The organism is Prevotella heparinolytica (assembly GCF_004342845.1).
In the GTDB taxonomy this organism is placed as follows: Bacteria; Bacteroidota; Bacteroidia; order Bacteroidales; family Bacteroidaceae; genus Bacteroides; species Bacteroides heparinolyticus.
In genome coordinates, this window is sequence record NZ_SLXB01000008.1 from 1 (window position 1) to 115,343 (window position 115,343).

The 115,343-nt window shown below is 46.1% G+C and carries 81 protein-coding genes, 1 tRNA gene and 1 pseudogene (1 of these 83 running past the window's edge); 42 read left to right on the forward strand and 41 right to left on the reverse strand.

Annotated features, from left to right (window positions below; genetic code table 11):
* Positions 1-258: 258 nt before the first annotated feature.
* From EV202_RS05670 to EV202_RS05685, 4 genes are all read left to right on the forward strand, one after another.
* Complete coding sequence (locus EV202_RS05670; RefSeq protein ID WP_131925989.1) at positions 259-495, forward strand: hypothetical protein; 237 nt, start codon at positions 259-261, stop codon at positions 493-495.
* 146 nt (positions 496-641) lie between these two features.
* Positions 642-1,292, forward strand: coding sequence for a hypothetical protein (locus tag EV202_RS05675; RefSeq protein ID WP_131925991.1), 651 nt, complete (start codon positions 642-644; stop codon positions 1,290-1,292).
* Complete coding sequence (locus EV202_RS05680) at positions 1,289-1,783, forward strand: hypothetical protein (protein WP_125238915.1); 495 nt, start codon at positions 1,289-1,291, stop codon at positions 1,781-1,783. The genes EV202_RS05675 and EV202_RS05680 overlap by 4 nt, the downstream gene beginning before the upstream one ends.
* Before the next feature lie 12 nt (positions 1,784-1,795).
* Positions 1,796-2,722 (forward strand): WYL domain-containing protein, encoded by a 927-nt coding sequence (locus tag EV202_RS05685; RefSeq protein ID WP_106068179.1) that lies wholly within the window; start codon positions 1,796-1,798, stop codon positions 2,720-2,722.
* A gap of 175 nt (positions 2,723-2,897) precedes the next feature.
* Here EV202_RS05685 and EV202_RS05690 read toward each other — a convergent pair whose 3' ends face one another.
* The gene (locus EV202_RS05690; protein ID WP_131926102.1) at positions 2,898-5,042 is read right to left on the reverse strand and encodes a DUF5686 family protein; all 2,145 of its coding nucleotides are present in this window, start codon (positions 5,040-5,042) and stop codon (positions 2,898-2,900) included.
* A gap of 399 nt (positions 5,043-5,441) precedes the next feature.
* On the opposite strand from EV202_RS05690, the gene EV202_RS05695 reads away from it, so the two are divergent.
* On the forward strand, positions 5,442-7,631 hold the full coding sequence (locus EV202_RS05695) for a glutamine synthetase III family protein (RefSeq protein ID WP_131925993.1): 2,190 nt from the start codon (positions 5,442-5,444) through the stop codon (positions 7,629-7,631).
* A 125-nt stretch (positions 7,632-7,756) separates the two neighbouring features.
* Positions 7,757-8,458, forward strand: coding sequence for a Crp/Fnr family transcriptional regulator (locus EV202_RS05700; RefSeq protein ID WP_106068176.1), 702 nt, complete (start codon positions 7,757-7,759; stop codon positions 8,456-8,458).
* A gap of 568 nt (positions 8,459-9,026) precedes the next feature.
* On the opposite strand, the gene trxB is transcribed toward EV202_RS05700, so the two are convergent.
* From trxB to EV202_RS05735, 7 genes are all read right to left on the reverse strand, one after another.
* Entirely contained in the window at positions 9,027-9,974 is a 948-nt protein-coding gene (gene trxB, locus EV202_RS05705) for a thioredoxin-disulfide reductase (protein ID WP_106070385.1), read from the reverse strand.
* Between the two features lie 60 nt (positions 9,975-10,034).
* Positions 10,035-10,667: a LolA-like putative outer membrane lipoprotein chaperone gene (locus EV202_RS05710; protein WP_131925995.1), complete on the reverse strand. Its 633-nt coding sequence runs from the start codon at positions 10,665-10,667 to the stop codon at positions 10,035-10,037.
* Between the two features lie 54 nt (positions 10,668-10,721).
* Positions 10,722-13,214 carry an FtsK/SpoIIIE family DNA translocase gene (locus EV202_RS05715; protein ID WP_131925997.1) on the reverse strand — a complete coding sequence of 831 codons (2,493 nt, stop codon included), beginning with the start codon at positions 13,212-13,214 and terminating at the stop codon, positions 10,722-10,724.
* 363 nt (positions 13,215-13,577) lie between these two features.
* A complete protein-coding gene (locus EV202_RS05720; protein ID WP_131925999.1) occupies positions 13,578-14,051 on the reverse strand; it encodes a hypothetical protein in 474 nt (157 codons plus the stop codon).
* A gap of 42 nt (positions 14,052-14,093) precedes the next feature.
* Positions 14,094-14,300, reverse strand: coding sequence for a DNA-binding protein (locus EV202_RS05725; RefSeq protein WP_131751404.1), 207 nt, complete (start codon positions 14,298-14,300; stop codon positions 14,094-14,096).
* A 33-nt stretch (positions 14,301-14,333) separates the two neighbouring features.
* On the reverse strand, positions 14,334-15,626 hold the full coding sequence (locus tag EV202_RS05730) for an alpha/beta hydrolase (protein WP_131926104.1): 1,293 nt from the start codon (positions 15,624-15,626) through the stop codon (positions 14,334-14,336).
* 11 nt (positions 15,627-15,637) lie between these two features.
* On the reverse strand, positions 15,638-16,606 hold the full coding sequence (locus EV202_RS05735) for an SPFH domain-containing protein (protein ID WP_131926001.1): 969 nt from the start codon (positions 16,604-16,606) through the stop codon (positions 15,638-15,640).
* A gap of 468 nt (positions 16,607-17,074) precedes the next feature.
* Here EV202_RS05735 and EV202_RS15250 point away from each other — a divergent pair.
* From EV202_RS15250 to EV202_RS05755, 4 genes and pseudogenes are all read left to right on the forward strand, one after another.
* Positions 17,075-17,170: pseudogene (locus tag EV202_RS15250) on the forward strand (IS982 family transposase); the annotation flags it as partial.
* Positions 17,171-17,577: 407 nt separating this feature from the next.
* Complete coding sequence (locus EV202_RS05745; RefSeq protein WP_106068170.1) at positions 17,578-18,366, forward strand: Cof-type HAD-IIB family hydrolase; 789 nt, start codon at positions 17,578-17,580, stop codon at positions 18,364-18,366.
* Positions 18,367-18,417: 51 nt separating this feature from the next.
* On the forward strand, positions 18,418-20,160 hold the full coding sequence (locus EV202_RS05750; RefSeq protein WP_125238818.1) for an ATP-dependent DNA helicase: 1,743 nt from the start codon (positions 18,418-18,420) through the stop codon (positions 20,158-20,160).
* 65 nt (positions 20,161-20,225) lie between these two features.
* Positions 20,226-20,837 carry an L-threonylcarbamoyladenylate synthase gene (locus EV202_RS05755; RefSeq protein WP_125238819.1) on the forward strand — a complete coding sequence of 204 codons (612 nt, stop codon included), beginning with the start codon at positions 20,226-20,228 and terminating at the stop codon, positions 20,835-20,837.
* Positions 20,838-20,842: 5 nt separating this feature from the next.
* On the opposite strand, the gene EV202_RS05760 is transcribed toward EV202_RS05755, so the two are convergent.
* The 3 genes from EV202_RS05760 to rsmA all read right to left on the reverse strand — a co-directional run bounded on the left by EV202_RS05760 (position 20,843) and on the right by rsmA (position 25,027).
* Positions 20,843-22,696 carry a DUF349 domain-containing protein gene (locus EV202_RS05760; RefSeq protein ID WP_131926003.1) on the reverse strand — a complete coding sequence of 618 codons (1,854 nt, stop codon included), beginning with the start codon at positions 22,694-22,696 and terminating at the stop codon, positions 20,843-20,845.
* A gap of 115 nt (positions 22,697-22,811) precedes the next feature.
* Entirely contained in the window at positions 22,812-24,158 is a 1,347-nt protein-coding gene (gene mgtE, locus EV202_RS05765; RefSeq protein ID WP_165899398.1) for a magnesium transporter, read from the reverse strand.
* A gap of 77 nt (positions 24,159-24,235) precedes the next feature.
* Positions 24,236-25,027 carry a 16S rRNA (adenine(1518)-N(6)/adenine(1519)-N(6))-dimethyltransferase RsmA gene (gene rsmA, locus EV202_RS05770; protein WP_131926005.1) on the reverse strand — a complete coding sequence of 264 codons (792 nt, stop codon included), beginning with the start codon at positions 25,025-25,027 and terminating at the stop codon, positions 24,236-24,238.
* Between the two features lie 166 nt (positions 25,028-25,193).
* Between rsmA and EV202_RS05775 the strand changes: the two genes are divergently transcribed.
* Positions 25,194-26,210 (forward strand): lysylphosphatidylglycerol synthase transmembrane domain-containing protein, encoded by a 1,017-nt coding sequence (locus EV202_RS05775; protein ID WP_131926007.1) that lies wholly within the window; start codon positions 25,194-25,196, stop codon positions 26,208-26,210.
* A 274-nt stretch (positions 26,211-26,484) separates the two neighbouring features.
* On the opposite strand, the gene EV202_RS05780 is transcribed toward EV202_RS05775, so the two are convergent.
* Together EV202_RS05780 and EV202_RS05785 are read right to left on the reverse strand one after the other, a co-directional pair.
* Positions 26,485-30,468, reverse strand: a complete 3,984-nt coding sequence (locus EV202_RS05780) for a hybrid sensor histidine kinase/response regulator transcription factor (RefSeq protein ID WP_234878247.1) — start codon at positions 30,466-30,468, stop codon at positions 26,485-26,487.
* A complete protein-coding gene (locus EV202_RS05785) occupies positions 30,461-34,924 on the reverse strand; it encodes a hybrid sensor histidine kinase/response regulator transcription factor (RefSeq protein WP_131926009.1) in 4,464 nt (1,487 codons plus the stop codon). The genes EV202_RS05780 and EV202_RS05785 overlap by 8 nt, the downstream gene beginning before the upstream one ends.
* Positions 34,925-35,018: 94 nt before the next feature.
* On the opposite strand from EV202_RS05785, the gene EV202_RS05790 reads away from it, so the two are divergent.
* The 7 genes from EV202_RS05790 (at position 35,019) to EV202_RS05820 (ending at position 46,303) form a co-directional block, all read left to right on the forward strand.
* Entirely contained in the window at positions 35,019-36,173 is a 1,155-nt protein-coding gene (locus EV202_RS05790) for a dienelactone hydrolase family protein (RefSeq protein WP_131926010.1), read from the forward strand.
* A 292-nt stretch (positions 36,174-36,465) separates the two neighbouring features.
* The gene (locus tag EV202_RS05795) at positions 36,466-36,996 is read left to right on the forward strand and encodes an RNA polymerase sigma-70 factor (protein WP_106040529.1); all 531 of its coding nucleotides are present in this window, start codon (positions 36,466-36,468) and stop codon (positions 36,994-36,996) included.
* Between the two features lie 132 nt (positions 36,997-37,128).
* The gene (locus tag EV202_RS05800; RefSeq protein ID WP_131926012.1) at positions 37,129-38,313 is read left to right on the forward strand and encodes a FecR family protein; all 1,185 of its coding nucleotides are present in this window, start codon (positions 37,129-37,131) and stop codon (positions 38,311-38,313) included.
* A gap of 174 nt (positions 38,314-38,487) precedes the next feature.
* Entirely contained in the window at positions 38,488-41,799 is a 3,312-nt protein-coding gene (locus tag EV202_RS05805; RefSeq protein ID WP_131926014.1) for a TonB-dependent receptor, read from the forward strand.
* A 12-nt stretch (positions 41,800-41,811) separates the two neighbouring features.
* Positions 41,812-43,542, forward strand: coding sequence for a RagB/SusD family nutrient uptake outer membrane protein (locus EV202_RS05810; RefSeq protein ID WP_131926016.1), 1,731 nt, complete (start codon positions 41,812-41,814; stop codon positions 43,540-43,542).
* A gap of 111 nt (positions 43,543-43,653) precedes the next feature.
* Positions 43,654-44,229, forward strand: a complete 576-nt coding sequence (locus EV202_RS05815) for a hypothetical protein (RefSeq protein WP_131926018.1) — start codon at positions 43,654-43,656, stop codon at positions 44,227-44,229.
* A 529-nt stretch (positions 44,230-44,758) separates the two neighbouring features.
* Positions 44,759-46,303, forward strand: a complete 1,545-nt coding sequence (locus EV202_RS05820) for a Gfo/Idh/MocA family protein (RefSeq protein WP_131926020.1) — start codon at positions 44,759-44,761, stop codon at positions 46,301-46,303.
* A 132-nt stretch (positions 46,304-46,435) separates the two neighbouring features.
* Here EV202_RS05820 and EV202_RS05825 read toward each other — a convergent pair whose 3' ends face one another.
* Genes EV202_RS05825 through EV202_RS05840 form a run of 4 tightly spaced genes read right to left on the reverse strand, consistent with a single transcriptional unit; the run spans position 46,436 to position 51,775 of the window.
* Complete coding sequence (locus EV202_RS05825) at positions 46,436-47,746, reverse strand: acetylxylan esterase (protein ID WP_131926022.1); 1,311 nt, start codon at positions 47,744-47,746, stop codon at positions 46,436-46,438.
* Between the two features lie 15 nt (positions 47,747-47,761).
* Positions 47,762-49,534, reverse strand: coding sequence for a pectinesterase family protein (locus EV202_RS05830; protein WP_131926024.1), 1,773 nt, complete (start codon positions 49,532-49,534; stop codon positions 47,762-47,764).
* A gap of 34 nt (positions 49,535-49,568) precedes the next feature.
* A complete protein-coding gene (locus EV202_RS05835) occupies positions 49,569-50,546 on the reverse strand; it encodes a pectinesterase family protein (protein WP_131926026.1) in 978 nt (325 codons plus the stop codon).
* Positions 50,543-51,775: a glycoside hydrolase family 88/105 protein gene (locus tag EV202_RS05840; RefSeq protein WP_131926028.1), complete on the reverse strand. Its 1,233-nt coding sequence runs from the start codon at positions 51,773-51,775 to the stop codon at positions 50,543-50,545. Before EV202_RS05840 ends, EV202_RS05835 begins: the two co-directional genes overlap by 4 nt.
* A 292-nt stretch (positions 51,776-52,067) precedes the next feature.
* Between EV202_RS05840 and EV202_RS05845 the strand changes: the two genes are divergently transcribed.
* The 3 genes from EV202_RS05845 to EV202_RS05855 all read left to right on the forward strand — a co-directional run bounded on the left by EV202_RS05845 (position 52,068) and on the right by EV202_RS05855 (position 56,131).
* On the forward strand, positions 52,068-53,462 hold the full coding sequence (locus tag EV202_RS05845; RefSeq protein ID WP_106068154.1) for a PTS galactitol transporter subunit IIC: 1,395 nt from the start codon (positions 52,068-52,070) through the stop codon (positions 53,460-53,462).
* A gap of 59 nt (positions 53,463-53,521) precedes the next feature.
* A complete protein-coding gene (gene kduI, locus EV202_RS05850) occupies positions 53,522-54,478 on the forward strand; it encodes a 5-dehydro-4-deoxy-D-glucuronate isomerase (protein WP_131926030.1) in 957 nt (318 codons plus the stop codon).
* A 183-nt stretch (positions 54,479-54,661) separates the two neighbouring features.
* Complete coding sequence (locus EV202_RS05855; protein ID WP_131926032.1) at positions 54,662-56,131, forward strand: MFS transporter; 1,470 nt, start codon at positions 54,662-54,664, stop codon at positions 56,129-56,131.
* A gap of 528 nt (positions 56,132-56,659) precedes the next feature.
* On the opposite strand, the gene EV202_RS05860 is transcribed toward EV202_RS05855, so the two are convergent.
* Positions 56,660-56,730 (reverse strand) — tRNA-Gln (locus EV202_RS05860).
* 215 nt (positions 56,731-56,945) lie between these two features.
* Here EV202_RS05860 and rsfS point away from each other — a divergent pair.
* The 3 genes from rsfS to EV202_RS05875 are packed head-to-tail and all read left to right on the forward strand — an operon-like array spanning position 56,946 to position 60,220.
* A complete protein-coding gene (gene rsfS, locus EV202_RS05865) occupies positions 56,946-57,305 on the forward strand; it encodes a ribosome silencing factor (RefSeq protein ID WP_106068150.1) in 360 nt (119 codons plus the stop codon).
* A 9-nt stretch (positions 57,306-57,314) separates the two neighbouring features.
* Positions 57,315-59,363, forward strand: a complete 2,049-nt coding sequence (ftsH, locus tag EV202_RS05870) for an ATP-dependent zinc metalloprotease FtsH (RefSeq protein WP_125238836.1) — start codon at positions 57,315-57,317, stop codon at positions 59,361-59,363.
* Between the two features lie 17 nt (positions 59,364-59,380).
* On the forward strand, positions 59,381-60,220 hold the full coding sequence (locus tag EV202_RS05875; RefSeq protein WP_131926034.1) for a phosphatidate cytidylyltransferase: 840 nt from the start codon (positions 59,381-59,383) through the stop codon (positions 60,218-60,220).
* A gap of 6 nt (positions 60,221-60,226) precedes the next feature.
* Here EV202_RS05875 and EV202_RS05880 read toward each other — a convergent pair whose 3' ends face one another.
* The 3 genes from EV202_RS05880 to surE all read right to left on the reverse strand — a co-directional run bounded on the left by EV202_RS05880 (position 60,227) and on the right by surE (position 63,027).
* A complete protein-coding gene (locus EV202_RS05880; protein ID WP_131926036.1) occupies positions 60,227-60,973 on the reverse strand; it encodes a NigD1/NigD2 family lipoprotein in 747 nt (248 codons plus the stop codon).
* A gap of 125 nt (positions 60,974-61,098) precedes the next feature.
* Positions 61,099-62,247: a lipid-A-disaccharide synthase gene (gene lpxB, locus EV202_RS05885; protein WP_131926038.1), complete on the reverse strand. Its 1,149-nt coding sequence runs from the start codon at positions 62,245-62,247 to the stop codon at positions 61,099-61,101.
* 12 nt (positions 62,248-62,259) lie between these two features.
* Positions 62,260-63,027: a 5'/3'-nucleotidase SurE gene (gene surE / locus EV202_RS05890; protein ID WP_106068146.1), complete on the reverse strand. Its 768-nt coding sequence runs from the start codon at positions 63,025-63,027 to the stop codon at positions 62,260-62,262.
* Positions 63,028-63,759: 732 nt separating this feature from the next.
* Here surE and EV202_RS05895 point away from each other — a divergent pair.
* The 5 genes from EV202_RS05895 (at position 63,760) to EV202_RS05915 (ending at position 70,049) form a co-directional block, all read left to right on the forward strand.
* Positions 63,760-64,551: a ParA family protein gene (locus tag EV202_RS05895; RefSeq protein ID WP_131926040.1), complete on the forward strand. Its 792-nt coding sequence runs from the start codon at positions 63,760-63,762 to the stop codon at positions 64,549-64,551.
* 87 nt (positions 64,552-64,638) lie between these two features.
* On the forward strand, positions 64,639-65,526 hold the full coding sequence (locus tag EV202_RS05900) for a ParB/RepB/Spo0J family partition protein (RefSeq protein ID WP_106070380.1): 888 nt from the start codon (positions 64,639-64,641) through the stop codon (positions 65,524-65,526).
* On the forward strand, positions 65,527-66,378 hold the full coding sequence (locus EV202_RS05905) for a DUF5683 domain-containing protein (protein WP_131926042.1): 852 nt from the start codon (positions 65,527-65,529) through the stop codon (positions 66,376-66,378).
* Positions 66,379-66,426: 48 nt separating this feature from the next.
* On the forward strand, positions 66,427-67,719 hold the full coding sequence (locus EV202_RS05910; RefSeq protein WP_234878248.1) for a lytic transglycosylase domain-containing protein: 1,293 nt from the start codon (positions 66,427-66,429) through the stop codon (positions 67,717-67,719).
* 71 nt (positions 67,720-67,790) lie between these two features.
* Positions 67,791-70,049: a RelA/SpoT family protein gene (locus tag EV202_RS05915; RefSeq protein ID WP_131926046.1), complete on the forward strand. Its 2,259-nt coding sequence runs from the start codon at positions 67,791-67,793 to the stop codon at positions 70,047-70,049.
* Positions 70,050-70,201: 152 nt separating this feature from the next.
* Here EV202_RS05915 and EV202_RS05920 read toward each other — a convergent pair whose 3' ends face one another.
* Positions 70,202-70,588 (reverse strand): MerR family transcriptional regulator, encoded by a 387-nt coding sequence (locus EV202_RS05920; RefSeq protein ID WP_106068141.1) that lies wholly within the window; start codon positions 70,586-70,588, stop codon positions 70,202-70,204.
* A gap of 147 nt (positions 70,589-70,735) precedes the next feature.
* Between EV202_RS05920 and EV202_RS05925 the strand changes: the two genes are divergently transcribed.
* From EV202_RS05925 to EV202_RS05955, 7 genes are all read left to right on the forward strand, one after another.
* Positions 70,736-71,686 (forward strand): helix-turn-helix transcriptional regulator, encoded by a 951-nt coding sequence (locus EV202_RS05925; protein WP_131926048.1) that lies wholly within the window; start codon positions 70,736-70,738, stop codon positions 71,684-71,686.
* Positions 71,683-72,048 carry a hypothetical protein gene (locus tag EV202_RS05930; RefSeq protein WP_131926050.1) on the forward strand — a complete coding sequence of 122 codons (366 nt, stop codon included), beginning with the start codon at positions 71,683-71,685 and terminating at the stop codon, positions 72,046-72,048. Before EV202_RS05925 ends, EV202_RS05930 begins: the two co-directional genes overlap by 4 nt.
* A 647-nt stretch (positions 72,049-72,695) precedes the next feature.
* Positions 72,696-73,202, forward strand: a complete 507-nt coding sequence (locus tag EV202_RS05935; RefSeq protein ID WP_131926052.1) for a hypothetical protein — start codon at positions 72,696-72,698, stop codon at positions 73,200-73,202.
* A 58-nt stretch (positions 73,203-73,260) separates the two neighbouring features.
* The gene (locus tag EV202_RS05940) at positions 73,261-73,890 is read left to right on the forward strand and encodes a hypothetical protein (protein WP_131926054.1); all 630 of its coding nucleotides are present in this window, start codon (positions 73,261-73,263) and stop codon (positions 73,888-73,890) included.
* Between the two features lie 132 nt (positions 73,891-74,022).
* Positions 74,023-74,574 (forward strand): uracil-DNA glycosylase family protein, encoded by a 552-nt coding sequence (locus tag EV202_RS05945; protein WP_131926056.1) that lies wholly within the window; start codon positions 74,023-74,025, stop codon positions 74,572-74,574.
* Positions 74,575-74,651: 77 nt separating this feature from the next.
* Entirely contained in the window at positions 74,652-74,954 is a 303-nt protein-coding gene (locus EV202_RS05950) for a DUF4373 domain-containing protein (protein ID WP_131926058.1), read from the forward strand.
* Positions 74,955-74,966: 12 nt separating this feature from the next.
* A complete protein-coding gene (locus EV202_RS05955) occupies positions 74,967-75,251 on the forward strand; it encodes a hypothetical protein (RefSeq protein WP_131926060.1) in 285 nt (94 codons plus the stop codon).
* A gap of 654 nt (positions 75,252-75,905) precedes the next feature.
* Here EV202_RS05955 and EV202_RS05960 read toward each other — a convergent pair.
* On the reverse strand, positions 75,906-76,874 hold the full coding sequence (locus tag EV202_RS05960) for a M23 family metallopeptidase (RefSeq protein ID WP_125239039.1): 969 nt from the start codon (positions 76,872-76,874) through the stop codon (positions 75,906-75,908).
* A gap of 208 nt (positions 76,875-77,082) precedes the next feature.
* On the opposite strand from EV202_RS05960, the gene alaS reads away from it, so the two are divergent.
* Complete coding sequence (alaS, locus tag EV202_RS05965; protein WP_131926062.1) at positions 77,083-79,701, forward strand: alanine--tRNA ligase; 2,619 nt, start codon at positions 77,083-77,085, stop codon at positions 79,699-79,701.
* A gap of 1 nt (position 79,702) precedes the next feature.
* The gene (locus tag EV202_RS15455) at positions 79,703-79,825 is read left to right on the forward strand and encodes a DUF4298 domain-containing protein (protein ID WP_131926110.1); all 123 of its coding nucleotides are present in this window, start codon (positions 79,703-79,705) and stop codon (positions 79,823-79,825) included.
* Between the two features lie 73 nt (positions 79,826-79,898).
* Here the strand turns inward: EV202_RS15455 and EV202_RS05975 are convergent, their stop codons facing one another.
* Positions 79,899-81,317, reverse strand: a complete 1,419-nt coding sequence (locus EV202_RS05975; RefSeq protein WP_131926064.1) for an ATP-dependent DNA helicase — start codon at positions 81,315-81,317, stop codon at positions 79,899-79,901.
* 95 nt (positions 81,318-81,412) lie between these two features.
* Between EV202_RS05975 and EV202_RS05980 the strand changes: the two genes are divergently transcribed.
* From EV202_RS05980 to EV202_RS05990, 3 genes are read left to right on the forward strand one after another with little or no spacing between them, the layout of a single operon-like run.
* Positions 81,413-82,099 carry a hypothetical protein gene (locus tag EV202_RS05980; RefSeq protein ID WP_131926066.1) on the forward strand — a complete coding sequence of 229 codons (687 nt, stop codon included), beginning with the start codon at positions 81,413-81,415 and terminating at the stop codon, positions 82,097-82,099.
* 23 nt (positions 82,100-82,122) lie between these two features.
* Entirely contained in the window at positions 82,123-82,902 is a 780-nt protein-coding gene (locus EV202_RS05985) for a DUF3822 family protein (RefSeq protein WP_131926068.1), read from the forward strand.
* Entirely contained in the window at positions 82,893-83,432 is a 540-nt protein-coding gene (locus EV202_RS05990; RefSeq protein ID WP_131926070.1) for an RsmD family RNA methyltransferase, read from the forward strand. Before EV202_RS05985 ends, EV202_RS05990 begins: the two co-directional genes overlap by 10 nt.
* 21 nt (positions 83,433-83,453) lie before the next feature.
* On the opposite strand, the gene cls is transcribed toward EV202_RS05990, so the two are convergent.
* From cls to EV202_RS06005, 3 genes are all read right to left on the reverse strand, one after another.
* Positions 83,454-84,893, reverse strand: a complete 1,440-nt coding sequence (cls, locus tag EV202_RS05995; RefSeq protein WP_131926072.1) for a cardiolipin synthase — start codon at positions 84,891-84,893, stop codon at positions 83,454-83,456.
* A gap of 407 nt (positions 84,894-85,300) precedes the next feature.
* Positions 85,301-88,216, reverse strand: coding sequence for a TonB-dependent receptor (locus EV202_RS06000; protein WP_131926074.1), 2,916 nt, complete (start codon positions 88,214-88,216; stop codon positions 85,301-85,303).
* A gap of 109 nt (positions 88,217-88,325) precedes the next feature.
* Positions 88,326-88,739: a hypothetical protein gene (locus tag EV202_RS06005; protein WP_106068123.1), complete on the reverse strand. Its 414-nt coding sequence runs from the start codon at positions 88,737-88,739 to the stop codon at positions 88,326-88,328.
* Positions 88,740-89,025: 286 nt separating this feature from the next.
* On the opposite strand from EV202_RS06005, the gene aroB reads away from it, so the two are divergent.
* A complete protein-coding gene (aroB, locus tag EV202_RS06010; protein WP_131926076.1) occupies positions 89,026-90,087 on the forward strand; it encodes a 3-dehydroquinate synthase in 1,062 nt (353 codons plus the stop codon).
* A 37-nt stretch (positions 90,088-90,124) separates the two neighbouring features.
* Here the strand turns inward: aroB and EV202_RS06015 are convergent, their stop codons facing one another.
* The 14 genes from EV202_RS06015 to EV202_RS06085 form a co-directional block, all read right to left on the reverse strand.
* Positions 90,125-90,757 carry a cytidylate kinase-like family protein gene (locus tag EV202_RS06015; protein ID WP_131926078.1) on the reverse strand — a complete coding sequence of 211 codons (633 nt, stop codon included), beginning with the start codon at positions 90,755-90,757 and terminating at the stop codon, positions 90,125-90,127.
* 410 nt (positions 90,758-91,167) lie between these two features.
* Positions 91,168-93,738 (reverse strand): DUF4962 domain-containing protein, encoded by a 2,571-nt coding sequence (locus tag EV202_RS06020; protein WP_234878249.1) that lies wholly within the window; start codon positions 93,736-93,738, stop codon positions 91,168-91,170.
* Between the two features lie 302 nt (positions 93,739-94,040).
* Positions 94,041-94,970 (reverse strand): ROK family protein, encoded by a 930-nt coding sequence (locus tag EV202_RS06030; protein WP_131926112.1) that lies wholly within the window; start codon positions 94,968-94,970, stop codon positions 94,041-94,043.
* 25 nt (positions 94,971-94,995) lie between these two features.
* Positions 94,996-96,624, reverse strand: coding sequence for a Tat pathway signal sequence (locus EV202_RS06035; protein WP_165899399.1), 1,629 nt, complete (start codon positions 96,622-96,624; stop codon positions 94,996-94,998).
* 16 nt (positions 96,625-96,640) lie between these two features.
* Positions 96,641-98,251 (reverse strand): sulfatase family protein, encoded by a 1,611-nt coding sequence (locus tag EV202_RS06040; RefSeq protein ID WP_131926082.1) that lies wholly within the window; start codon positions 98,249-98,251, stop codon positions 96,641-96,643.
* Positions 98,252-98,280: 29 nt separating this feature from the next.
* Complete coding sequence (locus EV202_RS06045; RefSeq protein ID WP_131926084.1) at positions 98,281-99,948, reverse strand: RagB/SusD family nutrient uptake outer membrane protein; 1,668 nt, start codon at positions 99,946-99,948, stop codon at positions 98,281-98,283.
* A 24-nt stretch (positions 99,949-99,972) separates the two neighbouring features.
* Positions 99,973-103,161 carry a SusC/RagA family TonB-linked outer membrane protein gene (locus EV202_RS06050; protein ID WP_131926116.1) on the reverse strand — a complete coding sequence of 1,063 codons (3,189 nt, stop codon included), beginning with the start codon at positions 103,159-103,161 and terminating at the stop codon, positions 99,973-99,975.
* Between the two features lie 473 nt (positions 103,162-103,634).
* Complete coding sequence (hepC, locus tag EV202_RS06055; protein WP_131926086.1) at positions 103,635-105,632, reverse strand: heparin-sulfate lyase HepC; 1,998 nt, start codon at positions 105,630-105,632, stop codon at positions 103,635-103,637.
* Between the two features lie 23 nt (positions 105,633-105,655).
* The gene (locus EV202_RS06060) at positions 105,656-106,945 is read right to left on the reverse strand and encodes a DUF4995 domain-containing protein (RefSeq protein ID WP_131926088.1); all 1,290 of its coding nucleotides are present in this window, start codon (positions 106,943-106,945) and stop codon (positions 105,656-105,658) included.
* 167 nt (positions 106,946-107,112) lie between these two features.
* Complete coding sequence (locus EV202_RS06065) at positions 107,113-108,879, reverse strand: RagB/SusD family nutrient uptake outer membrane protein (protein WP_131926090.1); 1,767 nt, start codon at positions 108,877-108,879, stop codon at positions 107,113-107,115.
* 24 nt (positions 108,880-108,903) lie between these two features.
* Positions 108,904-112,110, reverse strand: a complete 3,207-nt coding sequence (locus EV202_RS06070; protein ID WP_131926092.1) for a SusC/RagA family TonB-linked outer membrane protein — start codon at positions 112,108-112,110, stop codon at positions 108,904-108,906.
* 447 nt (positions 112,111-112,557) lie between these two features.
* Positions 112,558-113,013 (reverse strand): cupin domain-containing protein, encoded by a 456-nt coding sequence (locus EV202_RS06075; RefSeq protein WP_207903434.1) that lies wholly within the window; start codon positions 113,011-113,013, stop codon positions 112,558-112,560.
* Positions 113,014-113,042: 29 nt separating this feature from the next.
* Positions 113,043-114,167: an aldose epimerase family protein gene (locus EV202_RS06080; protein ID WP_131926094.1), complete on the reverse strand. Its 1,125-nt coding sequence runs from the start codon at positions 114,165-114,167 to the stop codon at positions 113,043-113,045.
* Positions 114,168-114,179: 12 nt separating this feature from the next.
* On the reverse strand, positions 114,180-115,343 hold the 3' end of the coding sequence (locus EV202_RS06085) for a two-component regulator propeller domain-containing protein (RefSeq protein ID WP_131926096.1). 2,874 nt of this gene lie beyond the right edge of the window; 1,164 of the gene's 4,038 nt are visible here — the last part of the coding sequence; its start codon lies off the right edge, out of view; the stop codon is at positions 114,180-114,182.

Below are 115,343 nucleotides of genomic sequence, written 5' to 3' on the forward strand. Positions count from 1 at the left end.
TGCAGCTCAAAGATAACCAAAAGGGCTGATACTTCACTCACGAAGTACCAGCCCTAAATCTTATACACTAGAAAATGTTTTAGCGGACAGCAATGATTCGTAACAGGAACTCTTTGGGTGGACAAAATGTCATTTGATGGATGGGAACAGGATGAAGAAGTCAGGGATAGTCTAGAGGATATACTCAAGATCGATATCGGCTTAAGCATCTATAAGAATGGTGTGCAGGAGATGCATCTATCAAGTAAGCCTTACCATATGGATACACCGGAAACATACCCAAGTGAACATCAGTTCCTTTATCTGTCCGACGAACTCGACAACTGGGATTTGAACATGGATCACGAGAAGTCTGCCCACTTAAACTTGGTATATGCTGTTCACAATCTATATGACCACTGTGATTGGGCATTACAAGACCTGCTGAATATCGAGTCGTATGACACGGAGATCAAGATTGAATATCTCAACAAATATGAACCTGATACTAATTAGAGTAGTAAGAACTGTACTTCACTCCAGTATGTGCGATAGTGTTTTTTTATCAGTCTAAAGAAAATTTTATAGATACCGACAGACTTTGGCCGAACCAGCTCCTACTTTTGCTTCCATAATCATAAACTTATTAATCTAAAAGAACAATGGAAACAAAAGAAACAATGGAAACCACAGTAAGAGTGGAAAAAGTAGAAGGGAACGAAAATCAGCAGGTCTTGATTATTCCAACCACATGGAAATCAATAAGGATAATACTTTATATCCTATCCGGATTATCTATGGCTTTGCTTTTTTGGGCAAAAATAGATAAAGACGCAGATTTGCTATCTGATGTAGTAGACTTATTGCAAACAGCAGTATCGTTGGCTCTTCCTTTGACTTTATGGGCTTTTATCGACTTTCTTCAAAAGAATTCGATATCAGTCGAAGGCATTAAAATATTCCTATATTCAGCAACCATTATTGGCATAATGATTTTTCTGGAGTATTTTATCATACCGACAGATACGTGGGATATAATCGCTATAGTTATAAATATCATATTGATTTTATCCGGCATAAGTGCGGGATGGAAACTTTATGCCACAAAGAACTATCCCATTAAAGGCATGAAGACAGTGGGAATAACTTTTATGGCGTATGGGTTCCTATCATTTATCTTCATATTCATGATAGATGATGACTTATATTTCAATTTAATAGACGCAAGTATACAGTACTGCGTTATATACTATATGTATGCGGTATTGGAACGTGCAAAAGTATATAACAACAGCAAGGAGGGCACTGTATGAAAAAAATATTAATGAAATATGGAATAATGGTATTCATACTATCATTAACCTCTTGTATCTCTCGTCTATCACCGGAGGAAGAAGTGCGAAATACATTCGAAGCATACATGAAAGAGATGCAGACCGGAAATTCACAAGAAGCAGTTCGCAACTTTTGCAGAGGAAAATATAAAGAAACAACAACAAACCTTTTAGGAATGATGGAACTTATGGGGGAAAAGACATCACTGTACAAGGACTATACAGCGATACAAGAGATTGCTTTTCTTCCAGATTATAGCGATGTAGCTATTGTTTTAGCAAATATGAGCAATAATGAACCAATATCCTTTATTTTGCATTTTGATAATTCAGAATCTTGGAAGATATATTATGCCGAAGCAAGTAATCTAATCCTACTTAAGAATTTTATAAATGGCGATCATCTATCAGAATGGGGAATATTCACCATTAGCGATAGTGATATGGAAGATTTAGAAACTATATTTTAAATACGATACTGCATGATTTATAAATACAAATTTTGTTTATGGCTGATTGACACGCTCAGTATACAGCCATTGACCTTACCCGAGATAAAGAAAAAATGGCTATACTCCTCAGCCAATGAAGAGGGAGAGCCATTGTCGGAACGCTCATTCAACCGCTATCGGCGTGAAGCAGAGTCGTTGATGTCGGTCGACATAGAGTGCGACAAACATACGAACCTATACCGCATAGTATATCCCGAGAGCTTTAAAAATCGTGATTTGCAAGAGTGGATATTGAGTGCGTTTAGGCTATCATCTCTGGCAAAAAGGGTGAATCAGCACAAAGAAATCATCATAGAACCTGCACCTCCCTCGGCTTGCCTGCTGCAACACATCATGGATGCCATAGACAAAAAATATGCCATCCGTTTTGTATATAAATCGCATTATCGGGAAGAAAAAAACATTGAGATGATTCCGGCCTTTGTACGTCTCGTCAAACAGCGTTGGTACGTCATAGGAGAGGTGAATGAAAAGAAAATTATTATGACCTGCGCATTAGAGCGGATGAAACAATTGGAAATACTAGAGGATAAAACAGTGAAGATTTCACCGCAAAACCGTCAGGTGCTGAAGCCGCAAACGTATTTTAAACATTGTTTTGGCATTATCCGCCAGTTTGAACCAACAACAATTCGTTTTCGGGCGTTTTGGCCGCAAGACGCTTATATAAAAGACGTGCCGCTTCATCCGTCACAAACAGAAGTAGCACAGACGGAAGAATATACTGATTTTGAAATATATGTGCGCCCCACTTACGACTTGAAGCAAGAGTTTCTTTGGCATCGGGATAAGCTCGCCGTACTTTCTCCGGAATCATTCAAGCAGGATATGATAACCATATTGCAAGCCACGTTGAAAGGATATGAAACAGGGATGAACCATGCAATAGATGAATAAAAAAGCCTATTAACACGGCAGTAGGAAAATAACCCCGAAATGATATAAATAAGCGGATGCCCGTCTCTTGGAGGGCACATGATACGGGATTCATGGATTAGCATCATTTTACGCACTCAAACCATGAATCCTGTTACTCATATTTAAAAAGGCAGCAACCGTTTGGCGCGCTTGTCTATCTGTTGAACAGCTCGAACGTAAACTTACAACCAATCTCCCGATACTTCCAGTTGGCAAATGAGGCAAACACACCAAAGTCGAAGATGTGGGTACCAATGCCATAGCCTGCCTCTACATACGGCTTCAGGTGAGGAACAACCAGCGAATTGAGGTAGAGGCGCTCGTTCAGCACATGCTGGGTGTACTTCTTCAAGTGACGAAGCAGAAGAAAGGGAGCTTCGTAAACAAAATGCCCGCGAAGATACTTGCGCGAAGAGTTATACCAACGGCCGTCCAACAACTGGAACACTCCTCCTATGTCATCGCTCCACCCCATCGGAAGATTGGAACGCCGCAGATTGGCAAAGTCGACAAAATAAAGTTCCTCCTGATTGGTAAACTCACCCCAGCCCAACCGCCAATAGATACCGCGCATCAGCCCTAAAGAAATCTGATGCTGCAAATCCACCTCAACACGCTCATACGAACTACTGCCTCGCAGCACACTTTTAAGCCCCCGCTCCCAGTCTACGGACAGAGTGGGATATTTGGAATGAAGATTTATCTTGCGGTTACCATTCATATAATAGTATTGTCCCGGAGTCCACGACAGGCGTACATGCGGGGCAAAGCTGTTGTAAGTATGACGAAACTTGGTCAGGATTTCGGGGTCGACGCCCGGCAGGGACGGTGAGCCTCCGGCACCGGTTTGGGCTTGCGAAAGCATCTTCTCATTAAGAACAAATCTGGAACGGTTCACTTCGGTGCGCCGGTGCATGGATACCCCTACTTCCAATGACAGGCCGTTCACTATTTCCCAGCTATGCCGAAAATTGAGATACAAGTCATTGAAATAGTCCAAGTGTATTTGCCTGAAGTCGAAAAGGCTGTCGGGGATGGCTTTCAACTCATCCAACACGTCGCTACTGTATATGCGGTTACCGTTGCCCGCTTCCAGATGAAACGCCGCCCGTTTGCGGGGCCAGTAGTCAAAATCAGACCTTACGCGCCAATAAAATAACTTCTCCTTGAAGTTATAGCCGATCCGGGGAACAATACGTAGAAGCCTGTCGCCCTTGAACAGACGATTGTACTTGAATTCCTGCCGATATGAAAAGCCATTCTTGCCGCTATAGCTCATCAGGAAAGGATTAATCAACGGCGAACAACGTATGCTTCCCAACTTGTCGAGCTTCAGCGTATATCGGCTGATCAACGCATCGCCTATCTGCCCCCAAAACACCAGCGCTTTATTCTTCGGCTGCTTCTTCCCGACAAGCGTATCCCGATGAAGGAAGAAATTTTCGTATAAGGTTCTCTCATGCGAAGTCAACGGAATGGGACGCAAAGCGTTGAAGCAGGCCGTATCACGTTGATAAACGTTGGTATCGGTAGACAAGGTATAGCTGTCGGACAAATCATACCTGCTTTTCCGAGACGGTTTCCGCACACCCCCCGGTATCTTCTGAATGATGTTTTTATAATCAAGCACCGCTTCGTATGTGCCTTCTATCACATTGCCGAGAAGACGAAAACTTACGTCGATGCCATACTGCAACGGAAGAAATTCATCCGAAGCTCCCACACTCCCCATCTTCACCAAATTATTGAACTTAACCATCTCATTACGTCCGGAAAAACGCATTTCGCGCACACTCCACACGTTGTCGCTCACAATCAGATAGCCGCCTACCAACTGAAAGCTTTTGTATTTCGGTATGAAACGAATTTTATATTGCAGGTTGTGCCTCTCTCCCATCACCGTATCAAGCCGATAGGTATAATACTTCTTCGCATTCGACGCTAAGGGAGAGAGCAACTTGTCATGCAACAAGGTAGAAGCGTAGACATTGATATGGAAGTATTCGGGCAGACGCCCGTCCAGCTCCCAAAACTCGGAAGCAGTACCCATGCCGGCCTTGACTTTCTGGTCATAGATATTGGGAGCAGTGAAATGCAGGTCGTTATAAGTTTCCATCATATACTCTCTCACCCCACGCTTAGGGCGAAACATGGAAGGAATATAGCGGAGAAAATGATTCTTCTTGCAGATATTCACCCAACCTTTTATATAGAGTTCGGCTCTGTAACTCTCTACAATCTGTTCATATAAAGGAGCAAAGAATATCACTTTACTCATGATGGAATCGGCCGAACGCATCTGCTCATCCGCCGGATAGGGCACACGCTGAGCCTTGACCTCTTGTACAAAAGAAAGCAAGAAGCAAAATCCAATCCATATAAGCAATAAACGTTTCAAATATAATGTCTTTACATAGATTGCGACAAATATAAAAAGAATTTACATAGCAGCCACAAGTTTTCGGGAAATTAAGCAAGTGCTTGATGTAAAAAAAGAAGATTATATCCTACCTGCATCCTGCATTACAACCTCAACCCTCCTCCATCCCCAAGAAAACACCTTTTCTATCCACACCCCTCATTTTAGAGGGGTAAAAATCAGAAAACAACATCTTTCACACAAAATACCCCTATTTTTTAGGGGTATATTCAGAAAAAACATCTACTTTTGCGCCAACAACCCATAAAAAAGACCTATATGTCAAAAATGCGATTCTTTGCTTTGCAAGAGCTTGCCAATAGGCAGCCTCTTGAAGTATCTACCCCTTCAAACAAATTGTCCGACTACTATGGCAGTCACGTCTTCGATAGTAAGAAGATGCAAGAATATCTGCCCAAAGAGGCTTATAAGGCTGTGACAGACGCCATAGAAAAAGGCACGCCCATCAGCCGCGAGATGGCCGACCTGATTGCCAATGGCATGAAAAGTTGGGCTAAATCTCTCAACGTGACGCACTACACGCACTGGTTCCAACCACTGACCGACGGAACGGCCGAAAAGCACGACGGATTCATCGAATTTGGTGAAGACGCGGAAATCATCGAACGCTTCTCCGGCAAATTGCTCGTCCAGCAAGAACCGGATGCCTCGTCTTTTCCTAACGGAGGTATCAGAAACACTTTCGAAGCACGCGGCTATACGGCTTGGGACGTCTCTTCACCGGCTTTCGTGGTAGACACCACACTCTGTATACCCACCATCTTCATCTCGTACACCGGCGAAGCGCTTGACTATAAAACCCCGCTGCTCAAGGCACTGGCAGCCGTAGACAAAGCCGCCACGGAAGTCTGTCAGCTGTTCGACAAGAACGTGACACGCGTATATACCAATTTAGGATGGGAGCAAGAGTATTTTCTCGTAGACCTTGCGTTATACAATGCCCGCCCCGACCTCTGCCTCACCGGACGCACGCTGATGGGGCACTCATCGGCCAAAGACCAGCAACTGGAAGACCACTATTTTGGCTCCATCCCTCCACGGGTGACAGCCTTCATGAAGGAACTTGAAATAGAATGCCATAAACTGGGCATTCCGGTCAAGACCCGACATAATGAAGTAGCTCCCAACCAATTTGAATTGGCTCCCATCTTCGAGAATGCCAACCTTGCCAACGACCACAACCAGCTTGTCATGGACCTGATGAAACGCATCGCACGCAAACATAAATTTGCCGTACTGTTTCACGAAAAGCCCTACAGCGGTGTAAATGGTTCGGGCAAACACAACAATTGGTCTCTTTGTACCGATACGGGCGTCAACCTCTTTGCTCCGGGCAAAAATCCCAAAGGGAACATGCTGTTCCTTACTTTCTTGGTGAACGTACTGATGATGGTGTACAAGAATCAAGACCTGCTGCGCGCCTCCATCGTGAGTGCCGGAAACAGTCACCGGTTGGGAGCCAACGAAGCTCCTCCCGCCATACTCTCCATTTTCTTGGGCAAACAGCTTTCTTCCATCCTCGACGAAATAGCCCGACAGATAAGCGACAGCAAAATGACTTCGGAAGAGAAGACAACGCTGAAATTAGGCATCGGACGCATCCCCGAAATCTTACTGGACACAACCGACCGCAACCGTACCTCACCGTTCGCCTTTACCGGCAACCGTTTTGAGTTCCGTGCCGCCGGCTCATCGGCCAACTGCGCCGCCGCCATGATTGCCATCAATGCTGCCATGGCCAACCAACTGAACGAATTCAAAGTTTCCATCGACAAACTGATGGAAGAAGGCGTAGGCAAGGATGAAGCCATCTTCCGCATTCTCAAAGAAACCATCATTGCCTCCGAGCCTATCCGCTTCGAAGGCGACGGTTACTCCGAACAATGGAGAAAGGAGGCTGCCCGCCGTGGCCTGACCAACATCTGCCATGTACCCGAGGCACTGATGCACTATATGGACGACCAGTCCTGCTCCGTCCTCATCGGCGAACGCATCTTTAATGAAACCGAGCTGGCTTGCCGTCTGGAGGTAGAGTTGGAGAAATATACCATGAAAGTACAGATAGAAAGCCGTGTGTTGGGCGATCTTGCCATCAACCACATCGTGCCCACAGCCGTCATCTATCAAAACCGACTGCTGGAGAATCTCCGCGGCCTGCGCGAAACTTTCTCTCCCGAAGAGTATGAAGAACTCAGTGCCGACCGGAAAGAACTTGTACGCGAAATTTCCAAACGTGTGACAGCCATCAAAACACAAGTACGCGACATGACCGAAGCCCGAAAAGTGGCTAACCACATGGAAAACCACAAAGATAAAGCCTTTGCGTACGAAAAGAATGTAAGCCCTTATCTGGAAAGCATACGCGACCACATCGACCACCTCGAAATGGAAATCGACGACGAAATCTGGCCGTTGCCCAAATATAGGGAATTGCTGTTCACAAAATAATGCGTCAAGAAGAAGGAAAGTGCAGAGGTATTTTGACACAGCCTCTGCATCTTTTTGCCATACTTGTGCAATATTTAATTTTTTATTTTTACATTTGTGCTGTATAACACAGTTTTGCAGCAGTTATGGTAAAAGTAAACTTATCCGAAATCAATGTTCCGGAGTTGATTGCCGACATGTGGCAACCTTTGAATGAAGAACAGCGGGAATTCCTCGCAAGCCATTTTACGCTCCAGAATTATAAGAAAAACGAAATCATTCATTGCGAGGGTGAGACTCCCGCCTACTTGATGTGCCTACTAAGCGGTAAGGTGAAAATCTACAAAGAAGGTGTGGGAGGCAGAAGCCAAATCATCCGCATGATCAAGCCCGTTGAATACTTCGGTTATCGAGCCTACTTTGCCAAAGAAGATTATGTAACAGCCGCCGCTGCTTTTGAGCCTTCCATCATCTGCCTTATTCCGATGAGTGCCATCACAACGCTGGTCAGCCAGAACAACGACCTCGCCATGTTCTTCATCAAGCAACTGTCCGTCGATTTGGGCATAGCCGACGAGCGAACCGTAAACCTGACACAAAAACACATTCGCGGGAGACTGGCAGAATCTTTGTTGTTCCTCAAAGAAAGCTACGGACTGGAAGAAGACAGTTCCACTTTAAGCATCTACCTCTCGCGTGAGGATTTGGCCAACTTGTCGAATATGACAACCTCCAACGCCATCCGCACCTTATCGCAATTTGCCACTGAACGGTTAATTACCATCGACGGTCGCAAAATCAAAATCATTGATGAAGAAAAACTTAAGAAAATAAGCAAGATAGGATAGAAAAAGAACCGTTGAACCGGTTATCATTTTTATCATCAATCGCCCCGACAAATTCAAGCAGTCATCTTTCTATTTTGAAAAATATCACCATTTTCTTCTCTTAAAAGAGAGGAGGAAAAAGACGGGTCATATTCAGTCCTATACCGAGGGGGCATCAGTCGTATACTGATGTATGATGAGTCGTATACTGAAGGTACATCAGTCGTATACTGATCCTACCCCTTCTCAGAAGTACTTCCTGCCGGGGTATATCTACATTCTAATTCGTTATCGGAAATATTCCTTAAAGAGTAAATGATTATTACATCAACAAAACTTTTGCAATCGATTCATATAATTTCCTCTTTTAAGGCAGATAGAAAAAGATGTATGATTCCACCCCCATATGATTGCCCTTTTATCAGGCAAGAGGCAGAACCTGCATTATCCGTTTTGAAGAAGTATGTTTATAGAAGCAACAGCAGCAGACTTTCTCTGCCACTGTTTGCTTTCATTCTTTTGTCCATATTGGCTCCGTCTTGGGATAGGTACCAATTTCAAGGCTCTACCCCTCCCTAACGAACTATAATCAGAGAAGCCCTTTGGCAGAAAGGTATCTTTCCGCTTCAATTGCGGCCTGACAACCGGTACCGGCTGCCGTAATAGCCTGACGATAATGAGGATCGGCCACGTCTCCGGCAGCAAATACGCCCGGTATTTTGGTGCGGGGCGTTCCCGGCTCGGTAACGATATAACCTACTTCATCCGTATCCAAATAGGGCTTGAATATATCCGAGTTCGGCTTATGACCTATGGCAAGGAAGAAACCGTCGATGGCCAAATCGTAACGTTTTTCATCCGACTCGCCCATGCGCTGTACCAAGTGCACACCTTCCACTCCGCTTTCGCCATACAAACCCACTGCATTATGTTCGAACAAAACCTCTATTTTTTCATGCTGCATCACACGCTCTTGCATAATTTTAGAGGCACGAAGATAAGGCTTACGCACTATCAGATAGACTTTGGCGGCCAGTCCGGCAAGGTAAACTGCTTCTTCGCAAGCCGTATCTCCTCCTCCTACAACAGCCACAGTCTTCTTACGATAGAAGAAACCATCACAAGTGGCACATGCGCTGACCCCCATACCGGCATATTTCTTCTCGTCTTCCAGTCCCAGATACCTTGCAGCAGCACCCGTAGAAATAATCAGCGTCTCAGCTTCTATGGTCTTTTCCCCGTCTATCGTAATCTTATAGGGAGCCTTGCTCAGGTCGGCAGCCGTAGCCACCCCATATCTCAAATCAGCACCAAAACGTTCGGCCTGCTTCCGCAGATCTTCCATCAGTTCAGGCCCTCCTATCCCTTCGGGATAACCCGGAAAGTTTTCCACATCCGTGGTTGTAGTCAGCTGACCGCCAGGTTGCAATCCGGCATAAAGCACCGGAGAGAGATTGGCACGGCCTGCATAAATAGCAGCCGTATAGCCGGCCGGACCGGAACCGATAATCAAACATTTTACTTTTTCTATTTCCATAATTATTATCTTTTTCTTGTTATTTCCTCTTTCAACATCCGGAACAACGAGCATGAAACTTCATCGCAAATCAATCAGTTCGGCTGTAGGGTATGCCTTTTTATCAAAAACAAAAAGACTATCGGGATACGTTTCTCCGGTCTGATAAGAATTGATGATGATGACTGCCGCATCTCCTCCGCGCTGCGCCATACTGACATGCGTAGGACGATACGTATCTTTTGTCACATAGAGAATGATACACTGCAGATTCGTCTTCCGCTCCGTGGCAGTCAGCACTACTTTATAAAGCGACTTGAGCCGCGGATTATCCACCTCGCCCATTTTCAGTCGATATCCTTGCTCATAAAGTGATAAGAGCGCATATGGATTGATGTTTTGCAACTCTTCGGGTGTGGGTTCAGATATATTTACTTCATCAGAAGAAGAAAGGTAACTCCATTGCGTATGTCCGTCGAACCAAGTCGTTGCTCCATCTGACTCTAACAAGAATTTATCCCCCTTCAAACGAATTGTGCCGGTAGAAGATCCTTCGGGGGCTCTCACCGTAAAAGATATTTTAACTCCACCAGACTTTTTGAATGTCTCGGCAGTACGATCCAACACTTCTTTAGCATCCGGTTGCTGCGCCACGACGGGCAAAGCAACAGCCAACATGCATATACAGAACAAGAGACGATTGATTTTCAACATTTCCATTCATTTTACCAAACAAGGATATATTCCTCATTCTTATTAAAACACAATTTACTGTATATTGTTCAGGCGTACTTCCAAGTCATTCTCATCCATACATAACACCTCACGAGGCTTGCTGCCTTGTGCTGCCCCTACTATCCCCGCCTTCTCCAGCTGGTCCATGATGCGTCCGGCACGGTTGTAACCAATGGCGAATTTCCGCTGGATGAGCGAAGTAGAACCTTGTTGATGTATTACCACCAGACGGGCAGCGTCTTCAAACAACGGATCCAGACGCCCCATATCGACATCTCCCAAATCACTACCGACACTCTCGTCAACATATTCCGGCAAGTAAAAGGCAGTAGGGTATCCTTGCTGATGAGCGATGAACTTGGTTATCTCCGCTACTTCGGGCGTATCGATAAAAGCACACTGCACACGCACCGGATCGGCTCCTTGCAAGAACAACATATCGCCGCGCCCTATCAACTGATTAGCTCCCGGACGGTCGAGAATGGTACGAGAATCGACCATTGCCGACACACGGAACGCTATACGAGCCGGGAAATTGGCTTTAATCGTACCCGTAATGATATTGGTAGTGGGTCTTTGCGTGGCAATTATCATGTGGATACCCACGGCACGCGCCAATTGGGCAATACGGGCAATGGGCAACTCTACATCCTTACCGGCCGTCATAATCAAATCGCCGAACTCATCGATAACCACCACGATGTAAGGCATAAACTTATGTCCCTTTTCAGGATTCAGACGACGGTTTATGAACTTCTCATTATACTCCTTGATGTTACGCACATGGGCGGCTTTCAGCAAATCGTAACGGGTATCCATCTCCACACAAATGGAGTTCAGGGTTTGCACCACTTTCGTCACATCCGTGATGATGGCATCTTCTCCATCAGGCAGTTTAGCAAGGAAATGGTGTTCGATGACGGAATAGATGCTGAACTCAACTTTCTTAGGGTCTACCAACACAAATTTAAGTTCCGCCGGATGCTTCTTATATAATAAGGAAGTGATGATGGCATTCAAGCCCACAGATTTACCCTGACCGGTGGCACCGGCCACAAGCACGTGCGGCATCTTACACAAATCCACCATAAAGACCTCGTTCGTAATTGTCTTACCAAGCGCAATGGGCAAATCATAAGCAGCTTCCTGAAACTTCTTACTGCCAATGATACTTTGACCGGAAACTATCTTGGGATTTGAATTAGGAACCTCGATGCCAATCGTCCCTTTGCCCGGTATAGGCGCTATGATACGGATGCCCAATGCGGAAAGGCTAAGGGCAATATCATCTTCCAATCCCCGGATTTTGGAGATACGCACGCCTTGTTCGGGGGTAATTTCATAAAGAGTTACCGTAGGTCCCACCGTAGCCTTGATGGTACTGATTTCTATACCGAAGCTACGCAAGGTATTGATAATTTTATCTTTATTGGCGTTTTGTTCCACCATATCGATTGTAGGCCCGTTGTCACCGTAATGTTTCATCAGGTCTATCGTCGGATAATGATAATTTTCCAAGTCCAGACGAGGATTGTATGGCTCCGTCTCTTTTCCTACGTACTCTTCCTCCTCGGCCGTTTCAACTTGGAATGCCGGTTCTTTCTCTACCGGCTGTTCCCGGAAAGGGGACCCTGAATCGGGCATAGGCGTCTCAATGGTCATGGAGATATCCTCATCCCTTGTTTGAGTCGGTTTTTCTTTCGTATCATTTCCTCCTAAATCAAGAGTAATCTCATTCAAGGAAGTATTTTCTTTTTCTTCAGGCACAACCGTCTTTTCCTGCCCTTTCTCTGCACCTTCAGATTCCTGAAGCATAACTTTTTCTTTTGCTCCCCAAGAGGTTATAAACTCTTCCGGCGTTTCACCCGGAAGTACCTCCGCCTTCTCTTTCCGCTTTAAGAAGCTAAGGGATAGCAGTTTTCGCAGCCATATAATGGTTCTGGCGCTTAGATAGATAAGAAAACAGATGGCTGTCACCAATAATATCATCCACACACCCGGCACTCCCACTTGCGACGTCAGCCAGTTGCTGACATTGTATCCGTGCATGCCACCCAAATAGAGGAAGGAGTCTTTGTATTGATCTACAAAGACGAAACCGAAAAAGACAGAGAACCAAATCAACAATAGCGAACAACCGATGAACCACTTCCACAGACGTACCACACGTACTTTCATAAGTTTCAGCCCCGTTACTGCCAAAAAGACGAGGATGAAGAACGATGAAATGCCGAAGCAATCGTTAATCAGATAGCTTGCCAACTGTGCTCCGCGCGAGCCTGCATAGTTTTTCACCCCATTGTTGGTGGAAGCCAGTTCTTGCGCATTAGCTCCATCAAGAATACTTTGATCGGCTGCTCCCGTAAAGAAGAATGAGGAAAAAGCAAGCAATAAATAAACAGAGAAGATTACAAGCACCAAACCTATTACGAAATGCATTGTTTCATTTTTGAATATGGCTGCCACTTTCCCGAAAAAGGAAGGCGACAGTTCTGTATCTTTGGCTGTTGAGTTTTTCCTTGCCATATTTTTTATATTAAATGTTTATCAGAATTGATTGCAAATGTAATAAAAACTATCTTTCCAACCTGCTGTTTCATTCTTTAATTCTTGCTTATCCGTTATGATTCACAGTACTGAAGCCATATTAACAAAATCCCCGCTTCGCGATATCACATCGAGAAGCGGGGATCCTTTTATCTTCATAAAAGTGGTTACGTAATTATGACTAACTAATTCATTCAAATCTGATGTTGCAAAGATACGGCGCCGGCCGATAACACACAATCCCTCAAAATAGGTATAATAAAACAGAATGGTCATTACAAATAGGTAGAAGTGCTCTTTGCAACAGATTTCCGAACTGAAAGAATTGCAACAGAACGAAAATTATCGGTATCTATAGGCCAACACATAATATGCAATAAACGTGGCGGCCATCAGAACTCCGAAAACGGGCATCGCCAATGTCATCACTCGGAAATTCGCCACCGCCCACAGACAAGCCAAAAGCAACGCATTCAGAAGAATGTTCAACATGCGTACAACGCGTACCGCCAGCATGCACTGCATACCCGCATTGCCATCGGTCAGGCGAAACGGAAGGCCATAAAAACGCATGGGCAGATAGGCCGACGCACCCAACAGCAAAAATGTGAAGAGAGAACAGCCTGCCATCATCCACCCGTATGAGGCTTCTGCTCCCACCGCCTGCGGGTTAGCATGAAAATAAAAGGCCGACAGCCAGACAGCAATCAACAACAATGCAGCCACCCCCTCTAAGATATGGTCGAACACCGAAGGGTAGAACCGCAAATCGGGATAGGCCGCTCCCGAATGAGAACCAAGGTTTATAATTTTCATAAAATAAAAGTCTCAAATGAATTACCGGGACAAAATTATCAATTATTCCGATACAGTTTCGTCTTCCGCAGGCGGCATATCCTTCTTTTTCTTCAGCCGCCCGCTTTTCCGCAATGCTTCAGCGATAATCCACTGAAGCTGTCCGTTCGTGCTACGAAACTCATCGGCTGCCCATTTTTCAATGGCCTCCATCGTTGCAGCATCCACGCGCAGGACAAAGCTTTTGGTCGAAGTTTCTTTCTTAGCCACTTTCCTTGATGATTTTAATTAATACTCTCCAATTTAGATGTCATTGCGCTTTCCATGTACAAAGAAAGCCACGTCATCCATCACATACCCCGCCACAGGCGAAACCTGATTATACTCGAAAGGTGTAGCCTTGCCAGTACCTTCCTGCAACAAATGGTTCAACTTCGGATATGACTTGAAGAATGCGTTTTTGCTATGCAACAAGCCGAAACGCCACAAGCCGAAATCTTCCATTGTCACTTGATAATCCCGTTCGCCTTGAAGAACAAAAACAGGAAGTGTTAGTCCGACTGCCACCTCCACCGGCTTGTAAGCATCGGCAAAGTCCCAATAAGAACGCGGTTGACTTGCTTTCAAGGCGTCCATCTGTGCCTGAATATCGACTTTGGCACCCGTCAGTGAAGCGATGTAAGTCAACTGCTCTTTCAGGACGGCATCGAACGGGCGGGCCGGAGCGGCAAGGAGGATGATACCTGCCGCAGATTCCCACTTCTGTGCAATGCGCGGAGCCAGCATTCCTCCCAGACTGTGACCTAATACGTAAATGCTGTCTGCCGCAACCTCCGGCAAAGTCTCCGCAAAGCGCAAAGCAGACAACGCATCGTCTACCGTTTCCGTGTCGTAGTCAGGCTCACGTCCGGCGGGTACACTCTTCGCACCATATACTTTTGTCCGTTTGTCGTAGCGGATAACGGCAACACCTCTCTCCGCCAGCCCCCAAGCAAGGTCTCGAAAGGGTTTATTAGGGCCTATCGTCTCGTCGCGGTCGTTAGGGCCGGAGCCATGTACCAGAATGACGCAAGGCACTTTACACTGCTCCGAAGCCGATAAAGGCAACGTCAATGTGCCGGGAAGTTCAAAGCCTTCAGCTCCTACGGTAATCTCCCGCTCCGTTATCTTCGCCGCATCATACGCCACCGGTTTAGCAGAAGAAAGTGCAGGCACCGGAGCCAACCGGATGGTATTCATCCCTCCATCCGCATCAAAAGCCAATATAAACCGAAGGCTGTAACGTTCGAATACTAAATCGCGATAATAAACGGTTACCTCCTGCACGGAATCTGTGTGCCAATCTCCTTCCGATTGCAACTTGCCAAAAGTTTTCTCCGTCTGCCGGAACGTATCATTGAACACGACAGGCGACAGTTCAGCCTGCAATTCTTTGTTCAGGGCAGCATGAATACTGTCGCCCTGCCCTGCCACAAACAGTTCGTAGATGCGCTGTGCACGTACCATATGGCCGTCTTGTGCATGAACAGCACATACATAGCCTAACAGAAAGCCGACCCAGATCAGCCACCGTCTCAAAGAGCCGAAAGCCTCCATTTCCTGAAAGATTAATGATTCAACGTTCCTGCGTTCACTACCGGTTGTGCCGCCTCGTCTGCACATAGCACCACCAGCAAATTGCTGACCATGGCCGCTTTTTTCTCTTCATCCAGTTCCACAATCCCTTCATCGGACAATTTATGAAGTGCCATTTTTACCATGGAAACTGCTCCTTCCACAATCTTCTCGCGGGCAGTAATGATGGCCGATGCCTGCTGGCGTCGCAACATCACTGCGGCAATCTCAGGCGCATAAGCCAGATAATTGATACGCGCTTCCACCACCTCCATGCCTGCCATGGCGAGGCGTTCATTCAGCTTCTGTTCCAATTGTTCGTTGATTTCCTCACCGCCCGAACGAAGGGTCAGCTCTTCCGTATCAGCCTCATTGTCATCATAAGCATACTGCCCCGCCACCTGACGAAGCGCAGCATCGCTTTGTATCTTGACGAAGTTCTCGAACGCATTCATCCGGCCGGCCACCGCATACCCGGCAATCGCCTGCCTGTTGTTTCCTACACCCACAGCAGATGCCGCCATAGTCTGTGAATCAATCTCAAACATCGCCTTATAAGTATCCTTCAATTTCCACACCAGCACCAACCCTATCAGAATGGGATTACCAATCTTGTCATTAACCTTAATAGGCTCCACATCCAAATTGCGCGCACGAAGCGAGAGTTTCTTCTTATTCAAGAAAGGATTGACCAAAAAGAATCCGGTTTCCTTGAACGTTCCTTTGTATTTGCCGAAGAACACCATGGCTCGCGCCTCGTTCGGTTCCAACTCCATGTATCCGGCAAACAAAATGAACCAAAGCACCAATAGAATCATAGAGAAAAACATGAGGGGCACACTGCGACCGACTCCGATGATAAAACCGAATACGATTATCGCGCTAAACACCACCAGATGCAAGAATAGGGCTACAAAGCCATTCATCTTAAAACCATTGAAATCCAACTCTTTCGTTTCCATACTTAATAGATTTAATTAATATCATTATGATATCACAAATATATCTTATATTTTTAATGAAAAGCAAAGAAAGTGAGGAGAAAAGAATAGAAGATTAAAGTAAATTAACATTGTTGAGGGATTTGTGCTATTCGTAAATGCAAGACATACTATTTAACGTCAGTTCGAGATAAGAAAAGTGTACTAAAAGTTAGTAATCTCACTTATTTATGGTTGAATACCGATAACTGTGTAAAACAAATCCTTTATCCCTGTCGATTGTAAAGATATTCTGTAAGGGCTATAATGCCATCATCTTCGTTTTACCATCTTCGTACCATGTTCGTATCATGTTCGTATCATGTTCGTGTGGAGTTGCTCGCTATAGACACGAAGAAAATACGAAGATGATAAGAGTGAGTATCAACTTTTTTCAAAAGAAGGAGGGGCTTTTATCGGGTAATGTCTTTCCCGGAAATAAGAATAAACAGTTTCCTCTTGTCAGGGCTGACAGCTTATAACCTGCTGCCAAAGAAGCCGTCCATGAATATTGACATTATTGACAAAAGCAGATTTATTGCATAAGAATTATATCGAATTCACGTTATTTAGCCTGAGTTCGGGATAAGAAGCAGGTCAGCAGTCTCACCCGACGGATTGTATTTCAAAATCAAACCTCATTGGTTATCAAACGTTTACACCTTCCTTGCCAGACACTTGCATCTGACGGCTCAAACACTTGTGTCTGTCACGTCAAACACTTGTGTCTGTCGGCTTGAACACTTGCCTCTGTCACGACAAAGGATTGCAGCCGTCAAACAGGGGGAAGACGACAAGCGTATAGAAACTATCAACGATGAACCCAAGAACATTTGCCAAACGGAACATACACGACACAGGTAATTTGCAAACTCATATTTATTTGCCTGCAAAAGCGCTAAAATTCATCCCTTTTTGAGTACTTTTGCACACAAGATACAAAGAACAACCTTATGATAAAAGCTCTTTTTTTTGACATCGACGGCACATTGGTCAGCTTTAAGACGCACGAAATACCCCTTCCGACCATCGAAGCGCTAACCGCCGCCAAAGCCAAAGGCATACATATTTTCATCTCAACAGGACGGCCGCCTGTCATCATCAACAACCTTTCGGCCTTGCAAGAAAGGAATCTGATAGACGGCTATATCACCATGAACGGGGCTTATTGCTTTGTAGAAGATACCGTCGTCTATAAAAGTCCCATCCCGACTGCCGAGGTGGACATTCTGACAGCCTTCTGCCACAATCGAAACATCCCATGCATCTTGGTTGAAGAGAACGACATCTACGTAAACCAACCGGACGAAATAGTGGAAGAGATTTTCCATAGACAACTAAAAGTGGATCCCATTGGAGCAAGACCTTATATCGGCAATCATTCGGGCCGAGAGATTTATCAGCTCACGCCATTCATCAATGCCGAAGAAGAACAGGCTCTACTGCCCACCCTTCCAAACTGTGAAATGGGGCGCTGGCATCCTGCTTTCGTCGACGTAACGGCCAGAGGAAACACCAAACAGAACGGAATTGACCGGATTAACCGCCATTTCAACATCCGGCGCGAGGAGGTCATGGCTTTTGGCGATGGAGGAAACGATATCGGTATGTTGCGCCACGCCGGCATCGGCATAGCTATGGGAAACGCCCAAGAGGATGTGAAATCCGCTGCCGACCACATAACCTCCGAAGTGGATGACAATGGCATAGCCAATGCCCTGAAACACTTCAAGATAATCTGATATCAGACAACAAGAACAGAACGCGAATCATTAATTAACTCCTGCCGAACATTGAACTTCGTTCCCGATAGCCAGAATAAAGAGTTTCAAGATGCCTTGCAGCTCATCCAATACACCCGCCAGTCCGTCTTTCTGACGGGCAAGGCAGGTACGGGGAAATCCACTTTCCTGCGCCACATTTGCAACATCACGAAGAAGAAACATGTGGTACTGGCTCCCACAGGCATTGCCGCCATCAATGCCGGGGGCAGCACGCTGCACAGCTTCTTCAAACTGCCTTTTTATCCTTTACTGCCCGAAGACCCTAACCTCAGCCTGCAACGGGGACGCATCCACGAGTTCCTCAAATATACCAAGACTCATCGCAAATTGCTTGAAGAGCTGGAGCTTGTCATCATCGACGAGATTTCCATGGTACGTGCAGACATCATCGATGCGATGGACCGTATTCTACGTGTCTATTCCCACAACCTGCGCGAGCCTTTCGGTGGCAAGCAGATACTGCTGGTGGGCGACGTTTTCCAGTTGGAACCGGTTGTAAAAGGAGATGAGCGGGAAATACTGAACCGTTTCTATCCCACCCCTTACTTCTTCTCGGCAAAAGTATTCAGTCAGATAGACCTTGTATCCATTGAATTGCAAAAAGTATATCGCCAAACCGACAAAGTATTTATCAACGTATTGGATCATATCCGCAACAACACAGTCAACTCCTCCGACCTGCAACTGCTGAATACCCGCTATGGCACACAAATCGAACAATCGGAAGCAGACATGTACATCACCCTCGCCACCCGCCGTGATAATGTGGACTATATCAATGATAAGAAGTTGGCAGAACTTCCCGGTGAGCCGGTCAGCCTCCATGGTGAAATCAAGGGCGACTTTCCGGAAAGCAGCCTCCCCACTTCTCAAGAACTCACTATGAAACCCGGCGCACAAATCATCTTCATCAAGAATGATTTCGATCGTCGTTGGGTAAACGGAACCATCGGTGTCATCAGCGGTTTCGACCCCATGGAGGAAACAATCTACATTATTACTGATGACGGCAAGGAGGTAGACGTAAAACGAGAATCGTGGCGAAACATCCGCTATAAATATAACGAAGAGAAGAAACAGGTTGAGGAAGAGGAACTGGGTACATTCACTCAATACCCTATACGCCTGGCATGGGCCATCACCGTGCATAAGAGCCAAGGACTGACCTTCAGCCGAGTGGTCATCGACTTCACCGGCGGTGTATTTGCCGGCGGACAGACCTATGTAGCCCTCAGCCGCTGTACGGCACTCGAAGGCATACAACTGAAGAAACCCGTCAGTCGCGCCGACATATTCGTTCGCCCTGAGATTGTCAGCTTCGCAGCGCGTTTCAACAATCAGGCTGCCATTGACCGCGCCTTGAAACAGGCGCAGGCAGACGTGCAATATGTTGCTGCCACCAAAGCCTTCGACAAAGGCGACTTCGACACCTTCCTGAACGAGTTCTTTAAGGCCATTCACTCACGCTACGATATAGAAAAGCCCAATATCCAGCGCCTCATCCGCCGGAAGCTCCACACCATCAACACGCTGCGAGAAGAGAACCGAGCCTTGAAGCAAGCTGCTCTGGAGAAAGAGAAAGCGTTAGTGAAATATGCCCGCGAATACATCCAGATGGGCGATGAATGCTTGAAGCTGGACATGAAAGAGGCTGCCATGAGGAACTACAACAAGGCCGTCACCCTATGTCCCAAGTTCAAGGAAGCCTGGAAGAAGATAAAGAAGCTGGAAAAGGAAATGCTTAATAGGTAAAAACTTTGGTTATAAGCGTTTATTCTCTATTTTTGTATTATATATAATCCATATTCCTAACAACCATGCTTCTGAAACTCTATGAAAAGAATAACAATGCTGCCGACCTTCAACAGGTTATCGATATTTTGAATGACGGTGGCATCATTATCTATCCTACCGACACGATGTATGCCATCGGTTGTCATGGACTGAAAGAACGCGCCATCGAACGCATCTGTCGTCTCAAAGATATAGACCCGAAGAAGAATAACCTCTCCATCATCTGTTACGACTTGAGTAAGGTTAGCGAGTATGCCAAAGTGGACAATGCCACTTTCAAGCTGATGAAGCGCAACCTTCCCGGCCCTTTCACCTTTATTCTGGCAGGTACTACCCGGCTTCCCAAGATATTCCGCAATCGCAAAGAAGTAGGCATCCGCATGCCCGACAATGCCATCATTCAGGAAATAGCCCGTCTGTTGGATGCTCCTATCATGACCGCCACACTACCTCACGACGAGCACGAAGACATAGAATATTGCACCGATCCTGAACTGATAGAAGAAAAATACGGAACCGCCGTCAATTTAATAATCGACGGCGGTATCGGCAGCACCGACCTTTCTACGGTGGTGGACTGCACTAATGGAGAGATAGAAATTGTACGACAAGGAACAGGATGGTTGGATGAATGACATCATCACTCCCTGCTTTCAATATTCTCGTCAATCACCTTGATTTTCTCTTTGACGAGTTCGATATCCGCTTTCAGTTTTTCCACCTTGCGGTTAATTTCCGTCAGTAGATTATTGCCTTTTTTGGACGACGCTGTGAGGAATCCGAGATTGTTCTCGTAAGTCTGCAGTTCACTCTTCATATTTTCAAAGGCACGCATCAACTTCTCACGCTCGCGATAAAGAGCTTGCGGACTGTTTTCCTGAATGGAAACAACTGTTGATTTGAAGTTACTTAATTTTTTGTTCGATGCACTGATATTGAATTGGTTGAACAGTTTATCGATCCGATTGTGATATTGCTTATAGATTTTATCCTTTTCTTTGAAAGGCACATGTCCGATACTATTCCACTCCTTCATCAGATTGCGCACCAATTGTGAGGCTTCTTCTGTATCCATTTCATCGCTAATCGCGTCCAGCTGTTCGATGACAGCCCTTTTCTTTTCCAGATTATCATACTCCACGGAACGTTGAGAAGAAGCAGCTTTATTCTTTTGTTCGAAGAAATAATCGCAAGCAGAGATAAAGCGTTTCCACACGGCATCCGAATATTTTTTCGTCACCGGTCCGATGGTCTTCCATTCCTTTTGAAGCTTGGTCAGCTCGTCAGCGGTCTGTTTCCAATCCGTGCTCTCTTTCAGCGCCTCCGCCTTTTCACACAACAGCCGTTTCTTTTCCAGATTTTCGGCCATGCTCTCCTTCAAGGTCTTCACAAACTCACCTTTCTTGCGGAAGAATTCATCACACGCTTTGCGGAAGCGTTCGAAGATTCTCACGTTCATCTTTTGCGGAGCAAAGCCGATGGTTTTCCATTTATTTTGAAGGGCGATGATTTCCTGCGTCTTATTCTCCCAAGAAGCAAAGTTTGTCAGTTCGCTATAATCAATGGCCTCGATGATTTCACAAATCACAGTTTTTTGGTCCAGATTATTTTGCTCCACTTCTTTCAATGCTTCGAAATGTTGCTGGTGACGACGGTTTACGGCAGTAGAAGCAGCCTTGAAACGCACCCAGATTTCATCGCGTAACTCTTTGGCCACCGGCCCCGTATCACGAAATTCCTGATGCAACTTTTGCAACTGATGGAAAGCTGAAACCACATCAGCTTCATCCGCCAACTTCTCGGCTGCATCACACAAATGCATCTTGATTTCCAAGTTTTTCTTGAAGTCATACTCACGAAACTCATTGTTCAGCTTCAAGAGGTCATAGAACTTCTCTACATACAACTGATAGTTTTTCCAAAGTTCATTGATTTTTCCTTGCGGCAACAAGGTCACCTCGTTCCACTGCTGTTGCAGTTTCTTAAATTCCGTATAGTTTTTGTTCGGGTCATCGGGAGATTCCACCAACTCCTTTAGTTCTTCAATGATGGAAAGCTTGATTTGCAGATTCATCTCTTTCTGCTTTTCCTGTTCGGCCACAAATGCACTTCTCTTTTCTTTGATGACGGACATGACATGTTTAAACTCCTCTTCCAAGCTGTCTGCCTGCGGAATAAAATCTTCCGCCGCCCCACCGTTTTCCACAAACAACTTTCTCGCAACCTCTTGTTCGGCATTGTGCAATCTGTAGAAAATTTGCTTCAAGGTGTCTATCTCCGGTTTCGCCGCATTCTCCACATCAGCAGCCATTTCTTTCAGCTTGACCAGGATTTCCTCCTTTGTGAGTTTCCGGTCAGATTCTACCGGCTTTGTTGAAACAACTTCTTCAGCGGGAGTTTCCGTAACTTTATTATCGGAAACCTCTGCTGCTTTTTTTTCTTCTTCTAACTCTACCTTTTTTTCAGGGAGATTAGTGTCATGAGCGTCCATCATTGTATTTATTTTTAGTAACGGGGGAAACCCGTTAGGGTTACATCAGACTACAAATTAATGAAATAAAAAGATTACTTCATATATTTTTCCTTAATATTTTCTCTTTTTCTTCCATTTATGATAACAGCACGGTAATACCCATGTAAAGCATCATGCCTATAATGTCATTGGTAATTGAAATAAACGGACCGGTAGCGATGGCCGGATCAACCTTCAACTTCTCCAATGTCATGGGCACCAACGTACCGAAGATAGAAGCGAACATCACGACCGCAAAGAGACTGATGGAAACGGAGTAAGTGACCGTGGCCGTTGCCCCGAAGCGGATAAAATTATAAATATATACCAACAAAGAAATAATGGTGGCATTGATGGCCGCCACAACAGATTCCTTAGCAATCTGCTTGAAAGTATCTTTAGCCTCCAAGGAACTGTTGGCCAGTCCTTGCACGATGATGGCCGAAGACTGGGTTCCCACGTTTCCACCCGTACCGCCTATCAACGGAATGTAGAGAGCCATTTCGGGATGAGCGGCAAAAGTAGTATCAAAGTTGCCCAATATCATAGAGTTGCCTATACCGCCCAACATGCCGATGAGCAACCACGGCAGGCGGGCAGATGTCTGACGCATTACGTTGTCGTCTGTCTCCACATCCTGAGACAAACCCGAAGCCAACTGGTAGTCGCGTTCCGACTGTTCACGCACCTCATCCATGACATCGTCCACAGTGATCTGTCCCACCAGACGCCCTATACTGTCTATCACAGGAACCGCCACCAAGTCGTACTTTTCGATGACCTGCACCACTTCGTCGATGGAAGTGTCTACATGGACGGAAATAGGGTCTTTCTTCATCACATGTTTCACCTTAGAGACAGACGGAGAGGTTATCATTTTCTTCAACGGAAAGACTCCTTGCAGGCGGTCTTCATCGTCGATGACATACACGTAATAGATTTCGTCCAGTTTTTCAGCTTGCAAGCGCATCTCTTTCAGGCACTCCGGCATACTCCAATTCTCATTGACGGTCACCATCTCGGTTCCCATCAATCCACCGGCCGTGTCTTCATCATACTTCAACAAGTCTACGATGTCTCCCGCCTGTTCAATGTCCTCGATGTGCGAAAGGATTTCCTCCTGCTTTTCCTCATCAAGTTCGCGTATCAGGTCTACGGCATCGTCCGTATCCATGTAATCAACGAAGCGCTTGGCAATGGTCTCCGAAGGAAGGATTTCCAGAAATTCTTTCCGGACATCTTCATCCATCTCCACCAACACGTCGGCTGCGGTTTCATTGTCCAGAAGACGGTAGACGAAACGGGCCTCCTCCGAATCAAGGTCATTGCATAGCTCCGCAATATCCGCCGGGTGGAGGTCAATCAAAAGCGCCTTGACAGTATCTGCGTCCTTTTCTTCAATCAGCCCTTTGACTCTATCTATATATTCTTCAGTTATTTCCATGTGTAAATCAGTGATGAGTGATGAACGATTAACGATGAGTGATGAGCGGTGAACGATAAGCGGTGAATCACTAACCGCTAACCACGTTTTTCCGGAACTGCTGCCACTCTGTTTGTCAAATCAATAAATTCTTGCACGGATAGTTGTTCGGGACGTTTGTTGAACAACGGATCTTCCGTCAGCGGACAATCTTTTCCAAGTATCGGTTTTATGGAGTTCCGCAATGTCTTACGGCGTTGGTTAAAGGTCGTCTTCACTATCTGTTTGAACAGTTTCTCGTCACATCCCAACGCTTGCGTTTCGTTGCGCGTCATGCGGATAACGGCACTCTTCACTTTCGGCGGAGGATTGAACACATGTTCGTGCACAGTGAACAGATACTCTACCTTGTACCATGCCTGTATCAGCACGCTCAATATGCCGTATGCCTTGTTGCCTGGCCCTGAGGCAATGCGTTCGGCCACCTCTTTCTGTATCATGCCCGTGCAACAGGGAATCAAGTCTTTATACTCCAGCATCTTGAAAAATATCTGGCTGGAAATATTATAAGGATAGTTTCCCGTCAGTACAAAAGGCCGACCGCCGAACAATCGTTGCAGGTTCATCTTGAGGAAATCGTCCTCGATGATATGGTCTTCCAATTGCGAAAAGGCTTCCCTCAGATAAGCCACCGACTCGTAGTCCAGCTCCACCACTTTCACCTCACGCCCCTTAGGCAGGAGAAAACGTGTCAACACGCCCATCCCCGGTCCTACTTCGAGAATAGGTATTTCGGGACAAGCATCCACCGTGTCGGCAATGTCCTGCGCCACCTTTCGGTCGTTCAGGAAATGTTGGCCGAGAAACTTTTTGGGTTTAACTAATCTCATGTATCAACTAAATCATTACTTTTGCTCCGCAAACGTAAGCCGTCATTCGTCATTACAATCCCTACGGATTGGTTTTGTAATGAGGCATAACCTGCTTTTGCGGAACAAAGGTAATTCTTTTCAACGAAGAATAAAGAATGATGAATGAAGAATTTGGATATATCAGATGAAGAAACTGCTGAAAAAGACACTGAAAGCCGTACTGCCCATCCTTTTGGGGGGATTTATCCTTTATTGGGTATATCGTGATTTTGACTTCGGAAGGGTGAAGACAGTGCTTCTGCACGCCACAAACTGGTGGTGGATGCTTTATTCTCTCTTGTTCGGTGTCATGAGTCATGTGTTTCGCGGCTGGCGTTGGAAACAGACATTGGCGCCTTTGAATGCCCATCCCAAGACGAACGATTGCGTGGATGCCATTTTTGTGTCGTACGCGGCCAATCTGATACTGCCCCGTTTGGGCGAGGTGTCGCGTTGCGGCGTGCTTGCCAGATACGACAACGTGTCCTTTGCCAAATCGCTGGGGACGGTAGTAACCGAGCGGCTGGTCGATACACTCTGCATCTTGCTGATTATGGGTATCACCTTTCTGCTGCAAATGCCGGTATTTTTCCGTTTCTTTGAAGAAACGGGCACAAAAATCCCCTCATTGCTGCATCTGGTCACCTCTCCTTGGTTTTATGTCGTGCTTTTCTGCATCATCGGAGTGGCGGTGCTTCTTTATTTCTTGCTGCGGATGCTCTCTTTTTTTGAAAAAGTGAAAGGGGTCGTACTGAATGTGTGGGAAGGGGTGATGTCGCTCCGGAAAGTAAAAAACATCCCGTTATTCATCCTTTACACCCTGCTCATCTGGATTTGCTATTTCTACCATTTCTATATCACCTTTTACTGCTTTCCTTTTACGGAACAGCTTAGCTACCTTGCCGGATTGGTGATGTTTGTAGGCGGCACTTTTGCCGTCATTGTCCCTACGCCGAACGGTGCAGGGTCTTGGCACTTTGCCGTCATCACCATGATGATGCTTTATGGAGTGAATGCCACGGATGCCGGCATTTTTGCACTGATAGTGCATGGCGTACAGACATTGCTGGTCATCGTATTGGGCATTTGGGGATGGATGCACCTTTCGTTGACAAACCGGACGAAGAGCGACAAAACGGTAACAGAAGATGCTGTAAAATAAAAAAGGGAAGTCTCACGACTTCCACAATTCTTCTAACCTTAAATCTAAATCTCTATGAAAAAAACGTGTTGCAAAGATAGCGTTTTATTGCACACGACATTCCCTCCAAACCCTATAAAGAAGAAAAATATATATAATATATGCTAAAACAGACTTGTTTAATGGTATAGATTCACTTCTTCGTTCAATTATGGAGGTTGTAAACATGCCGGTGTCGCATCTTCCTCCCTACGGGATAGCACCTTCACCGTCTGCCACCGCTAATCCCTAATCGTCAACCGCTATTCTTCCGCCACTGCCCCGGCGTCATCCCCTTTTCGGACTTGAAGAGGGTGCTGAAATTGCGTGCATGGCGGAAGCCCGATTGTTCGGCCACTTCGGATATCCCCAAATCTGTCTCTTGAAGTAAGCGGATGGCATGTTCCATGCGGCAACGGACGATATACTCGCCCAAACCGATGTCCATCACCCCCTTCAGCTTATTGTAGAGCGTGGCACGGCTCATACCCATGTGGGAGGCAAGAAAGGAGACGTCCATCGCAGGGTTGCCAATGTTTTCGCAGATGATGTGTTGCAGTCGCAGCAGCAGTTCTTCGTCACGATGATTGCGCGGAGCAACGGGTGAAGCCGGCAAGTCGGCGGCAGGCCGATAGTGTTCCTTCACGATGTGGCGTGCATGCAGAATGGTATGTATGCGCAGGCTGAGCATCTCCATGTCGAACGGTTTGGTGATGTAGGCTTCGGCACCCGCCTTATAGCCCTCTTCCATCACCTCCTCGTCGGCACAAGCGGTGAGCAGTATCACGGGGATATAGTCCAGTTCGGGACGTTGCTTGATGTGGCGGCAGAGCTTCAGGCCGTCCATGCGGGGCATCCGGACGTCGCTCACCACAATCTGCGGCGCTTTGGAAGCAAGCAGGGGCAACGCCTCCAAGCCGTCGTGAGCCTCGTAGACCTCCTCGAAGAGGGCTTGCAACTCGCACACCAGCAAGTGGCACAAGTCGCGGTCGTCCTCCACAATCAGTATCGAGTGGTACTTCTCCTGCCCCACCGATTGCACATTTTCCACCTTCGGCAAAGGCATGTCGGGGGCAAGGCGGTTCAGCAACTCGATGCGGGGAGACGACTTGATGTGAGCGGCCTCGGTGCGGAGGGGCAAGGTGAACGAGAAAGTGGCCCCGTGCGTGCCGTCGTCGTTGGCATGCGCGCTGATGAGGCCTCCGTGCATCTCGACCAGCCGGCGGGCGTACGAGAGGCCGATGCCCGTCCCCTCCAGACCATGGTCGCCGCGATAGAATCGGGTGAAGAGACGCGGAAGGTCTTCGTCGCGAAGCCCGATGCCGTGGTCGGTGACGGTGACGCGCAGGAATGAGCCGCCGTCTTCGCACGAGGTGCGCACAACGGTCTCCGTGTCTGCTTCGCTGAACTTGTAGGCATTGGTCAGCAGGTTGCTCATCACGATTTCGCACTGCGCACGGTCGAGGCAGACCGTCCCTATACGCCGGTCCGGCTCGAAGCGGAGGGTGATGCCGCGTTCGCCGAACTCCATCCGGAAGTCGTCGAGCACACCTCCCAGCCACTCGTTGAAGGGAACGGCGGACATGCGCAGGATGTTCTCCTCCACCTCCATGCACCGTATGTTCAGAATCATGTCGATGAGGTTCTTCATCTGTCGTGTCTGCTTGAAGATGCCCCGCAACCGGATGCGCACCTCGTGGGGAATGTTCCGGCCGGTGGCAAGCTGCTTCAACGGCGTGTAAATCAGCGTGAGCGGCGTGCGCAGTTCGTGGCTGATATTGATCAGGGCACGCACCTTGTCCTTGTATATCATCCGTTCTTTCTCCCTCAACTCATCTTGCATCCGCTTCTCGCGGGCACGAATGGCAAGCACCGCCGCCAACAGCAACAGCACACCCACCGCCACAAGAAAAGGAGTGCGTAGCCACCACGGGGGCAACACGGTAAGTGTCAGCAACGGGAAAAGTCCGGTCCATTCGCCGTTATCGGCAGTGCATTGACCTGTAATGCGATACGTACCCGGAGGAAGGGTTTGCAAAGTCAGCTTCGGACGGGAAGTCTCGATGTAGCCCTCGTTCAGTCCGCCGATACGGAAGCGATAAATGCGTTTATGGAACAGGTCGGCTCCACTGAGGCTTACAGAGAGGTTGAGCGAAGTGAAACCATTCTCCACTTCCATCATTCCGTCGGACGGCAGAGCCACAGGCGCACCTTCCAAAAGCGCCTCTTGCAGGAACAGCCTCGGAATGCGTGGAAGGGCGTCTTCCTTCAGTGCCGGGTTCACGCGCAACAGTCCTTCGGAGCCTCCCATATAGACACTACCGTCGCGAGCGTTCAGCACAGGCTTGGGCAGGAAATCGTTGGGCAACACGCCGTCCGTCTCGCTGTAAATGACGAAATGCCGCCGTTGTGGGTCGTAGGCATACAGCACGCCTACCGCACCCATCCACACCGTACCGTCGCGTCCGGCAACCAACGAAGTCACCAAATCATTGCCATCGGGAAGAACGATGTTCTCCGGTTTCTGCCTTCCGGGTAAAAGACGGCTCACACCTCCGGGTTCGGCAAACCACAACGTTCCGTCCGAGCCGAGAGCGGCGGTCAGTATTCGGTTGACAGCACGCTCTACGACGTATCGGAAGCTGTCGGTAGCCCGGTTGTGGCAGAAGATACGTGTGCGGTCGTGATAATAATCTTCGGTTCCCGCCGTACCTATGTATATCCACGAAGGAGCCGTCCGGGGCAAGCCGGTGCGTATGGGTGTCAACAATCCTTTATGAGGATGATAGCGATAGGCGGCCGAACCGTAAATCTCAATCCCTCCGTCAGAGGTAGGGCGCAGGTTGACGGGACTTCCCGAAGCCTCCAGCCTCCTCTGTATTTCCTTATCAGGCAAAGCGATGCGCCGATAAGCACCCGTGCGTTTGTTCAGAGCGAAAAGTCCGCGTGTAAAGCTGGAGAGCAACAGCTCGGTGTCCGACAAGGGACAAAGCGAAACAATCTTTTCGCCCTCCGTGGCCGGATAGTGTACAAACTCTTCCGTATCAGGCGAAAAGCGGTTCACTCCCCCACCATCCGTACCTATCCAAAGCGTTCCGTCACTCTCTTCCCAAAGGCACAAAGGGCACTTGTCCGACAGCCCGAGCCGTGGATTCAACGAGGCCTTGGTATAGGTCTTGATAAAACTCTTTCGTGCGCCGAGTACACCTTCGCGCACCATACCTATCCACAAATAGTCGTCCGTGGGACAAAGGCAGGTGGCGGAGTTGGCAGGGAAATTGGGAGAGTTTTGCGCAGTGATGTGCTGCACGGTTCCGGTATCCGTATAAAGCACATTGACACCCCCGCCATCCGTAGCCATCCAAAGAGCGCCTCCCCACTCCTTGATGTCGAGCACGATGTCGTTATTCAACCTGCCGTTGGAACGGTTATACTCCGCCAGCAGTGTGCCATCGTGCGCATAGCACTTCACCCCCCTGCCGTAACAGGCAATCCAGTAGTGCTCCTTTTTGTCCCGATAGAGGTAATTCACCGCCGAAACATCTCCCTGCATGGGTGCCGCAATGATGTTTCCGTTTCGCTTGTTCAGCAACATCAACCGCCCGGATGAGTCGTTCATCAGAAAGTGCTCTTCATCATAGGGCAGCAACTGCTCCGGACGTACTCCCCGCAATGAAAAGGGAATGGCATATAGCGGCGCTTTGTTCAGATCGTAAATCAGCAAAGAGTCTGCCACGGGCACAATGACCTGATCTCCGTGGGGTACGACATGATTGGCCGCTACCGGCTTTCCGTCTCGAAACAACGGCTTCAGGTCTCGTTGCTCCAGTTCGTAACAAAGTACCCCGCCGATGGTGGTAAACCAGATGCGTCCGCTTTTATCCCCTTGTATGTGCAGTACGTGGTGGAGATTATTGGCAACGCCGACCATATCACACCCATCTGCGATATATTTCCTTATCTTCTCTCCGTTGAACCGATATACGCCCTGTTTGGTTCCTATCCATAAAGACCCTCTGCCATCGTCGTACAGTGCGGTGACGGACGAAGGCAAACCTTCGTTGATAGACAATTGCTTGAAGTGATAGTAAGGCGTTTTGTTTGCCCCTGCCCGTAATGAGAGCAGGCATAAGAAAAGCAAAACAAACAGGCTTCCGAACCTTTTTCCAAGACTGTTCGCCAAGTATTCTTCCATGTATTTCAGACTTAAATCCTGCATAAAAAGGAATATTCTATCCATTCTTTCCTCTATCCCTGTACTCCGTCGGGGTCATCCCCATCTTCTGCTTGAAGCACTTGCTGAAATAGCGCGGGTCGTTGATGCCCACCATATAGGAGATTTGAGTCATGGTATATTCGCCGGTTTCAATGAGCTGAACGGCACGATTGATACGCATTTCCTTAATAAACTCAATCGGTGCCAAACCTGTCAATGTCTTCAGCTTCTTAAAGAAAACAGAACGGCTGACTGCCAACTCCTGCACCAAATCATCCACAACCAAATCACCGTTATCCATATTCTTCTCCATCAGTTCCCGCAGTTTATCCATAAATTTGCGGTCATTAGGCGATAGCTCCGGAGCTTTTTGTTCTTCTGCTCCTTCCGCCGTCAGAGACGAGGCTGCTGTTCCGGAAGAGATTAAATCAGCCCGGTATAGCTCCTGAAGTTTACGGCGTTGCATCAACAGATTCTTGACACGCGCCTTCAGATACGTCGCACTGAAAGGCTTCGTAATGTAATCGTCCGCACCGAACTCCAACCCTTCCACCTTACTTTCCATGGAGGTCTTTGCCGTCAGCAAAACAATGGGAATGTGGCTGGTGGTCATATCGGCTCGCAAATCGCGGGTCATGGAGATACCGTCTTTTTCCGGCATCATCACGTCGCTGATAATGATATCCGGAAGGAACTTCAGGGCCTTGCTCATCCCTTGCACACCGTCTACCGCCTCCACAACCCGATACTCGGATGCAAAAACTGTGCGCAGGAACAGCCGTAATTCCGAGTTATCTTCCACCAGCAACATGGTCTCCTTATCCACTGCCGCCTCTTCATCCTCTTGTTCCTGCAATTCTTCTTGTTCTGCCGTATGCGAATGAACCGCTTCATCCGCATCCATCACCTGCCCTGCCATTTCCACTCTTGCCGCCGCATCATCCTGAAGGAACTCCACTCCGTCATCGTAATGTTCTTTACCCTTCAGGAAATCGACCTTAAAACAACTGCCCTCGCCCAACTTACTGTCAACGGAAATCACGGCTTTATGCATTTCAACCAGCTCTTTCACCAACGACAGGCCTATTCCTGTACTCGACTGATTAAACAACCCTCGGTCTACCAGATTCTCAAACCGCAGAAAGATTGACTTCTTCTTGTTTTCGGCAATGCCGATGCCTTGATCTTCCACCCCGACAGATACGGATTTCTCTTCTTCACGAACAAAGACCGTTATCATTTTCCCGTCAGGGGTGTATTTAAACGCATTGGATAACAGGTTGAACACTATCTTTTCATACTTGTCGACATCCACCCATAGATAAAGCTCTTCCTTCTCCGTCTCAAACAAAAAGTCGATACGATGCTCTTCGGCCATGGCATCAAAACTCTCCATAATCTTACGGGTAAACGCCACGACATTGACGCGCTGCACCTGCATCTTCATTTTCCGGTTCTGTATCTTGCGGAAATCGAGAATCTGATTAATCAGGCGAAGCATGCGGTTGGTATTGCGCTCTACTACCAGAAGCTGCTCGCGAGCGTCATCCGGCAGTGTGGTATTCGCCAAGACATGCTCCACAGGGCCTGAAATCAGAGTCAGGGGGGTGCGCAATTCATGGGAGATGTCCGTAAAGAAACGCAATTTCATATCAGCCATTTGCCGTTCCATATCTACCCGATGTTTCAACCGGTAGATGGTGAACAAGATATATACCGCCGTAATGATAATAAGCAGCACCAACAAGATGTAGAGGGCATAGGCAAAAGGCGTTTCCCAAAACGAAGGAAGTACCTCTATATCGAGTGTACGGATATTATCCACCCATACTCCATCGGCATTCGTCGAGCGCACTTTAAAGACATAGTCTCCTTTGGGAAGATTCGTATATGTAGCCATCCGTTGTTTACCCACATAGTTCCATGATTTTTCAAATCCCTCCAGAATATAGGCATACTGAATCTCGGACGGAGCCGAGTAATCGAGCGCCGCATATTGAATGGTGAAGATATTTTCTTTGTGAGACAGCTCCAGTTTGCGCGTGTCGTCCAGACTTTGCTTCAAGACCGACTTCTCTCCGGGCATTACATTCTCATTGGAAAGCAACAGACCGGATAATACAATGGGAGGAACGTAATCGCTCTTGCGTGTGGAATCGGGGTTGAACACAAAGATGCCGTTGCTTGCACCGAACAGGACATTGCCCTGAGAAGTGCAGGCAGCAGCCGCCTCGCTGAAACGTACCCGGGAAAAAACACCTTTATTATCATAATTCTCAAATCTTTCTTCCGAAGGAATAAACTTGCTGATACCGTTCTCGGTACTCATCCAAAGATTGGCACTGCCATCCTCGATTATAGACAAAAGCACATCGGACGGCAACCCGTCTTGTACGGAGTAAGATTTGAACCGGGCATTGCCGTCCCAGTCCAGAGAAACCAGCTTGTTCAACCCTCCGCCGAAGGTGGCCAGATAAAGCTCTTTGTTCCGGGTGGAGATAATCCAGTGAACATCGTTATTGCTCAAGCTATGTATATCTTCCGGCACACGCACGTAATGATGAAAAACGGCATCTTCCGGAGAAGCGAAATCTTCGTTCAGCATCAGGGCTCCCACGGTTGTGCCAATCCAGATATGCCCCCGACCATCGCCGGTAATGAAACGTGCTTTGTAGCAATCGTCTATGGGATAACCCTTCAGGTTATTGCGATGATTGACGAAGATTTCCTTCCCCTCCTTGTCATGCGTCATGTAGTTTACACCGCCGGCAAAGGTAGCCACCCAGATTCTCCCGCGAGCGTCTTCGTACACACAATAAACGTTATCGTCACTCAAACTGTAAATATCATCCCTCCGATACCTGTAACGTGTCAGTTCATAACGTGCATCGCCTTTCCGTTCGGCTTTTACCAAACCGTCTCCTTTCGTTGCAATCCAAAGGCTGCCTTTTTTGTCCTGTAAGATGAAATAAACATTCCCCCGCAACGGAACACCGGTATGTGATATTACGCCTTCCTCCGTCAAATAGCCCCGCTCCTTACGATTTTTATCATACACCCTCAGTTTGCCGTCTTTCAGGCCTACCCAGAGATTGTGTTCCTTGTCCTCGCAAAGTCCCCTCACCTCGTTGCTCAACGATTCGTAATGATGGGGCACAGGGGTAATCATCTCAAATTGCGGGGGACGGAAAGTCACTTTCTCCAAACCCTTTGAGTGGGTGCACATCCATAAATTGCCCTGCCTGTCCGAGAAAGCGGCATGAATCTTATTGGAGAAACGCCAGTTGCCGTCCGCCAAACTATTATAGAAAGGACGCAGACAGTTCTGCTTTCTGTCGAAATAGGAGAATCCTCCTCCGTAAGGATGTACCCACACCATACCGTGGATGTCTTCATGTACATGAAAAGCCGGGCGCGAACGGTCCGTACTGGTAGGTTCCACGGCGATGGTTTCGGTTTTCAGCACCTGTGTTTGGGGATTAAAATGTACAACGATACCCGGTATGTGCTGTTCAAACCACACTTCCGAATATTTGTCCACATAGACGGAATGAACAGGAGCGTCCGGCAAGCGGGACGCCTCATAATGTTTCGTTGTCTTTGTACGGAACTGATACACGTAAAAGCCGTCGGTAGCGGTGGCTATAAGTATCTCGTGTTCATTCAGTTTCTTGATAGATACGATTTTTGAAGTACCCGGCAGTCGGAACAGGCTAAACTTGCCCGTCGGCTTCCGGTAGCACCATATACGCCCGTTCTCCGACCCAAAGAGTATTTCATCGCCCTGCTCCAGACAAGCATAGAATGGCTGTCCGTCCTTCGTTTCTTTTTCTGCCGTCTCCGTAAAAAAAGACACGGGCGTTTTCCTTCCGGACACAAGCATGCCCAATCCATTGTCGGTCAGCATCCACTCATGGCCGGAAAGGTCTTCATACACCTCGCGTACGCGTACGGCCGGAAACAGACCGGTTTCCGCAGCATACCATTCCGTAGTGAGCCTGTAAGTGTCAGGCGACGTTACGACCCGAATCGCTCCCTCCTTTTCGGTAAGCAACCATACGACACCACCGGGTAGAAGCTTGATAGACGTTATTGTGGCAGCGCTTCCTCCTGCATTTCCCGAAGGCACTTGCTCGAATATCTCGGTGCGGGGATCGAAACGATAGACGCGGTTATCATAAGTCAGAAGCCAGAGAAAACCATACCGGTCTTCATACATCCGGTCTATACGGTTATTGGTCAATGCTATTTGGTTGCCCAGCCTCGCTTTATACGTTTTGAATGTATATCCGTCAAAGCGGTTGAGGCCATCCCAAGTGGAGAACCACATGTTCCCCCTGCTGTCCTGCAAGATGCCCATCACCGTGTTTTGAGACAAGCCGTCCTCAGATGAATAATGAGTTAAAAAACAATCGGGCTGCGCGCAGACAGTCCATACATACATCAAACTCGTAATCAGATATAAGATTCTTTTTGCCATAATCAGTCCATTCTGTGCGGTAAAGATACATATTTCATAGAGAATTATCGTATCTTTGTTTTTTATTTAATAATCACAGACAAACCGCCAAGCCATGAGATACACCACCATTCTTTTCTGCCTATTCCTCCTTATGCACTCCACCGCCTCCGCACAAACCGACACCATCCCTTACGGGACAGTGAAGAACATGCCCACTTTCTATGAACAACTGAAGCGGCAGCTGACCTACCCCATGGCATGGGGCAACTCGCCGACAAAGGATTTTGACCGATGGCGTGCAGAAGCCCGCAACATCCTGACGGAATGCATGCAAAACCTTACTCCCGCCCCGCAAAGCTATGACATGGAAACCGTAGACACAGAATCTCGCAACGGATACAAAGCGCATAAAATCCGCTTCAACGTCTCTGCATGGTGCCGCATCCCCGCCTATCTGCTGGTTCCCGATGGCGAGGGACCTTTCCCCGCCATCGTCGTGCTGCACGACCACGGCGCCCTTTTCTCCATCGGCAAGGAGAAGATGATACGCCCCTTCCATGTAGCGCCGGAAACATTGGCCGATGCCGACGACTGGGCAGAACGTTGTTACGACGGCCGGTATGTGGGCGATTATTTTGCAGCCCACGGCTATGCCGTTCTGTCCATCGACGCCTTGTTTTGGGGAGAACGCGGTCGAAAGGAGGGCGTCGACTATGACGGACAGCAGGCACTTGCATCCAATTTCCTGCAAATGGGCAGTTCTTGGGGCGCATTTATCCATATGGACGACGTGCGCAGCGCCGAATTTCTTGCTTCCTTGCCCTTTGTCGATAAAGAGCGAGTGGGATGCCTCGGTTTCTCCATGGGGGCTTATCGTTCATGGATGCTGTCCGCCCTCACCGACTGCGTGAAGGCCTCCGCCTCGATATGCTGGATGAACACCACAGACAGCCTGATGACGCCGAACAATAACCAGAACAAAGGCGGTTCGGCCTACGCCATGCTCATCCCCGGCCTGCGCCGCTATCTGGATTACCCCCATACCGCAAGCATAGCCTGCCCCAAGCCCACCCTCTTCTTCAACGGAACACAAGACAAGCTATTCCCGATAGCCGGAGTGAAAGACGCCTATGCCACCATGCAGTCCGTATGGAAGAGCCGGCATGCGGCAAATCGTCTTGTCACCAAAATCTGGGATGAGAAACATTTTTTCAGCCAAGAGATGCAAAATGAAACTTTGGATTTTTTCAACAAATGGCTGAAGTAACACGTGTTTCGCCACCATGAAACTTTTAGTTTCACCCATTCCCTAAGGATGAGACCCTACTTCCCAATACAACTGAAGCCACTTCCCAATACGAGTGAGGCAGCCTCAGTCGTATTGGGAAGTGGCTTCTCCATACATGGGAACAAATAAGGCCGTAAACACCGTTTCACAACTGCCACACATCGTGCAGGCATGCATCACATATCGCAACCGGCCATTTCTATCCCAAATCCTTGCATACCTCAAGTATTTTAGCGAATATTGCACGTAATTCGTTACAATTATAGAATAGATGTTTCCGCATAATCATATAACAGACATGGACGAACAGCTCTTCAGAAGCTTTGTAGAGGCATATTCGGGCGACCTGTTGTATTATGCGCGCTACCTTGTCCGCTCTAAAGAGGAAGCGGAAGATATTGTGAGCGATGTCTTTGTCGAAGTCTGGCAGAACAGAAATAAACTGGCGGAAATAAAAAAGATAAAAGCATGGCTGCTGACCATTACCCACAACAAAGCTGTCTCTTACCTGCGCAAGAAAGCCGGCTCCATGACCTTCGTCTCATGGGACGATTTGGCCGCACACACCATGCCCGACGAATTGCAGACACCCGACGAACGACTCATCAGCCGGGAAGAGATGACCCGCATCAACAAAGCCATCAACGATTTGCCACCCCGCTGCAAGCAAGTATTTGTTCTGGCCAAGATAGAGAAACTCCCTTATAAAGAGATTGCCACGATGCTGGACATCTCCGTAAAGACCATCAACATACACGTGGCCAAAGCCTTAGAACACATAGCAACAGCCTTGGAAAAATAAATCGGAGAAACAAATAAGCACCCCATTGGGCCTTTCCGGCTGACCCGTTTTCCCACCCGCACAAAAAAAACTATCTTTCGGAATAGGAGATTTTAAAACAAGCTGCGTCATATTAATAACACTGTCACACAGATGGAAGATAAAAAGAACAAAGAAAACGAAAAATACCAACAGTTGGCCTCTTTCTTGGACAACCGTTCAGCCCGCCCCGATGAGAGTTTTTCTCAATCGGAAGAAGAAGATTTGCAGAAGTTGATTTTCTTATGGGACGAGTGCACACCTTCCCGGACAGAGGCAAACGAAGTGTGGGACAAAGCGCTTCGGAAGATAGAAGAGCAGGCCGGCAAACAAACGCCCCGTATCAAGAAGCGCACGGCCCTTATGCTGTATGGCGGACTGGTGGCAGCATCCATCGCGCTCTTGCTCGCCTTTTTCTATTTCCTTAATCAAGGAGGAAAAGACGTTGAAGACGAAAAGGCCAAGATGGAGCAGTTTCTGCTTGCCAACACGGGTGATGAAGAGATAAAAGAAGTGACACTGGTGGTTTCGGACAAGAAAAAAATAGAGATAGCCAACAATGCCCAAGTGGCTTACACACAGGGCGGTCAGGTACAGGTCAATTCCTCCAAAGTAGATGAAGCGCCCGTAGTGGAAGAAGCCGTGGAAGAAACTGAAGAATACAACCAGCTCATCGTACCCAAAGGACGCCGCTCCATGATTGTGCTTGCCGACAATAGCCGTATATGGATAAATTCCGGCAGCAAGGTGATTTATCCGCGCACATTCAAAGGAAAGAAACGACAAATCTTTGTAGAGGGTGAAGCCTACTTGAAAGTAGCGCACAACAAGGAAAAGCCTTTTATAGTCAGTACTTCCGCCTTCGAAGTCGAAGTATTGGGCACATCTTTCAACATTGCCGCACGTAAGGGAAGCAATCGGGCCGATGTCGTACTGGTAGAAGGCTCGGTAGACGTAAAAGACCATCAGGAAAGACATATAAAGATGCAACCCAACGAACGGGTGGAACTGAACGAGGCGGGCATCGCAAAGAAAGAAAAAGTAAACGCGCTCGACTACATCCATTGGGTAGACGGAGTATGGGTGCTGAACGGAAAACCACTGAAAGAGGTATTGCGATATTTGACAGAGTACTATGGACGTCCGATAACCTGTCAACCTTCCATCGCAGATATTCCTTTCTTCGGAAAACTTTATTTGAATGAAGAGTTGGACGCCGTACTGGAATCAATCAAACAAACCTTAGCTCCGGAATTCACCTCTCGAAAAGACGCAATCTATATAGACGAAAACCAATGAGAAAGAAAAACATATTGTTAACCCTAAAACGTTCTAACATGAAATCACAAAAAGAATCGACATAGAACACCCTCCAATAAGGATAAAGAATGGTCGGGCAATATAGCAGGTATTGCCCGACCGGAATTGATTTTAATCCAATCTATTTTTAGTAACCAAAATCAGTACGAAAGTATGAAAAAAGAAATGATTATCGAACGGATAAATAGTCGTTTTATGTCTATTTATCTATTATTATGCGTTTTTTTAGCGACAGAGGGCAGCTTGCTCTCCCTCTATGCTGCGGATTATCGAGGTTCTGAGAACGAGCAAAAAGTGGCAACGGCACAAACGGTGAAGCAAGTGCTTGACCATATCGAGCGCAACAGCAACTATGTCGTTCTGTATTCCGACAATGTGCTACCGGAATTAGAGAAAAAAGTTTCCGTCAATACAAGCGGAAAGGCTGTGACGGAAATCTTGCAAGAACTCTCTTCTACCACGAACCTTGAGTACAAGATGAACGACCGCCAGATTACGGTAGCAAAGAAGTCTCCGGTCACCGCTCCTCAACCACAACAAAATGCAACGATTAAAGTAACCGGCCAAGTAGTTGACGAGAACGGGGAAACCATCCCCGGTGCCAACGTAGTGGTAAAAGGCCAGACCGGAATCGGCACGGTGACCGACTTGGACGGCAAATTTACGTTGGACGTTCCACAAGGCTCTGTATTGGTAATTTCTTTTATCGGATATGTAACACAAGAACATTCCGTGAAAGCCGGAGAAAAGCTGACAGTGAAATTGATTCCCGATGCTCAGGCCTTGGAAGAAGTTGTGGTAGTTGGCTATGGCGTACAAAAGAAAGAAAGTTTGACCGGTGCCATGCAGACAGTGAGTAGCAGTAAGCTGAAAGACATCACTACCCCTTCTGTTGAAAATATGTTGAACGGTAAAGCAGCAGGTGTATACGTGGCTCCGGGTTCCGGCCAACCGGGTGCTTCGGGTGCGGTGGTCATTCGCGGTAAAGTAACATTGAATGGCGGGACAGCACCGCTATGGGTCATTGACGGTGTAATCGTGGGGGCGGATGCCGGACAGTTGAATCCGAACGACATTGAAACCATGACTATCTTGAAAGATGCTTCTTCTACCGCAATCTACGGCTCCGAGGGTGCCAACGGTGTTATTGTGGTTACCACAAAAAGCGGCAGGACTGACAAGATGAGTATCGATGTTTCCGCCAAATTGGGTGTGAGTAACCTGAACAACGGGAATCTGGAGGTGATGAACGGGGCAGAATTATATGACTATTATAATTCATTTTCCAATGCAGGCAGTATAAACTTCGCACGTTGGAATCCCGATTTGCGCAACAGTAATTTCAGTTGGTGGGATTTGGCTACCAAAACAGGGTTTACACAAGATTACAATGTTTCTTTGCAGGGAGGAAATGAAAAACTGAACTCTTTCGTATCCATCGGTGTGTATGACGAAACGGGTACCGTCAAGGGGTATGATTACACCCGCTACAACTTTCGCACAAAGGCCACCTATAAACCGTTCAAGTGGTTGACCGTAAAACCCTCTTTGTCCGGAGCACGTCGCGATATCACTGACACACAGTACAGCGTAGGAGCTATGTATTCCATGCTACCTTGGGACAGTCCTTACGATGAAAAAGGGAATTTAGTACCACATCGTTACTCCGGCTGGGTAAACAACTCTCAAACCAATTATCTGCTCGACCTCAGTTATGGAAACAAATCCAGCTCCCGCTATCTTGAGTTTATGGGAAATTTTGACTTTGACATCAAACTGACCGACTGGCTGACTCTCTCTTCCGTGAACAGTTACAAATACATATCCTATGCAAGTGAAAGCTATACCGACCCTCGCTCCAGTGGCGGTAAAAGTGTGCAAGGACGCGTATCCGATTACAGATGGGAAGCCGCACGCCGCTATACCAATCAGATATTGCGCCTTAATAAAAATTTCGACAAACACTCTATACAAGCATTAGCAGCACACGAGTTCAAAGACTATTGGAGTAAAACACTCGATGTTAATGGAACAGGACTTATCTCCGGTTTCGAAGTATTGGATGTCACTTCATTAGCCGAAAAAGCAAAGGGAGGAATTACAGAATGGGCTGTTGATTCTTACTTTTTCAGAGGAAATTACAGCTATGATAACAAGTATCTGGTAGAAGCTTCGCTTCGTCGTGACGGTGCTTCCAATTTCGGCGACAATGCAAAGTGGGGTAACTTCTTCTCTATCAGTGCAGGTTGGAATGTCAACCGTGAAGAATGGTTCAAATGGGATTTTGTGAATAACTTGAAACTTCGTGCTTCTTATGGCACAGTAGGAAATCGCCCGGATTCTCTTTATCCGCAATATGACCTCTACTCTGTATCTTCAAGTTATAGTTACGACGGTGTTCCCGGTGCCCTAATCAGCCAGATAGGAAATAAAGATTTGACTTGGGAAGAAACGAAAACCATCGGTATAGGTTTGGACTTATCAATGTGGCAAGACCGCTTCCGTTTTACCTTTGATTGGTATTCTAAAAACACAGACAACATTTTGTATGCTGTACCTATTTCCGGTTTGACAGGCGTAACCCGACTTTATAAGAATGTAGGCAAAATGCAAAATCAAGGTTTTGAGGTATCTATTGGTGGAGATATTATCCGTACCAAGGACTGGTTATGGAGCATTGATGCCAATTTAGGCCACAACAGCAATAAGTTGAAAGACTTGTTTCAGACCCGTGCAGCCGACGGCACATACAGTACGGCGCGAATGATCATCAGCGACAATTCCGGAATTGCCGGTAGCGCACAGCGTGTTTTAGAAGTCGGTTCCCCGGTAGATACCTACTGGATGCCGGAATGGGCAGGAGTGAACCCTGAGAACGGTGCGCCGCAATGGTATGATAAAAACGGAGAAAAGACAAGCAAGTACGCAGATGCCGCTTACCGTAAGTGCGGCACTTCCAATCCGAAAGTATTCGGCGGATTCTCCACGGCATTGAAATGGAAAGACATTGATTTCAGTGCAGTATTCGGATATTCTTTAGGCGGACATATATACAACTATTCCCGCCAAGAATATGATGCAGACGGTGCTTACTCCGACCGTAACCAGATGAAACTAAAAGACGGGTGGACACGATGGAAAAAGAACGGAGACGTAGCCACGCATCCTGTCGCCACTTACGGGAACACAAGCAATTCCAATAAGATGTCATCCCGTTATATAGAGAACAGCGACTTCTTGAAACTACGCTCAATCAGCATTGGTTACAATCTGAAGTTACCTCAATATTACATTCAGAATATGCGTATCTTCTTCACCGGTGAGAATCTGCTGACCTTTACAAGCTATTCAGGCGTTGACCCTGAACTGCCGGCCAAGGATGACGGTACTGTAATAGGAACTGCAGGGCCTTCTATCTACCCCTCTGTACGGAAATACATGTTTGGCATTAATCTTACATTCTAAAAAGACAAGTATATGAAAAAAATAATTCTCATCATATTAGCTGCCCTATCATTCACAGCTTGTGACATTGATCGCTTGCCTTATGGCTCAATGGCAGCAGAAAAAATCACAGCAGATCCCAACTCTTCACTTGAGTCTTTATTGAATGGCTGTTATGCTCAGCTCAAACATTGGTCTGACCCCATGCACCGTTGCGGAGAATATGCAGGTGACAACATTTGCATACGTAATACATCAACCGATGCTTTTTATGAATTTATTTCATTTAGCCGTACTCCACAAAATTATCGTTTACAAAACTTCTGGGACTACAGCTACAAAGCTATTGCCCAAGCTTCCAATATCATAAACATGATAGCCGAAGGACAGAGTCAAGAAATTGATGGTAAGCTGGGTGAGTGCTATTATATTCGTGGCATGCTTTATTTCTATCTATGCCGCGCATACGGACGCCCCTACTATCAGAATCCGGAGAAAAATCTTGGCGTACCTATTGTGAATGGCACACCTGATGATATGCAAAATCTCAATTTACCAGACCGCGCCACCGTGAAAGAAACTTACGCACAGGTTATCAGTGACCTCAGAAAGGCAACAAAAATGATATCAACCAATAAGGGAGCTATCTATGCATCCAAAGAAGCGGCGCAAGCCATGCTCTCGCGCGTTTATCTGTACATGAGTGGTACTTATGAAAACCCGGATGCTACTTATGCCGACTCTGCCGCATATTTTGCAACGCAAGTAATTGAATCCGGTAAATACAAATTACTATCACGTGAGCAATTCATGAAGTATAATACTTTTGCTCCTGAAAACAACTCTGAAACAATCTTTGCAATTAAGCGTTTGGATTCAGAATATTCAGGTTACGATTACTACTATACCGTGGGTGGCATGTATGCCAATCTTGGCGGTATGGGCTGGGGAGAAATGTATTCCAGTGCCACGTATATCAATTTGCTGAATGAAACAGGACGGAATGATTGGCGTCCGGGTAGTCATTACCAGATAGTAGATGCCCGTGCGGCTTTCATCGAGCCAACTTACAGCAAAGACGGTAATGGAAATTATACAGAAGTATTCCGTTTCATCAGACCAATCAACAGCACAACCAAACAATATGCTCAATTCTATACGACTCATCAGGCGGATGGAAATATTTACTGTGCAGCCTCGAAAGAAACGAGTGCCGCAAAATATAAGCTGACACCAGTGAATGCCTCACAGGGAATATATACGATTGAGTATGAAGGAGCAACTTATGAAGGATTCATAGATTGGTATATTTCTTTGAACAATGGCCATCCACAATTCTACATAACAAAATGCTCTCGTGAAGACAACACGGAATGCCATTTACATTCTCCGCTGATCTCTCGTTTAGGAGAGATTTATCTGAACCGTGCAGAAGCGTATGCCAAACAAGGGAAATATGATTTAGCATTGGCCGACTTGAATACAATACGTAACCGTGCTATAGTAAATGGAGGATATGCTTCGTTAGATGTAAGTAATGCCGGAGAAAGAATTGATAAAGAACGCCAATTGGAACTTGCTTTCCAAGCCGAGCGCAGCTATGACGTATTTCGTAATGGAGGAACTTTAAAGCGCTTCTATCCGGGTGCCCATCCCCAAACTCTCGAAATACCGGCTACAGATTATCGTGTAGTTTATTACATCCCTCAGGATGCCATTAACTCATATCCGGGTACTCTGACACAAAATCCGACAAGCAATTAAGCCACATTTCTTTCTAATAAATCTAAATCGATAAACGCAAGAAGGATTTACTTTACATCATAAAAACTCGTGAAGTAAATCCTCCTTTTTCACCTCTTAAAAATATTAAATATGAAACTTTTTTATGCTATAAGTTTAATCACTTTTATTCTTTTTTCAAGCTGTGAGCAGACCATAAACTCAGAGAATAAGACGTCGGTGACTCGTGTTTCTACAACTAACACTCTTTTTACTAATATAAAAGAATATACAAGACCGTTAACGGGGGAAAGCTCCATTGAAGCTGAGATTTTTTGTACCAAACCGACAATTTATACATTTATTTTTGCTTATAACGGCAATGGTAGTTATTGGGTGAGTTTAGCAGGAAAGGTACTTCTCTATCCGTCTAATAGTGCTACATTTAGAACAATCTCCGTAAACCTGAATCCCGGTAGAAATCAATTTGCAGTAGACGTACTTTTCTCTAAGGGAAATCAACAAGGAGAAGCCAGATTAGTTATAGATAGAATAGACGGAAAAAAATGTGGAACAGAAGAAGGCTACATAGACCTCACTACTGCAGGAATTAGCCAAATTCATGATTTGGTAATTACTGAACCAATGCATTGGATTTGTCTTAAATGCGGTAGATTAAATTCTACAGAATATTCTAGTGAAAATTGCGGACATAAGAAACCATCTTGAAATTTTGAGTATTCTTTATAAGGTATTAAACTTTTATTTTTTATCGGCTTCTGCAATATCATAAAATATTAAAGAAATTTATGTAGAAATTCTGCAACAACAGATTCTGCAAATATTAACGATTACCAAAGTAAGCCTAATAACAAGAATTTTATTCTTTTGGATATCAAATATAAGCAAAGATAATTGATACAATTCAGAATTATGTTATCGTTCCTATCATCAATGAATATCAGTTCAATGATAGGCAGGAAGAACCTGCACGATAAATATCTCAAAAAGCATTATAAAACCGTATCAGAACAGACAAGACTATTTCCTCAAAAAGTACGAAAATCTTTTGCCGTTCCAAAGGAAATTAGTTAATTTTGCAGAACATATATTGAGGAAATACTTAAAGACAATCGCTATATTTTCAGTAAGGAATTCCTTTAATCAAAGAAATGTGATATACCTGCCACATTAAGACATGAAGAAAGCAATAACAGAACTATAGATTATTATAAAACTAACTTTAAATTTTACAATCATGAGAAAAATCGGAATTTTATTGTTAGGCTTATGCCTTGTGTTAGGTGCATGCACCACCCGAACTTCCACCGCTCTGCAAACCACAGCAAAAGGAACCCAATGGGAATGGAAAAACGGAACGATTGTCGTGAAGTCTCCCGAACGTCCTGCCGGTCAGAAAAGTGCGATAGGCTTGACTGCTCCGAAACTGGAAGTAGTCCGTGTAGGATTCGTAGGTTTAGGAATGCGCGGTCCGGGTGCAGTAGAACGTTTCACATATATTCCCGGTACACAGATAGTGGCACTCTGCGACTATGAAGCATCACGTGCAGAAAGATGCCAGGAATATCTAAAGAAAGCTTCGATGCCAAAGGCAGCCATCTACTCCGGTGAAAATGGCTACGAAGAGTTGTGCAAGCGTGAAGATATAGACTTAGTGTACATCGCCGCCGACTGGCTACACCATTTCCCTGTGGCTAAATGCGCTCTTGAAAACGGAAAGCACGTAGCCATAGAAGTTCCTTCGGCCATGAATCTGCAAGAATGCTGGGATCTGATAAACCTCAGCGAAACCACCCGTAAACATTGTTTCATTCTGGAGAACTGTTGCTATGACTGGTTCGAAATGAACGCCTTGAACATGGCGCAGAACGGAGTGTTTGGTGAAGTTATCCGCGCACAAGGTGCATATATTCACAACTTGGCCCCCTTCTGGAATCATTATTGGAAAAACGGAGAAAACGACAAATTAGGATGGCGTCTGGACTACAACATGCGTCATCGCGGTGACGTATATGCCACTCACGGCCTCGGCCCCGTGGCACAAGCACTCGACATTCATCGCGGCGACCGCATGGCCACGTTGGTAGCCATGGACACCAAATCGGTTGTCGGTGCAGAATTGGTTAAGGAACGTACGGATTCTGTTTGCAACAACTTCCGCAACGGCGATCACACCACGACCTTGATTCGCACAGCCAATGGCAAGGTAATCGAGATTCAACACAACGTAATGACGCCGCAACCCTATAACCGTCTTTATCAACTTACGGGTACTAAAGGTTTTGCCAACAAATACCCCATTGCAGGATATGCTTTGGATGCAGCCCAACTGGCAGCATCGGGCGTACAACCCAAGGTAGACGACTTGAACTCTCACGGATTCTTGCCGGAAGCAGAAAAAACGGCTTTGGAAGCCAAATATCAACACCCCATTCTGAAGAAATACGGTGAAATGGCTAAGGAAGTAGGCGGTCACGGCGGTATGGACTTCATCATGGACAGCCGTCTGATATATTGCCTGCAAAATGGATTGCCTTTGGATATGGACGTATATGACTTGGCCGAATGGTGCTGCCTGGCCGAACTGGGCGAGATTTCGATGGACAATGGTTGTGCCGCCGTAGAGTTCCCCGACTTCACACGTGGCGAATGGAACGTAGTGAAAGGTTACAGACATGCCTATGCCACTCCTGAAGAAGAGGCTGCCTCTATGGAAAAAGCAAAAGCTTTTACCGCTCAACTGAAAGAGAGAGGTGCCAAAGAGTGGGCAGAAGAAAAATAAGAATCTAAGGAAATGTACTGAAATCCACTTATAACTTTTAGGCGCTGGTTTCACAGATTGGCACGGAAGGTTAAAACCTAACCCGTGAGATTCTGTGAAATCCGCGCCTTTCGATTTTACTGAACCATCCTCTTACCGAAGATGATTCAACATCCATGTCAGATGTCCGTATTCGGTATCTTCTGATGTCCAATGTTCATTAATCGGAGTAATCAATGCTTCCTTCGGACACTGCAATACATTATATACCGCATAACTCGTGGTAGGCGGACAAACATCGTCGTTATATCCCCAAGTCATACGAGTAGGCACTTTAATAGAGCGGGCAAAGTTCACCACATCATAGTAAGCCATCGTATTCAGCTTATCGGGAGTATCCATTCCCGCCACCCGGAGAAAGTGCGGATAGCCCCCCGCACGTCCCGCCATATATCCGGCCATATCGCTCAACGCCGGATGATTGGCGATACATGCCGTGACACGAGGGTCAAGACCGGCAGCGACCAAAGCCAAAGCACCGCCTTGGCTGCCACCTTGCACAACCACATTTCTTCCATCCCATTCGGGTAGTGAAACAAGCAGGTCGATACTGCGGATACATGCCATATAGACACGCTTCATGTAGTAATTGTCGCGGTTGTCAAGTCCATTATTCAAATAACCGTTCTCCTTGCCATTGAAAGCATTGCTGATATCTTTAAAATCTTCTGTCGGCATTTTCGGATTCAAACCGTGAATTTCTATTTCAAAACGGATACAGCCGTGCTCTGCATAATATTTGTGACGCAAAGGCTCCTTAATCGTTTTGATGCCTGCTCCCGGAGGACAAAGTACCACAGGACAGGACGCCTCCTTTGCATGCTTTGGATAAAACAGATAACCGTAAATGGCTTGACCTCGCTCATTTACCTGTAATTTCAGCAGATAGCAATCCATCTGATCCGTGCAATACTCCTTAACCAACTCCTTGGTATATATCAAAGGGACTTTAGCAAGTTCGGCTTTGTTTTTATTCCAAAAATCCCCGAAGTCGGCCGGTATTTGGGTATAAGGCCGTATCTTCTCGGGAGAAAAGCCCACCTTGATATGGTGCTTATAGGTCTTACCATCAACGGTTGCAGTCATACGGCAATCACGAAAACCGGGCTCGCTCATCGTCCCCATCGGTATAACCGCCTTCCCGTTCTTCAAAACTATCGTTCCTTTGATTTCTGAGGGCATCATGTCCCCTCCCAGTTCATAGTTTACCGTAACTCCATTCTGAGGAATACCATATTTATAAAATTGAACCTCAACAGTTGCTTCCTCACCGGTCTTATAAAGCCAGTCGGCATGATTGGGAACAGTCACCCAAAGCACATCGCTTCTGTACGGATAGTTCTCTGCAAAAGCAGTCAATGAGAGCAATACTACACACAATACAGACAATAAATTTCTTTTCATAAGCACCTATTTGTTTCAACGTTTTATATCCGGCAACGCATTCCCGCCTTTAACCGGATTCCAACCATCAACTCCGGCAAGTACGGTTTCCATCTCATACCCCTTTACAGTTTTCAACTGATGGGAAAAGGCCGCACGCTCTTTCGGTGCAGCACCCTCACCCTTACTCTGGTATTCGGCATAGAAAGCCGTTTGTTCATTCCCTTTCTTTCCCCAATTGTCCCATCCGACAGGAATAATATGCCTGCCTAAATCACAGCGTATAAAAACCGCCTGAGCATAAGGACGCCAAGGACGGGAAAGATATACCTTATCCACACCGGCGTCCGCCGTCAGCTTGCAGTCATGGAAGACGTAGCCATACCGTTGCCCTTTATCTGTGGAGGGCGCCGTCACATATCCATTACCTTTGCTATGAATACGGCAACGGTGGAATACCGCGACAGACCATCCGAAAATAAAATCGACCGTACCTTCTATATAGCACTCCTCAAAATAGAGCCGATCAGCCTTACCGTAAGTATAGAGTGTATCTTGATAACCAAGAAAACGGCAATTCTTGAAATATACACGATCGGCACTTACAAAGCATGCCACGGCCTGCCCCACCGGACCGGACGTATTTTCAAAGGTGATATTCTCCGCATAAAAATCGTGTGCATACACATAGCAGGAAGACGAACCGGAAGTTCCCTTGTTCTCGCCGAAGCGGTTAGCTTTACCGGCATAATCATCATAAGAGATAACAGCCCCCTCCTGCCCTATAAGGGAAATATTGATTTTACTTTCAGGTATGACGACCTTTTCCTTATATACCCCTTTTCTGACCAATATGGAAGTACGCACATTCTTGCGATAATCAGGCACGGCGTCGATGGCTTCCTGCACCGTGAAGAAATCTCCGCTACCGTCTTTAGCCACTACAAAATCGTAGTGACGAACATACTTTGCCAATTCGGGCACTGCCTCGGCAATGGCATCCATAGCCAATCCCGCTATTACACGCCCGCCATATACATTGAGATGAGTATTGTCTTCACGTCCTTTAGGCATGGCGGGAACTATGTCGGGAGCCACCCACATAAACAATTTCTTTGACTCGTCCGGACCTAAACCCTCTACTAACTTATGGGTAATTCTGTTCATATCCACAAATGGCACATTCAGTTCTTCGGCAACATTGCGCGGAGAGTCAAGATAGGCTCCATGAGTATCTATCAGCCGACCGCCTTCTTTCCGATGCGGTGAAGAGGAAGCATCGCGCTTGGCATCCGGATTAGCATCCTTGCGAAAATCATCTTGGCTGACGGCACTATCCACAGTCAGCACTCCGGCAACCGTCTCAAAGTTACGGCGTACAATGGAATTGAACAGTACAGGAATTCCTCCCCTTGCACGTGTATCCATCACGAAACGCTTCAGGTTGGCATCGAAAGAGCCTCCACCAGCATCAGTGTGACGTTTCGGGTCGGTTTTCTCATCGTTATGACCGAACTGGATAAAAACATAGTCACCTTTCTTAACCAAGGAAAGCACCTTGTTCCACCGGCCTTCATCGATAAAACTCTTGGAACTACGCCCATTCACGGCATGGTTATCCACCCGTATCTCCTCCGAAAGATAACCGGGCAACATCTGTCCCCATCCCCTTTCGGGATTTCCTCCGGTCAAGTCTTTATCGGCCATTGTGGAATCGCCGATCATGAAAATAGTGATGTCCGGTTTGTCCGCTTTGAAAGACGAAAATAAGAAAAAAAGCCCCCAAAGCAAAATAAGTTCACGTTTCATGGTTTTACTTATAAGATTATAAATGATTCAGACATTATTCGTTCATTGGATTCCAATCACTGCACATCCCGAAGACATAGCGCATATCGTTGTATTTATCAGCTTCCTCTCTTGTCAGTTGCCTTGCCCACTTTACGCGAGCGTAGGTCATTCCACCTTCTCTCGTACTGCCATATTCCGCATAACGGGCTGTTTTTTCATTCTCCCGATTACGCCAGTTGTCCCATCCATCAGGGCAGATATGCTTGCCCAACTCGCAATCGATGAACACAGTTGCAGCATAAGGACGCCACGGACGGCCCAAATAAACCTTACCCACTCGGTCATCAGCCGTCAGCCTGCAACTTCTGAAAACATAACCCACCGCCACATCCGCCGGAGTAGAAGCAGCCGTGATATACGAATCAGCCTTACTATGAATCCGGCATCCTTCAAACAAAGCCGTGGAAGGACCGAAAATAAAATCCGTGGTTCCCTCTATATAACAATTAAGGAAGCAGAGACGAGTGCCTTTTGCTCCGGTGTAGACCGTATCCTGATTTCCCAGAAAACGACAGCCAATAAACAGCAGGCGATCGCCCTCCGTATGAAGTGCAACCGCTTGTCCCAACCGGGCTGCATTATTCTCTATCGTCAGATTCCTGAAAGAAATGCCACTTCCTTCCACTTTCATGGTATAAGTACGGAACGTTCCCATCTTATCGATATTGGCATGGTCATCATAGGTGATAACGGTATTCTCAGCACTCTCACCCACAAAATCAACGTTTTCAATCCACGACGGAATAACTACCTTCTCTTTATACGTACCGTTTTTGATGAAAACCGTCACTTTATAATCCATAAAGGCACGAATTCCTTCCATCGCTTCGGTCAAGTTACGATAATCGCCCGTCCCATCACGTGCCACTACGATATTACGCTTCCACTGCGTCTGTTGTGCAGCCAAAGACATTGCCATGCAGCACAAGGCTGCCACGAATATGCCCGACAAGCGTATCACTCCTCTCATCTGCATTTCCGGTTAACGATTTCTTTCACCTCCTGAAGGCGTTCCCACTCCAGCGAAGCCAAAATGAACGGTCCTACCGCCTTGGGATCATTGTTGCGGATGGTCTCATTGATGTAATAATCATAATCGCCCGAACGATAGACCTTACCACCCAGTCCGGCAACGGCACAAGCCCGTGTAATGGATACTACACCCTCCTTATCCACCTCAATAAAATGTCCGAGAATGCCTTTATATCCCTTGACTGCCACATCCAAATACGACTTGTCGAGATAGCCCTTACGCACGCCTTTGAACAAAGCATACACAAACATGGCAGAACAGGAAGATTCTAAATAATTTCCTTTGGCTCCGCTCCTGTCCAGCACTTGATACCACAACCCGGTTTTAGCATCCTGCAAACGTTTCACCATACCTGCCAGATGACTGAACACAACCAGCATTGAATCACGTCCCGCCTCGTGCTGCGGGATGAAGTCGAGCGCATCGACAAATGCCATGGCATACCACCCCATCGCACGCCCCCAACTATGGAGCGACTGCCCCGTTTCCTTATCCGACCAGCGCTCCTTACGGCTTACGTCGCAAGCATGACGGAACAAATCCGTTTTAGGGTCATAGGTATGACGGGCTGCCATCAGAAACTGATTGATGACATCCGCATAGTCGCCCACCCGATTGTTGCGATAAGCATATTCCGCATAGAAAGGCGCTCCCATATAAACTCCGTCCAGCCACACTTGATTCGGATAAATCTGCTTATGCCAAAAGCCGCCATCGTCATTACGCGGATGCTCGTCAAGCTGGCTTCGCAGCAGCGCCAGTGCTTTTTTATATTTTTCATCCTTTGTCTGCTCGTAGATGCGGAAAATGAATTTGCCGGAATTAAGACGGTCAAGGCTGAACTCCTCGCGCCGGTACATTTTGATAGTGCCGTCGTCATTGACCATCGTATCGGCATAAGCCAAAGCATAATCATAGATTTTCTTGTCTCCATAACGGTCGTACACATCCAACATGGATTGAAGTTCCAGCCCATGACAATAATCCCATTTCAGCTTCGTTTGAAAATCGAGCTGCCAAGATTTCGGGCAACGAATCATTTCCGATTCGGCCATGCGCACAGACCAAGGTTGTTCACTACTTAAACGTTGTGCAGACATCCATAACGGGAAAGCCAAAGACAGCAATCCGGATACAATAAATTTACAAATCGAGTTCTTTTTCATGAAGTCGTTCTTTTTGGGTATCAGACTTGATTTATTTCATGAAACAAAAGTAAGGTTTTCCTTGCAAACAAGTGTGCACTTTTCAATACAGAGAGTGTATTATTTGATTTTCGTGTGCGAGAACGAGCATTTTTGTGCACGATAACGACAAGATTTGTCCAAAATCGTCCCATTTACTAATTATTATGTTCTCCAAATTTGATTAATTGATAAAAGGTCTTATTTTTGACCCCGATTTTTATTTATAACTATTGCAAAAACATTATCTATTATCCAATTAATTCACAAGAGAATGGAACAAGTTTTCGGTTACATCATCGGCTTAGGCGCAGCAGTAATGATGCCTATAATCTTTACAATTTTAGGAGTGTGCATCGGCATCAAATTCAGCAAAGCGTTGAAGAGCGGCTTGCTTGTAGGCGTCGGTTTCGTAGGTTTATCGGTCATTACGGCATTGCTGACCAGCAGCCTTGGCCCTGCCTTGAGCCAAGTGGTGGAGATTTACGGCCTTCAACTCAAGGTCTTCGATATGGGATGGCCCGCCGCTGCGGCCGTGGCCTATAACACATCGGTGGGAGCTTTCATCATTCCGGTATGTTTGGGTGTAAATCTGCTGATGTTATTGACGAAAACTACCCGCACGGTCAATATCGACCTTTGGAATTACTGGCATTTTGCATTTATCGGTGCTGTGGTATATTTTGCAAGTGACAACATCTGGTGGGGATTCTTTGCCGCCATCATTTGCTACATCATCACCTTGATTATGGCCGATTATACCGCCGACAAATTTCAGGGATTCTATGACAAGATGGAAGGAATATCCATCCCCCAACCTTTCTGTGCAGGTTTTGTACCTTTTGCCATCGTCATCAACAAAATGCTGGACAAGATTCCCGGATTCGACAAGTTGAACATCGATGCCGAAGGCATGAAGAAAAAGTTCGGTCTGATGGGTGAGCCTCTGTTTCTGGGTATTCTGGTAGGTTGCGGCATCGGTGCGCTGTCTTGCAAGAACGGGCAGGAATTGGTAGATAAAATACCTTATATATTGGGTCTGGGCATCAAGATGGGCGCCGTAATGGAATTGATTCCGCGTATCACCGCCTTGTTTATCGAAGGATTGAAACCGATTTCCGATGCTACGCGCGAACTGATTGCAAAGAAATTCAAAGGCGCTGTCGGCCTGAACATCGGCATGAGTCCTGCATTGGTCATCGGCCATCCCGCCACATTGGTGGTGTCTCTGCTGCTGATTCCGGTCACCATCCTGCTGGCTGTGATATTGCCGGGAAATCAGTTCCTCCCTTTAGCGTCTCTTGCCGGCATGTTCTACCTGTTTCCACTGGTATTGCCTATTACCAAAGGCAATGTAGTAAAGACATTCATCATCGGGCTTATAGTATTGACGATAGGGCTGTATTTCGTGACCGACCTTGCACCCTACTTTACACAAGCGGCCCATGATGTATATGTAAAGACGCAGGATGCCGCCGTAAATATTCCCGCCGGCTTTGAAGGCGGTGCGCTCGACTTTGCCTCCAGTCCTTTCGCTTGGATCATCTTCCACATGACTTACTCGTTGAAATGGCTTGGCGCAGGCGCTCTATTGTTGTTTACACTGTTTTTGATGCTTCTGAACCGCCGCGCCATCATCAAATACCGAGAAACGGTGGTAAAGAATTAGCGGTTAGTGATGAATGATTAGTGATGAATAAGTATATATTTAAAATAAAACTACGGATTATGAAAAAGTTAGCAATTGCATTGATGATGGGAGCGGCTGCATTGGCAGCCAATGCCCAAATGAACTACAAGGTGCAGACAGCCTGCCATCCGCAGGACGTAAAGCACTATGATACGGAGCGCCTGCGCAGTGCCTTCGTGATGGAAAAAGTGATGGTAGCGGACGAAATCAACATAACTTATACCCTCTACGACCGTTTGATTTACGGCGGAGTGATGCCGGTGAACAAGACTCTCAAGCTGGAGGTGTTCCGCGAACTCGGTCCGGAAATCACTTATTTCCTCGAACGTCGCGAATTGGGAGTAATCAATACCGGTGGCGACGGAGTGGTTACGGTAGACGGCAAAGAGTATCCAATGAAGTACAAAGAAGCGCTTTACGTGGGATGCGGCAACAAAGAAGTAACCTTTAGAAGCAACGATTCCACCCGACCGGCCAAATTCTACATCAACTCGGCTCCGGCCTATAAGCCCTATGTCACTCAATTAATTACCACCGATGCCAAACTTCAGAAAGCCAACTCCAAGAAATATGCATTGGGCATCTCCGACCGCTACGGAAAGATGGAAGACAGCAACGACCGCATCGTGAACCAACTGATTGTGAAGGATGTGTTGGAAAGAGTGAAAGACGGCGGTACGAACCAGTTGCAAATGGGGCTCACTGAACTGACTCCCGGCTCGGTATGGAACACCATGCCCGCCCATACGCACACACGCCGCATGGAAGCCTACTACTATTTCAACGTGGCCGAAGGCAATGCCATCTGCCACCTGATGGGCGAACCGCAGGAAGAACGTCTGGTGTGGCTGCACAACGAACAAGCCATCACATCTCCCGAATGGTCTATCCACGCAGCAGCAGGAACACGCAACTATACTTTCATCTGGGGCATGGCAGGCGAAAACCTGAAATACAGCGACAAGGATGAAATAAAATATACGAATATGAAATAAGATTCGTACACGAAACACATACGGGCACAGAGCTTTTCATTCTATGCAACATGGGAAGCTCTGTGTTTCTGTATCTGCGTGTCCAATGTCCGTTTCGTCATTTTATACAGTTTTTCCACCAATTATTACACCTTGCACAACACACAAAACCCTATTTTTGCAACCAAATAATAAATCTATATCATGAGTACATTTTCAAACACATCGGGCAAGATGACCAATTACCGCTGGGTCATCTGCTGCATGCTCTTCTTTGCCACAACAGTCAACTATCTTGACCGCCAAGTCCTTTCTCTCACTTGGAAAGATTTCATCGCTCCGGAGTTCCATTGGACAGATGCCGATTATGGCGACATCACCGCCGTCTTCTCCATTGTATATGCCATCGCAAACCTGTTTGCCGGCCGTTTCATCGACTGGATGGGAACCAAGAAAGGCTATCTTTGGGCCATCTTCGTCTGGTCGTTGGGCGCATGTCTGCACGCAGCCTGCGGCTGGGCCACCGAACACGTAGTGGGCATTCATGATGCGGCAGCCATGGTTTCGGCCACGGGGGCAGTGGCATCGACCATCGCCATTACCAGCGTCTATTTCTTCATAGCCGCCCGCATCGTGCTAAGCGTGGGCGAGGCAGGCAACTTTCCGGCCGCCATCAAGGTGACGGCAGAATATTTTCCTAAAAAAGACCGAGCTTTTTCTACCTCCATCTTCAATGCCGGAGCCACGGTAGGCGCTTTAATCGCCCCGGTCACCATTCCCCCGCTGGCACGCTATTTCCAAAGCATAGGCATAGGCAACGGCTGGGAAATGGCATTTATCGTCATCGGCGCATTGGGCTTCGTATGGATGGGACTGTGGATGTTCCTTTATAAAAAGCCGAATGAAAACCCCGCAGTCAACGCCGCCGAGCTGGCATACATCGAACAAGACAAACTGACCGAAGAAAACAACAGCTCCTCCAAAGAGGATAAAAGGGAGCGAAAACTCTCATTCCTCGAATGCCTCAAGTACCGCCAGGCATGGGCGTTTGCCATAGGCAAATTCATGACGGACGGCGTATGGTGGTTCTTCCTCTTTTGGACTCCCGCCTACATTTCGGACGTTTACGGTTTCTCATCGGATAGCGCAACCGCACAGTTGCTGATATTTGTGCTTTATGCCATCACGATGCTCTCTATCTATGGAGGCAAACTGCCCACCATCATCATCAACAAGACCGGCATGAATCCATACGCTGCCCGTATGCGCGCCATGCTTGTTTTTGCCCTGTTCCCGTTGCTTGCCTTGTTTGCGCAGCCTTTGGGGGCTTATTCCTACTGGTTTCCCATCATCATCATCGGTATTGCGGGAGCCGCCCACCAGTCATGGTCGGCCAACATCTACTCCGTGGTAGGCGACATGTTTCCGAAGAGTGCGGTAGCCACCATCACCGGCTTCGGAGGCATGGCAGGCGGTGTCGGCGCATTCCTTATCAATAAAAGTTCCGGCATGCTCTTCACCTATGCCGACGAGAGCCAAATGGCGTTCATGGGTTTCGTCGGGAAACCTGCCGGCTACTTCATCATCTTCTGCGTCTGCGCCGTGGCTTACTTGATAGGTTGGTGCATCATGAAGGCGCTGGTGCCGAAATACAAACCGATTGTGGCAGACTGACACTTTCCAAACCGAATTTACCTGCAATATCGGGGTTGGGTGGTTTCACCCGACCCCGATATGTATTGCACATCAAAAAATCTTTCCAAAATTTCCATAAAAACAACCCTTGAAAAGCCGACAAAAGGAACGAGAAAAGTTCAGTTCCGTATTGAAGGTACATCAGTCGTATACTGATGTAGGATGAGTCGTATACTGAAGCCACATCAGTCGTATACTGATCTTCCCCCCTGCCAGAAGGTGCTCTGACAAGGGTATGACTTTCCTCGTCCGTTTTCTCCGAAAGCTCTTTTGAAGAAGTAAATATTCGCAACACCATATTCCCCAAAACGCCTCTTCATCGAAAGTTTTCGTAATATCAGCCGGAAGCCCATTATAGAAGAATGTTTTTTCGGAATGAATTGCAATAATATCACCAACACAATCTTCGGAGTAATCCGGAACAGCTCCATAACGACACATAATCTGAAAAGACCCAACAAAAAGAGAACGCTTTGCAGACGAAATCTGCAAAGCGTTCTCTTTTTGTTGGGCTATCTGGACTCGAACCAGAAATGACAGGACCAGAATCTGTAGTGTTACCATTACACCATAGCCCAATAACAGGTTATTTCTGTTTTGCGGTTGCAAAGATACAAAAAAAACGAGAATCCAAAACTTTATCGAACATTTTTTTCTATCAAAGCAGATAAACCATGTGCAAAGATTCGCACAACTAAAAAAAAGCAAAAAATCAAACTCTTTTCCTCTTTTGCGTGTTTGGTATGAGAAATCAATGTATATTTGCCATCTGTTTTTAATATAATAATGTATAATGAACGAAACCAAAAGACTGATTCAACAGATTACAGAAGGAATTCAAGATAAAAAAGGAAAGAAAATCGTCGTTGCCGACCTCACAAAAATAGACGATACAATATGCAACTATTTCGTCATCTGCCAAGGAAACTCACCCAGCCAAGTGACGGCCATCGTAGAATCCGTCAAGGATTTCACGCGCAAGGGGGCCGATACCAAACCTTTCGCCATCGACGGATTGCGCAACGCCGAATGGGTGGCAATGGACTATTCGGATATTCTGGTACATGTATTCCTGCCGGAGGCAAGAGAGTTCTATAACTTGGAACACCTTTGGGCAGACGCCAAATTAACCCAAATCCCCGACATAGATTAATCAAAACGTATGGACAATAATACCAACAAAAAGCCTAATAAAGTGAACATGCCCAAGTTCAACCTGAATTGGTTGTACATGATAATAGCAATCATGCTGGTGGGATTGTACCTCACCAACGAAAGCGGCACCACCTCCAAAAACATCTCCTATGATGAGTTTCAGCAATACGTGCGCAACGGCTATATCAGCAAAGTAATCGGCTACGACGACAACTCCGTTGAAGCATACATCAAGTCGCAACACGTAGGAAACGTCTTCCGCCAAGACTCTAACCGGGTAGGCAAAAACCCGCTCATCACAACCGAAGCACCTTCGCGCGAAAGTCTGGGAGACTTTTTGCAGAAAGAAAGAGATGAATCGCACTTCGACGGTTCCATCAATTACGAAAAGAAAAGAAACTATTTCGGCGCCTTCCTATGGCAGGTTCTTCCTTTTGCCTTCCTCATCGGTTTCTGGATTTACCTCTCGCGCCGGATGAGCGGCGGAGGCGGAGGCATGGGCGGCGGCGGAGGCATCTTCAGCGTAGGCAAATCCAAAGCCCAGCTCTTCGAGAAAGGTTCTACCATAAAGATAACCTTCAAGGATGTGGCAGGACTTGCCGAAGCCAAGCAGGAGGTAGAAGAAATCGTAGAGTTCTTGAAAGAACCGCAAAAATACACCGACTTGGGAGGTAAAATACCCAAAGGCGCTTTGCTCGTAGGTCCTCCGGGAACCGGCAAGACACTGCTCGCAAAGGCCGTGGCAGGAGAGGCGAACGTACCGTTCTTCTCGCTGGCCGGTTCTGATTTTGTCGAGATGTTTGTGGGTGTGGGGGCGTCCAGAGTGCGCGACCTGTTCCGCCAAGCAAAGGAGAAAGCTCCCTGCATCGTGTTTATCGACGAGATTGACGCCGTGGGACGTGCCCGCTCCAAGGCTGCCGCTATGGGTGGCAACGATGAACGCGAAAACACGTTGAACCAATTGCTGACCGAAATGGACGGCTTCGGCTCGAACAGCGGCGTCATCATTCTGGCCGCTACCAACCGTGTGGATGTTCTGGACAAAGCCTTGCTTCGCGCCGGACGCTTCGACAGACAGATACACGTGGACCTTCCCGATTTGAACGAACGCAAAGAGGTGTTCGGCGTACATTTACGCCCCATTAAGATAGACAATACGGTGGACATCGATTTACTGGCCCGCCAGACACCCGGCTTCTCCGGAGCCGACATTGCCAACGTCTGCAACGAAGCAGCCTTGATAGCCGCCCGCCACGGCAAGAAGTTTGTCGGCAAGCAGGATTTTCTGGATGCCGTAGACCGTATTGTCGGCGGTCTGGAAAAGAAAACCAAGATTACAACCGAAGCCGAACGCCGTTCCATAGCCATACACGAAGCCGGCCATGCCAGCATATCATGGCTGCTGGAATACGCCAACCCGTTGATTAAAGTAACCATCGTGCCCCGCGGACGCGCTTTGGGTGCAGCATGGTATCTGCCTGAAGAGCGACAAATCACCACCAAAGAACAGATGCTGGACGAAATGTGCGCCACTTTGGGAGGGCGTGCGGCAGAAGACCTCTTCTTGGGAAGAATATCCACAGGTGCCATGAACGACTTGGAGCGTGTGACGAAACAGGCTTACGGCATGGTGGCTTATCTGGGTATGAGCGAGAAGATTCCCAACCTCTGCTATTATAATAATGAGGAATACTCTTTCAACCGCCCGTACAGCGAAAAGACAGCCGAACTGATTGATGAAGAGGTGAAGCAAATGATAAACGAGCAATACGAACGTGCCAAGAAATTATTGTCCGAACATAAAGAAGGACACAACCGGTTGGCACAATTGCTGATTGACAAGGAGGTAATCTTTGCTGAAGACGTCGAACATATCTTCGGCAAACGCCCGTGGGCCTCACGCTCTGAAGAGATTATCAATGCCAAGGTTTCTGCCGAACAGAAAAAGGCGGAAGAAGAGGAAACAGAAAAGGCCGCAGAGGCAGAGAAAGAGGTGAAGGAAAAGGAAGGAGCAGCCGAGAACACCACATCGGCAGACCCTGTATCTCAAAACTAAAAAAAAAGGAAAGTAGCGTGAAAAACAACTTTATCCAACGTGCCGTCACCGGCGTGCTGTTCGTAACAGTATTGGTGGGCTGCATTCTTTACAGCCCCTTCTCATTCGGAATATTATTTACCATTATCAGCGCACTGAGCGTGCACGAGTTCGCCCGGTTAATCAATCAAAACGGCGAGATAAGCCTCAATAAGACCATCACCTCTTTAGGAGGAGCATACCTGTTTCTCGCATTGATGAGCTTCTGCACGCAACAGAGCGTAGGGGCACGGGTATTCCTCCCCTATCTGGCACTGCTGCTCTATCTGATGATAACGGAATTATATCTTAAGAAAAAGAACCCGACAGGTAATTGGGCATACTCCATGCTAAGCCAATTATACGTGGCACTACCTTTTGCCCTGTTGAACGTACTTGCGTTTCAAAACTCACCGGAAACAGGCAGTGTGACTTATAACCCCATCCTTCCGTTATCTATCTTCGTCTTCATCTGGCTGAGCGATACCGGAGCTTATTGCGTAGGGTCGTTAATCGGCAAACACCGCCTGTTCGAGCGTATCTCGCCCAAGAAATCGTGGGAGGGAAGCATTGGCGGCGGCGCATTCTCCATAGCCTCCTCCTTGGCTTTTGCCCATTTTTTTCCTTTCATGTCATGGTGGCAATGGGCCGGATTGGCAACAGTCATCGTCATTTTCGGTACGTGGGGAGACTTGACCGAATCGTTGATGAAACGCCAATTGGGCATCAAGGATTCCGGCAACATCTTGCCGGGACACGGTGGAATGCTCGACCGCTTCGACAGTGCCCTGATGGCTATTCCGGCCGCAGTAGTCTATCTATATGCCTTGAGCATGTAAGCATTCTCATTGCAACTGCATGTCCGACAAGTCCGGAATGTTTACTTCCTTGATGTTGTTGTTGTTTGTCAAGCTCTTATCGAATGTTATCTCCACCTTACCGTTTACTTCCGAGTGGAGTTTCAACTTGATGCCTTTGATATCGTGAGTGATTTTCAGGCTATTCAGATTATAAGAGACGGCAGCATAGGAGCGACGGCCGGTCAAGTCGTCATAATCATTGTAGCGCAGTTCCAAATGAATATAACCGTCATCGCCATATAAGTCCTCATCCTTCTGCGGACGCACCAGGCTTATGCGGTGTTTCTTCGCAGACGGCAGGTTCTGAACGAAAAAGATGTTCATATAACCGCCGCTGATGCTTATATCGCCCTTATATATCCGTACAGGGTCATTACCAAACTCCTGTTCGGTTTCGGGCGTCAGTGTTTCTACCCCTTTTGTCAGGACATTTTGCAGTTTCAGCAACTTTACGGCATGGTCGTATCCCTCGTAGTTATCCCACAAAGGGTTGAACACAGTCAGCACACGCTGCCCGTCCACGGCCTCATACCATCCAAGATCGACATTCACCGGCCAGAGGGTTCCCCACCTATCGCAATTCAGATAGAAAGCATTTCCCGTAACACGCACAGTGGCCCACAAAGGCGGAGTAAAATCACCTACCGAATATCCTTCGGAATCTCCACACGATTGCAATGACGGCATCAGCGCCAAGCATATCACCATAAATAAGCAATGTAGTTTTTTCATAATCAAAATCTTTTTCCGTTTGTTTCTGTCTGAAAAATACAAAAGCCGGGCGTTTACTGCACCGGCTTTTGTGTTTTTTATTGTTTTAACAGAATACTTCCGGCATCTGCCGTACTCTTCGCATCTCATCCTCCACGCCGTTTTTTAAGCAATGCCACCATCTTGAAGGCAGCATGCCGGGGTGCACCCGCTTTGCCCAAACGAGATGCCACATGCTCGTAACCGTCAAGCATCTGCCGTCGATATTGCTCGTCATATAGAATACTCTTCAACTCCGAGCGTATCCGTTCCACCGTCATGGTATCGGCAACCAGTTCCTTCACAACCTCACGATCAGCTATCAGGTTGACCAAAGAAATGTATTTTACTTTCAGCACATGCCTCTTCAGGAAAGCAATGATTTTCCCTATCGGGGTGTGGTAGCACACCACCTGAGGCACACGGAACAAAGCCGTCTCCAATGTTGCCGTGCCCGAAGTGACCAATGCCGCCTCGGCCTGCCGCAACAAGGGAAACGTCTTATTGAAAAGAATCTTCACATCAGCCTCTCCTACATATTGCTTATAGTATTCGGGGGAGATGCCGGGAGCACCGGCCAACACCAATTGATAATCGGGGAAAGAGGCCGCCGCCCGAAGCATGTCCGGCAGGTTATCCTTGATTTCCTGTTTACGACTACCTGCCAACAAGGCAATTATCGGTTTATCGGATAGTACGTTGGCATGTGTAAAATCACCAAAAGCCTCGGAGCCGGAAGCACGGAAAGCCTCAACCTCATCTACCGTAGGGTTGCCTACATAATGTATGGGATAGCGATGCTTCCCTTCAAAAAACTCCACCTCGAACGGTAGAATGGAGAACAACTCGTCCACATCCCGCTTGATATTTTTGATGCGGTATTCCTTCCACGCCCAAATCTTGGGAGAGATGTAATAGAAGACGGGAATCCGGGTATGTGCATGGACAAACTTGGCAATATTCAGATTAAAGCCCGGATAATCCACCAGAATCAGGACATCGGGCTGCCATGCCACAATATCTTCCTTACAGCGCTTCATGTTGGCAAAAATGGTGCGCAGGTGCAACAGCACAGGAACAAAGCCCATATATGCCAGCTCCTTATAATGCTTCACCATCGTACCGCCCACCGCCGCCATCAAGTCACCGCCAAAGAAACGAAATTCCGCCCGGGCATCCTCTTCTTTCAGTGCGGCCATTAAGTGGGAGGCATGCAAGTCGCCGGAAGCTTCACCAACAATCAAGTAATATTTCATAAGCAGGCCGTCTTATTGGAACCAAGTCTTCAGCTCATCCATCAACCCATAAGCCGTAGCATCTACCGTAGTCGGCGTAATGGCTACATAACCGTTCTCAAGCGCCCAATGGTCGTTCTTTTCATTGTCCGTATCCTGATTTTCGAACTCACCGGTCAGCCAGTAGTAATGCGTATCTCCCCGATGTGCAAAATTCTCCCACTCGTTTACCCATTGTCCTTTAGTCTGCTCACAAACTTTGATGCCTTTCAGTTCTTTCGTATCAGGGAAGTTTACATTCAAACACGTCAACGGAGGCAGCCCTTTCTCCAACACCCTGCGGGCTATTTCGCGGATGTACGGGCCGGCCGGCTCGAAGTCGGCATTCATCTCATGCGAACACAGCGAAAAGCCGATGGAGGGAACTCCCTTCAAGCAACCTTCGATCACCACCCCCATCGTTCCGGAATAGTGCACATTCACCGAAGAATTATCGCCATGATTGATACCTCCCACCACAAGGTCGGGCTTACGGTCGAGCACAGTGTGGAAAGCCAGTTTCACACAATCGGTCGGCGTACCGGAACATTTGTAGACCGTCACCCCCACTTCCTTGCGGAGCAAACGGTAATGGATAGGTTCCGTCACCGTAAGTGCACACGCACTGCCCGAACGCGGCGCATCCGGCGCCACCACCACTATCTCGCCCAACGGGCGGAGAAATCTAATCAACTCGCTAATGCCTTTTGCAATGATGCCATCATCATTGGAAATCAATATCAAAGGTCTCCGGTTTTCCATACTTTCAATTGTTTATGAGTGCAAAAGTAGCTAAAAAGGCAGAAAGAGACAACTCCCCGACGAGGAACTTTGAACCGGGCAACCGCTACTACGGGAAAAAACTCCTTGTATCCCGTGGAATAAAATCGCGGATGGCACACAGTAAACATGTTCTCTGCCCCGGATGAATCTCTGTACGCAGCTTGCGAACACAAAACCGCGCACTGCGGATAAATATTCGCACGGCGCGAACAAATATCTGCGCACTGCGAACAGAGATCCGGAAACAACTATAATGAAGATAGTTCCGACTATTGAAGTGTGTAAGTTAACAGTCTGGAGAAAAGTTTTGGCGGGCACTGATAAAAAAACAAATCTTAATCTTCTGCAAGCGAGGCAAAAAGCTTTTACATTTCCATATAAAACATATATCTTTGTGTCGAAAAACCTGTTTAAATGCTGACGGCATTCCCTTAAGAAGTCTTTGAAAGCGCATATCGCTTCCTGCAAGGAGTATAACACGCCCATAAATTAAAGGACTTTGTGAAGGACGTACGGGGTGCAGATACAGTATAAACATTTAGTTTTCAGAGGAAAAAACTGTTTTAAAACAGTCGGAAACAAGAGGCGGGACATACGGTGAGTTATTAACAAAACAACCGACTTTTCAACCGATTTTGCAATCTTCCTCTTTTTTAGTTGGCACTATTCGAAAATAATCACTTATTTCGCTGCCGATAAAACATTGAGATTATGGGAAAAATTATTGCTATGGCTAATCAAAAGGGTGGCGTAGGTAAGACTACGACAACAATCAATCTGGCAGCCTCACTCGCCACTCTTGAAAAGAAAGTGCTCGTTGTAGATGCAGACCCGCAAGCCAATGCCTCTTCCGGCTTGGGTGTGGACATCAAGCAGTCGGAATGCACTATATACGAATGTATTATCGACCGTGCCAACGTGCGCGACGCCCTTCATGACACTGAAATAGATACCCTGAAGGTCATCTCCTCCCACATTAATCTGGTAGGCGCCGAGATAGAAATGCTCAATCTCAAAAATCGGGAGAAGATACTGAAAGAGGTACTCGCCCCGCTAAAAGATGAGTTTGATTATATATTGATAGACTGCTCCCCCTCTTTGGGGCTGATAACCGTCAATGCATTGACCGCCGCCGATTCCGTAATCATCCCCGTACAAGCGGAATATTTCGCATTGGAAGGTATCAGCAAACTGCTGAACACCATCAAAATCATCAAGTCGAAGTTGAATCCGACACTCGAAATCGAAGGCTTTCTGCTGACGATGTACGACTCACGTCTGCGCCAAGCCAACCAAATCTACGACGAAGTGAAACGCCACTTCCAAGAATTGGTGTTCAATACGGTTATCCAACGTAATGTAAAGTTGAGCGAAGCGCCCAGCTACGGCCTGCCCACCATCTTATACGATGCAGACTCCACCGGAGCCAAAAACCACATGGCGCTTGCCAAGGAATTGATTAATCGGAACGAGAAACCTGCGGTTACAGGCAGTAAACGATAAATTATAAATGCACCGTTTGCAATGTGGCTGCAACATCATCCGACATGATATTGTAAACAGCAAATGGTAAAATCGCAAGAAAAACAAATGGCACAGAAACGAAACGCATTAGGACGAGGTTTGGACGCCCTGCTATCTATGGACGAAGTGCAAACCGAAGGTTCCTCCTCCATCAACGAAATAGAGTTGTCGAAGATTTCCGTCAACCCTAACCAGCCTCGTCATGAATTTGACCAGACCGCATTGCAGGAGCTTGCCGACTCAATCTCCGAGATAGGCATCATCCAACCCATCACCCTGCGTAAACTGAGCGACGACGAATACCAGATTATCGCTGGCGAACGCCGTTTCCGCGCTTCGCAGCTTGCCGGGTTGAAAAGCATACCCGCTTATATACGCACAGCCGACGATGAGAACGTTATGGAAATGGCACTCATCGAAAACATACAACGCGAAGACTTGAACTCAGTGGAAATAGCTCTTGCCTATCAGCATTTGCTGGAACAATACGGCCTGACACAAGAACGCCTCAGCGAACGTGTGGGCAAGAAGCGCACCACCATTGCCAACTATCTGCGCCTGCTCAAGTTGCCCGCTCCCATACAGATGGGGCTTCAAAACAAGCAGATAGACATGGGACATGCCCGAGCATTGGTGACACTCGGCGACCCGAAGCTGCAAGTAAAGATTTATGAGGAGATTCTGGAACACGGATATTCCGTGCGCAAAGTGGAAGAAATAGTCAAATCGCTGAGCGAAGGCGAAGCTGTGAAAAGCGGTAGCCGTAAGATTGCCCCCAAACGTGCCAAACTGCCCGAAGAATTCAACATGTTGAAACAGCAACTCTCAGGATTCTTCAACACAAAAGTGCAGTTCACCTGCTCGGAGAAAGGTAAAGGCAAAATAAGTATTCCGTTCAGTAACGAAGAAGAACTGGAACGCATCATCGGCATACTTGACACGCTGAAGAGATAAATGAGAAAAACAAGAAGAATATATCAGTTGACCGTCGCCCTGCTGCTTTGCTTTCTGCAAACGGCAGGGATTGCCATGTATGGTCAAGACCGCCCGCGAGCCGCTTCCAAACGGACGCACCGACTTCAGAATGATACAACAGGCATTGCGCGTCAACCCATCCATCCGCAATCCGACAGTCTGAATATAGAGATAGCCCAACCGGAGACAATTCAACTGCCAGCCGATTCAGACAGTCTTGCCGTAGCTGACAGCCTTGCGGCCGAAAACAAAAAGAAGCTGTTGGAAATGACAGCCGAACCCGACTTGAAGGTACAACCTGTTTCGACAGACAGCTTGCGAAAAGCAATCAACCCTCGAGTATGGATACCTAACCCCACCACAGCCACGTGGCTGGCTCTCGTCATCCCCGGAGGCGGACAAATCTACAATCGTAAATTCTGGAAATTACCCATCTTTTATGGCGGCTTTGCGGGTTGTGCCTATGCGCTTACTTGGAACAACAAAATGTACAAGGATTATTCGGCCGCATACAAAGACGCAGCAAACGGAAACTGGACTTCCACCAGTATCACCGACTTGTTGCCCCCCAACCACAATTATACCCAAAGCCAACTGTTGGAAGTGTTGCGGAAACGCAAAGACACCTATCGAAGATTTCGCGACCTGAGCATTTTTGCCTTCATCGGCGTATATCTGCTTTCTGTTGTCGATGCCTATGTAGACGCAGAGTTGTCCAACTTCGACATAACGCCGGACCTCAGCATGAGGGTAGAACCCGCCATAATCAACAACGGAATGATAGGTTCCTCTCAAAGAGCCGTCGGCATGCAATGCAGTTTCCGTTTCTGAAGAATAAATAAAAGCATTAATCACCCTATGACGAATAAACTCACAGATATGAAAAAAATAATCTTCGGTTTCTCCCTCTTTTCCGGTACGCTCTTTGCCACTTCTCAAGTACAGGCACAAGAAAGTGTAGAAGTTTTTATCCGCGAGAACGGAACAGAACGCGAGGAAACCATCGAACTGCCCAAAAGCATGACTTATCCGCTGGACAGCCTGCTCAACGACTGGAAAGCTAAAAACCATATAGACTTGGGAAAAGACTGTGACACCTCCACCATCAATCCGGAGTTCAGCGACTCGGTATATATCGACCGCCTGTCACGCATCCCTGCTGTCATAGAGATGCCCTATAATGAAATTGTACGTAAATTCATCGACATGTATGCCGGACGCCTGCGCAATCAGGTGGCTTTCATGCTAAGCGCCTGCAACTTCTACATGCCCATCTTCGAGGAAGCATTGGATACCCATGGCCTTCCGCTTGAACTGAAATACCTGCCCATCATAGAATCGGCTCTAAATCCTTCGGCCGTGTCCCGTGCCGGCGCTTGCGGATTATGGCAATTCATGCTTGCCACAGGAAAATTGTATGGTTTGGAAAGCAACAGCCTCGTAGATGAACGCCGCGACCCGATAAAAGCTACATGGGCTGCCGCGCGTTACCTGAAAGATATGTACGACATCTATAAAGATTGGAATCTGGTGATTGCCGCCTATAACTGTGGCCCCGGCACTATCAACAAAGCCATTCGTCGTGCCGGCGGAAAAACTGATTATTGGGAGATTTACAACTACCTGCCCAAAGAGACACGCGGATATGTGCCGGCTTTCATTGCGGCCAATTACGTCATGACTTATTACTGCAAGCACAACATTTGCCCCATGGAAACCAATATACCGAACGCCACAGACACCGTGCAAGTAAACCGCAACCTGCATTTCGAGCAGATTGCCGATATCTGTGGCATTGATATGGACCAGATAAAGAGTTTGAATCCGCAATTCACAAGAAACATAATTCCCGGAGAAAGCAAGCCCCAAACACTCCGTCTTCCCATCACCCATATCAGTACATTTATCGATAAACAAGATACAATCTACGCCCACCGCAGCAACGAACTGTTCAAAAACCGTAAAGTAATAGCCATTGCAGATACGCGTCCGGCAACACGCAACAGCAGAAACAGCACGGCAGGCAATGCCACCTACCACAAAATCCGCAATGGCGAAACATTATCGACCATTGCACGAAAATACGGCGTTACCGTCAATCAGTTGAAAAGTTGGAACGGATTGCACAGCACCCGAATATCGGCAGGAAAGCGTCTGAAGATTTATAAATAGAAAGGCAAAAACTTGTCCGGTATTGAAAAATGCTTATTTTTGCAGAAAGTGAAGAAAGGAGAAAGCAGTATATGGAAGAAAACATAAGCCAGAAGGGGAAGGAGATGGCTGAAGAAGAAATGATTGAACAGGCATTCCAAGAACTGTTGAACGACTATTTGGCAACCAAGCACCGCAAACGTGTAGAAATAATAACCAAAGCATTCAATTTTGCCAATCAGGCGCACAAAGGCATCAAGCGCCGTTCGGGCGAGCCTTACATCATGCACCCCATTGCCGTGGCAAAAATTGTCTGTAATGAAATAGGATTAGGCTCTACCTCCATCTGCTCGGCCTTGCTGCACGATGTGGTAGAAGACACCGACTATACCGTAGAAGACATTGAAAACATCTTCGGACCTAAAATAGCACAGATTGTAGACGGGCTTACCAAAATCTCCGGTGGCATCTTCGGCGACCGCGCTTCGGCACAAGCCGAGAACTTCAAGAAGCTGCTGCTCACCATGTCCGACGATGTGCGGGTTATTCTCATCAAGATAGCCGACCGGCTGCATAACATGCGCACGCTCGGCTCCATGCTTCCCAATAAGCAGTTTAAGATTGCAGGCGAAACGCTCTACATCTACGCTCCCCTCGCCAACCGCCTCGGTTTGTATAAAATCAAGACCGAACTGGAGAACCTGAGTTTCAAGTATGAGCATCCGGAAGAATATCACGAAATAGAAGAGAAACTTGAAGCAACTGCCGTTGAGCGCGACAGAGTGTTCAACGAATTTACGACCCCGATACGTGCGCAATTGGACAAAATGGGTCTGAAATATCGCATCATCGCACGTATCAAGTCCATCTATTCCATCTGGAATAAAATGCAGACCAAGCATGTTCCTTTTGAAGAAATCTATGACCTGCTTGCCGTTCGTATCATTTTCGAGCCACGCAACATCGAAGAAGAACTGAACGATTGTTTCGACATCTATGTCTCCATATCCAAGATATATAAACCTCATCCCGATCGCCTGCGCGATTGGGTAAGCCATCCGAAGGCCAACGGATACCAAGCGTTGCACGTCACCCTTATGGGCAATAACGGACAGTGGATAGAGGTGCAAATCCGCAGCGAACGCATGAACGACGTTGCCGAACAAGGATTTGCCGCCCATTGGAAATACAAAGAAGGCGGAGGCAGCGAAGATGAAGGCGAATTGGAAAAGTGGCTACGCACCATCAAAGAGATTCTGGATGACCCGCAACCGGACGCCATAGACTTTCTCGACACCATCAAGCTCAATCTCTTTGCATCGGAAATATTTGTATTCACCCCGAAGGGAGATATAAAAACCATGCCGCAGAACTCTACGGCATTGGACTTTGCTTTCTCTCTGCACACCGATATAGGCAGCCACAGCATCGGCGCCAAGGTGAACCACAAGCTGGTTCCTCTAAGCCACAAACTGCAAAGCGGCGACCAAGTAGAGATATTGACCTCCAAATCGCAGCGCGTACAACCGGAATGGGAAATGTATGCCACCACAGCCCGTGCGCGTACAAAGATTGCAACAATCCTACGAAAAGAGGCTAAAACTTATCAAAAAGAAGGAGAAACCATCTTAAATGACTTCTTCAAGAATGAAGATATCCGTGTGGATGAAATCCTGCTGGACAAACTGACCAAGTTGCACAAATTCCACACCCACGACGAATTGCTCGTTGCCATCGGTAACAAAAGAATCGTGCTGGGTGATGCCGACAAGAACATCGCAAAGGAAAAACAAGGCAGCAACTGGAAAAAGTTCCTGAGTTTCTCATTCGGCAACAAAGAAAACAAAGACGAGAAGGAACAACCGAAAGAGAAACTCCCTCAAGAGAAAATCAATACCAAGCAAATTCTGAAGCTGACGGAAGAGACTATCTCGAAAAATTATATCATGGCTCCTTGCTGTCATCCCATCCCCGGCGACGATGTGCTGGGATATATAGACGACCAGAACCGGGTTGTCATACATAAGCGTCAATGCCCTGTTGCCTCACGCCTCAAGAGCAGCTACGGCAATCGCATCATCGCAACCGAATGGGACACGCATAAGGACCTTTCTTTCCTCGTCACCATCTATCTGAAAGGGATAGACAGCATGGGACTGCTGAACGAAGTGACCCAAGTCATCTCGCGCCAACTGAACGTAAATATCCGTAAGCTCTCCATTGAAACAGACGACGGCATCTTTGAGGGAAAGATACAACTCTATGTACATGATGTGGATGACGTGCGTACCATCTGCAACAACCTGAAACAGATACAGAATATCAAGCAAGTGACAAGGATAGAAGACTGATATAGCTTGCTAAAAATGGGTACTGAATATAAGGATGTTACACTTGTACAAGCGTAGCCTTTCAGTTGTACAAGTGTGAGTCCTCAGTTGTACGAGCGTGAGCATTCACTTGTACAAGCGTAAGTTCTCACTTGTACAAATGCAAAAAACGACTATTGTTTCTGTATTTCTTCCTTCAGTTTTTCCACATCCTCATAGGTGAAAGCATTCAACGCATCGCGCATGCCTATCAGTTCCTCGCGGATGGACTTAAGTCTTTCTACGATTTCAAAAGTACGCACGGTTGCCTCCTTGTTGTCTTTCATCCTCTGGCGGGCGCCGGACAGAGTCATGCCCCGTTCTTTCACCAAATGATAAATAAGCTTCAACGTTTCTATATCTTCTTTGCGATACTGACGTATGCTACGCCCTCCTTTCTTGGGCTTGAGCTGTGGAAACTCTTTTTCCCAAAAACGGAGCAGCGATTCGTTGACATCGAACATGGCAGCCACCTCGCCGATGGAATAATACAATTTCAGGTTCTTATCGGTGTTCAACATACCGGCATCATCTTTTAAGTAAGTACAAAATTAGACTTCTTTTTCCAAATTACCGCACAATGAGGCAGATAAGTGACAAGTTTTTGTTTCAGCGACATGTTTTGTCGCTCAGGGATGTTATCTTTGCTTATAGAAATCCAATAAGATATGGGCAGAAAATTAGAAGGATTGCAACGCATGTTGGTCATCATCAACAAGCTGAAAGGGCTACAAAAATATGTGCCGCGCGAAGAGTTGGAAAACTATGTAACGCTCCGCATGGAGGAACGGGATGGTACACCTGTGGATATCAGGACACTGCAACGGGATTTCAACGAGATTGAGACGCTGTTCGGCATTCGTATCTGTTTTGACAAGAAACGAAACGGCTACCATATCAACGAAGAGGATGACTTGAAGAAAGAACAATATGAACGGCTTTTGCTGAACTTCGATTTGCTAAACGCCATCGACAGCACCTCCAACCTACACACTTTTGTATTGGCAGAGCATCATCGCCCTTCGGACAGCGGATGCCTACCGTTATTGATAAAAGCCATCAAGTTTTCCCATCCGGTAACTTTCGACTACGCCTACATACGCGAAGAGGGTAAGATACGTCCGAAGAAAGTGCTACCCCATTACTTAAAGGAAGACCAGCAAAGATGGTATCTCCTTGCCTACGACAAAGGTACGTTGAAAACATTCAACATAGATTGCATCCGCAGTCTTAGGATGCACAATGAAGAGACCTTCACGAGGAATATGAATATCGATGTGAGCAGTCTGTTCAGAGACAGCTACGGCATTTGGAATCAAACGGATATCCCGGTAGAAGACATCGAGCTGAGTTATAGTGCGTTGGACGGTAGTTTCCTGAAGTCCATTCCCCTGCACCACTCTCAAGAAATCATTACCGATAATGAAGAAGAGTTCCGCATCAGGCTACGCCTCCGCATCACCAACGACTTTGTGATGGCTCTGCTCTCGCGCAGCAACTCATTGACGGTAATCAAACCACAGCACCTGCGAGAGCGCATACGAAACATTTATGAAGAAGCATTGAGAAGAAACAGCGGAAGCAATGAACCAGCAGATAAAGAAAGGAGTGAAAGATGAGCAAGAAGCCTATAAATAAGACCTTTCTATTGAAAGCGGTATGCGTTTCGGTTCTCATGGCCACTCTTGCTTATTTCAGCTTTCAAAATCAGATGGCACAGAAACGGTCGGAAATGGAACTTGAGCTAAACGCCTCGCCACCTCAGCGGGATTTTGGCTACAAGCCGTATTCCACGCCGTCTTCATCATTCAAAAGACAGGATGATGCTTCTCTTAGAAAGAACAATGCCCACGACTTCGACGCACATTTGGACGATTATCTTTCCGACCCGGAAGATGAGATGACCTATCCGCCGGAAATCTTCGACGCCCAAATTGATGACAACGAGGAGGATATTATAGAGAACGAGATTGATTATTGAAAAAAAACAATACCCCGGAGTGTTATGTTGTAAATTTTATCTATATTTGTACTGTTGTATAAGCAATTATATGACAAGACATATTATTAGATGAAAGTGTTTGCTTTTATCCTTATTCGGGAAATCTGGTAAATTTCAAAAGGAACAGGGATAGCAATAACACTCATCACTTGTATTCCTATTATGCGTATTCACACGCATATACATACAAGTGTGGGGTATTGTTTATTTGTTCCTTAGGCTTACCAGAGCCTCCCGATAGATAAACATATTGACTCCACACTTTCTTTTTTATAACCAAATGCCATTCCGGAGTCATAATGGCATATATCTACCATAATTATGAAAGTTGAAATACCCAATAGTCCAATTGTAATAAAGGTCCTTTTATCTAAAACAACAGGAGTGAAAAAATACAAATTCCCTTATGTACTACAGACAACCTTAGCCGGTTTGTTTCTTATATGTTGGATTCTTGCCCTCTTAAATCTATTAGAATAAAGAAACAACATATGATATAAATAAAATAATATTGAATGCCAGACCAAACTTATCAATATTGTTACGACAAATAGAAAAAAAATCATACTATGATTGTTTAACCTTTCTATACAGAAACAACATAAGAACATTTAATACATATCGATATGGAAAAAGAAAATATTCAAGTAAAAGAAAAGAGCGCTGTGGTTGAATGCCCTTTCTGCCACAAACCCATTGAAGCGCCTTTAACACCTGACGTCATTTTTAAATGTCCACAGTGTCATAAAGAACTTATCACTTATGATAAAAGAGAGCCTGTCCCCCAAAGAAACATAAATAATAAAACAAATTCTTCTCAAAATTCCGCAGACTGTAAAGGTGGAGGAAATAATCAAAATGTCAGGAGCATAGGGTCTACTTCTCTCATCTATTGCAAAGACTGTGGAAAACTAATATCAAATAAGACCTTAAACTGTCCGTATTGTGGCTGTCCGGTTTCTAATAATAAAGAAATTAGTTTGGGATATTTAATCATCAGTTTTATGATACCACTAATCGGCATAATTCTATGCTGTGCATCGTGGAATAATAATGATGGAAAAGCAAAATCTGCCCTAATTGGAACATTGACTGGTGCAATCTTCACAGCCTTAATATATTCTATGTTTTAACAACCATCCAAATGGAATTACAAGTTTCTCATAATAACAAATTTAAACAAATACAATTATGTCTATAACAATTAAAGAATTAGTAGAAGATGTAAATTTGCCATCCGCAAATATCCAAAAAGTCAAATGGAACACTCCAATCATGTCTAAAAAAGAAGGTATATATATAGTATCTTTATCTGAGAATGAAGAAATCAATAAAACCATGACAGAGTTCCCCATATCAATGGATATCTTAAAAAAATGGATTAAGAAACTCGGTCATTTTACCATTGATAAAGAAGATACACAAGATGCTAATATCATCAGAAACAGACTAAATGAGTTTTGGATTCCTGATGAGAACATTATATACATAGGTAAAGCTCCGCTACGCAAAAATGGTGGAGGAATAGGCAAACGAGTTCAAGAATATTATGATACCGCTATAGGTGAACGAGGTCCACATGCAGGAGGACATTGGATAAAGTTACTTGAATGTCTGAATGAACTTCATGTTTTTTACATAGAATGTACAGACTCCGCAGGTGTTGAATCAAAGTTACTCGCTGCTTTTGGAGAACAAGTATCCACAGAAACAAAAGAAAAACTATCAACAAAAGGAGTGATACTTCCATTTGCCAATCTTGAAGATGGAAAAAAGCTAAGAAAAAAGCATGGCTTAGGCCATATGAAGCCGAGCAAGTAGTTTAAAACTTAAATACCTACACCAATAGTTACATGTGTACACAAGCTACATGATACTCCTTCATTGTATCTAGTAATGAATCATTAACCCGAAGAGTTGAAAATCATCACTTCATAAACGAACATCATTTGTATGAAAGAAGCGACATTAAAACCATTTGTGAGAGAGAATCTAGATATTCTTTTTGTTGGTTTGAACCCCGCAACCATATCCAATCAAAAGGGACACTATTTTTCGGTCAAACAATCGTTATGGCATCAGTTATACAAAAGTGGACTGATTTTAAAAGAAGTCAGTAAAGACACCGCCGATGAACAAATATTTGGAGACACGGCTCTCAACGTAAACCAATGTAATTTTGGCATCACAGATTTAGTCACCAACATCGCAGATAGTAATAGCAAAAAAATCAAGCCTACTGAAAACGAGTGTATGCAATTAGAAAAAAACATCTCAACGTATCAACCCAAGATGGTCATCATTTTGCATAGCAAGGTCATAAAGCATTTTGTTACAAAACATTTGAAGTTGAAGAAAATCCCGGCAAATTCAGGCAATATGGGTAAACTGCTTGCAAACTGCGACACAATATTTTACAATATAGCTTTCCCTCAAGGCAATTCAATCCCCGATGAGGAAAAAATAAAGAGGTATAAAGAGGTTAAAGAACTTATCTCAAAATAATACCGTCCACGACCGAAATATCGAACGTAACGACTAACCGATAAAGACGTAACTATACGTGAGGTCGGGATAAGAAAATGATAATAAAAGTTGGTAATTTCGCTTATTTTGAGTTTAAACATCGCTTCAATCTGAGCCGCGACAGCAGGCTCTACAAACTCATCGACGAAGAGGGTGCACGGGGCTACGGCAGCTACCTCTTCATCCTCGAACAGCTTTACAGTCAGGAGTCCGGCAGGCTTTTCATCGGGCAACTGAAACTGATACGGCAGAAAGGGTTCCCGCAGGCTTACCTCGAAAAAATAGTCCGGAACGACGGTTTGTTCATCATCAAGGACGATATGTTTTCATCGGCCATCGACTATTTGGGCACTTCGTGAAAGAAAGCGGAAGTGTCAAAGAAAAATACTATCGAGGGAGGAGCGGAAGAAGAGGAGGTGATGACGGATAGGATGAAGGTTGCCGAAGATACAGGGACGATGCCCGAAGAGACAGGGCCGGTTGCCGAAGAAGCAAGCCCGCTTGTAGAAGAGGACGGGGATTTTCAGGCGGCAACTCCTCCTGCCACTGCTGCGAAAGTGTCCGAAGCTTGCGCGGCGACTCCGGACGAACTTGTAGCCGGCTGCCTGCCGGCTCGTAGTCGGCAAGCAGTCCGAAAAGAGGCAAAAGCGGGATAACAAGCAGTTCCTTAGAGAGTTACTACACCGACCTCCCCTCGCGCGCGCGAGAGAAGAAAAGAATAGAGAAGAAGAGAATAGAAAATACCTCCTCCATATAATTCCTCCTCTTAAGGTGGAGGAGGTGGAGAAACACCACACCGCATGCGCCACAACGTGAGGGCGCAACGGGTGTGAGGTGTGAGATTGCAGACGGTGAAGTGCGGGGTTACGGCAGCTGAAGTGCGGGCTTACGGGTGAGGAAGTGCGGAGTTGCGGACGATGCATCCGGTTTGTTCTCAAAATTGATTTATAGCCATAACGTTACAAAAAATAAGCGAGATTACCAACGTCTATTACCTTTTTCTTATCCCGAACTGACGTAACTATGAGCAGAATGCGAGTTTCACCTTTTTTCCATAGGGTGGAACTTTGTTTCCCACTACGACTGAAACTATTTCACTCGTAATGGGAAGTGCCTTCAGAATATAAGGGAAGAGAGGAATGCTTATTTTCTTGCCGTTCAGTCTTCAAAACGAAAGTTATATGACATCGTTTTATCAGAGCACAAGCCGCTCTACCAATCCACGGCAGAGTGGTTCATTTCAATAAATATATTTTATAAAGGCGGATCAGGGAATACTGTTTGGAAAATACAGATCCGGAGGGAGTAAATCAATCCAGCATCTTCCCATGGTTCTCGGCAATTTGAATCATGCGGTCGTAATCTTCGGCGCTGAGGTCCATGAAGTAGTAATTGACGGGATTCACTACCTGCCCTTTCACATGCACCTCGTAGTGAAGGTGAGGGCCGGTACTCTTTCCCGTATTGCCCACGCCGCCAATCACTTCGCCGCGCACCACACGCTTGCCGAGCTTCGTACGGAAGTCTCGAAGATGGGCATACCACGTCCGGTAGCCGAATCCGTGGTCGATGATAATGGTGTTGCCATAGCCGGTTTCCCAACCCATCTTCACCACGGTTCCGTTGCCTGTGGCATAGACGTCCGTACCGGGATTGGCAGAGAAATCCATGCCCGAATGAAAACGGGGCGTACCATAAATGGGGTCGATGCGCATGCCGTAGCCTGATGCCGTCTGCTTCAAATTCTTATTGGAAACGGGCTGGATAGCAGGAATGCACTTCAACATCTCGTCGTGATTCTTGCACATCTCCACCACATCGTCAAAAGAGTTCGACTGGATATAGAGTTGCTTGGCCAGCATGTCCAGCTTCTGCGTGGTGTTGATGACCAAATCCGCATCGGCCAGTTCCATCAGATGCTCATAACGGTTGGTTCCCCCATATCCGGCCTTGCGGATGGCAGAGGGGATGGGATCGGCCTGAAAGATGACACGATACAGGTTGTCGTCGCGCTGCTGTATATCCTGAAGTACGCCCATCGCCTCGTCCAGACGTGCCTCAAGCACATTGTATTGTGCACGCAGCTTGCTGTTTTCTTTCCTCAGTTCCTTCTCGGAAGGTGAACCGAAAATCAAAAGCAACAACAAAAAGCTGCCCGCACCCAGCCCCATGCCGATGAACAAACGGCGGAGGATGCTCAACGCCCGCTGCCGGACAGTGGGGTAAATACGGTCATACGTCTGTGTCTGCGGATTATAAATGTAGTAAACTTTGCGCATCTTAGGAAATATTTCACTTGTCAATACGGCAAAAGTAATAAAAACAAGCTATCTTTGCACCGTTTTTTCAAGAATTATAAGATTTATGGTTTATGTTTTATGATTTATAGGAATATGGCAAAAAGAATTGATTGCCACCATTCAGGTAAATCATACAACGAAGGAATCATAAATTACAAACCGTAAATAAAAATCATAAATAAGACGTATGTTGACTGCAAATGAAATCAGAGACTCCTTCAAGAGTTTCTTTGAAAGCAAAGGACACCAGATTGTGCCTTCGGCTCCGATGGTGATTAAGGACGACCCCACACTGATGTTCACCAACGCGGGAATGAACCAGTTTAAGGACATTATCTTGGGGAATCAGCCGGCAAAACACAAAAGAGTGGCCGACTCGCAAAAGTGTCTTCGCGTCAGCGGAAAACACAACGACTTGGAAGAAGTGGGACACGACACCTACCACCACACCATGTTCGAGATGCTGGGCAACTGGTCGTTCGGCGACTATTTCAAGAAAGAGGCTATCTCTTGGGCATGGGAGTATCTGGTAGATGTGTTGAAAATCGACCCTAAGAACCTTTACGCCACCGTATTCGAGGGCAGTCCCGAAGAAGGGCTGGAACGCGATAACGAAGCGGCTTCCTATTGGGAGCAGTTCTTGCCGAAAGACCACATCCTTAACGGAAACAAGCACGACAATTTCTGGGAGATGGGTGATACAGGGCCATGTGGCCCGTGCTCGGAGATTCACATCGACTCGCGCTCCGAAGAAGAGAAAGCCAAAGTGCCCGGAAACCAATTGGTAAACAAAGACCATCCGCAGGTTATCGAGATATGGAATCTGGTGTTCATGCAGTTCAACCGCAAAGCCGACGGCAGCCTCGAAGGACTTCCCGCCAAGGTGATCGATACCGGCATGGGCTTCGAACGTCTGGTACGCACCTTGCAAGGTAGAACCTCCAATTACGACACCGACATCTTTCAACCGATACTGGCGGCCATTGCCGGCATGACCGGAAAGAAGTATGGCGAAGACGAGAAATCGGACATTGCCATGCGTGTCATTGCCGACCATATCCGCACCATCGCTTTCTCCGTGACAGACGGACAGTTGCCGAGCAATGCAAAAGCCGGCTACGTCATCCGCCGTATTCTCCGCCGTGCCGTACGCTACGGATACACGTTCCTCGACCAGAAACAGGCGTTCATGTACAAGCTCCTCCCCATACTGATAGAGAACATGGGTGCCGCCTATCCGGAGCTGAGTGCACAGAAAGACCTGATAGCCAAAGTTATCAAGGAGGAAGAAGATTCCTTCCTGCGTACATTGGAGACGGGTATCCGTCTGCTCGAAAAGACCATGGCGGATGCCAAAGCTGCCGGCAAAGCCGAAATCAGCGGCAAAGACGCCTTTACGTTATACGACACTTTCGGTTTCCCGCTCGACCTGACGGAACTGATTCTCCGCGAAAACGGAATGACTGCCGACCTCAAGGAGTTTGATGCCGAAATGCAACAGCAGAAACAGCGTGCCCGCAATGCGGCAACCGTAGAAACCGGCGACTGGATTGTCCTGAAAGAGGGCACCAGCGAATTTGTGGGTTACGACTATACCGAATACGAAACCTCCATCCTGCGCTACCGTCAGGTGAGGCAGAAAAACCAGTCGCTGTATCAGATTGTGCTGGACAAAACTCCGTTTTATGCCGAAAGCGGCGGTCAGGTAGGCGACACCGGCGTATTGGTGAGCGAATTCGAGACCATCGAGATAATCGATACCAAAAAAGAAAACAACCTGCCCATCCATATCGCCAAGAAACTGCCCGAACACCTCGAAGCACCGATGATGGCTTGTGTGGATGCCGATAAACGTGCCGCCTGCGCAGCCAACCACTCGTGTACGCACTTGCTGGACGAGGCGCTCCGCAGCGTACTGGGCGACCACGTGGAGCAAAAAGGTTCTTTGGTTACGCCGGACTCCCTGCGTTTCGACTTCTCGCACTTCCAGAAGGTAACAGACGAACAACTCCGTGAAGTAGAGCATTTGGTGAATGCCAAGATTCGCGCCAACATCCCCTTGACGGAATATCGCAGCATACCCATCGAAGAAGCCAAAGAGCTGGGCGCCATCGCCCTCTTCGGCGAGAAATACGGCGACCGTGTGCGTGTCATCCGCTTCGGCTCGTCCATCGAGTTCTGCGGCGGTACTCATGTATCCGCCACCGGTAACATCGGCATGGTGAAGATTATCAGCGAAAGTTCGGTTGCCGCCGGTGTACGCCGCATCGAGGCCTACACAGGTGCACGTGTAGAAGAGCTGATGAATACCATTGAAGATACACTGCGAGATCTCAAAGCCCTATTCAACAATGCCCCCGACCTTGCCGGAACCATCCGCAAGTATCTGGACGAGAATGCCGGGTTGAAGAAACAGGTGGAAGACTTCATGAAAGAAAAAGAAGCACAACTGAAAGAAAGGTTGCTGAAGAATGTACAGGAGGTTCACGGTGTCAAGGTCATCAAATGCTGTGCTCCGCTCCCTGCAGAAACGGTGAAGAACATCGCTTTCCAGTTGCGTGGTCAGATTACGGAAAACCTCTTCTTCGTGGCCGGAACAGAAAGCGAAGGCAAACCGATGCTGACCGTGATGCTGAGCGATGACCTTGTGGCCGGCGGTCTGAAAGCCGGAAACCTTGTGAAAGAAGCCGCCAAACTGATTCAAGGAGGCGGTGGCGGTCAGCCCCACTTCGCAACAGCCGGCGGCAAGAACCCGGACGGATTGAATGCCGCAGTAGACAAGGTGCTGGAACTGGCCGGACTGTGAAATACCCGCCGGCGTCAAATGCGGCGTACTATCGGAAGATGCCGTCTACAATATGATTGGCGATAATTACGACACCGCCGTACGCATGTTGGAAGTTGCCACCGGAATCTTAAAAGCGCATTGATGTGCATTCCGCATACAGCGACAAAGGCCACTCAAAGCAGAGTAGCCTTTGTTGTTTTCCTACATACCGATGATTATAGAATCTGCTCTTTCGGATAGTTCACCAGATAAAGTGTTCCCGTAGCCCGTGTAAAGGCGGTATAAAGCCAACGAAAATAGTCGGGTGTCAAAAGGTCGTCCGTCATATAGCCCTGATCAAGAAAAACATTTTTCCATTGCCCACCCTGCGCCTTGTGGCACGTCACGGCATAAGCATACTTCACTTGCAGGGCATTGTAATAAGGATCGGCCTTCATTTTCTTCATTCGTTCGCGTTTGGAAGAGACGTCGGAATAGTCTTCGAGAACGGCATAAAAAAGACGGTCGTTATCGGCCTTTGGCAGAGCAGGCGCATCGGTGTGCAAGGTATCCAACAAGAGGTTTACCTCCAATTCAAAGTCGTCGCGGTCGGGAAACGACAACGTGACATCGGCAAAACGGAAACCGTACATCTCACACGTGCGGCGCATGCGACGTACCACAGCCGTCTCGCCGTTGGCAATGAAATCCATCTCCTTCTCCTTCCCCGTCCAAAAATAGTTGTTCTTCGCCACCATCAGCAAATCGCCCGTATTCAGTTCATCCTCCCTCCAAAGTACCTGTGCACGGATGCCGTTGTTATAGATGTTTGCCCGCTTGTTGCTGCGGCATATCACGATGGTCTCGTCCGGCCCGTCACAATCGTAACAACTACTCAGTTCGTCTATCAATTCATTGCCGGGCAGCACTTTGATATCGGCAAATCCGGTAATCCTGATCTTAGGCAGACTGTAACAACTCTCCTCCGCTATCAGTTGCCGCAATCGGGTGGCATTCCACAAGATACCCGACTGCCGTTCCTGACGCACCACCTGTGTCAAATCAGCTTCCAGCACTTCCAGTCCATAGCCTTTCAGGATATCGGCAAACAAAGCCGGGCTCTGCTCTTCGCCCACCGGCGGAAGCTGTGCCGTGTCGCCCATCAGCAACAAGCGACAACCCTGACCGGAATAGACAAACTGCACCAAGTCGTCCAGCAACCTGCCTGTGCCGAACATAGACCCGGACAAACCTTCATTGGAAATCATCGACGCCTCGTCTACCACATACAACGTATGGGTTGTCAAATTATCGTTCACCGAAAAGTTGTTCATCTCGTTGGAAAAAGACTGCTGCCTGTATATCTTCTTATGGATAGTGAATGCCGGATGCTGCGCATAAGCCGAAAAGACCTTTGCCGCCCGCCCCGTCGGTGCCAGCAATACCGATTTCTGCTGTAACTTATCCAACGTCCGCACCAAAGCGGCAACCAACGATGTCTTACCTGTTCCGGCATAACCTCGAAGCAGAAAAACCGCTTCGTTACGGGGCGCCAGCAGGAACCCCGACAAAGATTTTAGCGCAAATTCCTGCTCCGGTGTTGGTTGGTAAGGAAAATTTTCCTTAATTTGCCTTTCTAAATAGTTATTTATCATTTTTGTAACAGAAAAAAGTAAAGGGAACCATCGTTTTTAAATTAATTTCTTTTATTTTTGCGGTGCGAATATAACAACTAAAAAACATATTTATCATGAAAACAGTATTTAATGTCATTTTAGGCTTATGTGCTTTGGGACTGGTTTACATCTGCTACACCAGCATCATGGGTCCTATCAATTTTGACAAAGAGAAAAAGCACAGAGACGCAGCAGTCATTGCACGTCTGATTGACATTCGTAAAGCACAGTTGGAATACCGTGCCCTGCACAATCAGCAATACACTGCCAGCTTCGACACGCTGATCGACTTCGTGAAAAATCAAAAACTTCCATTCATCTTCAAGCAGGGCGAATTGAACGACAAGCAGTTGGAAGACGGCTTGACCGAAAAGAAAGCCATTGCCATAATCAACAAAGCCAAGAAAACCGGCAAGTATGATGAAGTAAAGAAATGGGGATTGGAAGATTTCAAACGCGACACGCTGTGGGTAGCCGTGTTGGATACTATTTTCCCGAACGGATTCAATGCCGACTCGATGAGATATGTACCTTTCGGAAACAGCGCACAGTTTGAAATGGCTATCAAGAATGATACGGCCAAATCCGGTGCTCCTTTCTGTCTGCTCGAAGTGAAGACACCGTACGAAGTTTATCTGAACGGTCTGGACAAGCAAGAAATCGCTAACCTCAAGGACGTACAAACCAAACTCGGCAAGTATTGCGGTCTGATGATCGGTAGTCTGGAAACAGCTAACAACAACGCCGGTAACTGGGAATAATCTCGTCCCCGACACACATACGTATGATAGAAACCATTGATTTTAATAAGTCAGAACAATACACGTTATCCATCCGTCTCAGCACGGATGGATTTTCTTTTTCAGTGTTCAACCCTCTGGGCGACGGTGAACTCAGTGTCTTTGACCGTAAAGTGGACGAATCACTCTCCCTCACGGCCAACCTGAAGCAAACTTTTCGCGAGACAGAATGGCTGAATCATCCGTTTCGTCAAGTCAATGCGCTCATCGCAAGCAAACGCTTCACCTTCATCCCGTTGGAATTTTTCGAGGACGAACAGGCGGAAATCATCTTCTATCATAATCACCCCAAACAGGAAAACGAGATTGTTCAATACAACATTTTGCAGAAGAACAATGTAGTCGTGCTGTTCGGAACAGACAAAAGCACGTACACTTACCTTCGCGAACAATATCCCGGTGTCAAGTTCTATTCCCAGGTCAGCCCTTTCATCGAGTTCTTCTCTGTGAAGAGCCGTTTGGGCAACAGCCGGAAAATGTATGCACATCTGCAAAGAAAAAGTATGGAACTGTTTGCCTACGAGCGCGGACGCTTGTTGCTTGCCAATGCTTTTGAATGCAAAACAACGCCCGACCGCATTTACTACCTGCTATACGTATGGAAACAACTCGGTTTTGAGCAGGAGCGCGACGAATTGCATCTCACCGGCAACTTGCACGACAAAGAGCAGCTATTGCCTGAACTGCGAAAATTTATCCGGCAAGTATTCATCATGAATCCTGCCTCGAACCTTGACCTGCAAGCCATAACCTCATGCGAGTAATCAGTGGAATATATAAAAGAAGGCGTTTTGACGTTCCTCGTTCTTTCAAAGCACGCCCCACAACGGATTTTGCCAAAGAGAACCTGTTCAATGTACTGTCCAGCAGATACATGAATCTTGAAGATGGCGGAGTTTGTGCCCTCGACCTTTTTGCCGGTACAGGCAGCATCAGCATCGAACTTGTGTCCAGAGGCTGCGATTTGGTCATCAGTGTGGAGAAAGACCGCGACCACTATACTTTCATTCGCAAAATAATGCAAGAGGTAAAGACCGACAAATGCCTGCCGGTTCATGCCGATGTATTCAAGTACATCAAAAACTGTCGGCAACAGTTCGACTTCATTTTTGCCGACCCTCCATACGAGCTTGCTGAACTGGAGACTTTGCCCGACCTGATTTTTGAGAATAATCTGTTGAAAGAAGAGGGACTGTTCGTACTTGAACACGGCAAGAAAAACAGCTTCGAGGAACATCCGCGCTTTGTGGAAAGAAGAGCCTACGGAAGTGTAAATTTCTCGTTCTTCAAATAAAAGCGCTTTTAAGATTAAGCATCAAAGCAAAGGCGCCATCAACCTCACCACGCTTTCGGCAGCCTTTCGATGCCAAGAACGCTTCACCCAGTTTTTCAGGAATACCTGCACACAGTCGCGCTGGTCTTGCAAGAAGATTTCACGCATCTGCAGCGCCGTCTCCACATCATAGATAAAGGCATTTACCTCAAAATTGTGTTCAAAACTGCGGAAATCGACATTGGTAGAACCTACGGTGGATAACTCATCATCAGATACCATCAGCTTGGAATGCAGGAAGCCTTTTTTATAGAAGTAGACCTTGACACCCGAATCCAACACATCAGCCAGATAAGAACAAGAGCCCAAATGCGTCAACCGGTTGTCGGCCCTCATGGGAAGCATCAGACGCACATCTACCCCGGCCAGCGCTGCCGACTGCAAGGCAGTCATCACCGCCTCGGTGGGCAGGAAGTAGGGCGTTTGTATATAGAAGTATTTCTTCGCTCCCGAAATGGCCATGACTAATCCCTGCATGATTTCCTTCCACGGGCCTATCGGTTCGCTCGTCACAATCTGCACCAATGAAGTGCCGCAATTCTCTATTTTGGGGAAATAGCGGGCGGAAGTGACCAAAGTACGATCTACGAAATACCAGTCGAGCAGGAAGGCGGTTTGCAGTCCATGCACAGCCTTGCCCTCCAACAACAGATGCGTGTCGCGCCAAATGCCCCACGAAAACCCGCGTATATAACGCTCGGCCAGATTCATGCCGCCAACGAAGCCTACACGTCCGTCGATGACCACTATCTTCCGATGATTGCGATAGTTCACCTTATTGGTGAAGAGGGGGAAACGAACCTTGAGGAAACTGCGAACCTCGATGCCCGACTCGCGCATCTGTTCAAAAAAGCGGTTGGGAACATGCCAGCATCCCACATCATCATAAATGACACGTACTTCGACCCCCGCACGGGCTTTCTCTATCAGAACATCGCGCACCAAGCGTCCTATGGCATCGTCCTCAAAGATATAAAATTCGACATGGATGTGCTGCGTCGCTTTCTGCAACTCGCGCAGCAGGGATTGCAGCATGGAAGCCCCTGAAGTATATGCCTCCACCCGATTGCCATCGAAAGGGAAAGACTGGTTGGTATTGCGGAACATGGATATCAGGCGGCTGTAATTCTTGGGAAGCGCACATGAGTCTTGTGCAAGATATTCGGCCATCGGCTTCCTCAGCAAACGGCTGTAACTCTTTTTGCCGATGATGCGCACCCGACGCCGGCTACGCCCGAAAAAGAAGTAGAACACCAATCCTACTACGGGAAGGAACATCAACACCAATATCCACGCCATTGTCTTCACCGGATTGCGATTGTCGAGAATGATGACGACAATCGTTCCGATGACAGCGCCGAAATAAATAATATCAAATGCTACCCCGGCAATCTGACCGACAATGGCGTTCCAATCGAACATAGTCCACAAATCATTAAGCATGAAGCAAATGTAGGGAAAACTCAAAAACTTTCACAACAGATTACAGAGATTAACATACAACGGCATTCTAAAGAGCCGGCGGACGTGCCATCTTCCGAAGCGTTTAAGAAGGCCGACGGGCATATTCCGAGTCCGAGGCCGACAGTAAGGAAAGAAGTCGGCGGGATGCCTTTCAAAAGTCGGCGGCCACTGCATGAAAACATCCTCTTCCATAGGAAGAATTCTCTATCGCAAGCCTTGCGATGTATATCGCAAGCGCTAAGATGTATATCGCAAGGCGCAAGATATACATCGCAAGGCTTGCGATAGAGTTTTCTGCCTAATCTCTTCCTTCTTCGGATAAGGGCGGGACGGACTTTATTCGCAGGCGACAGGATTTTTTTGTCTCAGAAAGGACGCTGTCCGCCACCGAACCTGCCGCGTCCGGGGCCACCGCCGGGAGCTCCAAAGCCATGCCTGTTCTCCATCTTCTCACGGGCAGCCTTGCCTCCGAAGATGTTCAGGCGGTAGATGAAATGGAGCATGCAATAATTGTTTACCCCATTATAAGAGTAGACGGAACGACCGCCGGCCGTCAGCGAGCGGCTGATGTTGCTCTGCTGCTTCAGGATGTCGTACATCTCGAAACTGATGGTGGCCGCCCCTTTCAGGAAAGTCTGCGCAAGCTGGGCATTCCAAATAAGTTCGTTGCGATTCATGCTGGTGTCCGTATAGCCGCGACGGCTCTGATTGGCAATGTTGGTAGAAAGGCTCATGTTCCAAGGCAGAGTGACGGTGGTGTTAGCGCCATACGAGAAGGTATATGGATTCTGATTATTGGACGGAGTCAGCTTATCCTTCTCTGCCGAGTACTGGAAACTTCCGTTCAAGCCCAGCTCCAGCCAGTCATTGCGATAAGAACCGTTCAGACGTTCGCCAATGTTCAGGTTAGTCGTAGTATTCTTCCGCTCCACCTTAGTCCGGGTATCCGTCAAGTAACCCACATTGTTGGAATAACCTACGTTGGAGAACGAATTGATGGTATATTTCTTGTCAGGCAGGGCCGTATTGAATCCAATCACGCCAAAAGCATTCCATTTGCCGTTAATGTTTTTCGGTGTCGTGGTCCACCCGCCGGTCTCCGGATTATACACACGGCTGTTACTGATACTGTTTTGGGTAAGATTAAATCGGACATGCGACATGATACCGCGCTGTTTCTCGGCATTATATGTATTATAGAACATACGCATCTCGTGGACAAACGAGGGTTTCAGCCCCGGATTACCCTTGCGGATGTTCAAAGGGTTGGAGTCGTCGGTCACGTCGAGCAGGTTCTCCATGCCGGGCTGACTGCTCCGGCCACGATAGAACAGACGTAACTGACTCACTTTAGAGAAACGGACACGCAAATCGATGTTCGGCGCAAAATTAAAGACATTACGTGCCGTATCTATTTTCACCGTTCCCTTCTCGTAAGAGAGGTTAGTGTGCTGCGGTTGAAAAGAAAGACCGGCGCTGAGCTGATACTTAGGGCGGATAAAACGCAAAGCCACCATGGCATCATGGTTGTAGTATCGATATTCGGCAAATTTGCTCTGCCCGGCATTCCATCTGTCGTCTGCACCGTCCGAGCCAAGAGGACGGGTTATCTGACTGATGATTTCGTCCGAAGCAGGATTCTCGCCGAAGGTTCTGTCCAAATCGTAGACAGATTTATCGCTCTTGTTGTATCTATACCGGAACTGATAACTGAATTGCAAGAAAGTGGTTCGTGCCAGAGGTTCGCTATACGTCAGTTGTGCACTATAATTGTAGCTTTTGGTGGGAACGGTGATGTAACGCATCAATAATACATCGTCCTTAGTTCGATAATATATATTGGAATAGGAATATTGGTCGCTCTCGGAGTCGTTGTAACCGAAGCGTCCGCGAAAAGTGATGTTCCTTCCGCGCGCATTGAGCTTACGGTTCAGTTGCAGAGTAGCGTTGGCCGACAGGTCATTGCCGTTGTTCAAGGAGAGGTTGTCACTAAGGTTCACCAAACTGTCGCCAAACAGTTTCTTCATTTGTCGGGCATCGGCCAGATAGTTGTTGGGATCGACCACCACCTGATAGGGGTCGACATTGAACGTGGCCGATTTGGAGTTGGAGTAGTTGTCCGACTTACTGTAAGACAAGTCGGGACGGAAGATGATATTCGTCATCGTATCAGGCTTCCATTCCAAACGGAAATCAACATTGAAATCCCGGCTTTTATTGCGCTGCCGGCTATTGGAATTAGAGTAAGAGTTACCGTTCGTCAGGAAGTTCTCCGTGCTCCCTACACTGATACGGTCATTGTCTTTGTAGTTGTAGCGGACACTGCCGCCCATTTCAATCTTATCCGTTTCCGTAGCAAAGTTTACACCCAGTTCTTTCGTGGCGGTCAGCCCGTTGTTGCGTCGCCAGCGCGGACCTCCTCCCCCACCCGAAAAGCCTTGGTCGTTCACATTGTTGGCTCCGGCAATTACAGATACCTGCGTATTCTCACGGAAATAGTTCAGCATGGCATGCCCCATATACCGGTCTTTCGTGCCACCGGCCAAGTCGAGATTGCCGAAGATACCCTGATTCATCCCCTTTTTCACTGTCAAATCAAGCACGGTTTCCTCCTCTCCGTCGTCAATACCGGTGATACGGGCCAAGTCGGACTTCTTATCGTACGTCTTCAACTTCTCCACCATATCTACGGGCAGATTCTTCAATCCGGTTTTCACGTCTCCGCCGAAGAATTCCTTGCCGTCTACCATAATCTTCTTTATCTCTTTGCCGTTTATCTTTACCGTACCTTCATCATCGACTTCGGCACCGGGCAATTTCTTCACCAATTCCTCCAGCATGGCACCTTCCGGAGTACGATAAGCAGATGAGTTGAAAGCAATGGTATCTTCCACTACCTGCACCTGCGGGGCTTCTGCCGTAACCACAGCTTCGGACAACATCACGGCATCCGTCTCCAACGTCAGTGTGCCCACATTCCTGTCGTGCATGGATTCAGAGAGTTGCAGTGGAAGATATTTAGTCTTGAAACCGATATAGGAAACTTTCAGTACATATTTACCGGCCTTCACCTTAGGGAGCGTGAAATAGCCTTGCGCCGAACTTGCCACACCCGCCGTTTGAGCACTGTCAGGCAAGGAAAGCAACTGTACGGTGGCTTGTATGGCAGGTTCCTTCGTGTCTTCCATAACACGCCCCGTGACTGTAATGTTTTTTGTTTGTGAGAAAGCAGACGGCACCGTCAACAGCCACAGTGCCGCCCCAATCATAATTTTCTTCATGCGTTTATTCTTTGTCTATTCCTTATATATCCGGATAATGCCATCCACTGCTTCATTAGACAAGCATACGGACAAAAGGTTTAATGCCCCGCATGACAATTTGGTTTATTTATCGGCCATTCCGTTTAAACAGTTTGTCGACCGTTGCCTTTTTTATACCAAATTCCAGACAAAGTACATTCAATATAAGAAATATGAGGAAAGAAGAAGAGTCCACAGAAAGCAAATCGCCTTTCGCCACACGGTAGAGCATACCGCCGAAGATGAACAAGACGGTCAGGAAGACGGCATTGCGCGTGGCTTTGTTGCGCAATTGCTCCGTCTCACCGCTCTCGTTCTTTGTCAGCGCAAAAATAATCATCAGCGCTCCCATCATCATCAGAAGCTTGGAACACTCTTTATAGAACAACAGATTGGAATCCGTCACTTTTCCCCACATCAGCAGCAGGAAAGGAAGAAACAACGCTAAAGCTATGATGAAATAGCCCAACGGACGGCAATATACGGGTAACAAAGCTCTCATCTGATTTTCGTTTTTTACAGTTTATATACAAGGCCTGCTTAATATTCCCTCTCTCTTTTTATCAAGCTCTTTATCGGCTTCTTTCCGGTCTCTTTTCTTGTTCTTTCCTGCCGCACGGCATTGCCTTGTCGATGAAAGGATGCAGAAAACAGATTCGGAAAGGAATTTCACGGATATGACGGGCAAAAATCAAGCAGCCTCTTATTTTTCGTGACACAAAGGTAACATTTATTGTTGAAAGAACTATCTTTGTCGTGCAATAAATCAATAAAATACAAATCCTCTAATGAGTAAACAAGAAGTAATTCTTTGCGAAGAACTGGCTGACAGCCTTACACAAGCCATCGAAAGATGCCCTCATGACAGACTCTTCATTCTCGCCGATGAACATACCTGCCGCCTCTGCCTGCCGCAATTAAAAAGCATCCCCGCACTGAAAGATGCGGAAGAAATAGTCATCGGGGCAGAAGACATACACAAAAATCTGGAAACATTGGCTTCCGTGTGGCAAGCTTTGAGCGAGAAAGGCGCCAGCCGCCACTCCTTGCTCATCAATCTGGGTGGAGGCATGGTGACCGACCTCGGAGGTTTTGCCGCTTCAACCTTCAAACGCGGTATCGCTTACGTCAACATCCCCACCACCCTGCTTGCTATGGTCGACGCATCGGTAGGAGGCAAGACGGGGATTAACTTCAACGGCCTGAAGAATGAAATCGGCGTATTTGCACCCGCCGCCTGCGTGCTAATAGAGACCGAATTCCTTCGCAGCCTCGATGCCCGCAACTTCTTCTCCGGCTATGCCGAAATGTTGAAGCATGGCCTCATCAGCACTCCCGGCCATCTGGCGGAACTGCTGGCTTTCGATACCGAAAGAATAGACTATGCGGCGTTGAAACAGATGGTGGGACGCTCCGTGCAAGTAAAAGAGCGCATTGTGGAAGAAGACCCGTTGGAGCATGGCATACGCAAAGCCCTGAATCTGGGACATACCGTAGGGCATGCCTTCGAGAGCCTCGCCCTTGCCGAAAACCGTCCGGTGCTACATGGCTATGCCGTGGCTTGGGGCATTGTCTGCGAATTATACCTTTCTCATATAAAGGTGGGATTTCCAAAAGAAAGGATGTATCAGGCCATCCGCTTCATCAAAGAGAACTATGGCGGCTTTGCCTTCGACTGCAAACAGTATGACCGCTTGTACGAATTGATGAAACACGATAAGAAGAATACGGCCGGTGTCATCAACTTCACCCTGTTGAAAGAAGTAGGCGACATCTGCCTGAACCAAACTGCGGACAAGGACGCCGTTTGCGAGATGTTCGACTTTTACAGGGAGTGTATGGGAGTATAGTTATATCATAACGCGAAGAGCTATGAATTGACACATATCAGCCGCCAGACAGTTTTCTCTTTACAAACTCTTCCAAGAAGTCTGCCGTAGCGTCGATGCCCAACACGGACGAGTCAATGCAGAGGTGATAGGCAGAGGCAGTTCCCCACGTCTTGTTGCTATAAAAATTATAGTAGTTGGCGCGCCTCTTGTCGGCTTTCTCCATCAACTCTTCCGCTTCCTTTTCCGAAATGGGGCGTTTTCTGCAAATGCGTGCAATGCGATCTTCCGGAGTGGAGGAAACAAAGATATTCACACAGCGGGGATGGTCGCGCAATATATAGTCGGCACAACGCCCCACAAACAGGCAAGAGCCTTTGGAGGCAAGCTTTCTTATCACATCACTCTGAATCTTGAAAAGCGCATCGTTGCTCAAGCAACTCGTTACGGGAATGGCCCCGTCGCTGATAAAAGGGAAACGCATGCCGTACAAGCCTCCCAACACGCCTTGCGATGTCTTCTCGTCGGCCTTCTCGAAAAGCTCGCAGCAAAAGCCGCTTTCTTCAGAAGCCAAGTTTATCAACTCTTTGTCATAGAAGCCGATGCCTAAGCGAGAGGCCAGTTTCTTACCTACCTCATGTCCGCCGCTACCCAGCTGACGACCGATGTTTATTGCAAAGTTATTATCCATAAAATATATCTCCTATCTCATTTGCAGATAGCAAATATAAAAACTATTACGGAATATCCTTCAGATAAAAACATAAAACTTCTCCCGCTTCCGAAATCCTATCAAGACAGACTCCCACCGTATCCATAACCTGATTTCAATATAATAAAGAAGGGAAAAAGACTCCGCCTATACGAAACGACCCCAGAGATACACCCGAAGGGGGTAATCAGTGGTGCCAAGTCTCGTATATGCGACGTTCATAGTCTCGCATATGCGACGTGTGTGGTCTCGTATATGCGACGTTCACGGTCTCGCATATACGACGTTCACGGTCTCGCATATATGCGAGGAAAACGGCAAGATATATACGAGTATTTAACAGGCACATAATGCCTTATCTTATACCGAATTCAGGTTATCCATATAAGTTAGATTTCAAGATGAGGCAGAAAGTCGACCAACTTCTTCTTTACTTCTTTCCCGTCAACCCGGTCTACTATAATCGTAGCTCCTTTGTTCGAAGTGTAATTAAAGTCCAATGAAGCTCCTTTCTCTTTATTCTCTATACGTAAAAAAGCTTTTCCTTTACCATCCAAATTGCATTCAATCACCCATCCCTCCACTGTCACACGGTTTCCTTCCCGTTTGATGAGGGCATCGGCGCGATTATTGCCATGCACGTCGACCACATTCAGGAAGCAGACCTTGGTACAGGCGGCAGCAGATGCGGTAAAATGATAGTGACCGGGAAGAGGTTTACCAAGTCTTTTTTTCCAGTCCACGGCAGCTATAAAGAAAGTATCGGTTTGTGCATACGACATTTTTTGCGAAGCAAACAAATGAGCCACAGATACCCCATCAGCCTTATTCCTGCCGCGTATCTGCAATCCGCCTTCGTATTCGGTCACATCCATAGGAAGTTCAACCGTATGCAGCAGATAATCCCACCTTACCGGCTCTTTGCCGACCAATTCATCGTAAATCACAAACAAGCCGGAAGTGCCCAGCTGCACGACATGCCTGCGAAAGAAGTCGAGTTTATTTTCGTCCCATCCCTTCTCCGGAGTGAACAGGGTACCCGATAAGCGTCCACGCTCCAACCATAAGGGAGACTGCACTTTCCCGTAGGCATTGGAGGCGTCTCCGACAACATAAGAGATGGCTTCGCCTTCATAATATCGGGGAATCCATCCATATCCCTCCGTGCCGATTTTTTGCCCCATGCCATTGACTAGGATTGAATTATGGGCGCGGGTATTCCGGTAAGCATACATGCAGTGGTCATCGGTAAACCCTGTGCGATGACCGCTACTGTAAAAGACCGCCTTACCGCCAAAGAACGTATTGAAAGCATTTTGATTGGCCAACGCATGCGATGTAGAACCGTAAGGGCTGCTTCTGAAAGAGAGCATCGCATTGTTTTTGTAATGTCCGAGGTCGGTGTTCATTAAAGCTGTACCGGTTTCGTTAAACACTTTACATCCCGACAAGTCTGACAGACATACCGTACCGGCAGGTCTTTTTTTCTTGGTAATACAACGATACCATGTCAGGTCGGACGGCTTAGCTTCGAAGGCTTTCGACAAGATTTCGGGGTCTTCTCGCATAATCTCGTGCACATAAGCCGCCGCCCACCGATTATTGCATTCGCGCGCCAAGGCATCGGCATATCCTACACGCCCTCCGTTGGGCATACGCTGGTTTTCATGCGAATTGCCATGACCTCCCGATTTGGAAAAAGGAGGTTGTTGGTAAACGACATACAGGGCATTGTTATCATACCAAGGGTCTGCAAAGAAGTCGAACCCCGATATGCGCGAAAAGAATGCCGGCACTTCTATCAACGTGCGTATGTTTACGTGGAAATAAGAGTCGCCATTATGCCAAGCACCATCATGGTTCAGTCCCGGCAGCCGAGATATCCATTCGTTATAGCAATAATCGGCCCATACGGATGCTTCGGGAATTTCGCCGACCGTGGCAAAAGCGGCCATCGTAAGAATGCGAAAGGTCATCTGCCACACGTGGTTGTCTGCAATGCGATTCTCCAAATGGTTTACATATTCATTGAAGAACTTATCACCGATGCTGCGGATATTATCCAACAGCATCCGCTTTTCTTCCGAAGTCAACAAATTATAGAAGCCATCATAGGCGGATGTGCTCATGGAAAGCAGCGTGGAGAGATTGAAGTCGCCCGCAAAATATCTGCTCGTCTGCCAAGAAAGAATCTCACTCAAGCGCTTGATGCCTTCCCGGTAATACTTCTCATCTTTAGTCAACAGATATGCCCGCACCAATGCTTCCACATTGGCCTCTTCGCGGTCTACAATTTTACGGCTCTCGCGAATAAGGGCCGACTCGCGTTGCACGACATTGGCCAGCGTAACGACATTGGTCGTATCTATTTCTTCCCGAAGATGCTTCAACGGACGGGAAAAGCATCGAGAGGCTTTGTCCATATAGGCCTGCGCCTCCGGATTGTCCTTGTTTCTCAGCATCACTTCTTCCCACTCTTCCGCATCCAGCAATATCCGGGGATGACGGGAAGGATAACCCGCCAGCACTTTTTCCAATGGCGGAGGATTGAACTCCGCAGTATGCTCATCTATATAAAAATGATGGACCGGCGACCATTCTTCTTTTCCTTCCGGGGTGACATAAGCGTGTTGCCAGTACCATTTGCCTTGTGCCAGACATCGGAACGGATTGTAAAAGGCCCATGCACGCTCCCCCGTCAGAACATCCTTCTCAAAGTTTTTATCCTGAGAGATACGAATCCTGTAAACCACTTTCGGCTTCTCTTCCACTTGCCCCGGCACGCCATCCAACACCGCACCGAGATGCGGGAATTTGTCAGGCCACATGAAATGCGGCGGATTTACCCTGACATGCATCCCATCCTGTGGAGAAGGGGTTGCACGCACCTCATTCATCAATGTTGCCTCCGCGACTTTTATCACAGCCGACGGTTCGGAACTGACACAAGCCGCCAGCATACACAAGGCGGACAAACCTGCTATTATCTTTCTCATAAACATTTCCTTTCTTTTATACTTCAAAGAGAAGCAAAACCACATCACGCCTCATGAATGCCGTGCACCCTTGTTGCAGTTCCACTGCATAGCCTTTGTAGCATCACTGCAATACCTTTGCATTACCACTGCAACACTTTTGCAGTAACGCTGCAAGCATGTTTGCAGTGGAACTGCAGCAGGTTTGCAGTGGAACTGCGGCAGGCTTGCAGAATCTTGCAGCAATGACATGCAGGACTACAACGTCTTGCTTCACAACCCGACACTTATAATATCAACGATGCAGCACCAATCAGTCCGGCCCTGTTACCCAGTTCCGCAGCCACGATTTGCGTATTCAGGGCACAGTCCATGATAACATGCCCGCCGGCAACCTCCTTTATCTTTTCCACGTAAAAAGAACCGGCATCTGCGACACCTCCTCCTATCACAACACGCTGAGGACTGAAGATATTAATGAATCCGGCAACACCTCTTCCCAAGTAATAAAAATGTTCGTTCATGCAATCGACAGCCAGCGGAAAAGCCTCGCGATACAAACGGACAATCAGTTCTCCGTCTATCTCCGCGTCGAACTTCAATCCCCGCTCCTCTGCCAATGTACTGAAACGTCTTACCAAAGCCGCCGTCGAAGCATAATGCTCCAGACAGCCAACAGCGCCGCATGCGCAACGTTCTCCCGTGGCTATCAAGGGAACATGGCCCAACTCCGTGCCCCGGTTGGCATACCCGCCGAATAATTTGCCATCGATAATCACCGCACCGCCTATGCCTGTACCTACCGTCAAAAAGACAACATGACTGCATCCTCTTCCGGCACCGAACTTGGTCTCGCCCAACCCCATCAGATTGGCATCATTTCCTACAACCACGGGTAGTTTCAACGCTTCTTCCAGCACGGAAGCCACGTCTATGTTTTCCCATCCCACAATGTTCTCGGCACCTCCCAACACGATACGGTTGGTCTCATCGACAATGCCCGGAGTGCCAAGCCCTATGCCTCGTATACTTAGGTTCCGTCTCTTGGCCTCATGTCTCACAATAGAAGCGGTTTCCACCAATCTGGCCATCACTTCCGCAGCCGACACGGAAGCAAAAGAAGGTAATTTCCCTTCAAAGAAAGAATTACCCGCTTCGTCCACCAAAGCGTATTTTATAGACGTACCGCCTAAATCAATGCCAATAGCATATTCCATAGCTCCCAACATTCATAAAGTTTTTTCAGACTCTTTCTGCCCATATAGGAGAACTCCAAGCCCATTGCCGATTACGCTGGCGAACTCTTACATAATAATAGTCCGTATCCCTTTCGGGTTCTTTATCTTCCATGTAATGTTCGACCATAAAACAGCTTTCCGGCATGGCACGATTGAACAGAATAGCTTCGCTGAGCCATCCTATCATGAAATGAGAACGCGAACCTTCCAGAAGCTCGCCCAATGAATGCTCAAACTTCTTTCCGTTGAATTCTGCCGTAATCACACCGTCTTTAGGCATAGACACGTCCAGAATCACACCTTGTGTGGCAGGAGTGGTCGTATTCGGATTCTTGGAACTGTACATATCCAGTTCAACAGTATTGCTCGTCACGGATACTATACGATTCACCTTTGTTTCAAATTCCGGTTCTCCCGGTTGGGGTGAAGTAAATGCAGCGCCCCGGAAACAAGGCTCCACGGCATTAATCACTCCCTTATCCACCGACAGCATTCCCTGCCAATGCACATACTGCTCTTCACGGTTCCAACCAAAATCAATCTTTATCTTACAACGCACCACATCCCCGTCCGGCATCTCGGGCAGCAACGGACCACTTAAACGGGCAATACATTTCCTGTTTTTGACAATATCTATATAATCGATACAGCTTCCTCCCTCTACATTCAAATAAATGCGACGACTGTTTCCCCGCACCACATCACCCGGAAAAGCATCGTTCAAACGGAAATCGATATTGATTTTATCCCCGGTGGCACAACATACATGGCGGTTTTTCATGGCATCCCAAATCTTATCGCGAGACAACGATTCGGCCAGAACACCTATACGACCGTCGCCATAGCTGCCCGGATAGCCTGCGTGTTGGTCTGTCGACCCCATAATACCGAATTTCCTGCCTTGTTCCAATCCATATTGAACGGTTCCTTCCCACTGGCGAGGTCCCATGTCATGCAAATAATCATAGTCCCCTTGGTCACTCTCGGCCAACCCGTGCCGGGAATACATCTCTACAAACGGAGTTTGCTCTCCTTCCGTAAAACACTTCCAGTTATATCCGCGATAGCCGGTCTGATAGCCCATGTGGTGGGGAGTGATAAAAACCTTATGCCCACGGGCTTTCTGCTTCCAATCTTCTATGGAAGTACATTCCACCAACGGCGCATCCAAATCATAATTCAAAGCGACATGATCTCCATGTTCCATACTATGCGCCTCATAACCTATAAAAGTGAGAAACTCTCCTTCCTTATTATACTCATTGGTCATAGCCACATACTTCTCGTAGCCTCCCTCGCGCAGACGCTTGAAGGCGCCGGTATGATAATCAATCACCCACTTCAGGCGAGGGTCATCCGCACCGGGAATATCGGGCCACATAGCATGTGGAGTTACAGAAACGAAATCCAACTGCTCCTTAGCCGCTTCGAATGCAGAACGCATATCGCCATGCCCATAAGTTATATTACAATGATTATGCAGGTCTCCCCAAAAATATTTCAGATTACCGGCAGAGGGCATCTTTCTTTTCTCCGCAGGAGTTCCCATCCGGCACGAAGACAACAAACTGCCCGATGCGGCTAACCCTAAAAAAGACCAACCGGTGTTCTTTATAAAACTTCTTCTATCCATACTATTGAACTTATAATTATCTGTTTTTCATAAACCTTCTGTCGCCCTTAAACAACTCCTTCACTTTCTCGTCCGGGTCATCATCCTTATATTGTTTTTGCAGTTGCTTCAACAAAGACAGCATGCTTGCCTGTTGTTCTGCATATTCCGCTTTCCCGAACACATTGTTCAATTCATTAGGGTCATTCTTCAAATCATACATTTCCCACTCGTCTATATCATTATAGAAATGAATCAATTTAAAATCGGCCGTACGAATGCCGTAATGTCTTTTAACAGAGTGTTCTGCCGGATATTCATAATAATGATAATAGGCAGCTTTTCTCCAATCGGCCGGCACCTTACCTTCATTACCCAGGACAGGCTTCAACGATTTGCCTTGAATGTCATCCGGAATGTCTACTCCTGCAAAATCCAGCAACGTAGGGGCAAAATCCACATTCATGGCAATGGCATCTGAAGTAGTACCTGCTTTAATGGCTTTCGGATAGCGAATAATCAACGGCATCCGTTGGCACTCCTCATACATGAAACGCTTGTCGAACCAACCATGCTCTCCCAAAAAGAAACCTTGATCCGAAGTATAAATAATAATCGTATTATCCAATTCGCCGGTTTTCTCCAAATAACCAAGTAAGCGGCCGATATTCTCATCCACAGCCACAACCGTTGCCAGATAATCGCGCATGTATTGTTGGTACTTCCAACTTATCAATTCCTTACCTTTCAATTTCCCATTGCGATACTCGGAAATTCGTTGCGCATATACAGAATCCCACTTGCTTTGCACCTCGGCAGGCATACGCTTGTAGACTTGATAAAGACGGTTTGCAGTATCTTTCAGCATATCCTCACGAGACAGGAATTTCAAATCCCAGTCATCGGTCAATGTATGCTCTATTGACATATCCTGCTCCTTGGCCGCAGCACTTCTGCCTTCATAAGTATCGAACAGTGTGGCCGGTTCAGGAAAAGTGGTATTGTTGAACATTCCGAGATGGCGAGGTGCCGGCATCCAATTACGATGTGGTGCCTTTTGATGATACATCATACAGAACGGTTTGCTTTTGTCTCTGTGTTTCAGATACTCAATAGCCTTATCCGTGATAATGTCGGTGACGTATCCCTTCTCTGCAATCTGTTTTCCATTTTCATTAAAATCGGGATTGTAGTAATCACCCTGCTCATGCTGTCCGGTCAGGATACACCAATAATCAAACCCCTGAGGTTCTGTAATCAAATGCCATTTGCCTATTATTGAAGTCTGATACCCCGCCGCTTGCAACAATTTAGGGAAAGTCTGCTGGCTACCGTCAAAAGTGCTGGCATTATCCGTAAATCCATTGACATGACTGAATTTTCCCGTCAGTATACAAGCCCTTGACGGACCGGACAATGCATTGACCGCATAGCAATTATCCATACGGATGCCTTCATTGGCAATCCTGTCCATATTGGGTGTCTGGAGCAGACGACCTCCATAACAAGACATGGCTTGTGTGGTATGGTCGTCTGTCATCATAAAGATGATATTAGGTCGCTTCGCCTCTTCTTTAGGCCTACCGGAAGTACAAGCCGATAGACTAATGGCTGTAAGAGGTAAAAACAGATAGGATAGTTGATTCATTTTATTATTACATTAATTATATGTTAGTTCTACCTACCATCATTAGAATAGTCGGGGTTCTGCACCAAACTGCCCTTTGTCTCACGTATCTCATAAGAAGGAATAGGATAAAGTTCGTGTTTTCCTCCCTTGAAATAATTACCGGCAGCCCATACATAAGACGTTAATGTTCCGTCTGCAACAGCTGCATTAAATTTTGCGGCAAAATCATGAAGCACTACGGCAAGTTTATTCCAACGGATAAGATCAAAACGTCTGAATCCTTCAAAGCATAATTCTCTGGCACGTTCAATAAAAAGATAATCACGTACGCTTTGCTGATTAGGAAAATCGGCAGAAGTAAAATCAATGGCAGGAGTAGTGGCAGTAGGAACATATCCATAGGCCCTTCTACGCACTTGGTTAAGACATTCTATTGCCAGTTTATCTAACCGCCCATCAAGTTCATTGACGGCTTCTACATACATTAGCAGCACATCCGAATAGCGTAAAAGGATAAAATTAATATCCATATTCTCCAAATCCTTCGGCGGGCCGGGAATCCAATTCCTACGCCATTTGCCCGGAGCCCAAGTGTAACTGTTTTTACGTGGGATTGGAATAACATTATCATTGGCATTTATTTTAAATGTAGCTATTGCCGTTTCCCTGCGAGTATCTCCTTGCTCGTACAAATCATACGCAAAATGTGTTGTCTTTATGAAAGAGTTTCCCAAGCCATAAGAAGAATTCCTATTTATCTCCGGCGAATTATAAGAACCTATTTTACTACTATGATCATTCTCGCCGGAGGGATTATAAAACTGAACTTCATACATCACCTCATTAGGCTCCAGAATATTTTCGCATACATTCTTAAAAACTCTTTCATAATTAGCATTTAGAGCATGATGATGCGAATTTATCAATTCCGCACAAATAGCCTTTACTTTACCATAATATTCCAGATATTTACCCGGCCGCTCCATTTTACCATTTTGATGCAATGAGTATCCTGCCCTAAACAAGTATACCCTCGCCAACAATCCCATCGCAGCCCCTTTGGTCGGACGGCCCTCATAAGAACTCATCTCATCATGCCATGGCAAGTCACTAATGGCCTCTTCCATGTCTTTTACAATTTGCTCATACACCTCTTCCCTATCGGTACGAGTTAACGCAAAATTTTCTTTTTTATCTGAAGCTGTTAGTTTCAATGGTACATCTCCCCACATTCGTACCAAATCAAAATAACAAATTCCCCGTAACAGCTTAGCCTCAGCAATCAAACGATTAAACTTCTTTTTAGATTCATCATCGGGTAATGCAACACGTTCTTTATTGGCCATAATACGGTTTACACGATCTATACCGGTATAATAATATCCCCACGCTTGCTCAATCCAAGTATGAGAAGAATAGATATTGTAGTGCCCCAGATCTCGTGCCGTATGGCCGGTTCCAGAGCCTTTTATATGACTTAAATCCGTATCGCAATCGTTCACCAACATAAAATGGCCGTATGTCATCTTCTGACTTAGAACTTCGTAAGCACCATTGACTGCAAGTTCCAATTCAGAAACATCTTTATAGAAATTCTGTTCATCATAAAAATCATAAGGTGTTTCTGCAAGAAAATCTTCACAAGAAGTAAATAAAACCGGAAGGCAGAACGCTATAATATACGCACAAGCCAATCTTTTATATAATGTTCTCATAATTCTAAAGTGTATAGTTAATATTCAGAAAGCGATATTTGCTCCAAACACAAACGAAACCGCAGATGGATATGCACCCCAATCAATACCCGGCGTTAACCCCTTATTCGAATAAGTATTAACCTCAGGATCGTATCCTGAATATTTAGTGAATGTATAAAGATTATAACCGGTTGCATAGAAACGCACATTAGACAGCTTTACTTTCCTCGTCAGGCTTTTCGGGAGCGTATACCCTAAAGAAATATTATTAATTTTAAGAAAAGAGCCATCTTCTACATATCCGGAGTGAAAAAACAAGTTGGAGCTCCCTTCTACTGAGACATAATCATGTCCCTGATTGACAGCAGTAAGCTGTATTGGATCATTCATGATATACTCACCTTCTGTATTGATAACCGTAAAACGGCGCATTCCTTCATCTTGCAAAGTATTTCTCCAACGATTATTGAATTTAGTGTAATACATCTTATTGGCACTATATATTTTATTACCTATTGAAAAGTTCAAAAAGAGATTTAAATCGAAATTCTTCCAAGTAAGAGAATTTGTCAATCCACCATAAATCTTTGGATTAGCATTACCAATGACAGTTCTATCATCTGCTGTTATTTCTTTATTTCCATCTACGTCTTCAAATTTCCAATATCCGGGTTTCGGATAATAGTCTTTATCATAAGGAACTCCATCTCTTACTACATATTTCTTCCGTCCTGCATCATAATTAAAGTCATCTACGGTATAAATACCTTTTAAACGGTATCCATACATTTGCCCCAATGCTTGTCCTATCCGAATTATATAATCACTCTTATTGAATTCAGAAGTTTGCGCCCAATTAGATACAATCTCCATATAATCTGTATTATACAACGCCCTCACCTTATTTTTATTGTGAGAAAGATTCAAACTGGTACTCCAGCTAAAATCCTTTGTCTGTATATTATGTATGGTTACAGCTACTTCAATCCCCCTATTATTAGTTTTTCCCGCATTAATCATCATGGTTTTGTATCCTGACAACAATGGAATCGGAGCATCGAGTAATAAATTCTTAGTTTCAATATTATACAAATCTACACTCAATTGAATGCGCTGGTTCAAGAAGCCCACGTCAAGTCCGAAATTGGAAGTTATATTTGTTTCCCACTGCAAGTCCGGATTATGTAATTGTTTACTGACAAAACCCGCAACTGTATTTATCCCGTTGTATGGAATCCATACAGACCCCATCTTTGACAAACTCAAATAATTGTTTATTCTATTATTTCCTGCCGTACCATAACTCAACCGGAGTTTCAAGTTTGAAAAAATGCCCCATTCTTTAATAAAATTCTCTTCTGAAACTCTCCATGCAAAAGAAGCTGCCGGAAATATTCCCCATTTATGGTTAGATCCAAACTTACTAGAACCATCAGCACGTACAGAAGCTGCAAATAAATATTTGTCTTTAAAACTGTAATTACCACGCATAAAGTATGACAGCATTTTATCACTACCAAGTTCTGTTATCACCTTATCCGGACTAGCCCCCAAAGACATATCCGCCAAGCCAAAATTAATCTTATCAAACTTACGTGCACCAGCCTTTAAATAGTCTGTCTTGTATTGAATAAATTCCTGACCACCCACCAAAGTCAATTGATGTTTTCTATTGAATTTTTTATTCCAAGTAACAACATTATTATACATAAAACTTTGTTGTTCTTCTATTTCTCTCCAGCCATAAGGTGCACCCGCATTTTTTGCTTGCTTAGATCTTTCTGAATAAAAAATATTCGTATTAATAGTACGTTTACGAAGGCCTATGGTGCCACGATATGATAAATCTTTTAAGATTTTAATTTGCACATCCCCATTAATAGACAAAATGCGATTACGTTTATCCCTTTGTTCACTCTCAATCGAAGCTATCGGGCTCTGCATCTGGCTCGCACCTTCTAATAACAACACAGGATCATCATCATCGATTAATAATTGCTCATCATTACCATTTTTACCAATAGTAGGTCTATATTGGATAACATGTTGCATACGACTGAAAGAGCCTCCTTCCTGAAGCGTGCCTAATCCTTCCGTTTTTTCATCAATATAACTAATGTTCGTGGAGAAGTTTAACCAAGAATTGGCTTCCTGATTAAGTTTTAAACGAAAGTTATCTCGCTTCAATCCGCTTCCGTACCAAACACCTTTATCATCATTACGCGTATAAGTAAGCATGTATTGAGAAGTTTTATTACCACCGCTGAGCGTAATTTTATGTTGCCGAGTTATTGCAGAACGCCGTTCAAAAACCTCTTTTTGCCAATCAATTCCTTTACGATTGCCATATAAATCATCTAATTCATTCCATGTGCCATAAGTCGGTATTATAAAATCACGCATTACATCGGGTTCATTCACAGCCCGCTCATAATCCAATTTTACAAAATCTTTCACATTCAGCAACTCATATCTTTTGTTCACTTTTTTCAAACCGACATACATATCATAATTTATATTGAATTTTTCAGTTTTTCCTCCTTTGGTTGTCACAAGAATAACGCCATTGGCTCCTCTTGCTCCATAAATAGCTGTTGAAGAAGCATCTTTCAGAATGTCGATAGATTCAATATCACTGGACTCTATTCCCTTTAAACCATCTTCACTAGGGAATCCATCAATTATATAAAGAGGCTCATTGCTTTGAGTAATAGAAGTTCCCCCACGTACTTTTATGGAAACATCTGCATCCGGCGAGCCTTGCGAACGGATAATTTGCACTCCTGCAATTTTACCACTCAATGCTTGAGCGATATCAGACACAGGAACTGCTGCCAAATCTTTTGAACTTACAGAAGAAACAGCACCTGTCAAATCCTTTTTCTTTACAGTAGCGTAACCAATGGTAACTACTTCATCCAACATAACCGCATCCGCTTCCAATGTTACGTTTATTACACTTTGCCCATTGACTCTTACCTCTTTAGACTTCATTCCGACATACGAAAACACTAATACATCGGTAGATGCATTATTTATTTTCAAAGAATAATTACCATCCACATCGGTAACCGTCCCAATACCGACAGACCCCTTCAAAACGACACTACCGCCAATCACTTCATAGCCCTCACTATCAGTCACTTTACCTACAACCACTATGTTTTGCGCAAATGTTACCATACAGGTAAAAGTGAGGATAAGCCCAATAATTCCTTTAATTTTATGCATAATCATAATCAATCTAAGGTTTAACATCGAATCTTTTATGAACCAAACATACAACAAACATCTATAAAAGGGTAAAAATAATGTTTCACAAATTCACACTTTTACACAATTCAGATGTTAACATTGTCCATTAAATAAGAGTTTTATGCAAAAAACGATGTCTTATAAAGTTCTTTCTCCGAATAAAGAAGGTTGCTATACTTCTTCAGCTTTTTATAGGATTCCTTTAGTGAATAGAAACGACACCCTTATCTAAGAAAACGAATCCATTTTGAATTTATTCCAGCTTTCCTCTTTGATTTGTTCTTTAGGTCTTTTATCTGCTTTCAGACAGAACTTAGTGAGTAATGTTCTTCATGAAAACAGATAAAAGACTTAGGATAAACTCTGAAGATGTTAAAAACATCCTTTAGGGAAATTAAAACAGATTCTAAATATCATATAACTTCCCTAACAAGAGAATAAGCATTTCGTTACCAGAAACACTCTAATCGACGTTTCTTGCCATTGACAGACACTTCTACTCTTACGCCCTTCTCATCATAAGACTTATTCAGAAACTTCGCCTTGAATGTAGGACAAGTCATAGTGTTGTTTGCCGGATAGATAATTGTAATATAGCGCACCGCATCCGAGGTTTTCTTATCAATATTGAATGAAACGGCAGTACGAGGCACGCGCTGGCGATATGCAACGGAACGCCAACCTTCTTTTTCTTTCAATGTCATTTTCTTCTCTGCAAAACATTGCAGTTTCACATTGCTTGGTCCTTCAAAAGAAGAAATCAGCATGTTATTCTTTCCATCTACCTCAACAGCACCTTCGCACAAATTATAATTCAAATTGACAGTTCCCTTCGCATCGCCAACAGCCTCATCTACAATGACAAAATATGTCCGGTCAACAAAGAATACGGAACGCCTGTGCTTCAAGCCGTCATAATGCGGATTCTCAGTGACCAAAACTTGTTCATTACCTTCCGACTTCCAAAGTTTGGTAACAGATTCAGTGGTTTGCAGATTCTTTTCATCTAAAGTCAATGTATTATGCACACAAGTCTGACGAAACCAATTACGAAGCTTCATCACTTCAGCGTCTCCTGCATAAACATAAGAACCGCTATCAGGGAACAAATTCCTTCCGTTATACCAAAGTTCAAAAGTTCCGTTATCCGGTTGGCAATGCCATTCTCCTTTCGGACCGGCCTTCACTACCATAACCGTAGCATCTTGCTTCCATCCGTTTCTAAACGTAAAAAATCCGGATGTCAGAGCTCCATGAGAAAGGTAGGGTAAAGGAGAACCTTCCCGACCTTCTGTTGCATAATAGCGTATCCATTCACAATCCGGAAAAATCTTGAGCCAATCCTTGTAATTCCGAATCTCTTCAGAGCGTTCTCCCCTCTTTGCATCGCTGAAGCAAGGATTACTATAATCAGGAAAGCAGATATTGGAATAGAACTCAATCATGTTTTTCACCGTATTCACATATTCTGCGGGAAACTCTTGGCGGAAACCATTCACATCCGCCATACGCAAGGCCTTGCAAAAGATATTGATTGCCGCCAAATGATAATGGGGATCTAACTCATATTGCCCTCCATCAGGATAGACCTGCTTCTTTATTTCACGATTCAGGATACTGATGCCACTCTCTCTCCATGCAGAAGCCTCTCTAAATTCAGGAAAGAAAGCGCCTGCATATACCATGCGCTGGGCTTCAAACAATAAATGATTGCCTTGAGCTGAATAATTGGCCAGAATATGCAATGCGTGGCGATGATAATTCACCAAAAATTCTGTCAGAAACTCCGGAGTGAACGCAGGCGAGCTTACAAATAAAAGAAATTGCAATGTCTGATCCTGTAAACGATTACTAACTTCCAACGGACGCCATGCAAAGCGTACATTCTCGGCAATCCCTTTCACCTCACCGGCACTCACCAACTCATACTCTTCCTGCTTTACTTGTGTCAATGGATTTTTCTTGATCCAATCCATATATTGATATGCCCATTCTTTGGCATACTTCTCATCTCCCGAAAGACGATATGCCTTTCCCATCGGAGTAAACCATTTATGGCGATGCAGCTGCCAACGCAGTTCATTGTCTTGCACGGGCCAATACTGCCAATTGATGTCTTTGCCGTAATTATAGGAAGGTTGATATCCTTTATGTACAAAGAAAGTATGCTCCAAAGCATCATCAGCCCATTTTTGTTCTTCTTTAGAGAGCTTGATATTCTTCAAATCAATATCAGGATGCATTACACCGCTTCGATGGCGGTAATAGTCCAATAAAGCTTGAGATGCTTCACTCCACTGTTGCCGTGCACATGCTGCTTTTACCTTTTCCAAACCCGGATAATCCAGATTCAACAGGTCGAAAGCCTCTTTACGCAATTGTTGCGCTTCCGCACATACGGAACTCATCAAAAAGACGACACCTAAAATATATCTTATTACTTTCATGGTAATGGTAAATCGAAATTAAATTAAAGCGATTTATATGTAAGCCCCTTTACTTGCATATAACGGTATAATGCTTCCAGATAATAATAATCGGCATAATTCAGAGGAGTGTCAATCTCTGAGCCGTTAGGAAGCGAACCCGTGGAATGCATTAATATAAACCCTTGATTAGTGCCCGTCTTCGCCAAATAAGCATCCGAAGAAAGAGATTTCAACAATTTCTCTGCGTAATCAAGATAGATTTGCCCGTCCTTTACCAATGTGCCGAGTTCTATCAAAGCAGAAGCTGTAATAGAAGCCGCAGAAGCATCTCTGGGTGTATCAGGCCTATCGGGTGCATCATAATCCCACAAAGGAATATCGTCATTCGTCTTTACACGTGCCATAATGAGTGCCGCTATATTTTCAGCCTGCTTCAAGAAAACGGTATCCCTCGACTCACGATAGCAGGAAGTATATCCATATACTGCCCAAGCCTGTCCACGCGCCCACGACGAATCATCATTCTTTCCCTGATGCGTACACTTCAGTTCAACAGTACCGTCATTATTATAACTTACTACGTGGTAGGATGATTGGTCATCTCTGAAATGATTTTTTAAAGTTGTCTCAGCATGTCTCAGAGCTATTTCTTTGTATTTTGAATCGTTGGTAAGATGGCTTACATAAAACAGCAAATCCAGATTCATCATGTTGTCGATAATCACAGGAAAATTCCACTTCCCGAAATCCCACGAACGAATGCAACCGATATTGGAATCAAAACGTCCGCACAAATTATCTGCGGTTTGTATCAATGCCTGACGGACGCTATCTGAAGGAGATATACGATAGGCATTTCCAAAACTGCAATTCATCATAAAACCGATGTCATGTGTACCTTTATACTCGCGAACCGGATACAGATAGTTTGTATATTTCACAGCATCTGTTTTCAGTTCTTCATTATTCGTCAACAGATATGCATACCATAAACTTCCCGGAAAGAATCCGCTTGTCCAATCATATATGGAGGCACAATAGCGTCGGGTTCCCAAGGCTTCTTTTACGGGCTTTACTCTCAAAGAGTCCTTAAAAGTCGCCGGGTCTCTTTGTAATTGGCTGCAAAGAAAGTCCATATCATATCCCGTCCAAATAGAACGAGGTAACAAAATAGAATCTCCCACATCTGCAACTGTCTCCTCCAATTGTTTCACTGATGTGTCTATTGCATTCTTCAACCAACCGTAGCCGTCCTTAGTCTGACCGGATGAGCAGCCAAAAAGTCCTTGCAATGCAACCACCGTGCAACAAAACAACACAAATTTCTTCATAAAAATATTTTATAAGTTATCATTTTCCTCGTATGCTCTATTTATGTATAAAATACCATCTGTGCATACAATAATGGAGAGACTATCAGTCTCATTTCACAGCCTCTCCATTAACAAATTTCTTCTTTTTTCGAAAGTATATCATTCACTCCCGGACAACCGAGGAGTTATTCGTATCCGGGATTATTCTCACCGTTCAAAGCCGCATTAGACTGGATTTCAACCAATGGAATGGGAAACAGTTCATGCTTTCCTGCAATAAAGGTATGGCCTGCTACATAATTGCTTTCTGCCCAAGCCTTCGGATTCCAACTCTTTAAAGTTGCCTTATTGATATGTTCGTCAGCGCCCGGATACCAAGACTCCATATAAGTTTGTGCTGCTTTCAAGGCTTCTTCTAAAATGCCCCAGCGAAGCAGGTCGTACTTACGCTGACCTTCATAGCACAGCTCAAAAGCACGCTCCCAATAAAGAGCCGTACGAAACTTTCCGGCATCGTCATCATCTGCAATAAAGGATAAATCATATACTTTAGGGGCTTTCATCAAACTTGAATAGTTTGCGGAAGTTATCGGAGTGGCGCCGGCACGAACACGTACATCATTCAATAGTTTCCAAGCTTCGGAGGTATTGCCCGTTTCGTTATAAGCCTCGGCAGCCATTAAAACGGCATCGGCATAACGTAATGGAGAATAATTGACACCGGTATTGTTCGGGTCGACAAATCCCAAAGCCATCCACTCTCTGCGCCATTTGCCCGGATACCTATATAGACTTTTGGCTATTTCATTGCAGGTATATGATTTTTCCTGCGTTTCTGTTTTTTTATTCCATTTAATAGCATAATCCACAAAGTTCACATCACGACGCAAGTCTTTCGCACTGCCGTCCGCATTCGCCTCATAGAAAGACTTCCAATAAGGCAGAACCGTAAAGAAAGCATTGGCACGCCCTATATAGTTGCTTGTGCCGGAGTAACTACCCGGTGCATCTACCAGCGGTCCGTTGTAAGTGGCCCACATTCCCGCATTGTCAGTCTCACCCTGATTGGGTTCAAAGGCTATTTCCCAAAGAGTTTCCTGATTGTTCAATACCAATCGGGAATAATTCATAAACAGTTGTTCATAGCCGCCGGCATAAAAACCGTGATACCCTTCGGCTTTCAGAGCTTCCCATTCTTTTATAACGGCCTCAAAATAGGACTTACGGTCAGAATCAGCCGGACGGGTGAGTTTACGAGACGCACGATTCAGACTATAACCAGCTCTCTGCAGATAAACACGCATCAACAAGGCACGTGCCGCACCACGGCAAGGCACTTCGGAAGAAGCTACCTCGCTGCCCGGTTTCAAATGTTCTTTTGCAAAATTCAAATCTTCAACCATCCGGTCGTATATTTGCTCACGTTCAACACGAGGCTTAGTCGTATTCTCATAGCCATTAGTATATTCCGTGCTAAATGGCACGTCGCCAAAAAACTTGACCAAATCAAAAGCAAGGAAGGCGCGAAGGAACTTTGCCTGAGCAACCAACTCCTGCAAACTTTCTTTTTCAGCATATCCCGGCATGCCTTCGATACAAGTAATCGCCACATTGGCCCGGTCTATGCCCTGATAGGCATATTGCCAGATAGAAGCAATCCATGTATTGGCCGAATTGTACTTATAATGAGATATATCGCGACGGGTTCCATCAGAACCGACACCTCTCACCATAAACATATCATCCGAACCGAAGAACGGCATGATATTCTGCCCGTAATATTTTTGAGTTTCAATACAATCGTATATCCCGACAACAGCCATTCTGGCTTTGTCTTCCGTCACGAAGTAGGAATCTTTTTCATAGAACGAAGTAGGTTTCTCTGTCAAGTCACACGAAGTATATCCTACAAGCATCAGTGCGCCAAGCGCATATATAATTTTATTTTTCATTGTGTTCCCTTTTTATATCTGAAATTAGAATGCAACATTTACGCCAAATACGAACGAACGGCTTTTGGGATAAGCACCAAAGTCGACACCCGGTGTCAACGAACTTCCCATAGTAGAGACTTCCGGATCAAAACCCGTATAAGGAGTCCATGTCAACAAATTATTGCCTGTGGCATACAAGCGCAACTTGGTCAAACCCATCTTATTGATAATCCGCTTGGGAAATGTATAACCAACAGTGATATTGCTTAACTTCAGGAAAGAAGCATCTTCTACCGCCCAAGAATGGATATAGGCATTATTCAAACCATTATCACCAAAATGAGCCACCGTCTTGCCTTGGTTCATGGCGGCCAGTTCGTCAGGAGACGTTATCAATTCGCCATTATTGTTCACTGTCACCCAACGGTCGGCCTCATTGGCTATTGTCAAAACATTCTTATTGGTCAGAGCGGTTTTGGTATTCGTCAGTTTTGTCGCGTTCAACACCTCGGCACCGTAGCTATAAGTCAGAAAGACGCTCAAATCAAGATTCTTCCAAGAAAAACTATTGTTGATACCTCCATAAAAATCCGGGAAAGAATTACCTATAACGGTCTTGTCGCTTTCTGTGATTAAATTATCGTCGCTTCCATCCACATTCCTGAACTTCCAATATCCGGGCTTCACATTCTTCTTGTCGCCATGATAGGGAACGCCATCTTTCAGTGTATAGGTCTTGGTTGAAGCATCATAATTAAAATCGCTTACTTGGTAAAGGCCATCGGTTACATAACCATAAAACTGTCCCAATGGTTGGTCTACTCCGATCTGATGAGAAGCACCGGCACCATCATAGCCGAATTTCGCCAAGTATAACTGTACCTTTTCGCCGGTCAGCTTATTCACTTTATTCTTGTTATGGGAGAAAGTGACAGAAGTATTCCAAGTGAAATTCTTGCCGGCAATATTCACTGTATTAATGGTCAAGTCAATACCCATATTCTCTGTTTCGCCTGCATTAATCATCATATTTTGATAGCCGGAAGAATAAGGCAATTTGGCATTAAGCAGCAAATTGGTACTGCGGTTAATGTAGAATTCAGGAGAGAACGTTATGCGCTGATTGAAGAAGCCAAAATCCAAACCCAAGTTGAAAGTCTTATTCGCCTCCCACTTCAAATCGGGGTTAGGCACTTGTTTGGAAGCATAACCGGCTTGTGCCCCATTGCCATTAGCAGCAGTGACCGAACTCATGATAGCCAGACTCTGATAACTGCCTATGCGGTTATTACCGGCAAGACCATAACCAACTCTAAGCTTCAGATCGGAAAAAACAGCCAAATCCTTGATAAACTCTTCTTCACTTAAACGCCATGCGGCAGAGAAAGAGGGGAAATAGCCCCATTTATTGTTCTTTCCGAATTTAGACGAACCGTCTGCACGCAAAGAAGCCGTGAAAAGATATTTATCCATTAAGGTATAATTTACACGACCAAAGAAAGAAAGGAGTTTATCATCGTAATTCTCATTGGACGAGGGGGTGCTCGGCACTCCTAAAGACAAGTCGGCCAGTCCGATTTCATCGTTCGGAAACTGCGTGGCACCTGCTGAAAAGCTACGTGTCCACTTCGTCACATATTCATGTCCAACGATGGCAGTCACATCATGTTTTTTGTTTTTCCATCTATACGTCAACACGTTAGAGGTCTGAAAGCTGTTGCCTTCGAGGTTTGTGATATTTCCGTAAATACTGGAACGTTTGGCTGTTTGAGATTGGTCGCCATAAAACACATCGTTACGACGGGTTTGATAGCGCATACCTACTGTGCTGCGGAACGACAAACCTTTCAGCAACTTGACAGTTGCGCCGGCATTGGCCTGAAAAGTACGCCATTCTCTTTTGTTGGTTTCTTCGGCAGCAGAAATCAACGGATTCTGCATGACATTGCCGCTGTCATCTGCAAACAAGGGATCTTCCGTACCCAACAAGTCGGAATCCGTACCTTTAATTCCGATAGTAGGACGATATTGGAGAATATGCTGCATCTTGTTGAAACGGTCGCCCCCTTCCGAAGTTCCCATACCTTCCACACGCATCTGGTCGTAACTGATACGGGAATTAATGCTCAACCAACTGTTCAGGTCATGGTTCATGTTGAACGAGATATTGTGCTTTTTACTGCCACTATACACCATGGCGCCTTCTTCGTCATAATAGGCATAGGCCAAACTATAATTCAACTTATCCGTCTTTCCGGATACAGCCACACGATAATTTTGAGTAAAGGCATCGCGCCCCAAAGTTTCATCTTGCCAGTTAATGCCTTTACGCCCTGCATAATTGGAGGCAAGCTCACTATATTTGCCATATCTGCTTTCCCATGTATTCAAGGCCTCGGCACCAGCATCTCCCGTACCCATCCGCCACAGAGTGCGTTCATAATCCAACTTCACAAAATCATAAGGCGAAAGGACATCCAATGTCTTTGCAATCTTCTTAATACCCACATAGCTGTCGAACGTAACAGTGGCCTTGCCACCTGACTTGCTGCCGTTTTTGGTCGTAATTACCACAACGCCGTTGGCACCGCGTGCACCATAAATAGCAGTGGCCGAGGCATCTTTCAAGACGTCAATCGTTTCGATTTCGGCAGGGTCGAGAGACGACATACCGTCTTCACTGGGGAAGCCGTCGATAATATACAGAGGTTCATTACTTTGAGTAATTGAGATACCGCCACGCACGCGAACGGAGATGGATGCTCCGGGAGCACCTTCGCTTTGCTGCACCATCACACCCGCCATACGTCCGGATAAGGCTTGGGTGACGTCGCTTACAGGTACTTTAGAGAGTTCCTGGCTGCCTACTGAAGCAACCGACCCCGTCAGGTCTTTACGTTTCACGGTTGCATAACCGATAGCGACAACCTCGTCCAGCATCACGGCATCCGCCTTCAACGTCACATTAATAGTTTTTTGTCCATTGACTTTCACTTCTTGTGTAGTCATTCCCACATACGAAAAGACCAATACATCTTTCGAAGCATCATTCACTTTCAAGGCATAGTTACCATTAATATCGGTGACAGTACCTATACCGGCGGCACCTTTAATAGTAACACTACCCCCAATCACTTCATATCCTTCACTGTCAATCACCTTACCTGTAACAGTCAGGCTCTGTGCATAAGTTGCCAGACTGACGAAAGTGAGGATAAACATTAAAAACAATTCTTTTAATTTGTACATAATAAATTAATCTAAGGTTTAACTTTAGAATTTTTTTGTGGGGCAAACATACAACAACTGCCCTAAAAAGAGTGGAAGTATCGTTCTTGTTTCTCTCACTTTTACTCTTTTTCCATGCGAATATTGTTCATTATATGATATTTTTGTGTAAAACCCTGTTTGATTTCATGACAAGGCAGGAGGAGAATGCCGACAATGTAAATATCAATTACCTTTCTCTAAAATTCATCTGACAAAAAGGACGAAAATCCAAATCCCCTGCCAGAACACCTTCTGAGAGGGGGTAGGATCAGTATACGACTGATGTGCCTTCAGTATACGACTGATCCTACATCAGTATAGGACTGATGCACCTTCAATATACGACCTATCTTTCCTGTCTTTTTCATTAACCATTCAAAGCTTTCAGAAGAAAGGAAATTGGTGTGATTTTTTCAAGACGAACTCCTATTTTAAGAAGTCCGCCCGCATCGGAGCAAAACAATCGACAAGAATTCCCGGCTCCAGACAGACACAGCCATGCAAAACGTCCGGTTCGATGTAAATGCCATCTCCGGCCTCTACAATTTTCTTCTCGTCGCCCACTGTGAATTCGAACTTACCGCTTACTACATAGGTCGTTTGAGTGTGATAATGAGAATGAGGAGTTCCTATGGCTCCCTTTTCAAACTTAACCTTAACCAACATCACCTGCCCGTCATAACCCATAATCTGTCTGGTCACGCCTTCACCGGCAGGTTCCCATTCTTTATCGTTCTCGTAAATAAAAGTAGCACTTCTTGTTTTCTTCACCGGACCATCCGGCGTTTTGTATTTATCCATACATACGGCATTTAAATTTGTAATAACAAACAGGGAAAATCCAATCATACATACACACTTTCTCCATGTACTTCGCTTCATAATCAATTCGTTTTTAGTAAATTAATATATTATTCGGATGTTGTTTCAAATTTATAAACGGTGACCTGCCTGTAAACCTCGCCCGGCAGAAGGCTGGTTGTCGGGAAGTGGGGAATATTGGGAGAATCAGGGAAATGCTGCATCTCAAGGCAAAACCCGTAATATTTTCCATAAATCCGTCCGCCGTGACCGGCCAGATAATCCATATTCGAATCCGGAATATAAAATTGCATGCCCGGTTCGGTGGTATATGCTTTCAATACCCGCCCCGATATGGGTTCGACTACCACAGCAGCCAATTCAAGCACACCGGGCAACTTACTCAATTTATAATTGACATCATACCCTTTTCTTTCTTCCTCCATACGCATCTTTGCCGGTTTCGGAGAAGTATAATCATACGCCGTCCCCGCCACCGCAACCAACTCTCCTGTGGGAATCCCCATGGAATCTACCGGAGTTATGGTATCGGCCTTTATCATATAAATATGATTCGATACGGCCTCCTTGCATCCGGCCAGATTAAAATAGCTATGGTTCGTAAGATTTATTACGGTAGGCTTGTCCGTAGTAGCCGTATACTCTAACACAATCTCATTCCGGTTGGTCAACTTATAAGCTATTGAAAGTTCCAAATTTCCGGGGAATCCTCCTTCCAGATGAACGCTTCTATACTTGAATACAACGATGGCCGTGTCTTTCACCGTATAAAACGTATCCGTCTCAAATACTTGCCGATAGAATCCCTTTGTACCCCCATGAATGGAATACCCTCTATTGTTCTTTTCCAGATGATACACTTGCCCCTGCAACTTAAATTCCGCATTCCTGATTCTATTGGCAAATCGTCCTACCGTAGCTCCAAATTTAGGATGCTTCCCTAAATAATGCTCCACACTATCAAACCCCAACACTACATGTTCAAAATTTCCTTGTCTGTCAGGGACAACAACATCAGTCAAAGAAGCCGCATAGTTCGTCACCTTGACACACATTCCGTTCTTATTTACCAATCTGAAAAGCCGGACAGCCTTATCCTCGAACCGAACAGTAGTTTTCTCCTCATATATGGCTGGCTTATACAAATCTGCTTGCCTGCATGCAACCGATAAGAACAAACCCGCAACCCCCAATAAAGCAATAAAATTTCTCATATACACCCCATGTCACTTCTTTCCATACTCCGTAGGCAGGCAACCTATATACTTCTTAAAACGAGCCGCAAAATAGGAAGGTGTATTATACCCTACCATAAAGCTTATTTCCGAAACAGAATACTTCCCTTCCTTCAACAACTGACAAGCCCGATTAAACCGTATCTTGTGAATAAAGTCGATAGCAGATTTCCCGGTTATGGCTTTAAGTTTCAAATGCAAATTCGAGCGGCTCATATTCATCTCACGCGCAAACTGCTCCGTGGAGAACTCTACATTATCCATGTTTTTTTCAACAATGGCAATGGCTTTTCGCAACAGCTCTTCATCCATCGTGTTATTCGTAAGTTTTTCCGGTTCCACTTCCGTCGTATTGGAATAGCGTTCGAAAATACGGTAACGCGTACGTAGCGCATTCAGTATCTTAGCCCTCAAGACTTCAAGAGAAAAAGGTTTGGCTATATAATCATCGGCTCCAACATGCAAACCTTCCAACTGGTATTTTACATCCGCTTTTGCCGACAGCATGTAAACAGGGATGTGGCAAGTGCGCAAATTCTGTTTCACCCACTTACACAATTTAACCCCATCCATTACAGGCATCATAACATCCGTAATAATCAAATCCACTTCTTGTTCCTTCAGGAGTTCCACTGCCTTTTGCCCATTCTCCGCCTCCAGCAGATTGAATAAGTCGACCATGCTGTTGACCAGATATTTCCTCAATTCCTTATTATCTTCCACAATCAGGATTGTTCCTCGCTTCCCCCCTTCAACATCCGTAACATTCTCTTCATCCGACTTCTCCTCGTCACCTATATATACATCATGGGCATTGGTGGAATAGACGCGTTGCTTCCTTATATCCTCACTTCCATCAAGCAACTCTTCCTGCGCATACACAGACTTGTTCTGAGGCAAATAAATAGAGAAGACAGAACCCTTTCCGACTTCACTTTGCAGTGCAATCCGACCATGATGCAATTCAACCAGCCTATGCACCAGAGAAAGCCCTATTCCACTCCCCTCACGACCATTTTCAAGCTGGTAGAAGCGTTCAAAAACCTTTTTTTGTTTCTCTGCCGGAATACCAATCCCCGTATCGGCAACTTGCAACACAAGGTCATCGTTCTCTATATATAACTTCACCGTAATGCTCTCACCCACTTCTGTATA

Excerpts from the sequence above, each read along its gene's own strand:
- EV202_RS05670 (WP_131925989.1), top strand. The coding sequence starts at position 259 with ATGGATACACCGGAAACATACCCAAGTGAACATCAGTTCCTTTATCTG.
- EV202_RS05675 (WP_131925991.1), top strand. The coding sequence starts at position 642 with ATGGAAACAAAAGAAACAATGGAAACCACAGTAAGAGTGGAAAAAGTA.
- EV202_RS05680 (WP_125238915.1), top strand. The coding sequence starts at position 1,289 with ATGAAAAAAATATTAATGAAATATGGAATAATGGTATTCATACTATCA.
- EV202_RS05685 (WP_106068179.1), top strand. The coding sequence starts at position 1,796 with ATGATTTATAAATACAAATTTTGTTTATGGCTGATTGACACGCTCAGT.
- EV202_RS05690 (WP_131926102.1), bottom strand. The coding sequence starts at position 5,042 with ATGCGTTCGGCCGATTCCATCATGAGTAAAGTGATATTCTTTGCTCCT.
- EV202_RS05695 (WP_131925993.1), top strand. The coding sequence starts at position 5,442 with ATGTCAAAAATGCGATTCTTTGCTTTGCAAGAGCTTGCCAATAGGCAG.
- EV202_RS05700 (WP_106068176.1), top strand. The coding sequence starts at position 7,757 with ATGGTAAAAGTAAACTTATCCGAAATCAATGTTCCGGAGTTGATTGCC.
- trxB (WP_106070385.1), bottom strand. The coding sequence starts at position 9,974 with ATGGAAATAGAAAAAGTAAAATGTTTGATTATCGGTTCCGGTCCGGCC.
- EV202_RS05710 (WP_131925995.1), bottom strand. The coding sequence starts at position 10,667 with ATGTTGAAAATCAATCGTCTCTTGTTCTGTATATGCATGTTGGCTGTT.
- EV202_RS05715 (WP_131925997.1), bottom strand. The coding sequence starts at position 13,214 with ATGGCAAGGAAAAACTCAACAGCCAAAGATACAGAACTGTCGCCTTCC.
- EV202_RS05720 (WP_131925999.1), bottom strand. The coding sequence starts at position 14,051 with ATGAAAATTATAAACCTTGGTTCTCATTCGGGAGCGGCCTATCCCGAT.
- EV202_RS05730 (WP_131926104.1), bottom strand. The coding sequence starts at position 15,626 with ATGGAGGCTTTCGGCTCTTTGAGACGGTGGCTGATCTGGGTCGGCTTT.
- EV202_RS05735 (WP_131926001.1), bottom strand. The coding sequence starts at position 16,606 with ATGGAAACGAAAGAGTTGGATTTCAATGGTTTTAAGATGAATGGCTTT.
- EV202_RS05745 (WP_106068170.1), top strand. The coding sequence starts at position 17,578 with ATGATAAAAGCTCTTTTTTTTGACATCGACGGCACATTGGTCAGCTTT.
- EV202_RS05755 (WP_125238819.1), top strand. The coding sequence starts at position 20,226 with ATGCTTCTGAAACTCTATGAAAAGAATAACAATGCTGCCGACCTTCAA.
- EV202_RS05760 (WP_131926003.1), bottom strand. The coding sequence starts at position 22,696 with ATGATGGACGCTCATGACACTAATCTCCCTGAAAAAAAGGTAGAGTTA.
- mgtE (WP_165899398.1), bottom strand. The coding sequence starts at position 24,158 with ATGGAAATAACTGAAGAATATATAGATAGAGTCAAAGGGCTGATTGAA.
- rsmA (WP_131926005.1), bottom strand. The coding sequence starts at position 25,027 with ATGAGATTAGTTAAACCCAAAAAGTTTCTCGGCCAACATTTCCTGAAC.
- EV202_RS05775 (WP_131926007.1), top strand. The coding sequence starts at position 25,194 with ATGAAGAAACTGCTGAAAAAGACACTGAAAGCCGTACTGCCCATCCTT.
- EV202_RS05780 (WP_234878247.1), bottom strand. The coding sequence starts at position 30,468 with ATGGATAGAATATTCCTTTTTATGCAGGATTTAAGTCTGAAATACATG.
- EV202_RS05785 (WP_131926009.1), bottom strand. The coding sequence starts at position 34,924 with ATGGCAAAAAGAATCTTATATCTGATTACGAGTTTGATGTATGTATGG.
- EV202_RS05790 (WP_131926010.1), top strand. The coding sequence starts at position 35,019 with ATGAGATACACCACCATTCTTTTCTGCCTATTCCTCCTTATGCACTCC.
- EV202_RS05795 (WP_106040529.1), top strand. The coding sequence starts at position 36,466 with ATGTTTCCGCATAATCATATAACAGACATGGACGAACAGCTCTTCAGA.
- EV202_RS05800 (WP_131926012.1), top strand. The coding sequence starts at position 37,129 with ATGGAAGATAAAAAGAACAAAGAAAACGAAAAATACCAACAGTTGGCC.
- EV202_RS05805 (WP_131926014.1), top strand. The coding sequence starts at position 38,488 with ATGAAAAAAGAAATGATTATCGAACGGATAAATAGTCGTTTTATGTCT.
- EV202_RS05810 (WP_131926016.1), top strand. The coding sequence starts at position 41,812 with ATGAAAAAAATAATTCTCATCATATTAGCTGCCCTATCATTCACAGCT.
- EV202_RS05815 (WP_131926018.1), top strand. The coding sequence starts at position 43,654 with ATGAAACTTTTTTATGCTATAAGTTTAATCACTTTTATTCTTTTTTCA.
- EV202_RS05820 (WP_131926020.1), top strand. The coding sequence starts at position 44,759 with ATGAGAAAAATCGGAATTTTATTGTTAGGCTTATGCCTTGTGTTAGGT.
- EV202_RS05825 (WP_131926022.1), bottom strand. The coding sequence starts at position 47,746 with ATGAAAAGAAATTTATTGTCTGTATTGTGTGTAGTATTGCTCTCATTG.
- EV202_RS05830 (WP_131926024.1), bottom strand. The coding sequence starts at position 49,534 with ATGAAACGTGAACTTATTTTGCTTTGGGGGCTTTTTTTCTTATTTTCG.
- EV202_RS05835 (WP_131926026.1), bottom strand. The coding sequence starts at position 50,546 with ATGAGAGGAGTGATACGCTTGTCGGGCATATTCGTGGCAGCCTTGTGC.
- EV202_RS05840 (WP_131926028.1), bottom strand. The coding sequence starts at position 51,775 with ATGAAAAAGAACTCGATTTGTAAATTTATTGTATCCGGATTGCTGTCT.
- EV202_RS05845 (WP_106068154.1), top strand. The coding sequence starts at position 52,068 with ATGGAACAAGTTTTCGGTTACATCATCGGCTTAGGCGCAGCAGTAATG.
- kduI (WP_131926030.1), top strand. The coding sequence starts at position 53,522 with ATGAAAAAGTTAGCAATTGCATTGATGATGGGAGCGGCTGCATTGGCA.
- EV202_RS05855 (WP_131926032.1), top strand. The coding sequence starts at position 54,662 with ATGAGTACATTTTCAAACACATCGGGCAAGATGACCAATTACCGCTGG.
- rsfS (WP_106068150.1), top strand. The coding sequence starts at position 56,946 with ATGAACGAAACCAAAAGACTGATTCAACAGATTACAGAAGGAATTCAA.
- ftsH (WP_125238836.1), top strand. The coding sequence starts at position 57,315 with ATGGACAATAATACCAACAAAAAGCCTAATAAAGTGAACATGCCCAAG.
- EV202_RS05880 (WP_131926036.1), bottom strand. The coding sequence starts at position 60,973 with ATGAAAAAACTACATTGCTTATTTATGGTGATATGCTTGGCGCTGATG.
- lpxB (WP_131926038.1), bottom strand. The coding sequence starts at position 62,247 with ATGAAATATTACTTGATTGTTGGTGAAGCTTCCGGCGACTTGCATGCC.
- surE (WP_106068146.1), bottom strand. The coding sequence starts at position 63,027 with ATGGAAAACCGGAGACCTTTGATATTGATTTCCAATGATGATGGCATC.
- EV202_RS05895 (WP_131926040.1), top strand. The coding sequence starts at position 63,760 with ATGGGAAAAATTATTGCTATGGCTAATCAAAAGGGTGGCGTAGGTAAG.
- EV202_RS05900 (WP_106070380.1), top strand. The coding sequence starts at position 64,639 with ATGGCACAGAAACGAAACGCATTAGGACGAGGTTTGGACGCCCTGCTA.
- EV202_RS05905 (WP_131926042.1), top strand. The coding sequence starts at position 65,527 with ATGAGAAAAACAAGAAGAATATATCAGTTGACCGTCGCCCTGCTGCTT.
- EV202_RS05910 (WP_234878248.1), top strand. The coding sequence starts at position 66,427 with ATGAAAAAAATAATCTTCGGTTTCTCCCTCTTTTCCGGTACGCTCTTT.
- EV202_RS05915 (WP_131926046.1), top strand. The coding sequence starts at position 67,791 with ATGGAAGAAAACATAAGCCAGAAGGGGAAGGAGATGGCTGAAGAAGAA.
- EV202_RS05920 (WP_106068141.1), bottom strand. The coding sequence starts at position 70,588 with ATGTTGAACACCGATAAGAACCTGAAATTGTATTATTCCATCGGCGAG.
- EV202_RS05925 (WP_131926048.1), top strand. The coding sequence starts at position 70,736 with ATGGGCAGAAAATTAGAAGGATTGCAACGCATGTTGGTCATCATCAAC.
- EV202_RS05930 (WP_131926050.1), top strand. The coding sequence starts at position 71,683 with ATGAGCAAGAAGCCTATAAATAAGACCTTTCTATTGAAAGCGGTATGC.
- EV202_RS05935 (WP_131926052.1), top strand. The coding sequence starts at position 72,696 with ATGGAAAAAGAAAATATTCAAGTAAAAGAAAAGAGCGCTGTGGTTGAA.
- EV202_RS05940 (WP_131926054.1), top strand. The coding sequence starts at position 73,261 with ATGTCTATAACAATTAAAGAATTAGTAGAAGATGTAAATTTGCCATCC.
- EV202_RS05945 (WP_131926056.1), top strand. The coding sequence starts at position 74,023 with ATGAAAGAAGCGACATTAAAACCATTTGTGAGAGAGAATCTAGATATT.
- EV202_RS05950 (WP_131926058.1), top strand. The coding sequence starts at position 74,652 with ATGATAATAAAAGTTGGTAATTTCGCTTATTTTGAGTTTAAACATCGC.
- EV202_RS05960 (WP_125239039.1), bottom strand. The coding sequence starts at position 76,874 with ATGCGCAAAGTTTACTACATTTATAATCCGCAGACACAGACGTATGAC.
- alaS (WP_131926062.1), top strand. The coding sequence starts at position 77,083 with ATGTTGACTGCAAATGAAATCAGAGACTCCTTCAAGAGTTTCTTTGAA.
- EV202_RS05975 (WP_131926064.1), bottom strand. The coding sequence starts at position 81,317 with ATGATAAATAACTATTTAGAAAGGCAAATTAAGGAAAATTTTCCTTAC.
- EV202_RS05980 (WP_131926066.1), top strand. The coding sequence starts at position 81,413 with ATGAAAACAGTATTTAATGTCATTTTAGGCTTATGTGCTTTGGGACTG.
- EV202_RS05985 (WP_131926068.1), top strand. The coding sequence starts at position 82,123 with ATGATAGAAACCATTGATTTTAATAAGTCAGAACAATACACGTTATCC.
- EV202_RS05990 (WP_131926070.1), top strand. The coding sequence starts at position 82,893 with ATGCGAGTAATCAGTGGAATATATAAAAGAAGGCGTTTTGACGTTCCT.
- cls (WP_131926072.1), bottom strand. The coding sequence starts at position 84,893 with ATGTTCGATTGGAACGCCATTGTCGGTCAGATTGCCGGGGTAGCATTT.
- EV202_RS06000 (WP_131926074.1), bottom strand. The coding sequence starts at position 88,216 with ATGAAGAAAATTATGATTGGGGCGGCACTGTGGCTGTTGACGGTGCCG.
- EV202_RS06005 (WP_106068123.1), bottom strand. The coding sequence starts at position 88,739 with ATGAGAGCTTTGTTACCCGTATATTGCCGTCCGTTGGGCTATTTCATC.
- aroB (WP_131926076.1), top strand. The coding sequence starts at position 89,026 with ATGAGTAAACAAGAAGTAATTCTTTGCGAAGAACTGGCTGACAGCCTT.
- EV202_RS06015 (WP_131926078.1), bottom strand. The coding sequence starts at position 90,757 with ATGGATAATAACTTTGCAATAAACATCGGTCGTCAGCTGGGTAGCGGC.
- EV202_RS06020 (WP_234878249.1), bottom strand. The coding sequence starts at position 93,738 with ATGCTGGCGGCTTGTGTCAGTTCCGAACCGTCGGCTGTGATAAAAGTC.
- EV202_RS06030 (WP_131926112.1), bottom strand. The coding sequence starts at position 94,970 with ATGGAATATGCTATTGGCATTGATTTAGGCGGTACGTCTATAAAATAC.
- EV202_RS06035 (WP_165899399.1), bottom strand. The coding sequence starts at position 96,624 with ATGGATAGAAGAAGTTTTATAAAGAACACCGGTTGGTCTTTTTTAGGG.
- EV202_RS06040 (WP_131926082.1), bottom strand. The coding sequence starts at position 98,251 with ATGAATCAACTATCCTATCTGTTTTTACCTCTTACAGCCATTAGTCTA.
- EV202_RS06045 (WP_131926084.1), bottom strand. The coding sequence starts at position 99,948 with ATGAGAACATTATATAAAAGATTGGCTTGTGCGTATATTATAGCGTTC.
- EV202_RS06050 (WP_131926116.1), bottom strand. The coding sequence starts at position 103,161 with ATGCATAAAATTAAAGGAATTATTGGGCTTATCCTCACTTTTACCTGT.
- hepC (WP_131926086.1), bottom strand. The coding sequence starts at position 105,632 with ATGAAAGTAATAAGATATATTTTAGGTGTCGTCTTTTTGATGAGTTCC.
- EV202_RS06060 (WP_131926088.1), bottom strand. The coding sequence starts at position 106,945 with ATGAAGAAATTTGTGTTGTTTTGTTGCACGGTGGTTGCATTGCAAGGA.
- EV202_RS06065 (WP_131926090.1), bottom strand. The coding sequence starts at position 108,879 with ATGAAAAATAAAATTATATATGCGCTTGGCGCACTGATGCTTGTAGGA.
- EV202_RS06070 (WP_131926092.1), bottom strand. The coding sequence starts at position 112,110 with ATGTACAAATTAAAAGAATTGTTTTTAATGTTTATCCTCACTTTCGTC.
- EV202_RS06075 (WP_207903434.1), bottom strand. The coding sequence starts at position 113,013 with ATGAAGCGAAGTACATGGAGAAAGTGTGTATGTATGATTGGATTTTCC.
- EV202_RS06080 (WP_131926094.1), bottom strand. The coding sequence starts at position 114,167 with ATGAGAAATTTTATTGCTTTATTGGGGGTTGCGGGTTTGTTCTTATCG.